Raw genomic sequence first — 114995 nt, 5'->3', positions numbered from 1 at the left:
AGTCACTGTACCTCCCTGTCCCTTAGGCATATTCTTCTGCACATATCCTGCCATTTTAGTCAGTCGTGACATTCCCGCTCCATCATTGAAGGAATTTTCGCCCCAGACTGCAGGCCCACTATTAGTACCAGTTCCTCCTCCATCTGCTGCATGACAGGCAGCACATGATTGTGCATAAACCTTTTCGCCATCCTCTATGCTTGGAATTGGAAATTGTTTAGTCTCTTTTTCAGCTCTCCAGGGAATATCCGCCCCAGATGGTACTCCTTCAGACATATAGTGCAAGTAAGCGATCATCGCTCTCATTTCTTTACTGTCCTCGGGAATCATCTTTCCATTCATACTGCGGATCATACAACCATTAATTCGATCTTCAAGTGTATACACTTCTCCTTCACGAGGCCTGTATTCTGGGTAGACTGCAGTGAGTCCAATCATAGGAGCCTCATCCTTGACTGTGCCTCCGTTGGCATGGCAGCTTGCGCAGGATAAATTATTGCCTACATACTCATCAGCGATTGTGTTTGTTTCCATCATTAAGTCATATCCATATTTTATGCTTTCACCCAGCGGCCCATCCGGCACATCCTCCATGCTTGGCGGATTGAACTCAATTGTATTGCTGGCTGTCCCTCCTGACTGCTGAGTCGCTGTTGCTGTTTCAGCAGGTCCGAGATCCTGACTGATTTTCCAGCCGACAAATAAGGATCCAACGATTAAAAAACCAATAATGATTGCGAGACTGTTCTTCATAATTATTCCTCCCTATGTAAAATTTCCAATTCTGCAATTTATTTTCCCTATACCCATTCTAGTATAAAACACATCGCTATTTTTCTATTAAATATGTAAAAATAGTGAAAACTATATAAAAAAAAGAACTGGAATTTTCCAGCTCTACTTCTCTTTCCCATAAAAATAAAGGAACCATACCGCGTGGTTTTGCTCATCATATGCAGCACGCCTGAAAACTTCTTTTATGACCGGGTCCGCGGCTTCATCAGCAATTTCATGATAAAAATCAGTCGTCACTTGTTCATCATTAAAGGACGCTTCAAGTCCCTCGATGTAAGTCTTCGCGCACTCTTCCGTCATTTGAAGCTGAGGCTGCTTTCCCGTAAGTGCGGAATAAATTTGAGATAACTGTTGCAAGTGCTTTTTTTCATCTTTCAGTATTTCGTTGATTCGCTGTTTCTGGACTTCATTCGGCGCCATTGCTGCCAGCTGAGCGTAACACTTCGTAGCAGTGTATTCCCCATTGATGGCTTTGGTTATGTCACTGATTAATTTTTGATTTTGCCTGTAATGGTCATAATAAGGATACATGCCAATCCTCCCCAAATTATTTATAACAGTGTATGGAGAGGATCTAACGGGTGTGCCTGTATCAAGCTTTTCCCTCGTATTCTACGAAGATACCCTTGAAGTATTTCTTTTCCCTTGTCATCTCTATTCCGGATTCTTTCATGTACCGGCCTGTATCCCGATTCAAATGACAGCCGTCACAAAGTCTTTTCCAAGCCGGAGTGAGGAAATCCTGGATGGCGGCAAGAGACTTGGATTCTGTCCTCACATGCTCAAATAGGACAATCCTGCCTCCCTTTTTGCATACTCTTTTCATTTCTTTGAATACCTGGCGGGGATTCTCTACTGAACATAAAACCAGAGTGGCGACCACTGTATCGAACTCTCCATCCCTGAATGGAAGCGACTCGGCCATCCCTTTATGAAACTCAACCTGCAAACCACTCTCTTCAGCTCGTTCTCGTGCCTGATCAAGCATATACGGATTTGGTTCGATTGAAACAAGCCTGTCCACTTTTCCCTTTGAATAATAGGGATAATTGGCACCCGTACCTGCGCCAATCTCAAGTATGTTTCCCTCTAGACCAGAAACGATATTTTTCCTTACACGGGCAATCCATCTTTTCTCAAGCGGGCCCATGAGAGTGTCATAAACAGAAGCAAATAATTTTGCCACGATAAAAAACTCCTCGCTGTTTTGTTTCCCTCATTATATAAAAAAATGGCCCCTGATAGCCAATGCTGGACCAGGTATATTCTTTTAGGATTCAAACTCAAATACACAAATGAAGAAAGACAGCCATTAACAGGCTGCCTTTAAAAGATTCATCATGGTTTTAAAACAACTTTTATGCAATCATCTTTTCGGTCATTAAATATATCATACCCTTTCGCTGCATCTTCGAGCGGGATTTTATGGGTAATGATATCAGTTGGGTCAAATTCTCCATTCACAACCATATCAAAAAGCTTCGGCATATAATGGATGACAGGAGCCTGTCCCATTTTCATCGTAATATTACGTTCGAAAAATCGGCCAAGCGGGAACATATTATATCTTAATCCATATACACCGGTAAGCTGGACTGTACCAAATTTACGTACGGCTGTATGGGCAATTTCCAGCGCAGAAAGCGTTCCGCCCTGCAGCTTCAATTTTTGTTCAACTTTTTCCACAACTGATTTTTTCCCATCCATCCCTACGCAATCGATGACGACATCCGCCCCGCCATTCGTAAGATCCTGTAGGAATTTCCCAGGATCATCCTCCTGTGTGAAGTCAAAAATTTCTACATTGTTTGTTTTCCTGGCATGCATAAGCCTGTAATCAAGATGGTCAACTGCAATAACTCGTTTTGCCCCTTTCATCCAGGCAAATTTCTGAGTCATTAGTCCAACAGGTCCGCTTCCCAGGACAATGACAGTATCCCCATTTTTCACACCTGCATGCTCGACACTCCACCAGGCTGTTGGTATAACATCCGATAAAAACAATAAAGATTCATCTTCAAGTTCACAAGATTCAGGTACGACAAAAGAAGTAAAATCAGCATATGGTACCTTCAGATATTCTGCCTGTCCGCCAGGATGATTGCCGTATTGTTCGGTGTAACCAAAATAGGCGCCAGTATCCTTGTATTCGTTCGTATTATCACATTGACTTTCCATTTGGTTTTGACAATAAAAACACTCACCGCATGAAACGTTGAAAGGAATGACGACCCTGTCTCCCTTTTTCAGGTTCTGGACACCTGGTCCTACTTCTTCAACGATCCCCATTGGTTCATGGCCTATGATATAGCCTGGCCGCAGCGGCATATTGCCCTGATAAAGGTGAAGGTCTGATCCGCAAATCGCCGTTGAAGTGATCTTCACGATCATGTCTTTTTCATGTTCGATTTTCGGCGCCTCTACATTTTTAACTTGGACATCTTTAGAACCCTGGTACGTAACTGCTTTCAAAATTCGCCACCCCATTCCTATTTAATACATTTAAAGAGTTCCCTTTCGTTATTCGTAAAAAACATGTTTGGAAGTTTTTCCAGTAATTAGCTCAATACATAATTGCTCTGGCAATAATGCAACTTATAGGATGGAGGTGTTTATGAAATGGAACCGAAACAGCCTGGCAGTAATAGTCTTCCTGACTTCAAAGAGATGACAGACAGGGTGCTTGCAAATCCGGGAACAGGCCCGCAACTGGTCATAAAGACAAACTTGGACCCTCATGAAGTCACTGAGGAAAACCCTTATGTCCAATCAGGTCAACCAACTGATCCCGAAGAATTCAAAAATTATTTCAAGGAGTAGATGATGGAAAAAACACAGGCCTATCTTCGTGAAATTGTCTCCAATTATACAGAGACATATCCACTCAGCAAGAAAATCTATCAAAGGTTAGAAAACGGAAGGTACCCTTCTGAAGGTGATTTTGTCAAAGACCTGACAGCGGAAGAAATAGAATTTTTAAATAAGATCTTACCGGAAGCGATCGAGTATGCGAATAATGAACAGGATGAAAAACGCGCCCAGCAGCTGAATGAAGTATATGAGCTGCTTTATTGAAAATACCAGGGCTTCCTCCCATTTAAAACGAAAAACAGCAGGAATGAATCCTGCTGTTTTTAACCGTTGGCTGAAGCTGTCTCTTCCTCTTCAATTAGTTCTTCGCCCGTCTTGTCACGATGGTAAATCGCATTGATTTCACCGCCAAGCACAAGCGCCAATCCCGTCAGGAACAACCATAGCATTAACACAATCACGCCGCCAAGACTTCCGTATGTGGCTGAGTAGTTGCCGAAATTGCTGACATAAAATGAGAACCCCAGGGAGATCAATTGCCAGACAATAGTGGCAAAAATGGCTCCTGGCAGTACATGTTTAAATGGATAATGCTTGTTTGGAGCGATTCGGTACAAGCCAGTCAATACTGCCACCATAACGACAATCCCGATGACCCATCTGATCACATTGAAGATAATATCATATGGTTCAGGAATTGGGATGATTGTTTGAACCATATCCAGAATGACATTCCCGAATACCGGAAGCAATAAGGCAACTACAAAAGCCAGTATCAAACCAATCGTGAGAAGAATCGAAACAAGCCTTGCTTTGATGAAGGATCTCGTTTCCTTAACATCATAAGCAATATTCATTGCTTTCATAAAGGCGTTCATTCCGTTGGAAGCTGACCAGATCGTCCCGATGATCCCGAAAGTCAAAAGTCCGCCATTACGCTCACTTACAAGTTTTACTACATTATCTCTTAATAATTGCGCAGACTCTTCCGGCAATAATTGATTGATAACATTGATTGCCTTCTGTGGATCGATATTTAAGTAAGGAACGATGGCAATCAACAAAATCAGCATTGGAAACAATGCCAGCATATAATAATATGCCTGCTGGGCAGCAAGGCCAGTTGCCCGGTCTTTTTTCAGCTCTCCCAACAAACTTTTCCCATAGTGCTTAAATTTCTCTTTCACTAAACGCACACCTCATTTCTCCATTGCAATATGCTTGTCTTTTCCCCGACTTAAGGAGTTTTAATCATGATTAATATAACGGCAAAATAAAAAAAGACCATCTGGTCTTTTTTTAATCTACTTATCATCTTCAACATACGGGTCATGCTCGAATGCAGGCAGATCTCCAAAGGATGTCATAATCCCTTCCCTGTCCAGCTCCTCTTCATACTTTTCGTGCTGTTTATTTGGATAGACAGTTATTTCTTTACCGGTAATATCATTGCCGACGAAGTTTTCGAAGTCCTCGACATATCCAATATTTTCTTCAGATTCAATATACGTATCGTTATAATGATCCTGTGGTTTCATGAAATCAGAGGGACTTTCTGAAGTGCCCCAACTGGCTACTGCCTGCCAGGAATCCTCTGCGTCGAATGCGACATTTTCATCTTTATTATCCAAATCGAATTTCCCGAATGGCGGCATCAATACTCCCTCTTCAATTGGACGGTTATGCGAAACGGTCCTGTCTGGAGTGTGTTCAATGCAAAACCTCGTTTCCGGCACTGCTTTTAGACGATCATATGGAATTTCCTTCCCACATGCTTCACATTTTCCGTAACTTCCTCTCTCGATCGCCTGTAAGGCCAGATCAATATTCTTGAGTTGATATTCCACATGGTCGTTGAGTGCTATATCTTTCTCACGTTCATATAACTCGGTTCCCTCATCTCCCGGATGGTTATCGTAGCTTGAAAGCTCGCCAGTCGATTCGTGTGCATGGCCACTTCTTAAATCGAAATGATCATTAGCATCCAGATGGGCTTCAAGCTCATTTTTGTTTTTGAGTAAATCTGACTGGAATTCCCTCAATTGCCTTTTTGTTAGCATAATTGCTGCCCCTTTCCTAGTAACGGTTTTTATTAGCTTGCTGCATTTGGCATTATTTCATTAACGGTAATAAGTGTTATCTCCCGCAAGTACCAATTTTATGGCATAGCTCATAGTATGTAGGAAAACTTATTAAACGGAGTGTTGCCTATGCCTTTATTTGTCAATGGTTTTGTCTCCCCTCAAGTTTTCAGCAAAAATCAGGAGGTTGAGGAACCAGAAAACCAGGAGAAGTTTCGCTTAAATTACCTGCATGAGGTGTTAAATGAACAGCAAAAGTTAAACCATGAGTTGTCTGGAAGCGTCATAAAATTTGACAGTTCCCTTCAACAGAATAGACAGGAACAGATTGAACAATTCAATGCATTGCTCTCCTCTTTTGCAAAGCAGGAAAATTTATCAGAGAAAGTAATCGAGAATATATTCGAGCAAAAGGAATCGACTTCTGACCTTGACGATAAATTAATCAAACTCGAAGAAATGCATGAACAATTTTCAAAAACACTTTTAAACAAGGAACTGACAAGCCAGGCAATATTGGACCAGCTTGCCTGCCAGCAAACAATGATTATCGATTTAAACAGAAAACTTCTCGAATACGAGGATGTCACCAAAGCTCTTGTCATTCAGGCCCAAAAGCAGGAAGAATTGCAGGATATGGTTGCAAAACACATTGATTTGCAAGGGGTATTCCACGAAACAATCATGGAACAACTAGGTAAGCAGGATGCTGTGGGAGAAGGAATTTCAGATCAATTAACTGAAATAAAATCTTCTTTGTCAACTATGGCTAATGAAATCCTTGAAAAGCTTGAAAACCAGTATTCTAAGTTGACACATTTTTTCTTAAGCCTTATTGTCCCTAATATTACGCAAAAGAAAATCATCAACGGCAAAATGTTTAAAAAAGAAAAGAAACAGGAAAAATAAAAATAGAGCATTGGCAATGCCAATGCTCATCCTTACCATATTTTAATCGAGAATAGTTACCTTAACTTGCTTTCTGCCCCACTCAATCGCTCCGTCCTGTGTAGGGATGAATACATCTATGCGGTTGCCTTTAATCGCTCCGCCGGTATCTTCGGCTGTGGCATATCCGTAGCCTTCAACATAAACTTTTGAGCCCAGCGGGATGACAGAAGGATCAACAGCAATTACTTTTGCATCTGGATTTGTCTTCAGATTGACTCCTGTCTTGGTAATCCCTGAGCATCCAGTGCAATTGGCTGTATAAGCTGTCGCCTCAACAGTTAGTTGGTTCGTCGCAGCTGCAGGCTTAGCTGCAGTAGTTGTTTTTTCTGCTGGTGCTGATACAGGTGTAGCCACCGGAGTAGCTGCCTGCTTTTTGGCAGAAGTTTTTTCTACCTTCATTTCAGCAGGCATATCCGTATAAACTGCCAGCTTCATTCCAGGATGGATCAGGTCAGAAGATAATTTGTTCCATTTTTTTAGATCATCTACTGTTACACCATATGCTTTGGATATTTTCCAAAGTGTATCCCCTTTTCTCACCTGTGCGTATTTAATAGGAGAAACTTCTAATAAATCATTTGGGTGTATTACATCATTTGAAAGGTTATTCCATTTTTTTAATGAATCTACTGACACGCCGTATTCTTTAGAAAGACCCCAAAGTGTATCCCCCTTATGTACGACGATTTCCTCTGCCTGTGCTTGTGTGCCGGCAGCTCCAGAAATTGCCGCTGCTGCAACCAAAGATAATAATGACTTTTTCATTTGTTTGCCTCCCATCGGCTAATTTTTATCACGTGAATTATCGTAACATAGAATTTCTGGAGAAAAAGAACAAGCACATTTAAATTGAATTACGAGAATAACAGAATTATAACGAGAACATGTCAAATTTACCGAATTTTCAGATAAAATAATCCTTTTATATCAGGTATTTCTAGTTATTTTGTAAATTATTCTATCTTTTTCTTGTATATCCAGTATTAACCTAAGAAATTGTTTTCCTTTTTTGAAGTGATAACTCCTATTCATGACATTAAACTTTTAAAAAAAGGATCAAAAATACATATTTTATACGCGTTTGAACAATTAACCAGGCCATAAAAAAAGCAAAAATCCCACAGAAATGGGATTTTTGCTTTTTTTTAAGCGATTCTTTCAATCTTAACCGCACATGCTTTGAATTCTGCTGTGCCGGAAATTGGATCAAATTCATTCAACGTAAGGACGTTCGTTGGTACCTCCGACCAGTGAAAGCTCATGAACACAAGTCCAGGCACTACTTGTTCAGTTATTTTCACTTTAACATCGAGTGTACCCCGGCGAGAACTTACCCTGACAAGTTCACTATCGGTTATTTCTAGCCGCAAAGCATCTTCAGGATGTATATCCAAGGTTTCTTCTGTTTGTTTTATCTTGACACCTGGTGCGTAATGGCGAGTTTGGGTATGGGTGTTATACGATTCATATCGCCTGCCGGTTGTCAGTGTGAAAGGGTATTGCTCATCCGGTGTTTCCAGCGGCGGCGTGAAATCAACAGGCACAAAGCTAGAGCGCTTGTTGTTTTCCTTTTCAGCATGGAACCTTTCATGCATGATTTTTGTACCTGGATGATTTTCGTCAGGGCATGGATAGTGTATCCCATATTCCTTCTCCAGACGTTCATATGAAATCCCACCGTACATCTCCCAGGCAAGTTCCCTGATTTCTTCCCATATCTCTTTGCTGGAGTTATAGTTCATCTGATAGCCCATCCTTGAAGACAGTTCACATAGGATTTCCCAATCCTCTTTCACGCCAGGCTGTGCTGTGACAGCGGTACGAACCCGCTGGATCCTTCGATCAGTGTTCGTATAAGTGCCATCAACCTCTCCCCATGATTTCGCAGGAAGAACAACATCAGCCATTTCAGCTGTTTCTGTCATGAAGATATCCTGGACAATCAGTAAGTCGAGATTCTCTAATAACTTTCTGGTATGGTTCATGTGGACGTCTGCCACCAACGGATTCTCACCAATGCAGTATAATGCTTTAATCTCTCCAGTCTCAATCTTATCAAAGGTCCTTGTTTGGGTATCACCAACTTTTTGGCTGATTTCCGTATCCCATGCTCTCTCGAATCGTGAACGGTAAGCATGGTCAAGCAAACTGATTGCGCCTGTAAGCTGGTTTGGCAGGCACCCCATATCTCCCGCACCCTGGACGTTATTTTGTCCCCGCAACGGCATGATGCCTGACCCCTTCTTTCCAATATGTCCGGTCAGCAGGGCAAGGTTAGCTATATCGAAAACATTGTTCACGCCGCAGTGATGCTCGGTAATACCCAGTGTATAGGCAATCATCGAACGATTTGACGCTGCATACAGACGCGCCACCTCGATGATGTCTTCTGCGGCCAGACCTGTGATTTCTGCTGAATATTCCGGGGTATACCGGTCGACCTTTGCCAGCAGGGAATCAAAATCTTCGGTATGCTTGCCGATGAAAGCCGGGTCAAATAATTTCTCGGTTATGATGATCCTGATCATCGCATTGATCAAGGCAATGTCTGTACCAACATTAATTTGAAGATGCTTATGCGCAGATTTGACCATATCAATCCTTCTCGGGTCTATAACCACGATTTTAACACCATTCTTGGCCGCCTTCTTCATTCTATTTCCAATGATCGGATGAGCCTCAGTCGTATTGGAACCCATCAGCAATAAAACCTCGGCATCATCGATATCTTCTAAAGTATTGGTAGGGAAACCGCTTCCAAAAACAGTCGCCAGACCGGCGACACTAGGAGCGTGTCAGGTTCGGTTACAGCCATCAATATTATTGCTGCCAATGGCTGTTCTCATGAACTTTTGGGTAACAAAATTGGATTCATTGGTAGTCCTGGCACAAGCAAACATTGAAATGGCTTCCGGGCCAAAATCTCTTTTAATAGAAGTTAACTGTCTTGCGATATATTCATAGGCTTCCTCCCATGTTGCTTTAACAAGTTTGCCCGCTTTCCTGACCAATGGCATATCCAATCTTTTCGGGGCGTGGACATATTGATAGGCAAAGGCCCCTTTCACACATGTTTGTCCTTTATTAACAGGTGCTTCTTTATCTCCTCTGATTTTTACAATCCTATTATCTTCCACTTCCAAAATCAGTCCACAGCCGGTACCACAATAACCACAAACGGTTTTCACCTGGCTTATCGATGACATCGTTTCCCCTCCGTTATCTTTTTATACAAACTCCTACTTTCATATTAGTCTAAATTTTTGTGGGGATGTGATAATTCCATGAGAATTTTTTGTCATATTACCAACATTTTCTCGACAAAAAGTGATCACGACTGGCAGCATGGAATACAGGCTCAATTCTTAATAAATTTAGACAATAAAAAAAGGCAGGATAAATTCCTGCCTTTTGTACGATTATTATGCAATTTTGGCGGGCAGTACAATCTTGAAGGTTGTTCCTTTGTTCTGCTCGCTTTCAATATATACTTTACCGTTATGGCTCTCGATGATTTTAAAGCTAACCATAAGGCCAAGCCCATTCCCGTTTTTCTTGGTGGTATAGAAAGGTTCACCAATCTTCTTGAGTGTATCCGGAGGAATTCCAACACCTGTATCCTTGATGGATACCAGGACACTGTCATCCTGAATTTCAGTTTTAACTATTAGGTCTCCACCATCCGGCATGGCTTCGATTCCATTTTTAATGAAATTCAGGAAGACTTGCTTGAGCCGATTTTCATCACACTCAATCTGGATAATTTCTTCGGGCGCATCAAATTCCAATTTAACATTTCTCTTTCTCGCTTCGAATTTGAGCATTGAAACAACATTATGCACGATTGGGATGATGTTCTTCTCCTCAAGTTCAACCGCCTTCGGTTTTGCAAGGACCATGAACTCTTCTACAATATTATTGACACGGTCAATCTCATCAAGGATGATTTCGATAAACTCCTGACGCTGAGGGTCTGATTCGTCCAGCTGCAGGAATTCCGCATATCCTTTCATTGAAGTAAGTGGATTCCTGATTTCATGGGCCACACCAGCAGCAAGCTGGCCGACCGCGGCAAGCTTATCTTGTCGGTGCAGCATTTCCTCTGACTTTTTCTTCTCAGTAATGTCGTTCCGGATGGCAAGGTATTGATATGGTTTACCGTTTTCATTCAAAAATGGAATAATCGTCGTATCAACCCAATAATAAGAGCCATCCTTCGCCCGATTACGAATTTCCCCTTTCCACACCTGTCCTGAACCAATCGTTCTCCAAAGATTTTTAAAGAACTCTTTAGAATGCAATCCAGAATTCAAAATACTGTGGTCGTTTCCAATCAATTCTGCTCTGCTATACTTAGAGATTTCACAAAACTTGTCATTTACATTTTTAATGATCCCTTTTTCATCCGTAAAAGCAACAATCGAAGACTGATCCAAGGCAAAATTTATATCACTTACTTCTTTCAGAGAATCCTTCAAACTGGCTTCTGCCTGCTTTCTCTGTGTTATGTCTGACCGTATCGAGACATATTGATAAGGTCTCCCTTTACTGTTCAAAAACGGGACAATCGTCGTATCAACCCAATAATAAGAACCATTCTTCGTCTTATTGCGGATTTCAGCCTTCCACACTTTTCCTGACCCAATTGTTCTCCACATCTCTTTGAAAAAATCTTTAGAATGAAGTCCAGAATTGAGTATTGAGTGGTTTTGCCCCAACAACTCAGCTTCACTATATCCGGAAATTTCAACAAATTTTTCGTTTACATAAGTGATATTTCCTTTTGGATCTGTAATGGCAACGATCGCTGATATATTAAGGGCGTCGGTAATATCCTTCAAATTCGTGTCAGTGACGGCCAGTCTTTTACTGATCAACGCACTGGAGCCAATCAAGCCGGCAAGAATAACGATGGAAATAAACGCAATCAGGTAACTGATCAAGGACTCTGGTATGCCACTTTGTTGAACTAAACCATTATTCAGATTGATCATAGAAGCTCTGGTTAAAAGAAAGTGACCTTCAACGATAGCAGCTGTTACGAACAATGCGCTTAAAGGTTTAATCCAACCATGCGAACCTTGAGTAAAATTTTTGGAAAAGAAAAGCATCCAGAATGAAAAGTAAAATGAAACGAATACGAGTGCCAATCCTACTAGGAGAATCGCAGGCTGATAAGTAAAGTGCAGCTTCATTGAGTACATTCCCAGTATGTGGACGGACATAACTGCCAGGACCATGAATAAACTGCCGACCAGTAAATCGCTCTTTTTAACATTCTTTCCAGTCATTGTGTAGAATGCCATTGCAGTAAATGAAATAACCAGGATGATAGACAGGATGGTAATCGGAATTCGATAAGAAATATTGACATTCAGATTCAATGCCAGCATTCCGAAGAAATTCATCACCCAAATCCCGATTCCAAGTGAAAAAGTCCCACCCAGAAACAAAAACCTTTTATTTCGATCCGATGATTTAATAAGACTGAACAAGTCCAGTGCTGTATATGATGACATGACTGTCAATAAAATCGCAACCAGCAATAATATTGGATTGAAGGATAATTCTAGATTATCCATTTAGCATCATTCCTCACTTAAAGTTTCATATCGATTGTATGTTAAAAACGGTAAGAATAAAAGGGGTTATTAAATAATTTGTAATAAACCTGTCACTTTTAACTATTGACTAAAACACAAATTGTATTATAACAGCTTTTATTTCTTCCACTTCATTCATATTTCAGCAAGCATTTTCTATGCTATTGCCTTGAGAAGACAGGTATAAACACCTAATTTTGAAAAAATTTTAAAAAAAGCCTACACAAATTTAGAAATAATGTTTATACTGTACTATAACAGGTTAAGTTAAATATAAATTGTACTATAAAAGGAGGAAATACTTATGATGAGTCCAGTAGAATTTTTCCGCAACTTGCCAAAGAAGGTTTGCCCAGAATGTGGTGAAGGAATGCAGGAGCAAGCAGAATCCTACTTGTTGGAATGTGATCGCTGCTTATCAAAAAAAGAAGAGTAACAAGCAAAGGCACCTTTTCTTAATAAGGTGCCTTTTTTGTTCGCGAATTGTAATCAGGCCAAAAGAAAAAAGAAGCCCATAAACGAGCTTCTTTTTTAACATCTTAGGAGACCCAACCAGCATCAGCCCAAAACTTTTTTGGAACTATTGAGTTGTAAAATCCTCTTACTATAGCCGATGTGTGTTTGTTCCGCATTTAAGGAATCTAATTGCATAAAAGAGTTTTCCCTTCTTTTATGAGTTGATCCTCAACAAACACATGATTCGGTATAATCACCGAGAGACTCATTATTCCCTTAGAAGTTTTTAGCTATAATCATCATTTAGACATGCATCCCTACTCACCATTCACTGGTGCGTTGCGTTCAAGAATTCAGAACCTAATGGCCGTTTCACCATTTCTTTGCTTGATTTCCCTTTAATCTGTTAGTCCCCAAGCTTCCTTACAACTTAACGGATCCTCTTTTGGTAAAAAGCTTCTTTTCAGCGTATCAGTATTGAATAGGCAGAATTTCCGCTCTTTCCCTTTTGGTTGAACTGATTAAAGATCAGAACAATTTTTGGCTAACTAGCTTGATTAAGGTCGAACCCTTGTAGCTGGTGATGCTGGCAATCTGATGCAAGCTAACTTACTTTAGGAATAAACCGTTTTTTCGTTCACTACGGAACGAACACAATTGGTTGAGCCTCCTAAAATGTTAATGTCTTTCTTCTTACACTCTTATTATACCACCCTGAAGAAATGTAAACCCTTACATTTATGACGATTTGGTGACTGTTTCATTCTATTTTATGCTCATTTTTACGGTATAACCTGAAATCCATTACAGAAACTATAATAACCAGGGGGTGAGATTATGGACTATAAAAAAGAGGATAGCAGCAAAAAAAGCCTTAAATCAACATATACTCCGAATCAAAGGTTTGTGCCTGGGGAATCTGTAGATGAGCACCGGGATATCGAAGCAGCGAATATCTTCCTGACTGGAGATGAAATAAAACAACAGAATGAAAATCTCTGATTGGATTCTTGAACAGATGAATCTGTTACCACAAAAGGAAATGAGGTAGTCAGCTTGGATTTAATCGATCCGAAAAATTTAAAAAATGGTGATGAAGTTTTTGTTATTTACCGTAACCCCCATGTACCTTCTGTATCAAATATTAAGGCCGGTGAGATTGTTCAGCATCCGAAAGACCCAAATGCCCTGGCTCTTTTCCTGAATGAGACGTTACATGTTATTGAAGATGATGATGCTCTTTTCGATACACAAGCCGCAGCGGAAAAGGCTTGCAGCGAAGCAATGGACCCCTTTGGTACCTTGTGATTCAAACGGGGTTTTATCCTCTGGTTAAAGGGTATTTTATAAACGCAAGCCAATTTCCATTAGGAGGGTTCGAACATGAAAGTTCTTTCAGCATCTTCTAAACTCGTCATTGGCTCTGCACTCGAAGGAGGATTTGTTTATCTAAAGAAAGGCACCCTTACCCCCAACAAAGTGATACGACGCGGAAAACTTTAAATGCACAAATCCTCTTTCAATAAAAGCACATCCGATATGGATGTGCTTTTATCATTGAGCAATAACGCTTCAAAAAACGATGGTTTTCAGAGATCAGACCTTTTGACTGGTTCCTCTTCGTTATTCGTCTGATTCCCTGTACTTGACGTATAGCCTACACGATACACAAAGTCTTTCTGTTTCTTTAATGCATCCGGCATCTTATACTGTAGATCGTTCGATTGGAATTCACCTTTTTCTGACACCTTAATCCCCCTGCTGGCCTATTGGTAGCCTCTTCTATTTAACTCATCATGTGCATCGGATGTGCGTTCAATTTTTCCGCCAGCTTCCCCCTCTGCATAACTGTCGCTAGCTTGTTCATGGGTCATGGCAAGTCCGCTTGAAAGTTCATCATTCCTTTGGTAATCTGCTGTTTCGTACATACTACCTGCTACTTCTGCACTTTTACTTTTATCTTTTTTCATCGGTAATCCCTCCTTTCGTTTACTCAGGTTATTTTTTGACATTAATTCATAAACCATACTCCACAATTCACTCTACTAGCGGTCTTCTCCCCAGATTTCCGTTTATAAAATCAAAACACCCCTTCATATATGAAGGGGTGAAAATCACTGAATGCCTGTTTCCATTGATGTTTTTTTATGATCATGCAAAAGCCAGATTGTCAGCAAAACGCCAACTAAGGTCAATATAGCAAAAAACAAATACACAACATAAATGCTAAATTCCTCGAAAAGGATTCCGCCTAAAAATGTAAAGAACCAGTTACCCAGACCATTGCCGACAGCTGAGTAAATCGTCACTGCCGTGGCTGTGACATGTGAAGGTGTAATGTCCCGTATATATTGCAATCCTGCCGGAATGAATAAACCAAGCGAAAATCCCTGAATGACAGCGGATGCATAGACAAGGCCCAATGCAGGCTCGGTAAAATAAAAGATCCATCTGATCAACGAGACAAGGGACGCAATAAAAGCAACCTGAAGAAGCCCCAATTTGCGGATCCAGCTGCCAGCAACCCTCATAAATGGAATCTCGGATAGCACTGCGATAAGAAACGCGATGCCAATCCCGGTATATGTCCCACCCCTATTCTCAACAAACAAGCTGAAATAAAAGTTATTCGCTAGATTAGGGCCAAAAATCATGAACGTCACACCGAGGAAAACCAAAAATTTCTTCATTCGCAATAAATCCTTCATACCGGAAAAGAGACTGCTGGACCTATCAGAGGATTCTTGTGGCATTTTCAATGTAAAGCCCGCCCCGATCACTAATGTCAGGAAAAAAGCATAAAAAATAACCTCTGGGTTCCATTCAGATAATCTTCCCATCACGAATACTGCGAGGCCAAATCCCAGTGATCCGAATAACCTGACATTTCCATAGTTGACACCGACTTTGCTTGTGTATTTTAAGGAGATGCTATCGGATAATGGAATTATGGCACTTTGGAAAATGGCCAGGATAATGGCAACAATCAAGAACAATAAAAATTTGTCAAATACGAGATAACCAAAAGCAGCAATTCCAGTTATCAGTGTCGTAAGTGTTAACAGCCGATTATGGTAATTTTTCATATCGGCAAGCATTCCCCAGAACGGCTGGAAAAAGATCATGATTACAGGGCCAATCGACAGGATTAATCCAATCTGATAGCCATTCAATTTCTCCACATCCGTTAAATATATACTTAATAACGGGAAGAGGCTTCCCATCCCGAAAAATACAAAAAGATAAAAACCTTGTAATGTAAGGATATTCTGTTTTACTTGCTTTTCCATTTAAATCCTCCGTGCTGACGATTTATAGAGTTATATTTTACCACTATTTTAGTATAAGAATAGAAAAAATCGGATTATGCAAAATAAAGAATGAATAAAGCGTTTTCATTCTGATTATGTCATGTTAAAATAATGTTGGTTTAAAGTGATCAGACGTCTGCTCACCTATTGATTAAAGCTATCATGCCATAAGAGGCGGTGAAATCATGAGAGAAATAATATTGAGCCTGGTTGCTGGTTTAATCGTTGGTATTTTATTTAAATTCCTTAAGCTTCCGCTTCCTGCACCACCAGTTCTGGCAGGTGTACTGGGAATTGTCGGCGTTTATTTAGGCGGAGTTGTTGGAGAATGGATTTTGAACTCCTTTAAATGATGAAGGGGTTCGGCAATATGATCAGCAAAAAATCCACGGGGTTTCCGCGGATTTTTTCTTATACTATGAGTATTGTTTAAGAGCATTTTGCCCAAATAAAGTATTTGATTCCACTTGCTTATGTGTCGTGACATTTTTTGTGGCATCCAGGTATACATAAATTGTTCCAACGAAAAATGCCCCGCCTAAGATATTCCCTATCGTAACTGTCAGGAGATTATGAATTCCTAAACCTAAACTAATGGTGTCTGGATGTTCAACAAGAAGAGCAATCGAAAATAACACCATGTTTGCGACACTATGCTCAAAGCCCGATACTACGAAAGCGAACACCAGCAGCATCATCACCCCGATTTTTGCTGCATCTCCTTTAATATTGTAAGGGATCCAAACTGCCAGGCATACAAGCCAGTTACAGAGGATCGCGCGGAAAAACAATTGAATGGCTGGAGTATTCATCTTCATGCTTACAGTTTCCATCATATATTGTGTTTTTTCAGGCGTTGGGAAAATTCCCGATAACATAATGAACATCCCAAAAAATACAGCACCTATTATATTTCCTGCATAGCAAGCAATCCAATTTTCAGCGGTATCCCTCCATGATGTTGCCTTTTTAAGAGAACTGATGGTCATTAGCATCGTATTGCTAGTAAAAAGCTCGCCGCCGCCATATAAAATCAGGACCAGAGCCAATCCAAAAAAGATCGAGCTTACAATTGGAATTGCTGGAGAATGCGCATCAAAAAAATACTCTCCCAGGCGATATGAAACCATAATGCCAAAACCGATGTATACACCTGCAAGTGCTGCCCTCATTAAATACTTCAACTTCGAATCCCTTAAATAATCTTTCTTCTTCAAAGCAATACCAATGGCAATATCGATAGGCTGTCTGCTCAAGAATAAGACCTCCACGTTGATTGTGAAATAAATCACTATTTTTATTGTTGGTTTAATCTTATACCTGATCAATCTGTTTGTTAAGGGCAAAACACATGAACTGTTTATGACCATTTTTAAAGCGTTTCCATCTTTTATTTAACGCTGATTTCAATCTTTTTACTGATACTTGTTAAAAACCAATAAGGGGATTCCCCTATTGGATCCACCTTCAATAATTGCAGAGCAACTTTTGACAAAACCACCTGGTTTTGCCGGAGGTTTGTCTGAACATGAGGGCACTTCGGACAAAAACACTTGGAAATGCCGGAAATTTGTCTGAACACGGGGTCACTTCGGACAAATTCACCAGGGCAAACCATGATTTTGTCCGAACTCGGGGTCATTTCGGACAAATTCACGACGGTAAACCATGATTTTGTCCGAACCTGGGATCACTTCAGACAAAACTACCTAGTGAAGCCGGGAGTTTGTCTGAACCTGGGGTCACTTCAGACAAATTTATGAGGCCAAATCAAGATTTTGTCCGAACCTGGGACCACTTCAGACAAATTTACGAGGCCAAACCATGATTTTGTCCGAACCTGGGATCACTTCAGACAAATTTACGAGGCCAAACCATGATTTTGTCCGAACCAGGGGGCACTTCGGACAAATTCACGACGGTAAACCATGATTTTGTCCGAACCTGGAGTCACTTCGGACATATACACGAAAACAAACCATAATTTTGTCCGAACCTGTTCCTAAGACAAATTATCTTACCACTCTAATACCCGGCCAGCACAATTCCGAGCCCCCAAGCCACGCCGCATTGAGGCCCATCATCGTTAATCCTTCAAAAACCCATCAATCTTGCCTGATAATACTTCCTTCAACATGCTTTCGCTCCATTTGATTCAAGAGCTTCCTGTGTTCTTTTGATTCAAATAGAATGTTGAAATCGTAGTCTTCTGGATAAAGCTCTGTCGCAGGGATGTTCAATTTCAGACGTTTATGATTTACTTCTATTTTTCCGTCCTTCAGCTGCACAATATAATTTCCATTACTGTCGGGCCCTTTATAAATGACGCCAAGCTCTCCAGAACTTGTTACGTATACACTATCGCCCATTTCGTAACGGATGATTGATTTGCTGGCATCAGCCGATTTTTTTCTTTTATGCTTATTAACGAGAAGCTGCTTTTCCCTCCCTTTTAGTTCACTGCTATCTTGAAACAGTTCAGTGTAATTCTTTTCTGATTTGTAAGTGATCATATGGGCCCGTTCGATTAATTTTGGATGGACTCCCAGCTTTAGTGCTATTGCAAAAGCCTGGCTATCGCCTCCTTTTCCGATACGCAGACGGTAGGTAGGTTTCAATGTTTCGAGATCGAATTCCATTGAGCCATTCATAAAATCTTCATGTGAATCCGCAAATTCTTTGATTTCGCTGTAGTGTGTTGTAGCGAATATGGTCGCTCCCTTATTGTTCAGGTTCTCAAGTATGGCTGTCGCCAATCCCATACCTTCTCCTGGATCGGTTCCAGAGCCAAGCTCATCCAGAAGGACAAGGGTCCTGTCATTTGCTTTTTCTAATATCTCAATAATATTCACAATTCTTGAACTGAAGGTGCTTAAGTTTTGCTCTATACTTTGCCCATCCCCTATATCCACAAGGACCTTATGGAAAAGACCTGATTTGCTTCCCTCTCCAACTGGCAGGAGCAATCCACTTTGTGACATCAACACCAGCAGACCAGCTGTTTTTATAGAGACCGTTTTTCCCCCAGTATTTGGACCAGTAATCACAAGTGCATGGTAGTCTGTTCCAATTTCGAGCGTTAATGGAACCGCATTACTGCCAAGAAGCGGATGACGTGCTTCTTTATAATCGATCACCTGATCATCCACGAGGTCTACATTTTTTGCATCGATCGATCGACAATACTTTGCTTTTGAAAATAAAAAGTCATAATGGATCATCGTCTCCATCGCAAGCTTAATTTCTTTTTCTTTTCCTTCTGCCAGACCGGTAAGGGCAAATAAGATTTTCTCCACCTCCGCCTGTTCCTCGAAGAAGAGCCATTCCATCTGGTCCTGGAAGACGCCGATTTCTTCTGGTTCCACAAAAAGAGTTGAACCTGAAGCTGATGTGTCGAGCACAGATCCCTTTACCTTCCCACGATATTCCTTTTTTACAGGTATAACGTACCTCCCATTCCTCTGGCTGACGACTGCTTCCTGGAGAAATGGTTTTATTTTTGCTGATTTCAGCAACTGTGTAAGCTTTTCCTTCAAACGCTCTTCCTGAATACCAATTTGTTTGCGGACTTTTAAAAGCTCTTTTGATGCGTAATTATCAATTTGTCCATTGCGGATACACCTTTGGATTTCCGCAGCGAGTTCTGGCAATTCCTCAATACTATAGACATAGACGGATACTCTTGGTGCGCAATACTCTTTATCCTTCATAAATCGGCGAAGCTTGCTGCAGCTGTCAAGGAATGAGTTCAACTGTACAAGTTGATCTACACGCAGTGGGATCCCTTTATTAAAACCATTCATTAACGCTTCCATGCCTTCAAGGCCATGGATTGGAACGCTTGAGCTGATTTTTAGAATCTCAATGGCTTCTGAAATTTCCTCATGCCATGCTTCAATCTGCTTTAGGTTTGTGGACGGTGCCATTTCCATAGCTTTCTTGCGGCCTGATTCTGTTAAAGCGAATCCGGCAATCACTTCTTTGATTTTGTCATAACCAAGAACAGTGTAAGTTTGTTCGTTCAATGCTTATTCCTCCTTAAAAATATAAAAAGCCGCAATGGACAAGTCCAAAGCGGCTTAAAATGCTTACAGCTGGGCTGTGAGCAATATATTTACGAAAAAAAGCTGTGTAAATGCACACAGCTTCTGCTCACAAATATCAAGCATGCTTCTATGTTCATTGTTCTTAACATCCAATCCAGGCCATAATGAAATAAACCTCTTAAAGGTTTCTTTTCAAACCGGATTGACCGTATGAAATTAACGGTTAGTTAAGAACGACACCTAACATAGAACATACTCCTTACATTTCAATAATATTCTCCCCAATAGGATACGTCGTTTCTGCCACGTTTGTCAACCAAATTCATCCATTTTTTAAAAAATGATGTGTAAAAAGAATGTTCACATTTTCTCTATTGACCTGTTGTTTATATTTCATTTTAATTAGGGTAACCAAAGGTCGATAAAGGTGGAGATTTTGTGGCCAGCAAGGGAAATGTCAGTAATTTAAATTATGAGATAAGCGAACTGATCAAGGCCTCCGAAAAGATCATTAAATTTAAAAAAGGGACTTTTTTATTCCGTGAGGGCCAGGAAGCTAAAGAAATGTATATTATACTTTCAGGAAAAGTGCAGGTTTCCAAGATGAACGCCGAGGGCAAAGAATTGTATTTAAGGCTGTGCAAGAATAAGGATATCGTCGGTGAACTGACTCTTTTTACAGTTGGGCCAAGGTATCTTTTCAACGCAAAAGTGGTTGAGGACGGTGAAGCAGCTGCCATCAATATCGAGACCCTGGAAAACATCTTATTCAACAATAGCCAGCTGGCATACCAGTTCCTTAAGTGGATGAACGATCATACCCGGAGGACCATCACTAAATTCAGGGATCTCGTTCTGCATGGAAAAAAAGGCGCTTTGTATTCCACTTTGATCCGCCTTAGCAACAGCTACGGAATTAAAAAAGAAGATGGCATCCATATCAATGTACCGATTACAAACCAGGATCTGGCAAACTATTGTGGCACAGCTAGAGAAAGTGTAAGCCGAATGCTCGGGGAATTGCGGGACGAAGGAATTATTTCGATTAATAGAAAAAGGATCATCATACATGACCTTGTTTTCCTCAAACGTGAAATAGAATGTGAAAATTGCCCGATAGAGTTCTGCAACATGGATTGAAGCATTAAAAAAGGAAGCCCATGAATTGCAAGCTCCCTTTCTTGATTTTATAAAAAATTTCTTTTCGTAAAATGCTTTACCAATCACTCCGATCATAAAAAGAAGGGGATGATAGCAGGCAGCAGCAATGAAGTCAGAATTGCCGCCAATCCCATCGCTGCCCCTGATACTGCTCCCTGCAGCTCCCCTTCTCTGGCAGCTTCTGCTGTACCGATGCCATGGGCGATGGTCCCGATCGCCAGTCCTCTTGAAAAAGGCTCATGGATTTTCATGACATTCATAAGCCACGGCCCAAGCATCGCTCCCGTCATTCCGGTAATCATGACAAAGGCTGCCACCAATATCGGATCGGCCTCTATCATCCTGGCAACCTCGGAAGCTACTGGTATTGTGATGGATTTGATTGTCAAAGAAACCAGGATGATATTGGTCAAGTTCAGTAAATAGCCTATAAGAACGGCTGAAAGAATAGTTGAGACAGTTCCGGCAAAAAGCCCTGCCAAAGCAGGAAGCAGGTTTGCCGCAATAATCTTTCTTTGTTTGTATAGGGGTACTGCCAGGGCTACTGTAGCCGGTCCCAGAAAATAGGTTATAATTACGCTCGCTGCTTCGTACTCCTTATATGGTATATTCAGAATCAGCAAAACGGAGATCACGATGACCGTACTTAAGAAAACCGGTGACGTTAGTGGTGACGGATACTTGCCTGCAGCTTTCCTGGAGAGTAAATAAGCTAGCAAAGTGATGAAAATACTAAAGATCGTGACCAGCATTTTGAGCTTCCTTCCTCTGCTTATATTTTACAATAAGATGTGAAGTTCCCCCAGCGATTGCCATACCTATTAAGGCACTAGACACCAATATCACTGCAAGCTGGACTCCAGCTTCCGCCATCAAACCACCTAATGTCATCAAACCAACAGATATGGATACAAAAAAGAAGGATAAGTGCTTTACAAGGAAGTCAGCTGCCCCTTCAATCCATTCAAGTTTTATTATCTTCAGCCATAGCATCAGAAAGAGGATCATCATCCCCAATACATTCCCCGGGATGAGGAGGTCAAAAAAATCAACAATATAAAAACCGGCTTTATTGATCAATATGAGGCCGCAAATTTGCAATATGTATTTAACGAACTTATCCGCTTTCAAGAAAATGGCTCCTTTTTCGTACCAATCATTATTACTATTATTATAGATTTCGTTCACTTTTTTGCAAGAATGTTTACTTTTTTCATTGATCGTCCCTTTCGAAAAAAGAATAAACATAGTTCACACAATGTCCATATGATTTTCCACTTGTTTCTTATATCTTATAAAGGGGGAGGCTAGCGTTATGAAAAAAATCTATATTATTAGCTCACTTATTATATTAATTGGTATTGCATCCGGAATCTCATACTTTTTAGTCAGGGATGCAAATGCACAGATACCAGAAGGCATTACCCTGTTGACTATGGATGAAGAGAAATATACATTCGGAGAAGATTCGGACACAATCAAATTGGTGGAGTTTATTTATACACATTGCCCCGATATTTGCCCGACGACAACTCAGGAGATGAACCTTCTGCGCAACGATTTAATTAAAGAGGACGTTTATGGAAAGAAAGTTCAATTTTTAACGATTACAATTGATCCGTACCGGGACAGCCCTGAGGTTTTAAGGAAGTACATGAAAAATTACGGACTTGAAAATGACGGTAATTGGATATTCCTCACCGGGGACCCAGCCAATACCCTCGAAGAACAACAAAAAATCAAGAATGTTGCCGATACGTTTAAATTTCAGTACCGAGACCCCGGAAATGGTTTTTATGTTCACAGTACTTTTACTTACCTGGTCGATGAAAACAATAAATTCATCAAGAAATTCCCTATGGGCGAGGATTTTAAAAAGGATGAAGTTTTTGAAGCCATCATGGATGAGCTATAAAAATAAAAGAAAGCGGTGGCTGCACCGCTTTCTTTTATTTTTATCAACCGTAATAGATGGGCTTTTTCTTCATGACTGTGTGAATTAGCTGGATGCAGTTTACCGCGAAGGGGAAAAGCCTGTCTATCTCTTAATGTGAATTAACTGTGGTGGGATGTTTCTCTGTTTTTTGCAGGGAGAAAAATTCTGATTTTGGCTTAGTAAAGCTGACTTTTATCCCTGATTCCTTTAGGCGGTTCACAAAATCAACCAGCTGCTTTTTAGCCATTTCAAAAACTCCTTTTTTCCATCTTTGTCTATTATTATTCTACATGAAAAATATGAAAAATGTGTGAAAATGAGCAAAAAAATTGACACCAAGAGAAAAAATTTTTCATTATTTTCCCAATATACTTCTGCCCCATATTATGTTACCCAGATGGACCAGATTCCTTCGAAACTACTCCTGCTTTTTCCCATTTTCCCTCCAATGGAAACACATTTATGAAAAAATGTTTCCTTCCTGAGTAAAATGACTGTAAAAGAATTCGCCCATAAGGTTCAAACATGTTATAATCTTTGGGATATATATTAATGGAGGCTACTAAATACATGATTACAGTTCAAAATGTTGGCCTGAGATATGGTGACCGAAAGCTTTTTGAAGATGTTAATATTAAATTTACACCTGGAAATTGCTATGGTTTGATCGGTGCTAATGGAGCCGGTAAGTCCACTTTCCTTAAAATATTGTCAGGTGAAATCGAGGCACAGACAGGTAATGTTTCAATGACTCCTGGCGAGCGAATGGCTGTGCTAAAACAAAACCACTTTGAATATGAAGATGTTGAAGTTTTGAAGGTCGTCATCATGGGACATGCCCGTTTATATGAAGTCATGCAGGAAAAAGATGCGATTTACATGAAAGCAGACTTCACTGATGAAGACGGCATGAAAGCCGCTGAACTTGAAGGTGAATTCGCTGAATTGAATGGCTGGGAAGCAGAATCTGAAGCTGCGATCCTTCTTAAGGGTCTTGGAATCGGCGAAGAACTCCACACAAAGAAAATGGCTGATATCAGTGGTGGAGAAAAGGTAAAGGTCCTTCTCGCCCAGGCGTTATTCGGTAAACCGGATGTACTCCTTCTTGACGAGCCTACGAACCATCTTGACATTGCTGCGATTCAATGGCTGGAAGAGTTCCTGATCAACTTTGAGAACACGGTTATCGTTGTTTCCCACGACCGTCACTTCTTGAACAAAGTATGTACACATATTGCTGACCTTGACTTTGGCAAAATCCAGCTTTATGTAGGGAACTACGATTTCTGGTATGAGTCCAGCCAGCTGGCAATGAAAATGCAGCAGGATACAAACAAAAAGAAAGAAGAGAAAATCAAGGAATTGCAGGCGTTCATCGCTCGATTCAGTGCTAACGCATCTAAATCAAAGCAAGCTACTTCCCGTAAAAAACTACTTGATAAAATTTCACTGGATGATATCCGGCCGTCATCACGGAAATATCCATATGTCGGCTTCACTCCTGACCGTGAAATCGGTAATGACCTATTAAGGGTTGATGGCATTACCAAAACGGTTGACGGCGTAAAAGTACTTGATAATATCAGCTTCATCATGAATAAAGATGATAAGATCGCCTTAGTTGGGAAAAATGAAATGGCCATTACGACCTTGTTCAAAATCCTGACAGGTGAAATAGAACCAGACAGCGGTACATTTAAGTGGGGAGTGACCACTTCTCAGGCATATTTCCCTAAAGATAATTCCGAGTACTTTGAAGGCTGCGATCTGACTCTTGTAGACTGGCTCCGCCAATTCTCGCCAAAGGATGACAGTGAAAGCTTCCTGCGTGGATTCCTTGGCCGTATGCTATTCTCTGGAGAAGAAGTATTGAAGAAAGCCAGCGTTCTTTCTGGAGGCGAAAAAGTCCGCTGCATGTTATCAAAAATGATGCTTTCTGGTGCGAATGTGCTTTTGCTCGATGAACCAACGAACCACTTGGACCTTGAATCCATCACCGCTTTGAACAATGGCATGATCAACTTCAAGGGTTCCATGATTTTCTCGTCTCATGACCATCAGTTTGTTCAAACCGTTGCAAACAGAATCATGGAAATCACTCCGACAGGATTAGTCGATAAGCAGATGACGTATGACGAATATCTTGAAAACGAAGAGCTTCAAAAGCAAATTGCTGAGATGTATGTATAAGCTAAAAACCCTCGGATTGCCTCCGGGGGTTTTTGCTTTCAAAAAAATCAGCCTCTTTTCTGCTTCCTTCTTGACGAATCAGCAGCCTTGCTTCCTGTTTCACTTGCCGTAGTGCCCTGCCCCTCCACCTGGCTTGAATTTAGTCCGATGGTTGATGGATCTTTTTTTCGCTTATTAGACATGATTGCACCTCCTTTACCTGCATTTAATATTGTGAAGCTCATGGAATAAATTATTCTTGCCGCGGACAAGTTAAATGAGTGAGGAGGTGTTGAGAATGGCAAGAGTAGGTGTAGAACAATCTTTATCTAATATCTCTGAGGCATTGCGCCAAAAAGGCTATGACGTTGTTGAACTTCGCCAGGAAGCTGATGCGCAGGGCTGCGATTTCTGTGTCATCAGCGGGATTGATTCAAATGTCATGGGTATGCAGGATGTTGTGACACAGGGTTCGGTCATTGAAGCCAACGGTCTTTCTGCTGAAGACATTCTAAGACAGATTGATCAAAAATCAGGACAAATCCAATAAGTATTACCGAAACTGCCGATAGGCAGTTTTTCTTTTCCCCAGCAGACCCTCTGTTTCACGATCCATGATATTTTCACCAACTTGTGATATTTTCATTATGTAGCTTCCTTCTGAATCCGATATAATCAGTTATAACCATTGCATATGATTAAAAGTTTTGTAAGGGGCTGTCTTTGTTTGAGAAAATTACATATATTCCTTTTAGCTGCTTTGTTTACCGTTATGTCGGGTTGCGGAGCCAACAGCGATACGGAAGGAACAGAACTTACTGTCTCTGCTGCCGCAAGCCTTAGGGAGGCGTTGGAGGAAGCAGCAAAAACATACTCGAAACAGAATCCTGACATTAAAATTGTATATAACTTTGGCGGTTCCGGTTCACTGCAGCAGCAGATCTCCCAGGGGGCACCCGTAGACTTGTTTATTTCCGCAGCACAGGACCAATTCAATGTATTAATGTCAAAACAACTGATAGATCAAAACCATAATGCCAAACTATTAAAAAACGAGCTTGTTTTGATTACCCAGAAAGATAACGAAAACCTTCATTCTGTAAAATCACTAACAAAAGATGAGATTTCAAGGATAGCGATTGGAACACCGGAAACTGTCCCTGCAGGGATGTATGCAAAGCAAGCTTTAGTCTCTTTAGGTTTGTGGGAAGAGCTCGAACTGAAACTCATTCCGACAAAGGACGTCCGCCAGGTTCTATCCTATGTTGAAACTGGAAATGTAGAAGCTGGCATAGTTTATAAAACCGACGCCCAGGTTTCTGAAAAAGTAAGAATTATCCCCTTTCAGAAAGAAGCCTTGCATGATCCAATCATTTACCCTGCCGGGGTCATCACAGGATCCAAACACAAGGAAGAAGCTCGCAGGTTCCTCGACTTCCTGAAAGGAAGAGAAGCGATGAAAATTTTCGAAAAATATGGCTTTAATGCAGCATTGGAATGATTATTTATGAGCAGTGATTTTTGGACCCCAATCAAACTATCGGTGGAGATCGCATCAATGTCGGTGGTGTTTGTTTTTATTTTCGGGCTATTGTCTGCCAGGTTCATGGCGAAAAAGCAATTCTTTGGCAAAACAGCAGCTGAAACACTTCTGACATTGCCTCTAGTACTCCCGCCAACGGTAGTCGGGTTTATATTGATCATCATCTTTGGCATCAACAGCCCGATAGGCAGAACAGTGGAAAATCTATTCGGCAGCACCATCATGTTTACCTGGTGGGCGGCCGTAATCGCTGCATCAGTCGTGGCATTTCCTTTGATGTATCAGTCGGCTAAAACCGGTTTCCTGCAAGTAGATCCAGGAGCAGAAGAAGCTGCAAGAGTTGATGGAGCGAATGAATGGAAAGTATTCTGGCATGTAACGCTGCCCCTGTCATCAAGAACACTTGTTACAGGGTTGATCCTAAGCTTCGCAAGAGCTCTAGGCGAATTTGGCGCAACGCTCATGTTTGCCGGCAATCTGCCCGGAAGAACACAAACAGCTCCAACAGCTATCTATATGGCCATTGAATCAGGGAATCTGGATGCTGCCTGGCTTTGGGTTATTGCCATGGTAGGCATTTCGTTTCTCATGTTGCTGTCAACTTCATTCTTAAAACAGTGAATTCGCAATCCTTATTTCGCCGGATTTTTTTCATAAATAAAAAGGGAAGCCAATTGAACGTGGCTTCCCCTTTTGTTTATATACATTCCAAAAATCATTGAAGCTATATTTCTAGTCTACATTCACAACAAGCTTTACAGGATCTGCGACTTTCTTTTTGCTGTCATCAACCACATCTCCAGACATGATTTCTACTTTTTCTAGGCTGTCAAGGTCTTCAACGATGAAACCAAGATTTCCTAATTTTGTTTGTCCGGCTGAAATTTCGCCATTTAGACCTTCCAGATAAAAATCATCTTCCCATGTCTTGTGGATTGAATCATTGATATTCACCATCGCTACTGGGCCAAAGTGATAATTTTCATCTGAATTGTTTTTCAGCTCAACACCTATTTTAACAAAATCAAATTCTTCATCATGCGTATAAGCATGGAAAAAATCAATCAGACTGTAGTCAGGCACAAAGTGCAATAATTTAACATCTTTGACTCTGTATTCAATTCCATTTACCTGAAAGGTCTTATTGACTTCTTTCACTGCCTTAAGGGTTAATTCACCTTTATCGTCAATTAAAGAGTCGCCAGCTTTTTTTAAATTTACATCCTCCGAAACTTGGGGGTTCGGAACATAGACTTCTGTGTTTTTCTTTAATGGATTCTCAAAAGCTGTTTCTGAGGGTTTCGTCTCTTTATTTGACTCAGCCTCTGCAAAAGAACAGCCTGTCAGTAAAGTAGCAGCAAGTAATAATTGCAGATATTTCCTCATTTCAAAAACCCCTTTTCAAGAAATCTCCCGCTGGTCCAAGGTTCCTGCGGGAGATTTTAAATTCAATTATTTTCTTTTGCCATTTGATAGGATATCAAATATATTTTTCGCATTGTCCGTATTTTCGATATGGCCGTAGAAACGCTCTTTTCCAGGACCGAATGCATAGACAGGTACATCTTCCCCAGTATGTCCGCCAGTTGTCCATCCAGTGTTTGAACGCTTGTCAAAGATCTTTTCGATGGCAGTGTCAATGTCTGCAGCTTTCTTAGTTGCTGAAACATCTTTAACAGACTGAATTTCTTCTGTTGTCAGCTCAGGCAATCCTACAGATGCAAAGTCGATATATTTCTTCAGCGTTTCTTCCGTGTCCGCGCCTTTTGCTATTTCAGCAGCCATAAAATCAGGAGTGCGTTTCGCAGCCTTGATCGGAGCCCCGAACCAGTTATAGATTCCGTTGGCACCAATTGAATATCCGCCGGTTGAATGGTCAGCCGTCGCAACGACTAAAGTGTGCTTGTCCTTTTTGGCAAATTCGATAGCTGCTTTGTATGCTTTCTCGAAATCTTCCATTTCACTCATTGCCGCGACAATATCATTATCATGTCCAGCCCAGTCGATTTGGCTGCCTTCTACCATCAGGAAGAAGCCATCTTTATCCTTATTCAAACGCTTGATTGCCGAGTTCGTCATTTCTTCCAGAGAAGGTGTTTCTTCATTGCGGTCGATCATTTTGTCCATACCGCCTTTTGCAAAAAGGCCGAGAACCTTATTATTCTTATCATTAAGCATATCTTCTTTGTTGTTTACATAGCTATAGCCATCTTTTTGGAATTCATCGGCCAGGTTCCTGTCATTACGCACAAAGTTGCTCAATCCCCCGCCTAGCATGACATCGATTTTATGGTCGCCATTTACCAATTCATCATAATAATCATCAGCAATAGCATTCATGTTCTTGCGGCTTTCATCATGCGCACCAAAGGATGCCGGTGTTGCGTGAGTAATCTCTGAAGTTGCTACAAGGCCAGTTGCTTTTCCGTTTTCCTTGGCAGCCTCAAGGACAGTCTTTGCTTCAGATCCATCATTATCAACAGCAATTGCATTGTTATAAGTTTTGATGCCTGCAGACATTGCCGTTGCTGCTGATGCAGAGTCAGTTACATTTTGCTCAGGATCTTCTGGATAAGTCATTTGGTTACCTACCAGGTATTTATCCAATTCTGTTCTCTCTGCTTCAGGTGTATCAGGATTATCCTTCAAGTAACGATATGCTGATGTATAAGAAACTCCCATGCCATCTCCAATCAGGAAGATGACATTCTTAATTTCTGCACTGTTATTTTTCTCGTCATTTTTTGCCTCTGCATTGAATGTTCCTACTAAACTGCCGAACGCCACAGTTGATAGGACAGCGAGCGGAAGAATCTTCTTTTTAAAGTTAGCTTTAATCATTACAAGACCTCCAGATAAGATATTTACTACGCTTCCTACTATAATGCCTGTCTATTAATCTCTTATTAACACACTGTAAAGTTGTTTTAATTCCTTGTAAAATTTATTTACAATTTGTCCTTCCCCTAAAAAGGTCCAAAAAAAAAGCAGGCAAGATTACCTGCTTCGATATCTTCTATTTTTCTTTTGCTTTCGATTCATGATCCATAGAATGGCGGCTGCAACCAATACGGCTCCAAAAATAGTATTGACAGATACTAGTCCGCTTTGCTTTGGCTCCTGAGTGGTTTTTTTCACTTCAGGTTTCTTTTCAATCAATGGCTTTAGTTCAATCGTTTGAAGGGTCCTTCCATTTTCACTCTCTATATTTAGAACTCCGTCATCATCGACTACTCTCTTTCCATTTTCAATCGGTTCAGTTACGAATAGGTCCTCACCCGCTTTGAACTCCAGCTCTCCACTTGTGAAGGTTTCACCCTTCTTGATTTGTGCCGATTTATAGGAAGCAAAGCCATAATCAAATAATTTTATCGTATCCTTATAAATCTCTCTTTTGAATTCGGATTTCAGTAATATTGCCGTCAATTTCAATTGGCCATTCTCTGCCGTCGTAGCCAGGGTTTGCTTGGATTGATCGACAAAACCCGTTTTCCCCCCGGTTACTCCTTCATATGGAATTTCACCTTTTAACATTCGATGATGGGAAAAAATTTTTGTTTTCCATGACTCACCTTCCCACTGCAGTTCCCTGGTACCGAATATTTCCCGGAATTCATCGTTTTTCATCGCGTAGTTCAGAATTAAAGCCAGATCCTTTGCAGTCGTATAATGATTCTCGTCAAATAAACCATGGGGATTGACAAAATGGGTGTCTTTTACACCGATTTCATTTTCAAGGTATTCATTTATGCTTTTGGAGTAGTTCTCCATTGTCCCATCAAGATGAATAGCAATCGCCAATGCGGCATCGTTTCCCGAATTGATCAGCATCCCCTGGATCAGCTTCTTTAATGGCACTTGTTCACCAGGATTTAGATACACTCTCGTACCTTCAATTTCCTTGACTTTTTCACTAACGACTACCTGATCATTCAAATCTGCAGTTTCAATCGCATAAATAGCTGTGGCAATCTTTGTAAGGCTTGCAGGATACATTCTCTTTTCTTCATTTTTCCCAAACAGAATGGCACCTGACTGCGTGTCCATTAAAACAGCCGCTTCAGAAGTTAATTCCGGATCATTTTCTTCTGCATGTACAAATTGCGCGAAAGAGTACATGCTAATCAGAAGCACCATTGACAATGCCAAAAGTTTTCTCATCCATAACACATCCATTTTAAAATTCTGCAATCATTTTACCAGAAACCGGCCTATAATGGTTCAGTGTTATTATTTTTTAACCCAAATGGAATAAAAGGAAACATTGACAGTACAAAAAGACAGCTCCTCTTTCTGCGCAGACAAGCGACTTGTGCACTTAGATGTTAAACAAAAGGGTGTCCCAAAAGTTTATACCTTTTGGGACACCCTCTAGCTGTTTTACTATGGGTCAGCTTTTCCGAACCGTGAAAATCAGATTCGAGGTTTCTTTTTGCTCAATGAAACCTTCACGAAAGAAAACCTTTATTATAAACTATGCTTTCAAGGTATCCAATATATGCTTCATCCCTCGCAAGTGCTGCTCCATACTTCCTTTTCAAGAAACGTACTGCTTCTGCGGAATCATTAAACGGTCCCAGTCTTTTATCATGCTCTTGCTTAATAAAATGACGGGTTCCATCCTTATAGATGAAAAACAGATCCCTATCCCTATTTTCGTAGAGACAGCCTTTTTGTGAATCCTTAAGATTATACGTATTTTTGAATGCGTCTTGTTTAATCGGCTCAAGAGGAAACACTTGATCAATATAACGTTTATAAGCTTCCCCATTTATTGTACATCCAGAAGCCTTCGCATGTCCCCCGCCACCAAATTCTCCTGCGACAGCAGAAACGTCTACATCATCATGTATCGTCCTGAAACTGATTTTCCTTCCGCCTACATTTAAGATCGCGATATAATCCAGGTGTGGAAACTCCTTCCCCAGTTCATTCCCCAGTTCAGAGTGATAGGATTCGGCATGCACCACTCCTCCATACAGTCCATCATGTTCCATTTGGATGATTTCCCTTTTCTTTCTCCTTATATAACGTTCGATTTTATCCTCTTCCATTTCTAGTAACTTCTGTTCAAATTCATCGAATTCGAATTCATCACCTGTTTGCAGTCTGGATATCATCCGTTCTTCAAATTCTTCTATAGAAACCATGTAAAATAAATCATTCAGATTCTTTGCCTTGAAATTCTGGAGAATATCCCAATCCCATGTGTCATACTGTCGGACCAGCTCAACAAACTCATCAATTGCTCCGTTATCAGCCATTTTTCCCTTGTCTTTCAGGTATTCATACACTAATGAAGCTGCGCTTGTTAGTGTCCCGGATTCATCTTCTACTTTAACGTATCCCCAGCTATAGTCATTGAAATGCAAAGCCGTTTTATGGTGGTCGATCAGATTGGCCTTCCCTCCTTCTGACACAAAACGATTGATCCTTTCCGTTATTTCATGATTGACGGAAAGATCGGTTATGTATAGATGGTCTTCCTTTTTCATGCGCTCATTCATTCTCTCAAAGTATTTCTCTACCTGAAAATTCAACCCAGATACAGAATTATAGCGGATATCCGCTTTTTCACCGAATGCAAGCCGGAAAAGAATCCCGCAGGCCACTCCATCCAAATCATTATGTGTAAATAAACGGTACATCGGTTTCCACCTTCCCTTTCTCAAGCTGTTTACTCTATAAGAGCCTAATTTATAGTCTGTTGTTGGCAAGATAATCTATACAAAAGAAAATCCAAAAAATTAGACAAGTTCAACAAGGGGACGAGCATAGATATTTATAGAGGATTATAAGGAGGTGAAAACATGCATTTCTTTGTATTTAAAAGAAGGACTTTATATTTAATCGGCCTAATTGTCTTCATTTTCATCATCGGCTCAATATGGTTGAACCTAAATCCTGATGCAACTCCAGCTATTGGCGGACAGAATGAACAAACCAGGGAAATACACCTGGTGACAGGAGAATTCAAGTCGAAAACCGACGACGGTAAAGAAATTGAAGCATACCGCTGGGACCCGGGCACCATCTTCATTGAAAAGGGCGAAAAGGTGAGCCTAAATATACTTGGGGTGAACGGCAAGGAACATCCTTTCATCATTGAAGGAACAGAAATCAAGGGAGTTGTTAAAAAAGGCGAGGAAACTGTTGTACCTTTGCAATTTGACAAGGAAGGAACATACAGGCTGATCTGCCTTACCCACCCTTCAGCGGAACATAACGGGCCGATGATTGCTTATATTGTAGTGGATTAGATCCATCCGAAAACAGGAATTCGATTCCTGTTCTTTCTTTTAATTGGGAGCTGCTTTCTCACTAATATTACAAATTGACACAAAACATACAAATCACTATAGACACAGTGTAAATATTTCCTGTTAGCATTAAATACATAAGTATATTTTATATAACAGACTAATCAAAATCGAAATTAATTATAGTACAGTTTTTTTACACATCCTACGAAAAATTAACTAAGTCACGTTTTAATCGTTTTGTTCATAATTTCACAAATACGTCACACTCATTCTGTTACATTCGTAGTATGATAATAGTGTGGTAACTGTTATACAAACATCTACTTTAGAGGTGAACCAAAATGGAACAATGGAAAGGCTTTAAAAATGGCGCTTGGCAAGAAGAAATCAATGTCCGCGATTTTATCCTGAAGAACTTCTCTGAATATACCGGGGACTCAAGCTTCCTTGAAGGTGCAACTGAGGAAACACTCCAATTATGGCAGCAAGTAATGGAATTGACAAAACAGGAGCGAGAAAACGGCGGGATCCTTGATATGGATACTGAAGTGGTTTCCACCATTACTTCACATGGCCCAGGCTATCTTGATAAATCAAAAGAAAAGGTTGTCGGTTTCCAGACAGATCAGCCATTTAAAAGGTCTATGCAGCCTTTTGGCGGAATTCGTATGGCTAAGGCCGCATGCGAGGCATATGGTTATGAATTGGATAAAGAAGTAGAAAAGATTTTCACAGACTTCCGTAAAACTCATAACCAGGGTGTTTTCGATGTATATACAAAAGAAATGCTCCAGGCTCGTAAAGCTGGCATCATCACTGGCTTGCCAGATGCTTATGGCCGCGGCCGAATCATCGGTGACTATCGTCGTGTAGCTCTTTATGGTGTTGACTTCCTTATGGAGCAAAAGAAGAAAGACCATGGAACGACAAGCAGCGTAATGACTGAGGACACTATGCGACTGAGAGAAGAAATCTCGGAGCAATACCGTTCATTGAATGAATTGAAGCAGCTTGCACAGAGCTATGGCTATGATATTTCAAAACCAGCAACCAATGCAGCGGAAGCTTTCCAATGGGTCTACTTTGCATATCTTGCAGCAATCAAAGAACAGAATGGTGCAGCAATGAGTCTCGGACGCGTCGCGACCTTCCTGGATATCTATATTGAACGCGATCTTCAAAATGGCACCCTGACTGAACAAGAGGCACAGGAGCTTGTCGACCATTTTGTCATGAAGCTTCGTCTCGTGAAATTCGCACGCACGCCTGATTACAACGAGTTATTCAGCGGGGACCCTACCTGGGTGACTGAATCAATCGGCGGAATGGCACATAACGGACAATCACTTGTAACGAAGAACTCTTTCCGGTTCCTTCACACTCTTGATAACCTTGGTCCTGCACCGGAGCCTAACCTTACCGTGTTATGGTCCCCTGCCCTGCCAGAAAACTTCAAGAAATACTGTGCTGAAATGTCCATTAAAACCAGTTCAATCCAGTATGAAAACGACGATTTGATGCGCTGTGAATATGGTGATGACTACGGGATCGCCTGTTGCGTATCCGCGATGGAAATCGGAAAGCAGATGCAATTCTTCGGCGCCCGTGCCAACCTGGCAAAAGCTTTGCTTTACGCAATCAATGGCGGTGTCGATGAAAAACTTAAAGTACAGGTTGCACCAGCCTTCAGCCCGATCACTTCCGATGTGCTTGACTACAAAGAAGTTATGGCCAAATTCGATAATGTGATGGAATGGCTTGCCGGCCTTTACATCAACACTCTCAATGTCATTCACTACATGCATGATAAATACAGCTACGAACGGATTGAAATGGCTCTGCATGATACAGAAGTCCTTCGTACCATGGCAACCGGGATTGCAGGATTAAGTGTCGTAGCCGATTCATTGAGCGCAATCAGGCATGCAAAGGTAAAAGTTATCCGTGACGAAAACGGCATTGCCGTTGATTTTGAAACTGAAGGCGACTTCCCTAAGTATGGAAATAATGATGACCGTGTTGACAGCATTGCGGTTGAACTCGTGAAAAACTTCATGACAAAACTGCGCAAGCATCCGACATATCGCAACTCTGTCCATACTATGTCGATCCTGACCATTACTTCAAACGTTGTATATGGCAAGAAGACTGGCAATACACCAGATGGACGCCGAGCAGGTGAACCGTTCGCACCAGGTGCAAACCCAATGCACGGCCGTGATACAAAAGGAACACTCGCTTCCCTGTCATCAGTAGCAAAACTGCCTTACAGCTATGCGATGGATGGCATCTCTAACACTTTCTCCATTGTGCCTAAAGCGCTTGGAAAAGATGAAGACAGCAGAACAAACAACCTTGTATCCATCCTTGACGGATATGCAATCAAGGATGGACATCATCTGAACGTCAACGTATTCAACAGGGAAACTCTACTAAATGCAATGGAACATCCTGAAGAGTACCCTCAGTTGACAATCCGTGTTTCTGGATACGCCGTGAACTTCATCAAGCTGACACGTGAGCAGCAGATGGATGTCATTAACCGTACTTTCCACGAAACAATGTAAACATCACTTGTGAACTGAACAGGAGTCACCCTCCCCGATGACGGCGGCTCCTGTTTTATTGAAAGGAGAAATCATCATGAACGGAAACATTCATTCTATCGAAACCTTTGGAACTGTAGACGGACCCGGAATCCGCTATGTCATCTTCACGCAGGGGTGCCTGCTGCGCTGCCAGTTTTGCCATAACGCAGATACCTGGGAGATTGGCACAGGCAAACAAATGTCTGTTTCCGAAATTATTGATGATTTGAAGTCTTATCTGCCTTTTATCGAAGCCTCTGGTGGGGGAATTACAGTAAGCGGTGGCGAGCCCCTGTTGCAAATCCCTTTTATCACCGAGCTTTTCAAGGAGTGCAAAAAACTGGGAGTCCATACTACAATTGATTCCTCAGGTGGATGTTACTCAAGCGCTCCCCTTTTCCAGGAACAGCTTGCCGAACTTTTGAGATATACAGATTTAATTCTCCTGGACTTAAAACATATTAACAGAAAGAAACATATCAAGCTGACAGGCATGGCTAATGAACATATTCTTGATTTCGCCCGCTACTTATCACAGAATAGTGTCCCTGTGTGGATTCGGCACGTTCTGGTACCCGGGGTGACCAATGATATTGAGGATCTCACAGAATTGGGGGCGTTCATTGGCACTTTGGAAAACGTATACAAATTAGAAGTACTGCCTTACCACAAACTAGGAGTGTATAAATGGGAGACATTGGGGCTTGAATATCCGCTAAAAGATGTGGAACCTCCAGCAGATGATGAGGTCGAGAGGGCTTACAACCTTCTAACAGCCAAGACAACATTTAAATGACAGCAGGAATTCTTTCCTGCTGTTTTTTCTGCATAGCTTCTTGATATTTTTCTAGTATCATCAGGTTAATACCTTTTTTGGAGGATTTATTGATGTATCAATTGCTTTCGGAGATCAGCAACTTTTTAAGCAGTCCTTTTTTTACTCTGGTGAATCAGACGGAACAAATCCCTTTACTGGCAAGCTTCCTGCTGGGGCTTGTTGGTGCCCTTGCTCCATGTCAGCTGTCAGCCAATATAGGAGCCATCACGTACTATGGAAATCGCAGTTTGCAGGCGAAGAGCCATTGGGCGGAAATGTCCTTTTTCATCCTCGGCAAAATTACGGTCTTTTCCCTGCTTGGGCTCGCTGTCTGGCTGGTTGGACACAGCTTTCAGCAAATGCTGCCAGAATTCTTTTCCTGGTTCCGAAAATTAATGGGCCCACTGTTCATCCTGATTGGCCTCTCCCTTATAGGCTTCTTTGCCTTCAATTGGATCAGTCGCTTAACTTCTATCCTGCCTGAATGGAGAGGCAGCGGCAAGATAGGCTCGTTTTTAATGGGTGCGAGCTTTTCCATCGCATTCTGTCCAACCATGTTTTCCCTGTTCTTTTTCACTCTCATGCCCATTGTGCTCAGTTCATCATATGGCGCAGTACTTCCGGCCGTTTTTGGAGCAGGCACTTCCATCCCGCTGATTATATTTGCTGCAATCATCTCTTTAATGGGCCTTGATGGTTCCTTGATGAAAAAAAGCCGCAAATTTGGAGCTTTAGTACAGACTGCAGCAGGGTATATTTTGATCCTGGTCGGGATCATGGATACTTTGACTTATTGGATGTAGAATACACAGCGAAAAGGCTGACATGCAAGTCAGCCTTCTTTATCATGTGACAAATCGTCTAAAGCCTCTGTCAGTTCTTTTCGTTCTTTTTCCGCTGTTTCTGAAGAGATGATTTCTTCCTTGGACAGTTTATCAACAGCCTCATGTTCTGCATAGAAAACAACTTTCCGCAATGTTTCGGTTTGCTTATCCTTCAGTTCAGGCTTCCTTCGATACAATTCATCCATTTCAGCAATTGCTATTTCCAGTTTTTGTTGATATTTCTGGACATATTCATCCGTAATCGTCTTTGTCAGATAGTACCTTCCTTTTGCTTCCCTCATTTCTTTCATGGCTGTTTCATATCTGTAAATTTTTGAAAGCAGCTGCTCGTATTCAAGATATACTTCTTCTTTTTTGTTGACACCGAGGAAAGAAATGAGAGGCTTAATGGTCAAGCCTTGAACGACAAGAGAAAAGAGCACAACACTGAAGGCCAGAATCAATAGTTCCTCTCTCCCCTGGAAGTCCCTCTGCAGACTCAAAACAAGGGCGATGGATAACGAACCCTTCAGCCCTCCCCAATTTAAAATATGTTTCCAATTCACGCTGAAATTCTTTATGACAGACATGCTAACATACACAGCTGCACTGCGGGCAATCAGAACAAGGACAATGGCAAGGAGGATCATCCCCCACTTATCCTGCATGTCGATTCGCGTTATCTCCAGTCCGATCATCAAGAACACAATCGAATTCGCCAAAAGGGCAGCAACATCCCAAAAATTATTGATGTTCAATTTTGTAGTCGGGCTCATCCCTATCCTGGAACCGAAATTGCCAAAGATCAATGCTGCAACTACAACCGCTATGACACCAGAAGCATGCACGCTTTCTGCGATCAAAAAAGAGCCATAAAATAAGAGGATACTGAAGATGATTTCCAATGGATAATCATCAAAATACTTCGTCAAAAGGGAAAATCCATAGCCCAGTGCCCCTCCTATGATCAGCCCGAGGCAAACAACCCGGATAAAATCCCATAGTCCCAAGCCAAGACCGGACCAGCCGGCGTCCATGTATGTAATCAACGAAAAGGCAGAAATTTTGAAAAGGACTACTGCCAGCCCATCATTGAACAAGCTTTCTCCTTCGATGACGACTGCCAGCCGCTTTTTCACACCCACACTTTTAAAAATAGAAAGGACACTTACGGGGTCCGTCGCACTCATCAGGGCTCCGAAAACAAATGCAGCAGGCAGCGAAAGCCCCATAAAATAGTGAGCTGTGAATCCTATTAGCAGAAAAGACAGCAATGTACCGCCAAAGGCCAATGCAAGAATCGGCTCTTTATTTTCCTTCAAATGGGAAAATGGCAGTTTTAATGCCGCTTCCCCAAGCAGCGCAGGAAGAAATAAAGTTATGATGACAAAATAAAAGATTTCCCCTTCTGTAATGAACATCTTCAATGGCTCTAGTAAAGGTATATTCAATAAGCCAATTAAAGCACCAACGATGACAAGGGCAATAGGATAGGGCTGTTTAACCTTCTTGGCTATCGCAGTAATCCCCGCTGCAATCAAGATTAAAAAGAATCCAGTCTGAAATATTTCATGCAGATTCACTTCCTGCAATAAACTCACTCCAATCCTTATACTACTTCTAATTTCCCCCTTTTCTTCTCCTTATAAAAACTTTTTTACATCATTTTAAAAAAGAGAAAGCCATGGATTCATACCATGGCTTTGAATATTACGCTATATTCATATTTTCCTTATACCCTGGCTCACAGTACAGACACACCGCTTCTTCGTAGTCTTCGGTATTCACATCTTCTGGATTATACTCGATTCCACATAAGTCACACTCTACCATTTCCTCTTCTGAATGTTCAGCTGCTTCCGGGATTCCGTCATTGACTTTCAGTTCACCTACCCAGACACCACTGATTGTTGACATTTCATTTTCAATATATTCATTCGCTGCTTCTTCTGTTTCCCATACGCCATGGTCCCAGAGCATTTCATCAGCGTCACCTGCATTGACCATTAATCCATATACTTTTTTCATAGTTGCTGCCCCTTTCGAATTGGCAAGTTTGTTCTATATAATTAGCCACTCCTTCCACTCTTGAAACCTCCAGTATATGGGAATTGGAACTTTTTCCATTTAAATTCGTATATATACAGATTGTTAAAAGCGGGATTTTAAAATATACTTGATTAATGAAAGAAAAGAGGTGATGGCATGCTTATGGAGATTTACGCTCAGTCGATTGAAGCAACAGCAATGTATAGTGTTTATTTAACTTTGCTCATTAGCATGTCAATGTCCGTCCTATGGGCAATGAATGATACCTCTTATATCGAATCTTATTTTTTACAAATCAGACTTAAGCCATCCGTTTCTGAAAAAGCGTTTAAAATTAAAGCTGAACTCGGAACAAGGTTTCAGCTCCTGCTCCTTAAGCGGATAAAAATAAAAATAGACCCAGGTGATGAAGACAGTATTTTTCTCCTCATGTGAACAACCTGAAAATTAGGAGGAGAAAAATGAAAAATCGATTCACCATGATGATGGTACTTCTTATACCGACACTATTAACCGGATGCCAGGCTATGACTAGCGATGGGTCCTTTTTCCAGACAACATTCATCAATCCCTTCACCTGGCTGATCCATTTCTTTGCAAGCGTTACAGGGGGAAGCTATGGGATTGCAATCATCTTGATTACCATGCTCATAAGACTGACCTTAATGCCGCTTATGCTTAAACAGTATAAGAACCAGCAGAATATGAAAGACAAGATGGAAGTACTGAAACCAGAAATGGACGAAATACAAAAGAAGCTTAAACAAACAAAGGATCCTGCCGAACAGCGGAAGCTACAGCAGGAAATGATGGGCCTATATCAAAAACACGGTGTGAATCCACTATCTATCGGCTGTCTGCCAATGCTCATCCAAATGCCGATTCTGATGGGATTATACTATGCTATCCGTGGATCTTCCGAAATAGCCAGCCACTCTTTCCTCTGGTTCAATCTCGGTCATTCTGATATATGGATCACAGCAGCAGCCGGAATCATCTATTACCTGCAGTTTAAGGTATCGATGTCAAATGTTACCGAGGATCAGAAAAAGCAAATGAAATTAATGGGGCTCATGTCTCCGGTTATGATTGTCATGTTCTCATTAAATGCGCCTTCCGCACTTCCCCTTTACTGGACGATAGGCGGAACCTTTCTAATCCTGCAAACACTCCTTGGGAGAAAGATCTATGGAAAGAAAGAAAATACCATAAAAGTTGAACATCAGCTTTAAAATAGTAACGCCTGGGATTCACTTTCCCGGGCTTTTTTTTAAGAGCTTGTAAATTTGTTGATAAGTGGAATATTATGGTTGACACCTATGGATTTGTGGAGTTATACTTTTACTTAATGAAATCCGAAGGGAATGGTAAAGAGCCGATGAAATACTAATCTTATTTTCTGCCCGATTTTTCAAATACGAAAAAACGCGTGCCTGGAAATAGGATTAGTCTGCCCATTTGCCATTCCCCATCTATTTATACGTCCAATCAATGCATGCAGCCCCAGGGGTCGCCATGCCTATTTTTGGCGTTTAAATCTGGTCTGAATGCCAAGCAGAGCCTTCCAGGACACCTGGGAGGTTTTTTTAATGGATAAAATACTCACCTTCAATCAATAGTCATATAACGAAAGGTGGAATATTCCTATGGCAATCATGAAAATAAGAGGAATTCAGAAAAGCTTCAACGAAAAACAAATAATCCAAAATGCAGAGTTTGATATAAAACAAGACAGCCGAATCGGCCTGGTAGGCAGTAATGGCGCCGGCAAAACAACGCTGGCCAATATTATCAACGGGGAAATCCACGCTGATAAAGGTACAATCGAAATGTTTAACGGCGCTTTAAAAATCGGTTATTTAAAACAATCTACAGATCAAGCGTTACATGAAACGGAAGATGCCTATTCCCTTGCAGAAAATGGCCTCTTCCATCATTCAAGCCAGTTAGGACTCACAAAGGAAGTTGATTTATTCAACGAAGAATGGACAAATTTAAGCGGCGGTGAAAAACTGAAACTTTCGCTTGCCGGTGTCTGGGCCAGCAGGCCAGAACTGCTCATACTGGATGAGCCGACCAATCACCTTGACCTTCAGGGTGTTGAATGGCTGATTGAGGAATTAAGCGCTTTTAAAGGAGCCATTGTAATTATTTCTCACGATCGATATTTCCTGGACAGGACCATTACAGAAGTCGTTGAAATAGAAGATGGCATCACCAAATCATTCACTGGCAATTATTCAGCCTACCGTCAGGAAAAGGAAAGATTGTTTCAGGTTCAGCTGCATCAATACGAACTTCAGCAAAAACAAAAACAGCAGATCCAACAGCAAATTGCCAATCTCAAGGGCTGGTCAGATAAAGCGCATCGGGATTCGACGAAACAAGGCTCAGCTTCGGAAAGAAGGCAGATTGGTTATAAGGAATACCATCGGATGAAAGCGAAGAAGATGGATAATCAAATCAAATCCAAAATGAAGCGTCTGAACCAGGAGCTTGAAAAGAATGAAATAAAGCAGCCTAAAGAGGAATCAAAAGTACAGTTCGAATTCCAGGAAAGGCGAAAACGCGGGAAACGGATTATCGAAGCCGCTGCTCTTTCAAAGTACTTTGGCCATCGCTGTTTATTTGATCAAAGCTATTTTTATATGAATCATGGTGAAAAAATAGGACTGATTGGCCAAAATGGGAGCGGTAAAACAACCATGATGAAAATATTGCTTGGTCAAGAAAAAGCCTCATCAGGGGATGTTTGGCTCAGTGAATCCCTGAAGATTGGCTACCTAAGCCAGGACGTTACTGACCTTCCTGCTGTAAAAACGGCAATGGAATACACAGGACTTACAGACCGAGCAGCTGTCGGCAGAGCAAGAACGATTTTTGCCAATATCGGACTCCCTGAAGAAAAGCTTACTGTCCCAATCGGTCAATTAAGTCTTGGAGAGAGAACCAGAGTGAAGCTTGTCATGATGCTCCTTGAGGAACTCGATTTGCTGATCCTGGACGAACCAACTAATCATCTCGACCTCGCAAGCAGAGAGAGCCTCGAAAAAACTTTATTAGATTTTCAAGGCTCGCTTCTGGTTGTTTCGCATGATATTTATTTTCTTGAGAAGATCAGCGACAAACTATTGGTGATTGAAAACAGAAAAATAACCAGGAAAGAATTTGGCATGAAGGAATACAATGAGTCCACCGTAAAAAAGGTTAACGATAAGGAAAAAGAAGAACAACTGATGGTCCTGCAGAATGAAATCAATGCCATTATCGGCAGGCTCTCCTACATGACGAGGGATGAGCCTGGTTATGAAGAACTCGACCAGAAGCTGACAGAGCTCTTTAGGAAGAAAAGGGAATTGGCTTAACAACTTTTAAGACAAAAAAGCACCATTCGGTGCTTTTTTGTTTTGGATGCAGACTTCTTATGATTAAGCTTTATTTCATTTTCTCCTCCAGCAAAGCTTTCACCTTTAACCACTCATCATTGATGATACTGAAGACAACGGTATCTCTTACATAGCCATCGGCGATGATTCGATGTTTCCTGAGCACACCCTCTTTACTGGCACCTAGACGGGCAATCGCAGTTTGGGAGCGGACATTCCTTGAATCGGTACAAAACTGTACCCTGTTTACATCCAAATTTTCAAACGCATACTGAAGCATGAGGAATTTTGTTTCTGTATTCACTCTTGTTCTCCAGTAATTTGGATTGTACCAGGTCCAGCCTATTTCCAATGATTTATTTACTTTGGAAATATCCAGATATCTTGAGCTGCCAATGATTTTTTCCGTTTTTTTCTCTACGACTGTGAAAGGAATTTGTATCCCTTTGTCCTTTTCCCTCATCGCACCTTCAATTACTATTTTCATATCTTCCTTGCTTTGGATCTTTGATGATGTAAATTCCCAGATTGACTGATTCTTGGCCGCTTCCCATAAGTCATCCAGCTGGTCGGGTTTCATAAGAATCAATCTTACTGTTTCTCCCTCCAGTGTAAGCCTATCGTCCATATTCCCCACTCCCTAATAGTCTGTATTTCATAATCATATCATTGAAAAACATATTCAAGGAGTGCTTTTTTTAATTTCCCTCATACATCTTGTTATCATGATCCAAGTACTTCGCATAACTATTTTACAAACAAAAACTGCCCAGCATACTGGGCAGTCATTGTCTTACTTCACTTCATCAAAATACTCTTTATAATATCCGCCAACTTTACCGGAATTGTCGACAATGAAATAAAACTCTTCCGTTTCATTTTTCACGTCATATACTTTTCCTGTTGTCAGCTTTTGATTGACGATGTATTTTTTTGCATTCGTATGAACGCATTTGAGTTTCTTGATTGTTTCACGTTCATGCCAGTTTGTATGGATCATCCTATGCCACTTCCCTTAATTGAATTTCATACTATATAGTATAAGGATAAGATGATCGAAAAGGCAATACTCAGCTCGCATTCGCCTCGTCACCAGCGATCCGCAACCCGCGAATTTCCGATTTATCGAATGTCATGGTTTCACCTGTAATCACATTTTTCAACGTTATATAACAAACATCACAAATGATATCTTTTCGAATATATTGTAAGAAAGATAGCCGTTCATTCTTATAAATCAGCTCATAAAAATCTGTTTTGGTAAATCCCTTCATGTGAACCCCTCTTTCCAGGATGTTTTCATCTTGGTGTTTGGCTGTGCCTATCTATACCACCATCAAGACTTGTATTAAACATCCTGCGAAAAAGGTAAATTTTTCTTAAGATTGGTGCTTGTTTTTTGTACAGGCTTTTTTAAAATAGCTAGCTTTCCTACTTATGTGCTTCCGATTTTCCAATCGAGACACACAGGTATGAAAAAACAACTTATATGATAACAGACACTTTAAATTTCACTTAGTATGAACGAACCAGCATCTGCATTATAGACTGTTTAGTGGGGCAATGAGTGCTTTCCCTTCATTTTTTGCAGAGTTGATTTCAGTGGATACCGTATAAGAGTCCATCTGCCCTGCCTCATAAGGAACCAAAAGTTTTTTGAGTTCATCTGTGTTTTCAATCGAAGTGTCAAGCCACATCCCGATCTTGTTTTCCGGAAGGATGACGGGCATTCTGTCATGTACCTTTTCAGTGACTTCATTCGGGTTTGTCGTAATGATTGTGCAGGAAGTAATGCTCCTATCTCCTTTATTCCAGCTTTCCCACAGTCCCGCAAAAGCAAAGGGCTTCCTGTTCTTCAAGCTAAAACGATATGGCTGTTTTTGTTTTCCTTCTTTTTTCCATTCGTAAAATCCATCAGCCAGTATCAGACACCGTCTTTGTTTCAGCGCCTGCTTAAAGCTCGCTTTTTCATCGACTGTCTCAGCGCGTGCATTGATCATCCTGTAACCGATTTTTTCATCATCTGCCCAGAAAGGGATCAGCCCCCATCTCATTGTCCCTCCAATCCTGCCTTCCCCTTGATCAACTACGGTCAGAATGTCCTGACCGGGAGCAATGTTATATCGGGCATCTATGTCCTCTGGGAATTCGAATTGAAATTGTTCCTTCAGAGAGTTGATGTCTTCAAATAAAGAAAACCGTCCACACATTATGTCTCCTCCATTCTATATACTGTTCTTATCATTCCCTTTGCTTTTCAGAAAGTAACGTATTCCTACCTATAGAAAAAAATAAGCCCAGCTTCTATTGAGCCAGGCTACTTTAAACATTTTTTGGATCTATGTTCTTTTTGATTTTCGCTTTAAGCGCAATATTTGCCGCAACCAGGAAAGGAATGAGCGATGCTATGGTAAACCCAAGCGCATAGCCTGATATACTTTCATTCAATACATGATCATTAATATCCAATCCCAAAAAGCTTACCCTTATCCCATTTCCATCCACATGGTTAATGACCGACCAAAGTTCGAGCCCTTTAAATAAAAATAAAACACTAATGGTCGTCAGTAATAAAACCAATAGCCATTTCATGCGACCAGACCCCCATTTTCTCATGCCTGCAGTTACAGGTACGAGTGTATACACTATATTATAGGGAGTAATGGTATTAATTAATATATCACCATTGGAGTTGTAACAAAATGTTCAAAAAGATGTTGTAAATTTCGTAATTTCGTATTTATAATTTGCTAATTTTTATAATTAAAAGTGCATACGCCCCATTACGAGCATATTATAATATTTTCCATCGGCGAGCTGCTTATCATTCTTCAAGATACCCTCGACTTCGAAGCCAAGTTTTTCATAGAGCTTCCTTGCACCTTCATTTGTTTCCATTACATTCAATGTCATTTTTTTGATTCCATTTTCATCAGCCCATGATATCGATTCCTGCAAAAGGTTTTTTCCAATTCCAAAGCCCCAGAATTCCTTTAAGACTCCTACACCAAACTCAACCTTATGTTTGAATCTCTTCAAATCCGTCCCTTCACACCTCGAAAAACCGACAAGCCTTCCATCCGTTTCTGCCACTAAAAATAGATTTCTCTCACTCTCTGAATCAGCCTTAATTAATGATTGAAAACCCTTTGAATCAATAAAGGCTTCTCCTGGTTCACGGTCCAGGTTTTCGGTTTCCCCATCAATTTGCAGCCTTAAATCAGATAATGCCTCCCCATCTGCCTCAACAGCAGATCTGATAGTATAAGTCAGGTTTTTAACACTCTTTACTCTCTCAGTTATCAGCATCGGTTACCTCCAAAAATTTCCTGCTTTATGATTTTAAACTTTGGATGGAGAATTGTACATCTTTTTATTAAGTTTGTTTTCACCAAGGTTTGTTGCTTATCGAACTGTTCTTGAATATGCTCCAGCTAATATTTCTAGTGATTTTTCCTTAGGATTAGCAAAAATAATAACCAATTGAAAAAGGACGGAATCTTTTGATTCCATCCTTTCCTATTTATACTCTTTTGAACTGTTCCACGGCTTCCATAGCTTGTTCCCTTAGCTTGAATTTCTGGATTTTACCCGAGGCTGTCATAGGGTAGCTTTCAGTGAATTCAATATACCTTGGGATTTTGTGTTTTGAGATTTTGCCTTTGCAGTATTCTTTGATTTCATCTGCTGTGGCCTTCTCCCCTTCTTTCATGATGATCCATGCCATCACTTCCTCGCCATAAACACTATCCGGTATTCCGACTACCTGGACATCAAGCACCTTAGGATGGCTGTATAGAAATTCTTCGATTTCGCGCGGGTAGATGTTTTCCCCGCCCCTGATGATCATATCCTTTAATCGTCCGGTCACACGGCAATATCCGTTTTCATCCATTACTGCAAGATCTCCCGTGTGAAGCCATCCTGCTTCATCGATTGCCTCCCTGGTTGCATCAGGATTTTTATAATATCCATCCATGACATGATAGCCTCGTGTGCATAATTCACCCTGGACTCCGCGTGGAACCTCCTCCATCGTGCCAGGTTTGACAATTTTGACTTCAACCTCCGGAAGTGCTTTTCCGACTGTTTCTACCCTTAATTCGAGCGGATCATTCGTTCTTGTTTGGGTGATGACCGGTGAAGATTCTGTCTGTCCATAGGCAATCGTTATTTCAGAAGCTCCCATTTTCTCATTAACAGCTTTCATTACCTCAATCGGGCAATTCGAACCTGCCATGATGCCGGTCCTCAATGATGACAAGTCGTATTTTTCAAATTCGGGATCATTCAACTCGGCAATGAACATCGTAGGGACTCCGTGAAGCGCGGTACACTTTTCTTTTTCGACCGTTTCCAGGACGGCCTTTGGACTGAATTCCTGGACAGGAACCATTGTTGCCCCGACCGTCGCGCAGGCAAGTGTACCCATCACGCAGCCAAAACAATGAAAAAACGGAACCGGGATACACAGCCTGTCCTCGTCAGTCAGCTTCATAGCAGAAGCCACATTATATGCATTGTTCACAATATTGCTGTGGGTAAGCATCACACCCTTGGGGAAACCTGTTGTTCCCGAAGTGTATTGCATGTTGATCACTTCACTCTGCTTTAACCCAGCCATCTGCTGGTCCAGTTCGTCCTCAGAAACACCATCGGCCATGTCCAGAATATCCTGCCAGCTGAATGTCCCAGGGAAACGCTTTTCACCCATGACAATGACATTTTTTAAAAATGGCAGCTTTGTGCTTTCAAGCTTTCCCGGTTCACTTGTTTTCAGTTCAGGAACAATTTCATAAACCATATCAATGTAAGAAGCATCCTTAAACTGCTCCATTAGAATGATGGTTGTCGAATCAGACTGCTTTAGTAAATATTCCAATTCAGCCGTCCGGTAGTTCGTATTGACGGTAACCAGGACCGCTCCCATTTTCCCTGAAGCAAACTGTGATACCACCCATTCTGGTGTATTGGAAGACCAGGCAGCGATATGCTCCCCTTTTTTCACTCCCAGCTTCATCAGTCCTCTTGCGGCTTTCCTGCATAGCTCATTAAATTCCTTGTAATTCATCCGGAGATTCCTGTCTGCATAAACAACAGCTTCATGTTCCGGATACTTTTTGGCTTGTACCTCCAGTAACTCCCCTACAGTATAAGGCAGCAAATTCCCCATCCTTTAACCTCCTTAAGCAAAATTGTAAGCGTTTGCTACTTACTATATCATCTAGGTTTGAATATTCAATTTTTTTAAAAAATATTCCTTCCTTTTTTCCTAAAAAAAATAAAAAAACAGGGAGATTTCCCTGCTTTATCATTTGTCATGCCACATATATGATTTGCCTGTCTCTGCAGACACAATAGAAATGCCTACAGAGGCACCGTGTCCGGATGCAATGACCGACTGACTTGGCAAGCCCGCGAGCAAGCTCGTGATAAAGAGATTTGGAAGATGGGTTTTCCCATCCGTATCGATGCCAAGTACCTTTTTTATTTTTCCGCTGGGCACTTTCTCATTTACAGCCATTTCAAAGCCAAGGCTCTCAAGTATGGATGTTTGAAGATTGGTAGCGATCACAAGATACTTCGTTTCCAGCTTTCTGCCGTCGGCCATTGATACTTCATAGACACTTTCTTTCTTTTCAACAACTTGTACTGTCCCGTCAAACCATTCAGACCCCGCCGCAACTGCCTGGTCCTTGATGTTTTCTAGCAGCTCTGGTCCGCTGACCTCTTTGATTCCCGGATAATTGAACACTTTTGAAACCTGCTTAATTTGGGATTTTCCAGAATCAATGACCGCAGTTTTCAAGCCTCCCTGGGCAGTGTAAATGGCTGCAGAACCACCTGAAATCCCTCCGCCTACCACTAAAACATCAAACATAATTATTCCTCCCGAAATCAATTACAACATTATGTATCCTCCCTTAACTGATCGGGAGGCTTAAAATAGTTTTGAAATCAAATAAATGACTCCTGCCAGGAGCCATACGTACGTGGCTGGTCATATAGGAGGAAAACCGGAAAACTTTCCCCGTCCTTCATCACCTGTACGCTTTGGTCCAATTCCTCAGGAACCGCCTGCACAATGATTCGTTTTATTCTTTTCTTCTTCCAACAATTCTCACCTCACAAGCGTTATGGCATAAACCAATAAAAAGAGGAAAGCAGTGCTCTCCTCTTTAATTTTTAATGCGTGTGGTGGACAGCGCAGCGGTTTGGACCGATCTCCAGTTCCATTGCTTCTTCTGCTGTCACTTCTTTCACACCGCGGTTGATTGCAACGATGTCTTCAAAGTTTGGCGGTGTCTCGCTTGATGCAGATTGTGCGACATGATCCACAAACTCTTCAATCGTCTTGCCTGCCATGATTTCATTTTGTTTGCGGATTAAACCTAGCTGGCTTCCAATGAAACCTTCCGCATTAACTTCGTCATCAAAGGCAGCGTAGTGTCCTGGCAATACAATCACGTCATCCGCAATTTGCGAAACTTTGCTATACACAGTATCATACAGGTCTTTTGCCCACTCTGCAGCTTTTCCGCCAAGGTCTGGACGGCCAAGACCATTTACGAAGATGGTATCTCCTGAGAATAGAAGTTTATTATTCACGAAGAACGAAACACTACCAGGGGTATGCCCAGGCGTCTTGACAGCCAACACTTCGAGAGTGATGTTCTCGAATTCAATTTTATCATGCTGTTCCAGCGCTTCAAAGTCAAATACTGCGCCTTCACTCTTCATTAGATAATATTTTGCTCCAGTTACGTCAGCGAGTTCCTTGCCGCCGGATAGATGGTCAGCATGGAGATGCGAATCAACGATGTGAGTGATTTTCACATTTTCTTCTTCAGCAACGTCAGTGTAACGGTTTGTGAACCTTGATGGATCAACAACCAGTGCTTCGTTTTCAGAAAGGACCATGTATGATAGACAGCCTTTGCCCACACGGATGAACTGCAGAACTTTGATTTTGTCATCCTTATACACTTCAACTGGATATAGATATTCGCTCCATGACTTCATGCCGCCTGAAAGGTATGATACATCAAAACCTGCATCAGACAGCATTTCAGCAACCATGACTGAAGAACCTTCCTTGGCGCAAATAACAACGATATCCTTATCTTTAGGAAGCTTGTCAACAACCTCTTCCACGCCGTCAATCAATTCAAAGTAAGGGATATTGAGGTAATCAATATTCTCACCCTCAACCTTCCAGTCTTCAAAATCTTTAACATTTCTTACATCAAAAATGAAGAAATCCTTCTTGCTAACTACCCATTCATTTAGTTTTTCAGCAGTGATCGCTTGCATACCCATTTAAAAATTCCTCCCTGTGTAAAAAGATATGTCATGATATTAGATCCCCATCCAATACCCTTATGGGTATATATTAAATCGTTGAAAATAAAATTGCAAGCTTTTTTTGTTTACTAATGTGCGTATGGTGTTTTCGGAGACAAGCAATTGAAAAAATTACTAAAAAAAAATCTTCATAATGGGTTTTCAAATTCTTAATAAACCTTTACAATGAATGAAACTATACAATATAGTTTGAAAATTCAATCCATTCTTACCGAGGAGGAATGCAAATGAAAATTATGAGCAATGAACAATTGGTGGTCTCGTATCGTGATGCATTAAAGTCGGACAGTGATAAAGAATGGGCAAAGATTTTAAAAACGGAAATTTCCAAAAGAGGACTAAAGCCATTTAAGAACCGGTAAACAGATTTGGGAAACAGGCAAGACAGAGTCATTGAAGAAAGATGAATAAGTATCATTGTGATATTGCCGCTTTGCTTTATGGTGGAAAATTAAACGATTGAAAAGCTTAATGACCATTGCCGTTTGTGATCTGGAAATGAAAAACTGTAATTATGGAAAGAACTTAGTGACATTCGCGCTAGTGATTTTTAATTGAAGACTGTAATAACGGAAAGAACCCTAGTGACATTGCCGCAAGTGATTTGGAATTGAAAACATAAGAACTAAAAGAACCTTAGTGACACCGCCGCTTTGCTGCCTTATTGGCAGTGGAGCGGTTTTTTATTGCGGGAAGAATGTTAACAAAAAATTCACAAATCTCTGCCAGTAATTAGCTTAAAATTGACTTATAGAAAGGAAGTGGACCATGCTACTTAAAGCACGCACCGAGCCATTTGAATTAATCGGTTTACGGTATTTAGACAAACGAATGGTTTTGCAATCACAAGAAAAGTACAGGCTGTGGACTTTGGAAAAAGGTTATATAGGAGAAATAATCTTCGACAAAATGACTGAAAACCTGACGGAAGAGAGATATATCATTGATGATTTGCTTCTCCAGGTGAATAATTCATATTTCCAGCTGGATAAAGTGATCATCGGTAAAGATGGCGTTTATCTAATCGACATCAAGTATCACGAAGGAGATTATTATTACGATGGGGACAAATTGTATACCCTTAATAGTAAACGTGAGCAAAAGAATCCTGTCATCCAATTGAAAAGAAGCGAAACCCTTTTCCGTCAGCTGCTCCAAAACCTTAAAATGAACCACCTAGTCCGTGCCACCGTCGTCTTCGTCAACCCGGAATTCACCCTTTACAAGGCCCCGATGGACCAACCCATCATTCTACCGACACAAGTACACCGATTTCTTAAAGAGCTAAACAGCATTCCTTCCAAATTGGACGAGAGCCACCAGAAACTCGCTCAAACCTTACTTTCATTGCATCAAATTAAAAATCCATTCTCCACTCTGCCCAATTACAAATATGAACAGCTGGAAAAAAGAATGCATTGCCGGCAATGTGGGTCATTAAATACAGAGGTAGATCATTACGACCTCGTTTGCGGAAAGTGCGGAACACATGAAAGAATCGAAAAGGCGATCCTGCGGCATATAGAGGAAATCAAGGTGCTTTTTCCTGAAATGAAAATCACCACACAAAATGTTTATGATTGGTGTAATGGGAAGGTTAGTAAGAGGACGTTCTTGAGGGTTTTGAAAAAGAATTATAAAGCAGTTGGCAAGACAAAAGATGTTTATTTCGAATGATGACTGAGTTGGTGACTATCTCCTTGAACACCTGTCAAAATAACATCGGGTTTTTGACAGCTTTGGGGCTTCCTCCTCCAAACCTGTCAAAATAACATCAGTTTCTTGACAGCTTTCAGGCTTCCTCCTCCAAACCTGTCAAAATAACATCAGTTTCTTGACAACTTTGGGGCTTCCTTCTCCAAACCTGTCAAAATAACATCAGTTTCTTGACAAACATTATTGCATTCCGCACCAAAATCAGCTTATAAGCCACCACCGAATACTCAAATAAGATGAAAAGCACTGCCAACCCGGCAGTGCTTTACCAAAACTTATCCCTGCAGCAGCAGTGATTCTGGGTCTTCCATAAGCTGCTTTATGTGTTTCAAGAAGGTAACTGCTTCTTTTCCATCAACGATTCTGTGGTCGTAGGATAAGGCAATGTACATCATTGGTCTGTTTTCCATGCGTTCCTTATCGATCGCTACGGGACGGAGCTGGATGGTGTGCATGCCCAGGATGCCTACCTGTGGGCCGTTAAGGATTGGCGTTGATAGCAATGATCCGAACACGCCTCCATTTGTGATCGTGAAGCTTCCGCCTTGAAGGTCCTTCAAGGATAGCTTATTGGATCTCGCTTTTTCGGCGAGATCATTAATGTCCCGTTCGATCTCGGCGAAGTTCTTTCTGTCGGCATCCCTGATTACTGGGACAACCAGTCCTTCATCCGCAGCCACGGCGACGCCGATGTCATAAAATTTCTTCAGGACAAACTCATCACCCTGGATTTCTGCATTCAAATATGGTGTCTTTTTCAATGCTGCGACAACTGCTTTTGTAAAGAAAGACATGAAGCCAAGGCGCACATCATTTTCTTCAAAGAAGCGGTCCTTCCACTTCTTTCTTAATTCCATGACGGCTGTCATATCGACTTCATTAAAGGTTGTAAGCATGGCTGCTGTCTGTTGTACTTCTACCAGCCTGTTTGCGATGGTCTGCCGTCTTCTTGACATCTTGATACGCTCAAAGCGACTATCGTCTTCATTGGCAGCAGCTGTAGAAGCCGCTTTTTCGGGCCTGCTATTTGCAGGCTTGTTGTCTTCAGGTTTTTGTTGATTAGGGGTATACGATTCAACATCCTGCTTCCTGACTCTTCCAAGTGGATCCTGAGAAGATACCTGGTTCAGGTTGATTCCCTTTTCCCTGGCCAGCTTTCGTGCTGCAGGTGAAGCGATGACCCTGCCCTGACTGTCTTCATCTGCTCCGTGTTCTTCACTGACAGGTGGGTTATCGGTTGATGTATTGTTTCCTTGTTGATTTTCTACGGGTTCATCAGGTGATTCTTTTTCCTTGCCCTGTTCAGCAGTTTTGACCTGTTCTCCGCTATCTCCACCAGCTTGTTCACCAACAACCGCAATAGCTTCCCCAACCTTGACAGTATCGCCTTCTTCCGCAAGCAGCTCTGTCAAAACGCCATCATAATCGGAAATGATTTCAACATTGACTTTATCTGTTTCCAGTTCAACGATATATTCACCTTTTTGTACTTGGTCACCCTTTTGTTTCAGCCACTGGGCAATCGTTCCTTCGGTAATTGATTCGGCCAATTCAGGAACTTTAATTTCTGCCATCATCGTTTCCTCCTCTATTTGTCTTAGTCAGTGCATCCCGAATGATCCTCGCCTGTTCCAACTTATGAGTATTCGGATCTCCTTCTGCCGGACTTGATCTTCTTCTGCGTCCGATATAGGCTACTTTGATATCATTAGGTGCCGCTTCATTGATCCGCGGTTCAACGAATGTCCAGGCTCCCATATTTTTCGGTTCTTCCTGGACCCACACGACCTCTTTCAGGTTTGGATAACGGTCGAGTATTTCTTTTAGCTCATCCAGCGGGAATGGATAGATTTCTTCAATTCTTAGTACATGCAGCCAGTCAATGTCCTCACCACTTAGTTGTTCTGCAAGGTCGATGCTCACTTTGCCAGAACATAACACGACCCTTTCCACTTTTTCAGGATTTGTCCCAAGACCAGGCTGTTCGAAAATTGGTTCAAAGCTTCCTTCTGTCAGTTGTGTTGGGTCTGCCGCTACCAGCGGGTTCCTTAGCAGACTCTTAGGTGTCATCAACACGAGAGGGCGGACCGATTCTTGTCTTAAAATCTTTGCCTGCCTCCTGAGGATATGGAAGTATTGGGCCGCAGAGGAAAGATTGGCGACAGTCCAGTTATTTTCTGCAGCCAAAGTTAGAAATCTCTCAACCCTGCCGCTTGAATGTTCTGGTCCCTGTCCTTCATAACCATGGGGCAAAAGCATCACAAGACCTGATTTCTGGCCCCACTTTGCCCTTCCTGCTGCCACGAACTGATCAAACAGGACCTGAGCGGCGTTCGCAAAATCTCCATACTGAGCTTCCCAGAGAACCAGTGTTTCGGGAGCAAAGACATTATAGCCATATTCAAATCCGACAACTGCCGCTTCAGATAAAGGGCTGTTATGGATGGAGAAAGAAGCTTTGGCATCTGGCAGAGTATGAAGCGGCGAAAATTGTTCCCCAGTAGTACTGTCATGAAGCACAAGATTTCTTTGGGCAAACGTTCCGCGCTCTGAATCCTGACCTGTCAATCTGACTGGTGTCCCTTCCTGTAAAATGGATGCAAAGGCCAGAGTTTCGGCAAGGCCCCAATCGATTTTTCCGTTTTCAGAGAAGGCGTCCAGCCTTCTTTGAAGGATTTTCGCCAATTTGTTAAAGACATTGAAGCCTTCAGGCCATTTAAGGAGGTCACTATTTATTTTCTTTAAAATATCAGCAGGCACCCCTGTATTGATCCGCGGAATCCCCATTTCAACCACTTCAGGAATATCGGGCTCTCTTTTAACCTCTTTCTCTGCTTTGGGAACTTTTTCATTGGCCGCTTTCAGGATTGAGTTTATATTATCTTCGATTTCTGCCCGTTTTTCTTCTGTGAACACACCCTGGGATACTAGCTTTTTCCCATAAAGTTCTTTGACTGTTGGGTGATTGTGCACAAGCTTATACATTTCCGGATTGGTCGTCATTGGTTCATCCATTTCGTTATGGCCGAAACGGCGGTATCCAATCAGGTCAATCAAGAAATCCTTGCCGAATGTCTTCCTGTATTCGAAGGCAAGTCTTGCTGCCATCAAACAGGCTTCAGGGTCATCGGCGTTCACATGGATGATTGGTATTTCATATCCCTTTGCAAGGTCACTCGCATACCTTGTTGATCTTGAATCCATTGATTCCGTTGTGAAACCAATCGTATTGTTCGCTATGACATGAACAGTACCGCCAGTCTTGAATCCCTGCAAGCGGCTTAAATTCAAGGTTTCCGCAACAATTCCCTGTCCTGGAAAAGCGGCGTCACCATGAATCAGGATCGCCATCGCCTTAACTGGATCGTATTTTGCATATCCTGGCTGATCCCGATCATCCTGCGCAGCACGTGTAAAGCCTTCAACAACCGCGCCGGCAAATTCAAGGTGACTTGGATTATTGGCCAGTGTCAACCTTGCATTTGCGGTAGTACCTGATTTAATTTTACGGTCTATTCCAAGGTGATACTTTACATCACCAGTCCAGCCAAAATTGATTCCAATGGAGCCTTCAGAAGGCACCAATTCCTTGTTTGGAGCATGCTGGAATTCAGCGAAAATCATTTCATACGGCTTACCTAAAACATGGGCAAGAACATTAAGCCTTCCCCGGTGAGCCATTCCGATATTTATCGTCTCCACTCCGTTATTGACAGCTCCGGCTATAACCTCATCCAAAAGTGGCACCATTGCATCAAGACCTTCAATTGAGAATCGCTTTTGCCCCACAAACGTCCTGTGCAGGTATTTCTCGAAGTTTTCGACCTCTGCCAGGCGCTCAAATAAGCCAATCTTCCTTTCATCTTCCACCTGCGGAATCAGCGCACCTGATTCTACTTTGTTCCTTAGCCACTCTTTTTCGTCCAATTGATTTACATGCTCAAATTCATACGCTATCGTATTGGAATATACTTTTTTCAGATATTCAAAGGCTTCTTTTCCAGTTTTGACAGCAGCAGGAGCGCTTGGACAAACGAGTTCAACAGGGACCATATTTAAGTCTTCTTCCGTCAGTCCCCACTTTTCCAGACCCTCCAGCACTTTGTCCGAGCTTCCTGTTTGTAAAGGATAAATATTGGCAGATAAATGGCCGTTCGAACGAATATAGTCTGCATATCTCAGGACGGCGGCGATTTTAGCTGGATTACCAGACGTATGTGCTTCCGTTGACATCGGAAAATCTACAACTTGATTTGTTGTTTTCCGCTTACCAGAGTTCTGTTCAAAATAGGCCTTCATCTCAGGATCTACCGCATTTGGATCCTGAAGGAACAGTTCATATAATTCTTCCACATATCCCTGATTAGCCCCATAAAATCCCGGCCATTCTGTACGTTCCGTAACAGGCTTTTTCATCGTATAACCCCCTTGCTTTTCGTAAAGTATGCTAATTATTTGTTACCCTGTCGTATTCTTTTTTAACGGTAAAATCAAAGAATAATATTATAATTCAGATATCAAACGGTTACATTGATATTTTACCATGATATTTTCTTTTAACCAAAGGTTTTGACTATCACGATAGTGTTAAATTATTTCACAGATTTTATTATTTCAAAAAAATGAACCCCATAAAAAAAACCGGTGGGTACCGGTAGTAGTTTCGAAGATATATATAGGCATTGATAATGTTAAAGATTCATCATGGTAACATACATGTTTTTGGGGGCAAAAAGGTTATTTCTTTTTTCGATTTGATTTACCTCGATCATGTCATTATGTTCAACAGGCAGCTCAATATGACCGCAGGTGATGCTTTTTTGGAACCTTGATCCTGCGTTGAATATGTCGACTCCATCATTATTGGTGAATCCAACGCTTTCTTCATGCAGTGAAAATCGATGATGACAATTTTTTGATTCGCTCATCTTCCATCCTCCTATGAAATAGTCCCTTACTATATTATATATTGAATTATCTAAATATTCAGTGATAAAACTCATAAAGAAAAGGAAAGCAAAATAAATGCTTTCCTTCCTTAATTACCATTCCATTAAATTTTTAAACCCCTATTAGAATCAGAGAGGGCATGTTTGATTTTTGTCTCGAGTTGGGCCAATACATCAGGGTCATCAGCATCAATTTCATGAAAGGGACCAGAATACTCCTGAAGTGCATGCCCATAACGAGGGTCATAATAATGAATTAACAAGATTTCAATCAGTTCCTGATAATTCTTTTCTTTCAAGGCAACTTGGAGTGATGTTGCGGCATCCTGCGAAATCCTTCTTAGAAGCTTGGTGACTTTTTCTTGTACTTCTTCTTCAAACCACGCCTCTTCTTTAAAAGGATGTACATACTCATCATATATTCGCTCGACCCTCTTGGGAATTGAACTTTTGACAAGGAAATGAATTCCGTCAGACTTCTTCGCAATCATTTCATCAGGTTGGGCAGCCCGTCCGATTCGCTTGCTTTCTGCCTCAATAATGAAATAATTCGATCCTATTATTTCATTCAGTCGATCAAATAACAGTGCATCGAAGGTTTTTTGATTGTGAGCATCACCCATCCCAATCATTCCAAAAATCGATCCTCTATGGTTGGCCATTTGTTCAAGATCGACTACAGGATAGCCTTTTTCCTGCAAAGCTTTTAGAAGATCCGTCTTTCCTGTCCCTGTCATTCCGTGCAAAACAACAGCCTTCTGAGGCAATAATTCAGGAATTCTTTCTAAAATATATTCCCGATAGGCGCGATAACCGCCCTCAAGCCGATAGGAAGGTATGCCTGCATATTCCAGGAATGAAGCAACGGAACGGCTTCTCATCCCGCCTCTCCAGCAATGAATGACAGGCTCAGCACCGGTCTTTTTCAGTTCTTTTATTTCACCAAGAAGACCTGGCAGCTTCGGGGATACAATTTCCATCGCCCGCCATTTAGCTGCTTCCTCTCCTGACTTTTTGTATAATGTACCAATTTCCTGTCTTTCGTCATCAGTAAACAACGGTACATTCACCGAACCGGGAATCGCTGAATCCTTATGCTCAATAGGTGCTCTAACATCAACAGGGATATATTTACTTGAACTGATTAATTCTTGTACAGATATGTCTTTCATTTTTCCAGATGACCTCCATGGTCCATAAAGTAAAACTTCTTCTATTTATTTAAAAATAAAGTTCCAGTTTCACTCTTAAATCTTTTTAATAAACTCCATCGTATCATATTTTAGGCAAGAAAAAAACCGCAGTGCGCCTGCGGTCAGCACGAAAACTCAATTCCAACGAGCTTGCTGATGGCCTTGCAGAATTCCACCCATTCCTTTGGGAAAGCTTCAAGGCCTTTACTTTCATATGTCTTTCCTTTGGTTTTAAGTGTAACCGACCAACTGGTACCATCAACGATGATTCCCTCTGTGTGGTAATCATCCTGCCAATTCCACAACTTAAAGGTGTACAGCTGTTTTTTGAATTCTTCCACACTTCCATATTTTCCCTTCTTTAGGGGCCCTGGCGCTCTTGAATCAAGATGCCATTCAAAATACGTGAATGTATTTCTTTTAAAATCTATTCTTACTCTCAGCTCCGGACCAGGGTATCCATGCAGTACAACGTTTAGCAGCAATGGTTCTTTGTCTGGCCTGATGGATACAGTTTCATCGTTTAGTACGAACAATTCAGTATTCCGGCTGATCAATGTTTTAATATATGAAGGTTCAAAAATTGGATTTCTGCGACGGGCAAGGTCTGGTGCATGATCATTCATTTCCTCACAGATGAATGGGATCGTTGCGTTCCCTTTTTCTTGGAGTATTGTGAGAATCGCCTCGTACATTTTCATATCGGTCAACTTCCTTTTTAAAAACTAAATATTTCGTCTATTATCTCCCTATGTCTGCAACACTTTAAATAAAGTATATAAAATATTAACGAAAATGTACTGTAACAAATCGCACGTTTTTGCAAAAAATAACGAAGGGTAACCATGACAAAAACAGGCAAATTTTTTTCGCGCTCGACTTTACATTGTTGTTTATTGTCTATTCCTGCGGTTTCCCGAGAAATAATTTTCAGAATAAAATGAAAATTATTGAACTTACTGATATGAATTCATCTAAGCATAATACACATATATAGGCTGTTGAGTTTAAAAGGATACGAAAACTGGTATTAAAGAGAGGAAGAAGTATTTCAGGGGTGACATAGAAATGATTGATTCGATTGCAAAGCAATTTGAGAAGCCTAAAGGATTCCTTGGAAAACTTGCAGGGACGATAATGTATTTTGAAAATAGAAAAATTAATAAGTGGAGTATCAAGAAGCTTCATGTCGAAAAAAATGACCGTATCCTCGAGATTGGCTACGGGCCCGGTTACGGAATCAAGACCTTGATGTCAACCTACAAATCGATTTTAGTAGATGGAATTGACTTATCGGCTAAGATGAGGGATGAAGCCACAAGGCGAAATAAAACATGGATTGAAACGGGTAAAGTACACCTGACAACCGGAGATATAGCTGATTACCAACCGGATCATTGTTACAGTAAAATTATCTCTGTCAATAACTATCCCCTCTGGGAAAAACCGATGATTTCATTGAGAAGATTATATAAATTACTCGATAGCAGAGGAAGGATTGTCCTCACTGTCCAGCCTCGTGAAGAAGGATCCACCGACGAGACAGCAAGACAGCTAGGGGAACAAATGAAAGAAGATCTGCTTCGAGCCGGTTTCGTAAACCCGGAAATTTCATTCCTAAAAGTGAAGCCTGTGCTGACGGCATGCGTCATGGCAGAAAAGAAGTAACCGCTGCTATAATAAACGCAGCGGTTTTTTACTGTCGGTTATTGGCAGATTTGTTTTCTACAAATCATTCTTTTATTCTTGCTAATGTCGTTTTTGGGATGCGTTCATGCATTCTATTCAAATCAAACACTAATTTTTTCAGCAGACAGAATAAGTTCCCTAATTCCTTCCAAATGATTCTGTTCAAATAAGTCAATAATCCTGCTTCCCACAATGACTCCATCACAGTGCCTGCAAACATCCTCGACTTGTTCTTCAGTTGAGACACCGAATCCCGCCAAAACAGGTACGGTGCTCTCACTTTTAACGAAGGTCAAGAATTCAGCAAGGTCTTCACTGAACTTATTTCGTGAACCTGTAATTCCTGTAACTGTTACTGCATAGATGAACCCTGCCGCACTTCCAGCAATCTTTCGTATCCTTTCCTTTGGCGTCGTTAATGTGACCAGCCTGATCAGCGTTATACCATTCTTTTCAAAAGGGGCCAGGACCAAATCTTCTTCCTCAAGCGGGAGGTCCGGGATGATGCAGCCAGAAATCCCGGCATTGGCAGCATCAACCGCGAAAGCTTCAATCCCGTAAGCTACAACTGGGTTTGCATAGGTCATTAATATTAACGGGATCTTTACCTCCGTCTTGTATGATGCAATATCTTTCAGTACTTTTTTAACAGTGATTCCCTGAGCAAGTGCCCGGATGCCAGCTTTTTGGATGGTTGGACCATCAGCAACGGGATCGGAAAATGGAATGCCGATCTCGATTGCGTCTGCTCCGGAGTCCTGAAGGAAGAGCAATCTCTCCTTGAGCGCTTCCAATCCGCCATCTCCTGCCATTATATAAGGTATGAAAACCTTTTTTCCTTTTTCAGTCAGGGCTTTTTCGATCCTGTCCATTATTCCATTCCTCCCATTTGATCTTTAATCGTCTGTACATCCTTATCACCACGGCCAGATAAGCAGACAACGATGTTCTCATCTTTGCTCATTCGTGCAGCGAGCTTGACTGCATACGCGATCGCGTGCGCGCTTTCGAGAGCCGGGATAATGCCTTCAAGCTTCGATAGCAGTTGGAAAGCATCCAGCGCTTCTTCGTCAGTAACCGATTCGTAATTGACTCTGTTGATATCATGAAGATGACTATGCTCCGGCCCAATTCCAGGATAATCCAGGCCAGCAGAAATCGAATGAGCCTCCTGGATTTGTCCGTCCTCATCCTGAAGAAGGTACATCATCGCACCATGCAGGACTCCTGGCTTCCCTTTCGACAGTGATGCTGCATGTTTATCAGTTTCCAATCCCATTCCTGCCGCTTCAACCCCATAGATCGATACGCTTTCGTCTTCTATGAACGGATAAAACAGTCCAATTGAGTTGCTGCCTCCGCCAATACAAGCGACGAGAGCATCAGGCAACTTTCCTTCTTTTTCAAAAAACTGCTGCTTCGTTTCCCTGCCGATGACACTTTGAAAATCGCGGACCATTTTTGGAAACGGGTGAGGCCCCATTACGGACCCCAGAATATAATGTGTATCCCTGACGTTTGTCACCCAGTATCTTAGTGCTTCATTGACAGCATCCTTCAATGTTCCGCTTCCGGCATCGACACTGACCACTTTTGCCCCAAGCAGTTCCATTCTGAAGACATTTAATTGCTGGCGTCTGATATCCTCTTTGCCCATGAAGATGACACATTCCAGATTCAGCAAGGCACAGACTGTTGCTGTGGCTACTCCGTGCTGTCCTGCTCCGGTTTCGGCGACGATCTTACGCTTGCCCATCCTGACCGCAAGCAAAGCTTGCCCGACTGTATTGTTGATTTTGTGGGCTCCTGTATGGTTCAGGTCCTCACGCTTGAGATAGATATTCGCCCCGCCGGCATGCTCAGTGAGATTTCCTGCAAGGTATAGTGGAGTTTCCCTCCCTACGTAATCCTTCATTAACTTCTGCAGTTCTGCGTGGAAATCCTTATCCTCCAATGCACGATTGTATTCTTTCTCCAGTTCCAGTACTGCCTCCATGAGTGTTTCCGGAACGAACCTTCCGCCAAAATTCCCAAAATGCCCCTTTTCATCCGGCAAATTATAAGTTTTTGTTGTCATAGTCTTCTTCCTCCCCTGGATTTTTTGCGTTAGTTATAAAATCTTTTATCTTTGTTAAATCCTTTTCTCCGTTTGTTTCGACACCGCTGCTGACATCAACCATACAAGGGTTGACCTTGGCAATTGCCTTGCTGATATTCTCAGGGTCCAATCCACCGGCTAACATGATATTCTTCTTTGACTTGCCGATTGCTTTAACCAGATTCCACTCAAAACTTGAGCCATTTCCTCCCCGATATTCTGTTGGGGGACTATCGAGGAGGATGTAGTCCGCTTCGATTGCATCAATTTTCTCAAGGTCTTTGGGTGAATGAACGGAAACTGCCTTAATGATTGGCAGTCCAATTGATTGATAGTCAGCTGGAACTTCATCTCCGTGAAGCTGTATGTGTGTGAGTCCTACAGACTCAGCGATTCGCTTTATTTCTGCTGAATCTTCGTTGACAAATACCCCTACCTTCCAGATATGTTCTGGAATAGTTTCAATGATGTTTTTTGCCTCTTGAGCCATAATTTGCCTTTTGCTCCTTGCGAAAACAAAACCAAGAGCGTCAGTCCCGCATTGAACCGCGTGGAGCGCTGTTTCAACTGTTCGTATCCCGCAGATCTTAACCTTCATGATGATTCCTCAAGACTGGAACAGTGAATTTATTGAAAGTTTCTTTAAGATCGGCTGAAGTCATGAATGTCTCCCCAACGAGTACTCCGCTTGCACCAGCAGCTGCAGCACGTACGATGTCGCCCCTTGTTTTCATGCCGCTTTCACTGATCAGAAATGCTCCTGCTTTTTTCACAAGCGGTCCTAGCTTCTCGGTATTTTCAAGATTGACCTGAAATGATTTTAAATCCCGATTGTTGATCCCGATTATTTGAGCCCCTGTAAGGAGTGCCTTTTCCAGGTCTTTTTCGTCATGGATTTCAACCAGGCACTCCAATCCTTTTTCAGAGGCATATTCATAAAGCGCTGCCAGCTGTTCCTGAAATAATGCCGATGCTATCAGCAAAATGACATCTGCTCCTGCGGAACGGGCCAGATCTATTTGAATTTTATCCACGATAAAATCTTTGCAAAGAATGGGCAGGTCCACTGCTTCTCTTACTTTTTTCAAGTCGCTAAAAGACCCCTTGAAACCTTTCTCATCCGTTAACACCGATATAGCTGATGCACCTGCCTGGGCATAAAGCTTCGCTTGCCGGGCAGGATCCAAAGAAAGATTGATGTCTCCTTTTGAAGGTGATGCTCTCTTAAATTCAGAGATAATCGCGACATTATTTGCTACTTTTAACGCTTTAATTAAAGATCGCGGCTTTATTAATGATTCAGTTAGATCAACTTCCACCTTCTTCAACTCTTCTACTTCCACTCTTTTTCGTTCAATGATTGAATCAAGTATTGTTCCCATTTCAACCTACCGCCTTTTTGTTTCGATTGCTGATGCTGATCAAATTCTCCAGTTTAGCCATTGCCCTGCCTGAATCGATGCTTTCCGCTGCCAGGTTCACTCCATCCAGAATCGTTTTTGCCTTCCCTGCAGTATAAATTCCAAGGCCTGCGTTCAAAAGGACGGTATCCCGATGTGCCCCTTTTTTTCCCTGAAGAACCTGGAGCAAGATGTCTGCATTATCGCGTGCATCCCCACCTCTGATTCTGCTGTTGTCGTAAACTGGCAAGTTCACCTCTTCAGGCTGCAGTTTTAAGCGATTGATTTCTCCTTCTGAAACGATGACCATTGCGTTTTCACCAGCAAGAGATGCTTCATCCATTCCTCCAGCTCCGTTAATGACAATCGCCCGCTTCCTGTTCAGGTTCGAAAGCACATGGGCAAACTTATCTAGCATATCCCTGCGGTAAATTCCAAGCAGCTGGTAATCAAGTTGTACTGGATTTGTCAGAGGTCCGATTAAATTAAAGATCGTCGGGATTTTCAGGTCCCTTCTTACCTTCATGATTTGTTTCAATTTTGGATGGACATGGGGTGCAAAAAGGAAAGCAATTCCATTCTGTTCAAGGATTTCTTCTGTTGCTTCTGGAGAGAAGTCAAGACTGACACCAAGAGCCTCCAATACATCTGCGCTCCCGGTCTTGCTCGAAACGCTTCTGTTCCCATGCTTTGCTACCGTTATTCCGGCTCCGGCAATGACAAATGCCGAAGTAGTGCTGATGTTGAAGCTTTTTGACCCATCCCCTCCTGTTCCGCAATTATCAAGAACATTCGGTATTTTCTTTGTAAAATTGAGGGCATATGTCCTGATTGCTTTAACTAATCCGGAAACCTCCTCTGCTGTTTCGCCTTTTAATTTAAGGCCGGTCAAAAATGAAGCAATCTCAGAGTCAGTCGTGTCCTGAGTGAAAATTCCCCGGACAGCTTCCTCCATTTCATGTTCCATCAATGATTTTCCTTCGACCAGCATTTCAAGATAATGTTTCATAAGTTAAAAGCCCCTTTCTGATTTCGCTAAGAAAATTCGCTAGTATTTGCTTCCCGCTCTTCGTTCCAATTGATTCCGGGTGGAATTGAAGTCCGTATAACGGATAATTCTTATGTTTGATTGACATTATTTCATCGTCATCAGCTGCAAGGGCCAGGATCTCAAAATCCTGATCCAGGGTCAGACGATCGATCACTAAAGAGTGATATCTCATTACTTCAGGGTGCTCCTCCAAATCCATCATGAGCGAAGTTCCGGTGTGGTTGAGGGTGGATTCCTTGCCATGCCTGATTTTTCTCGCCTTGATTATGGAACTGCCAAATGAATATGCGATTGCCTGATGGCCAAGACATATCCCCAGGATCGGAATCGTTGGCGCAAAATGTTTTACCGCTTCAACACAGATTCCGGCTTGCTCCGGCCTGCCGGGGCCAGGTGATAGGACAATGGCTTCCGGTTCCATTAGGGAAATTTCCTGAACCGTTATTTTATCGTTCCGAACAGTTCTCACCTCAGCCCCCAGTTCACTGAGGTACTGATAAAGGTTATAGGTAAATGAATCGTAATTATCAATCAGAAGAATCATTGGCCGCCTCCATTAATGCTTTTAATTTATGGTTCGTTTCATCGAACTCTTTCGCCGGGTCGGAATCATATACAATCCCGGCACCTGCCTGAAGATATCCTTTGCCATCCTTGACAACCAATGTTCTGATCGCGAGTGCAAAGTCCATACTTCCACAGGCAGAGAAGTAACCGACCGCTCCTGAATAGACGCCTCTTTTTTCATTCTCAAGCTCGTTGATGATTTGCATTGCCCGTATTTTCGGAGCCCCTGACACGGTTCCAGCAGGGAGGCATGCCGCCAGTCCGTCGATTGGGTGGGCACCTTGCAAGAGTTTCCCGCTCACCTCTGATACAAGATGCATGACAAACTGGTACCTCTCAACAGCCAGGAACTTATCAATCTTGACACTGCCGACTTCACATATCCTTCCTAAATCGTTCCTTGACAGATCGACGAGCATTTTGTGTTCGGCCAATTCCTTTTCATCCTCTTTCAATTCCAATTCAAGCTTTATATCTTCTTCAGCGGATATTCCCCTAGGCCTTGTTCCCGCAATAGGGTTGGTAACCATCGTTCCATCCCGGTATTTTACCAGGCTTTCAGGGGAAGTACCGGCAACCACATATCCCTCAAAGTCAATGAAGTACATATATGGGGAGGGATTATCTATTCGAAGCTTTCGGTAAAATGAAAATGGATCTCCTTTTGCATTTGCCGCAAGCCTCCTTGATAACACAACCTGAAAGATTTCCCCTTCTTCAATCAAGCCCTTTGCTTTTCTGACCGATTCTTCAAATTCCTCCCTTTCTTGCGCGGATTTAAACTCTGATAGTGAAAATGGGTTGACAGGCTGTTTTGCAGCTGGTGAATCAAGCTCCTCTTTACGTTTCTTAATTTTTTTTATAAGATCCTCACTGCTGTATCCCGGAAATGGAATGCCAATCAGGTTAATTTTTTGTTTAAGATGATCAAACACGATGACTTCATTGAAGAACATCAGATGCGCTTCAGGCATATTAAGAGGATCTTCTTTCAGCGCCCCAATTTCTTCAAAATCACGAATGTAATCATAGCTTACAAATCCAACCCCGCCTCCTATGAAAGGAATATCAAATCCAGGCTTCACTTGAGGAAGGAGCTCTTTCAGCAACTTGGAAAATGAGCCCTGGACTTGCTGCCTAACTCCTTCTTTTACCAAATAGGCACTGCCCTTTTCATTCAAGAATTCATAAACGGGGTCACAGCCGATAAAGGAAAAACGGCCTGAATCATTATGCTTGTGTGAACTTTCGAGAAGGAATTTTTTCTTGCCGGAGATCATTTGATACACAGATATAGGTGTTAATGTATCCCCCTCAATTTCCTCGATAAAAACATCAGCTGTCTCTACATTCATATAAATCCTCCTTAGAAAAATAAAAAAGTCCCCTATACATGCACAGAAATTGTGCTGTATAGAGGACGATTACGACTGGACCGCGGTGCCACCTCTGGTTGGAACTCAAAAAGTTCCCTCTCTTCAGGTACAGGAAATCTAAAAAACGATTTCGGTATACCCTATCCCTTTAACGGAGGAGTCCGGGCAGCCCTACTGTCATTTCAGGCTGCCTCTCACAAGGCCATTCAACAGGCATTTTCGTACCGGTTCACACCATACCCGGCTCTCTGAAACGAAAATATCCTGCTTACTCTTCTTGCTCAACGAGTTAACATAATAATATTATTGTTTTTTAACCATGAAAAGGCATTTTCTTTTTGGACAAATAAAAAAGGGCCCTCTCCTTATATAAAAATAAGGACGAGAGACCCGTGGTGCCACCTTAATTAGCTGTAAAAACAGCTCACTTTAAAGCATCAAGCATCATTTGCTTAATACCTGCCTTTTGTAACGATAAGGCCTGTTCGCCAAAGCCTACTGCCTAGTGGGTTCGGTTTGGAAGCTCGGAAGTCCATTCGCTGCAACAGTTACACTGATTTTCACCAACCATCAGCTCTCTTAAGTACCCGTTTCAGTTACTACTCTTCGTCAACACTGTACGATATATTGTTTTAAATGATAAAGGCAATAAATATAAAAGTCAATAAAAAAATACAAAATTTTAATTTTTCTGCATTAAGAGTTTATTCAATTCTTCTTTCCACGCCACTGCCAGTCCTTCGGTTCCTATGAGTGATTCAATTGCTTTAATGTCTTTCCTGCGATGAAAAAGGATTTCATTAGCCATCAGAATGGAAAAGTCGTCTTGTTTTCGCTCCAGCAATACGATTTCTGCATCCTCTTCGACGACCCCTTCCTCCAGCACTCTGAAAAAATAACCGGTATATCCCGTCTGGACAACTCTCTTCAATAACAAATCGATACCATTGTTTTTGGAGATTTTTGAACATGGAATCCTTCCTTGTGAAACCTGTATTATCACTTCCCCCAGCCGGTAAATATCTCCTATGTATACGTCAGCCTCTTTCATTCCATGAGCCGAAATATTTTCCCCAAATGTCGGGGCATCTATGTTTTTTTTGAATTCAGCAGACCATTGCTGGTAATGTTCAACTGGGTAGAAGCAAACAGCTCTGTCTGGTCCTCCATGATACTCTGTTGCTGCTACTCCATCACCCTCGAACGAATTCTTTGTCAGGAAGGCTTGTTTGACACCTTTCTTCCCGATCGCCGATTGCTCCATCTCTCCCTTCCATTTCTTCAGCTCAGGCTTCCCTACATTCAAATACAGTATTTTACCCATGTTCCTCCACCCTTCCGGACTTTTCCAAATATTTTATCCTTTCGCCGAAAAAAATACCATATAGATTTTCAAATCAACTTTTAAAACAATGTACAATCATTACCATAAAAAGACACCATTTTTTCAACCGTTTTCGACCACACTAGAAATAGTATGAATTAAAGGCAGGTTTCGAAAATGAATCATATTGAGAACTTGTTTCCAAAATCCGGGAGTCTTTCGGGTAAGAAAGATAAGGATACGAATGATGATCCTGTCAAAAATCAAAAATGGGCAATCGTGTCGATCGCTTCCATACCGCTTGTGATGACACTTGGCAATTCAATGCTGATTCCTGTATTGCCTGTTATTGAAAAGCGAATGGGCATTTCCGCATTCCAATCAAGCCTAATCATTACCGTCTACTCCATTGTGGCAATTTTTTTAATCCCGATTGCCGGATACTTATCTGACCATATAGGCCGAAAAAAAGTCATCATCCCTAGCCTTATCATAACTGGTATCGGGGGAATTATCTCAGGATGGGCCTCTTGGCAAATGACCGACGGGTATTGGATCGTTTTAATTGGCAGGGCCTTGCAGGGTGTGGGAGCAGCCGGAGCCTTTCCCATCGTATTGCCACTGGTCGGGGATATGTTCAAAAGCGATGATGAAGTGAGCGGTGTGCTTGGGGAAATTGAAACGGCAAACACACTTGGGAAAGTCCTTAGCCCAGTCCTGGGTTCATTCCTGGCAGGATTCATCTGGTTTATCCCTTTTTTCTCTATCCCGGTTTTCTGTGCAATTTCAATCATATTGATGATCTTTCTCGTTAAAAGTCCGAAAAAGAAGAATAAACCTTTGCCTTTTAAGGATTTCATCAAGAAAGTAAAACTGATCTTTACTGAGAATGGGCGTTGGCTGTATGCCATCTTTTTTATTGGTACAATTGTCATGTTTGTGCTTTTTGGAGTATTGTTTTACCTGTCCGATATCCTCGAGAACAAGTACGGAATAAAGGATCTTAAGAAAGGGTTATTGCTCGCTCTGCCATTAGGGGCACTGTGCCTTTCCTCTTTTATTACAGGTAAAATCATCAAGAAAAATATGGTGCTTATGAAATGGATAACCTTTATCAGTTTATTGGTGCTCGGAATCGCAGTTATCATGCTGAGCTTTTCTAAAGAATTGTGGTTTCTAATATCCATGTTCCTGGTTGCGGGTATAGGAATCGGCGCAAGTCTTCCTCCTCTTGATGCGCTAATCACTGAAAGTATCGAGAAGGAAGAAAGGGGTACGATTACCTCCATTTATAGCTCGATGAGGTTCATTGGCGTCGCAGCCGGACCTCCCGTCATCGCTTTAATGATGAAGAATTCGAACAAACTCATATTCATCATACTGGCGTCATTAAGTATAGCAGCAGCGCTTGCCACTTTTCTGGCAATCAAACCGGACAAAAAGGCATAAAGAAACGCATTGATTAAAGACAATGCGTTTTTTTATAACCTTGCGACCTCTAGCATAAACTTGGTTACTTCCTTGTTAAAATCCTGCCACTTCTTCACAGGAACCTGATGTGAGACCTTTTTGATAATTGCTGTTTCGAAATGTTCGAGCTCTCTCTCATAGGTCCTAAGATGCTGGTTAATAAAATCTCTTGATCCATAGATCAGCAGCAAAGGAACTGACAGGGATTTCAGTCTTTCGACACAGGAATAGTTTAATGACTCGTAATAAAAATGAAACCATGTATCCATGTCTGTTTTCAACATATGCTCAATAAGTTCCGACCTGTATTCTGGATCAAAGGTATGAGCAGTTGCAATTGTTTTTGCCAGCGTTTTTGGAGAGTGTTTCACAAAGTACATCCCAAGAATATGTTCATACCTTAACGCCGGGGACTTCACCTCCGCAAAGCCCCCGGATAGAATCAGGGCTTTGGTACGTTCCGGATAAGTCAGGGCGAATTCCTGGGCGATGCTGCCGCCGGAGGAGTAACCGCACAATGTGACTTTTTCCAGGCCAAGCCAATCCGCAAGCATCAACACTTCATCTGCGTACTTCTCGATTGTGACTTTTTCCAGCACTGCTGTGGATTCTCCGTGACCGCTTAAGTCAGGGAAGAACAATCTGAATCGTTGGCTTAATGGTTTCTGAAAATGAAACACCTTTCTCCCCATACCCGGCGGATGGAGGAAGATGATTGGGGTTCCTTCGCCTGCTTCTTCGTAAAAGAGGTCACCATATTGTAATTTGCATACTGGCATCGCAATTCACTCCTTCATGCACGGATTGAGATAACTTTCATAGTATAGCCAAATTGCAAATCTACTCATGCATAAAGGACCATATAACCGTGACATTGCGAGCCTTGTATGGTATTCTTGTATTGTAAAAATGTATAAAAAGACTGCCGGTGTTGGCCCACCGACAGCCATTGCAATAGCCGTTCCCATTGAGGATCGGACATGGAACTGCTGGACCTCTCACTCAATTTCGCTTAAGGGAGGTCTATTTTTTTTGGCCGAACGTCAGCACTGCGAGGATGAGGCTGGCAAATGAAAACATAGCCATAAAAGTCTCGAATACTGTCAAAGGCATCACCCCCTTCCTCCGGGGTTCGCCGACCATCCAATAGATCTGACTATTGCTTCTCAAGTATAACATACCCTTGTCCAAAACTAGAACACATGTTCTGTCAATAAGCAAAAATTAGGGCTAAGATACTAGATGATCAGGGATGACCTCCATCCAGTATCTACCCTGTTATTAATCCGTTACCAGCCTCGGTTTACCAGGGTCACAGTGGGGCTGTTTCATTGCCGCTGCTTCCGCCACTTTTGATAAGTAGTAACACTCTTCCCTGAACATATGGTCAGCCATAAGTGGGGCAAAACTGCCTAATGCCTGTTCAGTCAACTCAAGTTCCTTTAACTCATCAAGAAACCTCATGAAGACCTGTATTTCCATAGAAACCTCGAGATTCATTCTATCCAGCGCTGGAAAAGAAGTTAGATTCGTACGCAGATAACCAGTCAGTTCCACAGCTTTTATATAGAAATCTTCAAACTGCTTTACAAATTTCTCGCTTGTAGCTTTCAAACGTTTTTCAACTTGGTCCAGATTACTTTGGATCGCACCAGCATGGCCGGCTGCATCAGGGAGCCAGACAGTATGGTGATGCAACTCATGAAATACGGGTGGTACCTCTCCCCTTTTCAAATACTCAAGAACCCTTAAATATTCTTCAACTTCGTTTACCATATGGTTTACAAATGTGGGACCAAAATGGATTTTCACCTTTCCGGTCAGCATTTTTTCCATGAGCTCCAGTTTAAATTGCCTGATTTTCTTCGCTTCTTCATCCGCCCTCATACTCAAATGGATTAAGTCGGTTGTGTCAACTCTCTGCAGCAGCCTATCAAATGTATTGATGAAATATTTCGCGGTATCAATTTCTTCCTGTTCAATTGGAGCAAGCGCCTCGAACAGGAATCTTCCGTGATCCCCAAGAACCTGAAGCCAAAACCGGTGCTCATAAACAGCCGCCTCCTTGAAATCCCGAGCCATTCCAGTCCCCTCCTCAAAAATAGCTTCATAAAAGCATATCTGTGTCCCAGGAAAATTATTCATTCATTCGGTTTAAATAAACAATAAAAAGCCTGCAGATAAAAAATCTGCAGGCCATATATTACTTTGTTACAGGCTTTTTCAATAATCCAAGCAAGATTGCTGTGACAGCTGAGCCTATTAGGATTGCGGCCAGGTATAACAGCCATCCGCCGTCCACAAGCGGAACCACGAACAAACCGCCGTGTGGAGCTCGAAGTCCGATATTGAACATCATTGACAATCCGCCGGCTACTGCCGCTCCAGCCATCGCGGATGGAATCACACGAAGCGGATCAGCCGCAGCGAATGGGATTGCACCCTCTGTTATGAAGGAAAGTCCCATGATATAATTCGCTTTTCCGGCATCTTGGTCTTCTTTTGAGAATTTGTTTTTAAAGATGGTAGTCGCGAGTGCGATTCCTAATGGAGGAACCATGCCAGCAGCCATAATGGCTGCCATCGGCTCATATACACCGTTCGCAAGCAACCCTGTTCCGAAAACATAAGCTGCTTTATTAACTGGTCCGCCCATGTCGAATGCCATCATTAGGCCAAGGACAATTCCAAGCAGTACAGCATTTCCTGTTCCTAACCCTGACAGCCAGTCTGTAATTGCCTGGTTCAAGGCACCAACCGGTTTATTTACCAGGAATAACATAATGAATCCTGTTAGGGCAATTCCGAACAATGGATACAATAGAATTGTTTTAATCCCTTCCAGTGATGCAGGAAGGCCGGCAAATAATTTCTTCAGACCGAGAACAAGGTATCCTGCAAGGAATCCAGCGACCAAACCTCCAAGGAAGCCGCCGCCTCCTGTTGCAGCAAGCACCCCGCCAACCATACCAGGAGCAAATCCAGGTCTGTCAGCAATACTTAGGGCGATGAAGCCAGCAAGAATTGGTACCAGCAATCCAAATGCTCCCGCTCCTCCGCCAATATCCATCAGGGCCTTGGCAATCGGATGATAGGATGGATCCTCAGGGTTGAAGGCATTATAGCCAAACATGAAGGAAATCGCGATCAGGATACCGCCTCCAACAACAAATGGAAGCATATTTGATACACCATTCATCAAATGCTTATAGATTCCTCCGCGGCTTTCTTTCTTTTCTGCCGGCGCATTGCCTGTCGACTTATAAAGCGGCGCATCCTTCTTAACCGCTTTTTCAATCAGATCTTTTGGCCTGCGAATTCCGTCGGCAACTGGTACATCGATCAATGGCTTGCCTGCGAATCTTTCCATATTAACTTTTGTATCGGCAGCGATAATGACAGCCTCTGCTCTTTCAATGTCTTCAGGTGTCAGGACATTTTTTGCTCCTCCTGACCCATTCGTCTCCACCTTGATATCCACGCCCATTTCAGCCGATTTGGCTTTTAACGAATCCGCTGCCATGTATGTGTGGGCAATCCCTGTTGGGCAAGCAGTAACGGCAACGATGAATTTTCTATTACCCCCAACAGATGTCTCTTCTTTTTCTTCCTGGTCATAACTGTCAATGACACCCATGACTTCATCAGCAGACTGAGCAGCCATCAGCTTCTCACGTGCATCCGCCTTCATTAAAATGGTCGATAGTCGTGCCAATGCCTCCAGATGCGTGTTATTCGCTCCTTCAGGGGCTGCAATCATGAAAAATAAATGTGCTGGCTGCCCATCAAGAGATTCATAGTCGATCCCTGACTCTGAACGGCCAAATACGATAGCAGCTTCTTTTACAACGGCAGTTTTTGCGTGAGGAATAGCGATCCCATCCCCAACACCTGTCGTACTTTGTTTTTCGCGATTTAAAATCGCTTCCTTGAATATCTCCCGATCGGTAATTTTACCGGCTGCATCAAGTACCCCGACAAGCTCATGGACAGCATCTAGCTTTGATTTGGCAGTCATCGTTAAATGAATGGTTTCTCTTGTCAGCAATTCTGTAATTCTCATTGTTCTCCCCCTCACTGGTATTCGTGGATTTTTACTTCTGGAAGAAGTGTCTCTATTTTTTCAGGTGTACATAACCCGATTGAAAAAGCTGTTGCGCTACCTGATGCCACACTGAATCGGAATGCCTCTTTGCGGTCACCAGTTTTCAAGTACTGTGCCAGGAAGCCCGCCACCATTGAGTCGCCGGCTCCCACAGAGCTTTTCACTTCCCCCTGTGGAACGCTCGCATGGAAGGCACCAGATTCACTAATATAGACAGCACCCTTTTCAGCAAGAGAAACAATGACGTTTTTCGCTCCTGCCTCTACGAGTTTTTTTCCATATACAATGGCATCCTCCACTCCTGATATCTCTCTGTTGAAAAACTGCCCCAATTCGTGATGGTTTGGTTTTATCAGGAAAGGCTTATATTCAAGCACGGTTTTAAGCAAATCACCTTCTGCATCAATGACCACTTCTGCCCCTGTTCCTTTGCAGATCTGGACGATATCCTGATAAATCGTTTGAGGCATGCTTGATGGAATGCTTCCAGCGATGATTAGATAATCACCTTTTCCAAGCTGTTGGATTTTTTCTTTCAATAATCCGATTGCAAGAGAGGATATTTCCGGGCCACTTGCATTGATTTCAGTTTCTTTTCCAGCCTTCAGTTTGATATTGATTCTTGTATCTCCCTCGACTTTGACAAAACCCGTATAAATGCCTTCCCTATTGAGGAACTCTTCAACGTATTTGCCTGTAAAGCCTCCTAAAAAGCCAGTTGCCTTGCTTTCTACTCCAATTGAACGTAGGACTCTTGAAACATTAATGCCTTTTCCGCCTGGAAGTTTTGTTTCATGGGACGTTCTGTTCAAAGTTCCAAGAACAATTTCGCCTGCTTCGACGATATAATCGACAGATGGATTCAGTGTCAGTGTATAGATCATGATGTCACAACCTTTATTGAAGTTTTGCTGGTATATTGTCCTTTGGTCTCTTCTTCAAGAATGTTTGTAATTATTGCCGCTTCATGCAAATCGGCTATTTTAGCAAAAGTGATTTCCGAGAATTTACTGTCATCTGCCAGTACATATGCTTCACGCGATAAGGAAATCGCTTTGGATTTAATCATCGCTTCCTCCTGGTCTGGCGTTGTAAATCCAGAATGAGGATGAATGCCATTGACTCCGAGGAAACATTTATCAAACCGGTACTGTTCGAGACTGGCCAATGCTCCTCTGCCGATCACTGCATTTGTCTTTGGTTTCGCATAACCTCCGATGACATAGGTTTCAATATTCCTTTCCATCAGTGCCGGCAAATGCATCAATCCGTTGGTAACAACTACAATATCCTTTGCAGGCAGGAAAGGAATCATTTCCTTAATTGTCGAGCCTGCATCAAGGTAAATGCTGTCGCCTTCTTCTACCAGACTCGCAGCATATTGGGCGATTTGCCTTTTTTCATGAAGGTTTTTGGAAGATTTCTCGTTCATGCTCGGTTCCTGAAGTTTCCCCCTCAGCCTTGCCGCACCTCCATGTACCCTCTTAAGGAATTTCCCCTCTTCAAGCACCGTCAGGTCTCGACGTATAGTGGACTCAGAAGCTTCTGTTATATCAACTAGTTCTTGAATTTTCACGATTGGTTTTTCTTTGATCAGTTGTAAGATGAGCTGGTGGCGCTCAGGTGTTAACATGAGCCATTCCTCCTAAATTGCTTCGTAAATCCATCATAATGTAATCGATTTCAAAAATCAATCATTTTCTTTCAAAACCAATCAATATTATTCACGTTCCTTCAAGTTATATGATTGGTTTTGGATGTTTTCAAAAAAAAAACCTCTTTTAAAAGAGGTCATAAACATATTATTTTATTAAAATAAAGCTTTAATGCCCTGGTAAGCAAAATACAAACCAAATCCTAATAATGACAGGCCTGATAGTATAGAAATCATCCTTAGGCTGTGATAGTTCAAAAACCGCCTGAACCCGGTCGTAATCGCTGCCACAAATATATCCCACACTGCGAGCCCCAGGAAAATCATACTGCTGTAGATCAATAAGTCTGCCCGGCCATAATTGCTTGCCGTCTTCGCCAGTACCGATCCATAAATCCCAAGCCAGAAAAGGATCGATAAAGGACTGCTGATCGACATGATGAATCCCGTTAGGAAGCATTTAAATAAAGATTCTCTCCCCCGGCTGAAGGCGAGATGAATATCATTTGCCTTCAGCAAGCACTCAATGCCCGAATAAATGAGCACAAAACCGCCAAAAAGCCACAGGAATATTTGGAGGATCGGCATGTCCAAAAAATTAACAAGGCCAAGGTAGATGAGAAGCATAAAGATGGCATCAGCAATCATCGAGCCTGTACCAACAATCCATGCATGCCAGAACCCATTTTTGATTCCCTTATCCAGCCTGGCTGAATTGACCGGTCCAATGGGAGCAGCCAGGGTTAATCCCAAAAAAATATAGCTTGCAAGCAAACTGATGCTCAAGTTCTCGTCCTCCAACACACAGAAATTTTGTAAATTTTATGTGTGCAGATTGAAAAATAATACAACTTGTACGAGATTTCCTAAAATTTTAATTGAAATCAATTACTTTTATGATATAATTCTTTTATAACTAATTCGCGGGTGTGGCGGAATCGGCAGACGCGCTAGATTCAGGTTCTAGTGGTGGCAACACCGTGGAGGTTCAAGTCCTCTCATCCGCATACAGAAAAGGTGCCTTTTAACAGGGCACTTTTTTTGTGTTTTCAGGCAGATTTTTTGTAAAGGTGGCTTATGTGGGATTCGTTATCGCCTTGGTCGATCCCAATGAAAGAGGGTTTTTGACAGTTTTTGCTTCTCTACCTTCAAAGCTGTCAAAATGCTGGGGCTTTCTTGACAACTTTAGCTCCTCTCCCTCCAAAGCTGTCAAAATAATGATGCTTTTTTGACAGCTTTGGCTCCTCTATCTGCAAACCTGTCAAAATTACGTCGCTTTCTTGACAGCTTTGGCTCCTCTACCTGTAAACCTGTCAAAATAATGTGCCTTTCTTGACAGCTTTAGCTCCTCTTCCTACAAACCTGTCAAAATAATGATGCTTTCTTGACAGCTTTAGCTCCTCTTCCTACAAACCTGTCAAAATAATGATGCTTTTTTGACAGCTTTGGCTCCTCTAACTGCAAACCTGTCAAAATTACGTCGCTTTCTTGACAGCTTTGGCTCCTCTACCTGTAAACCTGTCAAAATAATGTGCCTTTCTTGACAGCTTTAGCTCCTCTACCTTTAAACCTGTCAAAATAATGTGCCTTTCTTGACAGCTTTAGCTCCTCTTCCTACAAACCTGTCAAAATAATGATGCTTTTTCGACAGTTTTGGCTCCTCTTCCTACAAACCTGTCAAAATAATGTGCCTTTCTTGACAGCTTTGGCTCCTCTTCCTACAAACCTGTCAAAATAATGATGCTTTTTTGACAGCTTAAGCTCTTCTACCTGCAAACCTGTCAAAATAACGTCGCTTTCTTGACAGCTTTAGCTCCTCTTCCTACAAACCTATCAAAATAAAGGCGTTTACTGGCAGCTTTGATCTCAGCTCTTAGCGTTTGTAGGGATTAACTAGCTTTCAAAACAAAAAAATACAGCCTGGATTTTCATCCAGGCTGTTTGCATCATTGGTTAACCGATTAGATTTTGACTATGGTTGTTGACCACTTCCAATACCTTGGTCGTTTCCTCCATATCACTTTTGCAAATCGGGCAAGCGGGGACATTGCTGCTTTTAAAGTTGTCACGAACCCAGCAATTGCAATCATCAGAAGTACATACCCATATTTTCGTTTCTGCAGTGACGATTTCTTCAGGCGGTTTTCTTCCAAATGCCAATTTCCTCACGCTCCTATCGTTTTAGTCACGGTCTTTTCTCTTTGAAGCTGATCCATCAGCTTGTTTGCAGGATCCAGAATTCATCCTGAGCCCATCTCACTTAGAGAAAAACCTCATCATCGTTCGATTGATAAAAAAATTCATTTATTATAAAAAGCCGGCAATTGATACTTTTTATAATAAATGAATGGTCCGAAAGTTGATATCTATTCCATTTTACCACACTTTCTTATTTTTACCAAAAGTGACACCTCAGATGTTCCTGAACAACAATAAATAGTATATTCATTTCCGCATTTTTTATTTAGAAAGGCAAAATTTTATTTTGTTTTTTTTGTAAAAAGGGTTGTACACCATCGCTACCCTGAATAGAAATAGTACAAGCAAATCACGCTTTGACTATTGGGGGTTTCTTAAAATTGAGTGTCTTCCTCGGTTACATATTCCTTGGCCTGTCACTTGCCGCGCCTATTGGTCCTGTCAATGCGGCACAAATGGACAAAGGGATCAAGAGCGGCTTTATACAGGCATGGCTTTTTGGCCTTGGTGCCTTGACAGCCGATATTATTTATATGCTTACTGTCTATCTTGGGGTTGTTAAGTATCTTGAAACCCCATTCATGCAGTCATTCCTCTGGCTGTTCGGTTTTTTTGTCCTGATGTATACAGGCATTGAGACGATCATCAATTCCGGAAAAATCATGATGGACCATCGTAAAGGAGACTCAAGTATAAAGTCTTTTTTCTCCGGTTTCATCATGTCTATTTCTAATCCGCTGACCATTTTATTCTGGTTAGGAATTTACGGCTCTGTCCTTGCTAAAACCGCTTCTTCCTATGGAACCGGTGAACTTGTTCTTTACAGCTTCGGCATCATTCTCGGTCTGCTTATGTGGGATATTGCGATGGCCGCTATTTCAAGCAGCTTCCGTAAACTGCTCACATCCAGACTATTGACCTTCATTTCCCTTATATCTGGCGTTTCTCTGATTGGATTTGCATTTTACTTTGGTTATCAAGCGCTGAAGCTGTTTCTCTGATTATTTCCGGATTCGTTGTTCTTTTTCAGTATATTCCTTGATTGTTTATGGGGAATTCGATATATAATAGAAAGGACAAAACCAAAAGGATGAGACATACATGAAGATTACCGGACATACCGTTGAACTCCTCGAAGATCCATTTGGACTTCTGACAGGGGACAGATATGAGTATTTTTTAAATATTGAAGTTGATGAAGACGATGAACTTTATACGGATAAAGGGCTGCTTTTAAAGGTGTTGTTCCTTGTCGACGAGAACAACAGCCGAATTCTCCAAAGCTACTTCATTGAACAGGCAACTGAAAAGGTTCTCGATTTTGAACTTGAGGATGACGAGGAAGAGCAGGTTACAGCGTATTGCGAACAACACTTGCAGACTGATGAAGTAACCGAACAGGAATAAGCGAAACAAAGAGCAGGGAAACCCTGCTCTTCTTTTTTACACCTCTACTGACTTTCCTTCCTCGACTATATGGTAAAGAAGATGGGCAAGGTGCTGAACAGGGCCGAGCTCTCCCTCTTCTTCGTTCAGTTCTTCCGTGAATTCAAGGTCATTCAGGTACAATGCTGAAAATTCATAGAAATCCTTAAGGCCGAACCCATAGCAATTTGAAGGTTCTTCGCTGTCCTCTTCGTATTGAAGCATTAGATAGGATTCCTTGCCATTCTTATCTTCTGCATCAAAGAAAACAAAGAAGCCTATATTGGTGTCCAAATCAAAAAGATGACGTGTCCCTCCTTCAGTCGCTTGCTCGTAATCCTCGTTGCTCAATTTTTGCACCTTCATCGTTTCTACCTGGTCTTCTGCATGAAATTTCACATCAAATATTTTCAAGAAGAATTACACTCCATTCTGCACAGTGATTTTATTGCTTATCTTCAAAAAAGATATGCTTAGCTTCTATTCTTTCCCCGATTGTCAGGATACCATAGGAAAATTCCTTCTGTCTTCTTTTATCTGTTGGAGACCCGGGATTAAAAATGATTACTCCGTTATTTTCCTTTAAAACAGGAATATGTGAATGGCCATAAATGATGCAATCGACAGCATCTTCGGCAAAAGCCTCTATTGCCCTTTTTTCAGTCGTTTTCCCTGTGCCGTGTCCATGGACAATCCCTATGCGAAAATCCCCTGCGCGGAATATTTCTTTTAAATTAAGAAGGCTTTTAAGTTCCGGACCATCCACGTTGCCAGTTACCCCAATGGTCGGTGCATACTGTAGCAGATGATGATAAAGGTCTACTGTCTGCCAATCTCCTGCATGGATGATGAAATCACAATCTTCCAGGTCACGCTTCAGGATCATCGGCAGCTGCTTCGCCTTCTTAGGCATATGAGTGTCGGAAACGACAACAATTCTCATGGCCGAACACATCCCTTCCGACTGCTTTTCCCTGTTATGTTACCCTGTGGGAATCGGATTAACCTTTATACTTGGTTACATTGAAATAATCATTGGTTTTGTTATACTCATTGACCACAATATCAAGGTCATGAAAGAAACGGTGAAGCTGAAGCAAAATCTTTTTATCCTTACTGCCATCTTTGATCGTTTTTGAGAAGTTGGAGATGGATTCAAAATCAGACTGAAGCGAGGCATTTTCAGTTTCGACCGTGGACATAACTGATATGATTTCCCCAGCGATCTTCCTTTGTTCTTCCCAGTCCACTTTGTCAATCCTGCCCCAGCCAAGGGTATCATTATACTTTTTATGAAAATCAGAAATAAACACTCCGACAGATGAGTAGCCAGTGTTATCTGTGCCATCCTGGAATACCGCAACAGTCTGTCCCTTTCCCTGATTGCTTGTATTGCTGCTGTTCATGATAGGATTGCCATTGCCATTGCCATTGCCACTTTCCCACATTGAATAACCTGCATACAATCCGAAAGCCAGCAAGAACAGACTGGCAGGCAAGATCATGAGTTTCCATTTATTTTTCTTTTCCATCTGTCAGCCCCCTATGTACTATTTCAACTCAAACAGAATCTGTCCTTCATATATAATTAGACAGCAGTCAGCGGATTCCCTTCAAGAAATCACCATGAAACGACCACTAGACAGATTCAAGCACCTATAAAAAAGTTCTCATAAAAAATATCCCGGCATCATTAGCTCTGGGATATTTTTAGGAATTGGAGTTTGTTTTACTTTGCTGCTTCATCCCAGCTGCGATAAAGCCCTATAACCCTGCACTTGATTTTGCCAGAGGGAATTGAGAGAAGCGTTTCCTCCCCCACTTTTAATCCGATTAGTTTTTTGGCAACCGGCGCATCATAGTACATTTTATTTTCATCAATATTCGATTCTCCATAACCGACGATTTCATAAGTTTCTTCTTCTGAATCATCCGGATACTCGAATAAGCACTTAACAATGGAACCAATCGCAACTTCCTCTGTATTTCTCTCGTTAAACTCAAATAATTCAGCAGTCTTGAATGTTTGTTGAATTTCGTTCAGGCGGTCCAATACTATCCGCTCATCTTGCTCTAACTTATGAAAATTGGGATTGGCCAGTTTATCATCCCCGCAAGCATTGAAGGCTATATTTTTATCCATGCGTACTTGCTTTAATTCTTGTTCCAGCCTGGCTATTTGCTCCAGAATCAATTGTTCTCCCGATGGTGTGATCTTAACTGCCATGTTACTCTCCTTTTACCTGCCAAACTTTTATTCGCTAATCTTACCATACGCCATGATATATTTCTTTATTAATGTATCCAGAAGACGATGGAGACCCGTAAATCGGTAACCCAGTGCTGCTGCACGTGAAGTGTCGATCGACCATGACCCGGGTAAAGCATATGGTGACATATTGTCTGAATGAGGATTTTTATCAACGATCGCTTCTTTTCCGGTCAGCAACTCGATTTTATCAATCAGTTCTTGCAGACTGATGTCCCCAGCAGAACCTGGGTTGATTGGACCGGTATAATCTGACTTTCCGATGTTCATCAGGAAATCAGCTGCTTCATCTGCCTCGATAAAGCTGTAGCGCATTTCGGGTTGCGGAATACCGATCGCTTCTCCTGAAAGTATTTTATCAACATGGAACTTCAAACGCTCTGTGTAGTCATCTTCAGAAACGACAATTGGGAACCTGGAGGAGATGGTTTCAAATTGGCCAAGCTGGTGGAACACAGCTTCAGAAGCACGCTTCGCCTCTTTGTAACCTTCATAACCCGGATACTCCCTGCGCCCTTTGTAATTGATCGAATATGTAAATGCATTGAAATCCTCTTCCTTATGAAGTGTGCCGAATTCATAGACAGCCTGGGTAGAAGTGAAGATATATCGAGCCACTCTTCCATTTAACAATTCTGTTGTATCCCGGGCTTCAATTGGTGAAAAACATGATTGGTCATAGACCAGATCCCACTCTTTGCCTTTGAGGGCTTCTGCCAGTGTCTCTTTCTTTTCCCGATCGATCACGAGCCGGTTTACTTTTTCACCAAACGGCTCGTCTTTTGTTCCTCTTGTGGCAATTGTAACCTCATCACCATGATCGATCAGTTTCTGGACCAGTTTTTTCCCAAAATATTGGGTTCCTCCCAGGACAAGTACTTTATTCATCATAAAACCTCCTCTTCTATATTCTTTTTATTCTTCTTTTATTGGGGATTATCCTTTTTCATTGAATTCCTAGATAAAAACCGGCCATCATAAAAGCTGGCCGGCTCAAGGTGATTCCTAGTTCTATCAGGCTTGTTTCTTTTCCTTTGCCTTTGGTTTTGGAGCTGTCTTCTTTTTCTTTGCGGCTGCAGGTTCTTTCTTTTTCTCAGGCTTTGTCCGGTCAATGGAAGCCTGCAACGCTGCCATTAGGTCTGTAACATTGGATACTGGCTCTTTTTCTGTTGGTGTCACCAGCTCTTTGCCGGTACGCTTCGCTTCGATCAATTCTAATAAGGCTGTCCGATAATCGTCTTTGTATTTATCCGGTTCAAATTCGGTTGTCAGCTGATCAATGAGCATGATGGCTGTTTCCAGCTCTTTTTCGGTTACCTTGTCATCAGCAGGGACGTTTGGAACATCAACGGTTTTCCTGACTTCATCAGGAAAATGGATCGTTTCCATGACCAGAGTGTTATCATATACCCTGATTACAGCCAATTGCTCCTTGGCGCGGATCATGATCTTCGCAATGCCCACCTTCTGTGATTCCTCAAGTGCCTTCCTTAGCAAGGAATAAGCTTTTCCGCCACTTTCATTGGGCGAGATAAAATAGCTTCGCTGATAGTAAATCGGATCGATTTCGGACATTTTCACAAAATCAATAATTTCGACAGCCTTTTCTTCGTTTTCTTTCCTCAGTGCTTCTAAATCTTCCTCTTCAAGGATGACAAACTTCCCTTTCGTGTATTCATATGCTTTGACAATGTCTTCATTTTTTACTTCTTTATCACAAACCGGACATGTTTTTTCGTATTTAATCGGCGAGTGGCATTCTTTATGAAGTGTGCGAAGCTTGATGTCCTTATCTTCTGTTGCAGCATGAAGCTTAATCGGGATATTAACGAGACCGAAGCTGATGCTCCCTTTCCAAATTGTATGCACGGCATTCTCCACCTTATCGTTTTATTACTAATTTGCTTTAGAATTCATGAATCATTCATTAAAACATTTGCCAGCGTACTAGTTTGGACTCAAACAGGAACAATATAAAATATGAACGCGGAAAGGATGGGAAGAATGCTGAAACCGATGCTCCCAACACTTGCATTTGAAGCCCCCCGGGGGGATGGATGGCGTTATGAAGTCAAATATGATGGTTTTCGTGCGCAGTTGACATGGGATCATGAAATCGAAATGACAAGCAGGAATGGGAAGCCACTGCTGCCCTTGTTTCCTGAAATCGCTGACTTCCTTCTGGCTTATAAGGAGAAGTTCGCGCCCTATTTGCCGCTGACTTTTGACGCTGAACTAGTGTACCTTGAAAACCCGTTTAAAGCGAACTTCGGGGCCATCCAAATCAGGGGAAGAATGAGGTCCCAGGACAGAATCAGGACAGAATCGGCGAGAAATCCTTGCAGGCTTATGATTTTTGACCTTCTTAAAATAAAAGGCAAAAGTTTAGCGGGTGAAAGTTACCAGGACAGGCGCGAACAGCTCAGCACCTTATTCACTGAGCTTGAGCTGCCGCAATCCCCCAGCCCTCAACATCCGGACCTTTTACAGCTTGTTGGCAGTGAAACAAATCTGGATAGTTTATGGGAAAAAGTTGTCATTTATGACGGTGAGGGAATTATTGCTAAGCAGGCGACTAGCAAATGGGAAGAAGGAAAGCGTACAGAGACATGGATAAAAACAAAAAATTGGAAATATGTATCCTGTTTTGTGACTGCCTATGAAAAATCGAATGGTTATTTTTATATCTCTGTTTATCAAGGGAAGGAATTACACCAAATAGGGCTGGTGGTCTTCGGATTTAAGCCTGAGGAAAAAAATGCCCTACATCAGATCATCAAGCAGAACAAAAGTGGAGAAGATCACCAATACATCTATGTGGAGCCCGCGATCTGTCTGGAGGTCAAATACCTTGAAGTTTATGATGGTCAGCTACGTGAGCCTCATTTCCATCAATTCAGGTTTGATTTAACTCCAGCAGCCTGTACGTATGATAAATTCGTTCTCCAGCAAAAGAACCTGCCCCCGGATATCGAAATCACGCATCCTGACAAGCCGCTATGGGAAGATCCGCCTATCCAAAAGATTGACTATATCCATTATTTAAGGGAAATTTCGCCATATATGCTTCCTTTCCTTAAAGACAGGCATTTGACAGTGATCCGTTTTCCGCACGGCATGTTCGGAGAAGCCTTTTACCAAAAAAACGTTCCTGATTATGCACCGGAGTTTGTACAAACTTCGAAATGGGAAGGCATTGAATACATTGTCTGCAACAATATGAAGACACTTTTATGGCTTGGGAACCAGATTGCCGTCGAATTCCACATTCCTTTTGAGACAATTAATAGTACAGGTCCAGAGGAAATCGTTTTTGATCTTGATCCCCCATCAAGGGAATACTTTCACCTGGCTATTAAAGCTGCGATTTATATTAAAGAAGTTCTTGATGAACTGAAGCTGATCAGCTTTATAAAAACATCTGGCAACAAAGGGCTTCAGATTTACGTTCCGCTTCCTTCAAATAAATACAGCTATGATGACACAAGATTGTTCACCGCCTTTATCGCAAACTATCTAGTCTCTAAGGACCCTGATTCTTTCACGATTGAAAGACTGAAGAAAAACAGGGGCAATAGGCTGTATGTGGATTATATCCAGCATGCGGAGGGCAAAACGATTGTCAGTCCCTATTCCGCCCGCGGAAAAGCTCATGCAGGGGTGGCGACACCGCTCTTTTGGGAAGAAGTAACCGAGGATTTGAAGATTGAGGATTTCCGGCTGGGAACGATCATCGATCGTGTAAAAAGGTTAGGCTGCCCGTTCAGGACTTACTTTGCTGCAAAAGCCGAACAGGACTTCGAGCCAGTTCTAAACATCTTAAAAAAGAAAAAATCCTGAAGATCGCCTTCAGGATTTTTTCTGGATATGAAAATAGTTATGCTTAAAATCTGCTGAGATACTTTTTGGCATGCTCCTGCAGCTTTTCATATTGCACATCTTCATTGAAGTCTTCCTGTTCAAGTATCTCCGTAAGGATTCCATCGACATTAAAATCAACGTCAATTTGGGCGGAGTAGACAAACGTGGCGTTGCCAATCAAGTCAATGGTGAATGTATCACCTTCCTTATGGACTGCACACTGTACCATTCCGCCATTGTTGTACACATTGATCGGCTGTTCCAATTCATTTTTATTCATCAGGCAGGTAACAAGAGTGGAGGCTGACATTGCTGTCCCACAGGCGTTCGTATAGCCTACTCCCCGCTCATACGTCCTGACAAAAATACTTCCCTTTTCCAGCAGCCTGATAAAGCTGACATTAACGCCATCAGGAAATAAATCGTTGTGCTGGTTCACTTTTACGCTTAGCTCAGTCTGCAAATCAGAATCCAGCTGGTCTTTGCTGACAACTGCTGTTAAGTGCGGATTAGGGACCGCCAGCGCTGTGAATGTTAATTCTTCTGACAATGCCGGAATCTTCTCCTGGATGAGGGTAGCCTGTTCAAGGTTTAATGGCAAATCCTTCAAGTCAAAAGTGACCGGAGAAATTTCCACTTGATAGGTCGGAATACCACTGAAAATTTCTTCATGCTTCCTGACCTTCAGGTTGGCCTTCAGCGTTTCAATGACCGCTTCATCCACTCCCAGTTTTTCACAGACATACCGTCCTGCACAACGAAGCCCATTTCCGCACATCGATGCTTCCGTACCGTCCGAATTAAAAATGCGATATTGCGCGTCCGCCACCTTGCTGGGTCGGATGAACAGGATACCATCTGCCCCCAATGAGTTTTCCCGGTCACATAGCGCCAACGCCAAATCCCGCCTTTTAAAATCATCAAATTTATAGTTGCGGTCACTTTCATCTATCAGAAAGAAATCATTATTCGATCCATGGCATTTAATTAAATCAATCAACATTATTACGCCCCCAAAATCCTTCGTTATATTAAAAGATGCCATAAATATCGGAATTGTTCAATAGACGTGCTGACTTTAAGCAATTTCAATCCTGCTTCTCCCTTGTTTTAGGCAATCCACAGCAAAAAAAATGACCAGCATAGCAGCTGATCATTCTGATGATTATGATGCCATTTTTCTGCATGCTTCTGCGCATTTAAAGCATGCTTCCGCGCATTTTTGGCAGTGATCATGATCATGCTTTTTGCATTCATTGCCGCAAGCTTCGCAAATATCCGCACATAAACCGCAGATCTGGTTGACGAAGCGGCTGTTGGTCTGCATCGCTGTTACTGCCATGCCGCAGATTTCTGCACATTCTCTGTCCATTCTGATGCACTCGGCCATCATTTTTACATTCTCTTCCTTCAAGCATGAGTCAAAGCATACATTACACGCTTCGATACATTCAATGCACGCCTGGATACAATCCTGATATTGCTGGTTTACCATATTCCAACCTCCTTACGTTCCTATCTATCTGTTATCCTCACAGCAGGCTGGATAAACGAATATTTGAGAAGTGGAATATATTTCAAACTAGTGATCGTAATACATATAGCGAATGGCTAGAGCAGCAAACACTGTCAGCCGCTCTTCCTGACTCAAACTATAGTCGAATGCAAGTACTGGTGTATTTGCCTCTTTAAAGTAATGGGTCCACTCAAGGGGCATCCAGCCTTTTTGAAGTCTGGCCGCGACCTCCCCTTCCTCCCGCACCATCTTGATGCCATGGTACAGGCCAGAGGTTTCTTCGACTCTCAACTTTTTTCCGTTCTTTACAAACGCCATGCCAGTAGTACCCGACTGCTTCTTTCCCGGATAAAATAAACCGATGATTTCCCCTTGTTGATCCTGCAATTTCAACCTATTGCCGTCTTCGACCAGGCTGGCTTGCATCCTTCCATGGGAGTCATAAACCCCGATTCGCTTCCTTATTCTTTTATCAGCAAAATCAGGGATGAACCACCTGTATTTCCTGACTTTGATTTCCCTCATTTCTCCGGCAGGCATACCATCAGGAGTAAAAAAAAGCATTTTTAAAGCAGGGGCCGGGGCAAAAGCAAGGAGAAGACTGTTATGCTCAAAAAGTTGCTTGTCATCAAACCGGGAAACTGGTAATGGCGTCACTTCCGTCTTTCTTTTATATGATATAAAACCGATATAATGGACAAGGCTGACAGCCAGAAATGGAATCGTAACAAGGAATAGAGGCAAATTCCAGGAAAAGACCAGACTGATCGCCAAAGTCACCAAAAGGATTCCTGCTGATATGATAGAACCGTTTAAATTAATATAAGCTTTTTGTTGGTAAAACTCCCGGATACTCATATCTATTATCTCCTTGAAGAAAATCTACTTTGTCATTCTATGTCTATTAATCAAGGAGGCCAATCATGCTAGTTTTTTCTGGTGAATCAATTAAATACTAGACCCGTGCTGTTCAAAGCTAGTAAAGTGCCGCTATGATTCAGTCCACAGAATGAAAAAACAGACAGGAAGCCCTGTCTGTCCAAATCTCTTATTTCAAGTTCAAAGCATTCACTGCATTGATTAAACCATGTCCTGCATTTTCATCGTAACCTGGCTTAAAGAGATCTTCTGCAGAATTTTGGATGATCGCTTTTACTTGTGCAGGGGTAAGCTGGTCCTTGCCATGCTTTGCGATTACTACACCTGCAAGAGCCGCAGTTTTTGGCGCTGCCATTGAAGTTCCGCCCTTACCGCCGTATCCGTGGCCAATGACATTTTTATCGGCATCAAATACTGGCACCGTGCTATATGCAAGGTAGCTATTATCCCTTCCAGATCCAGTGGCAGGATCATAGTTTGGTCCAAGGTCTCCCCCTGGAGCCATTACATCGATTTTACCAACTCCATAGTTAGAGTAGAAGGCAAGATTCTTCAAAGCACCGCCGGCAGAAACCCTGATCATGGTCTGGCTGCTAGGACTTCTGTGGGTAGCACCATTGTCATCACCTGACAATTTTCCCGGACTGCTTAAATCGACAGCATTGTTCCCTGCTGAACCGACAACCGTCACTCCGTTTTTGATGGCGTACTGGATTGCACGGTTGAACAATTGTACATCTGCTACAATGTCTTTCGTTGCATAAGCAGGATCCTGGAACCAGTCATATCCACCAAGGGACATGTTTACAACGTCAACATTATCGTCTGCAGCTGTCATCAGCGCCTCGGCAATATGGGAAGTGGCCGCTCCGCCTGTTGGCCCGAACACCCGATAAGATGCCACTTTAAGATCTGGACCAACGCCAAGTGCTTTGCCCTTAGCAGCAATTGAACCGGCAACATGGGTACCATGGCTATTCTGGTCGATCGGATCATCATAGCCAGGAACGAATGACTTACCTCCGGCATAATTGTCTTTCAGATCCGGGTGATTGTAATCAATCCCGGTGTCGATTACACCAACAACAATATCTTCTCCGTCTGCAGATAATCCGGTTCCGCCCGGAAGCTTCCAGGACTCGCCATCATTCGTCACCTGCTTGATATCCCACATGTACTGGTTATAAAAGTCTGCTCCTTCAGTAAAGTCGTCAGCCGATACTGTTTCACCATCAATTGTTTGTTCAGGATAAACGGTATTCTCGACTCCTGCCTCGAGTACAAGGGAGGATTTTTTTACTTCGTTCAGGAACTTGGCGTTTTTCGAAGTGACCTCAACCGCTCCAAGCTTGTCCAGCTTATCTTCCACTTGTCCGCCTGCTTTTCTGATTGCATCAGCATAACCGGCAGGAAGTCCCTGTTCATCTTTAAAAACGACAAGGTATGTATTTTCTGTATTCCCTTCTGCTTCTCCTTTTCCAACACCAGCATTAAAAATGGTTGCCGCCCCTAAGAGCACGGCCAATGTGCCTGCATAAAGCTTTTTTCTTGTCGACATATTACCCCTCCTTTTTATCTTAATTTTCATTATATTCAATCACTTAACTTTAGCAATATAATGATTTCGACAAGAAAAATAGGAATCGATACAGGGATTTAGGCCTTTATCATTATTCTTTTTCCATTTCCTATATAAAAAAGGGTGCAAATTGTGTTGAAAGAATTATATATCTTAATTGTTCTAAGGACTTTTTTCGACAAAAGGAAAAGAAAAACAGTTCTTCTCTACTAATTAAATTAGTCAAAAAAAGACCTGGCCAATGGCCAAGTCCTAATCCGCTAGTTCCTTTTTCTTGAAAATATAGATTGCCAGGCTCAAGAATAAAATAATCATTGTGACGGTCAAAACTGCAGCCGGCAAAACATGTTCTGACCATGAACCAGCAACCAATCTCTCAGACACATAGGAAAAGAGCTGTGTCGGGCTCCATTCTATCAGATGCTGGAAGGAACCGCCGATCATCGTAGTAATGAATACCGTTCCAAGTACTGTCACCGCCGCTGCTCCAGGGTGGATAAAAGCAGCACTGCATAAAATCAAGAAAGACAGCACAAGAACGAGCCAAAGGGAGTATAATCCAAATGTCTCCATGAAGCTGCTGAATGGGAGAAACTCGAACAAGACACCAGTATAATACCAGCTTGCCAACATCCCAAGGAAGAAAGATAGAATGACTAAGATAAGTGCTGCTGCCCACTTGGAAGTGATGTAGGATACATACGAAACAGGTTTGACAAGAATTAATTGGGCAACGCCGCTTTTCCGCTCACCAGAAACCGTTCCCATAAAAGAGAGAACAATTAATAATATCCCAAGCATCTGATACTCCCCAAGGCTCATGATGAATACTTCTTGAGGTGACGGCACCGGCATTTCAAAAACCGCTCCCTCGGGCAGGCCGCCTGATGAACTGATGATTTCAGGTAAATAATAGGTGGTCAGCGGATCCAATACCCCCAGCAAAATAAAAGCAATTGGCATCCAGATCCATTTGTAGTTTCTGGACATTTCAAGGAATTCTTTGTTTAATAGCGTGAACCACTGTTTCATTTTTGCACCACCTTCATGAACACATCTTCCAGGCTGATGGATCCTATTTCATATTTAATCAGCGGCCAGTTGTCTTTGCCTGCCTGGTTAAGGATCAGCTTCTTAACCGCTTCAAGATCTTCCGTATATATACTGGCTTTATTGCCATCAGTTTGAATGGAAGTGATTTTTTCCTGGCCGGAAAAGGAATCCAGGAACCCTTTGGCCTCCTGATTAAATACAAGGTCAATTTTGGACTGATGATATTTTTCCCTGAATTCTTCCATTGTTCCCGATTCAATCAGTTCTCCATAATGAAGGAACAAGATGCTTTCACAAACCTCTTCCGCATCATTCAGGATATGGGTGGAGAATAATACGGTAGCATCATTCTTGAGGCGATCGAGCAGTTCAAGGACCTCTCTTCTCCCGAAAGGATCAAGTGCTGAAACTGGTTCATCAAGCATGATCAGCTTCGGCCGGTGGATGATTGCCTGGGCGATTCCAAGCCTCTGTTTCATCCCGCCGGAGAACTTGCCGATCCTCCTGTTTTTTGCTTCTGTTAAACCCACAAGCTCGAGAAGTTCGGCTGATCTTGACTTCGCTTCCTTCGCTCCTAATCCTGATAGCTTTCCGACATATTCAAGGAATTCCCTGGCAGTCATCCAGTCATGGAAAACAGGATGCTGCGGGAGGTAACCAATGAGTCGACGATGATCGCTCCCCTGTTTTTCTCCCTCGAATTCAACCCTTCCTTTTGTCGGTTCAAGTAATCCGGAAATCATTTTCAGTGTAGTTGTTTTCCCTGCTCCGTTAGCACCGATCAAAGCTACACATTTTCCGGTTTCCAGTTCAAAATTCAGCCCCTTAATCACCAATAAATCCTTGAAGCTTTTTTCCAGATTTTCGACACGGACCAAGGCCATTACTGGTTTCTCCTTCCTATCACGAAGTACAGGATTGACCCGATGATATTGATCACCAATATGATCACTGCCCAAAGCCATTTCGGTCCATTCGTTTTTTCTATTCTTATCAAGTCAACCAGCGCAACCACCAATAAAATAACCTGAATGACCAGTATAGGTGCTAGCAGTGCCCAGTTCACATCAGCTAATAATTCCATTCTGAAAACCCCCTCATTTGTTTTACATTCATAAGACGGCTTAGGAGAAAATTCGTTCAAAAAAATAAAAAAAATAATCCGGCAGTATTTCTGCCGGATCCATCAAAAACTCTTTTTACTACAAAACCCTAAAGATGAAGGGAATTCGATATTCCTGCCCTTCGTAAGCTTTTATTGCTCCTACAATCGTGAATACCATGGCCAATATCCCGATGATCCACAACATAAAAATCCCGATCAGCAGGATGACGAGAATTCCGCTGACAATTCCATATACTGTATAAGAAATGAAAAAGTTCATATATTCCCTTCCGTGGTAATCAACATAGCTTGAATCATCTTTTTTTACAAGCCAGATAATCAGCGGTCCTAAAAACGCCGTGAAAAAGCTGATCAAATATATTCCTGCAGCAATGAGCCGTTCATCATTTTTTGGCATAGTCCATTCCTCCCAACCTCTTATAGTTAACTGTACGAAATGGCCGTAAAAAAGTTTCATGATTGCCGAACTTTTTCATTATAATGAATGTTAAAGGTCTTTATTTTTATAAAATTCAAAAAATAAAAACAGGATAGGATGGAATATGAACAGGATTTTATTGAAAAACGCCAATGTAACCCCAATCACTTCTGAACAAAGATCAAATTGTGATGTACTAATAGAAGATGGAAAAATAGCCAAAATCGAACCCGATATTATTGATAGACCAGAAGTTAAAGTTATAGACTGCTCTAATAACTTTCTGCTTCCAGGCTTCATAGATGTCCATACCCATCTCGGCCTTTATGATGAAGGAACAGGGTGGGCTGGTAATGACGCCAACGAAACAATAGAGCCGATGAGCCCTCATGTTCGGGCGATAGACGGTGTTTATCCGCTCGATCCTGCCTTCGGCGATGCCCTCAAATATGGGATTACCACTGTGCATGTTATGCCGGGTAGCGCAAATGTAATCGGCGGGACTACATCTGTCATTAAAACGGCCGGTAAAAACATCAAGAACATGATTATCCAGGAAACAGCAGGCCTGAAAATCGCTCTTGGTGAAAATCCAAAGCGCATCCACAGTATGGGCAATAAAGATTCAATCACCCGGATGGGTATCATGGGGATGCTGAGGGAAGCGTTTTACGAGGCGAAGAATGCCGACAATACAGATTCTTTGAGAATCAAGTCCATTATTAAAGCTTTGAAAAGGGAGATCCCCGTCAGGGTTCATGCCCATCGAGCTGATGATATCATGTCTGCAATCAGATTTGCTGATGAATTCAACCTTGATTTGCGGATTGAGCACTGTACAGAAGGTCACTTGATAGCGGAAGAGCTGGCAGGACTTAATTTAAAAGTTTCTGTAGGCCCTACGCTTACCCGCCGGTCAAAGGTCGAACTCAAGAATAAGAGCTGGAAAACATATCAGGAATTGACTGACCATGGGGTTGAAGTATCTGTAACGACCGACCACCCATACACACCGATCCAGTACTTGAATCTTTGTGCCTCTATCGCAGTACGGGAAGGTTTGTCCGAACAAAAAGCACTTGAGGGTATCACGATTTTGCCTGCGCGTAATTTGCGGGTTGATCACCTTGTCGGCAGTATTGAGCGCGGGAAAGATGCAGACTTGGTATTGTGGAATCAGCATCCTTTCCACTATAACGCCAAACCAGTATGGACTATGATAAATGGCCAAATTGTTTATCAAAAATAGTCGAAAAGCAGTGTAGATTTTTGGCAAAAAATCGCAGAAAAAAAGATAAAAAACCTATTTGCTTTTTTGCGATTATCCTGTAATATACTTCTTGGAAATAAAATTTCATAAAGCAAAGTGATTAGGGAAGGCAAATGGTGCGCCACCAGTATCCTGGTTCTAGTGGGTTCGATTCCCACCCCGAAATTTTTTAGCAACTTACAAAAAATTTCGAGGGTGGCCGTACAGTACATTCGTACGGGACAGGACTGCCCTGTGTGGAGGGATACAAATGCTCAAGAAACGCGATCTTCATGATTGCCATGAATTATTTGAGCTGATGGCGCATCCGGAGGTCTTCCCTTTTGTGCGTCAAAAGGCAAATTCCTATGAAGAATTCGTATTCATTACAAAACAAACGATTGAAGCTGAAGAACAGGGTGAACTGATATCCCGAACCATCCTTGACGAATGGGGTGCTCCAATCGGCACAATCAATCTGTACGACATTCAGGAAGGCGCTGGATTCCTAGGTACATGGCTGGGCAAGCCTTATCATGGGAAGGGCTACAATAATGTGGCAAAAGATGCTTTTTTCCAGGAGTTATTTTATGAACTGGGAATTGAAACGATTTTCATGCGGATCAGGAAAGTGAATATCCGCTCCCTCAAAGCAGCAGAAAAGCTGCCTTATATTGTGAAAGCAAACGATACTCGAAGAAATATATATGAACAACTAAATGCGGCTGGAGAGGTTTATGATCTTTATGAAATCCCTAAAGATCAATATACCCTATACCTGAAGAGGACTGTTCCACAAGAAGAGGAAGCCGTACAATTGCTGGAAGCATAACAGAAAACGCCCTTTTAGGGCGTTTTATTTTATTATGAGCTGGCAATATGCAAAAGCTTAACTGATAGCGGGAAAAAGATTGTCTTTTTTTCTACTTCATTCTTTCAGGGACTTCCTTCGGTTAATTAAACGGATCCTGTACTTTCGTCTCTTCATGGTCTTGTAGTGAAGCCTCTGATAAGAAAGCTTCCAATTCTGCATCTGTCAGCGTCTCATAACGGCCATCTTCAAAAAAGATTTGTGTCTGATTCGGGTTGATTCTATTCATATTGAAACCTATTCCCATCTCGTTCACCTCAATAAATAAACTAAATCGCAATAATAATTAGATAATTTCAACCGAATTGATTTGCTTTGTTATTAGCTTTCCCATCAATCATATCCTTATTCATAAAACAGCAAAAGCCCTGGTTTGCCCAGAGCTTTTGCTGTCTAAGGTTTTTCACGATAGATTTTCCCCAGGACATCTTTACCGCCTGTGATTGGAATGATGCTTCCGGTAATAAAACCGGATTGTTCGTTTGCCAGGAAGCTGATCATTCTGGACACATCCTGTCCGGTACCCGGCCTGCCTACAGGGACTGTTGTATCGACAGTATGAAGAGAATCTTCGATTGCTTTCTCCTTCCATTCACCAACGATGTCTCCAGGACAAACCATATTGGCGGTGATTCCATTCTCCGCTTCTTCCAGAGCAATCGTTTTTGTCAATGACGCCAAACCGGATTTAGCCGCTGCAAACGCAGACCTGTAAATCCATCCAGGAGCTGACTCGACCCTGTCAAAACCAACCGTAATGATTCTCCCCCACTTCCGCTTTCTCATTAAGGGGATTATTAGGTTAGATAAATAAAAAACAGCGTTCAAATTACCATTTATAATATAATTCCACTCATCGATGCTATATTCCCCCATTTTTTTCCTTTCAGAAACATATGGACCTGCATTATGAACGACTATATCAATGGCGGGAAATTCCTTTAATGCTTGAGAAACAATTTGTCCGCAAGCTTCATATTCCGTAATATCACCTTGAATACAAATATTCCTAGTGTTGTACCTCTCTGTCAAATAGGCAGCGAGTTCTTCTGCTTCATTTTTGCTATTTCGATAATTGATGATTATATTGACTCCTTCGGCAGCAAGCTGCTGGGCTGTCCGCTTTCCTATTCCGGCCGCACCCCCGGTAATCAAAGCCGTTTTATTTTCCACAACCTGTACTCCTCATCTTCATTAGACTACTTATCACTATACTAAAAAGAAGATGGCTGTTTTGCAACTTTTAGCTTTTAATGAGAAATAAAACCCCCTTTTAACCGCTGGGCAACTGCCTGCATATACTATCCATATCGATGATGTGCTGTTTGAAAGGCGGGATATAATTGTTTCCATGGAATATGTTGCCGTTCGATAAAAATTCACAAAGGAAGTTTCTGGAGATGAAACCTGAAGAAATCGAGAACTATGTTCAGCAAATGATGGGTAAAATGCTCCAGCCAGATATGAAGGGGATGTTTAAGCCTGAAGAATGGTTAAAAGGAATGCAGCAGCAAAGCGCAGCACCAACAGACAAACCGACAAATAAATTGAACGCGGAAATTTTCGAAACCCATGACTTTGTATATGTAAGGATTCCGCTAAAAAATGACACATGGCTGAATCAAATGAAGATGTTTTATACTTCAAATCAGGTAATCATTGAACACATACCTGACTTCTCTGATAAACACACAATTGTGCTGCCTGCAACAGTGAAGCGCAAGGGTGCTTCCGCCACCCACCGGGATGGGGTGTTAGAGCTTCGGCTGCCCAAGATTGTCGATCTCCAGTTTTCCGAAATCGATATTTCGACTTAACGAACAAAAAGCGCAAGCGCCTCGTTCAGCCCCGACAAGCGCTGGAGGGCCGACCGGTGAAGTCGTTCTTTGACTTCATTGGGCGGACCGAAATCGAAAAGTATAGCCGACTGCCCAGAAACGCAGAAACTGGAGACTCCGACAAAGAAGCGCTTTTTGCTTCTGCCGGCGGAGTTGAAGTTTCGGAGTTTCTAGGAGGCGACACTAGACAATTCGAAAAGCGGAGGCGACTGCCCAACTCCGACAAGCGTTGGAGGGCCTGACAGTGAAGTCGNNGGAGTTAGGAGCCGCAGCTAGCCAAGCGACTCGAGGGGCTAGGCGCTGGAGCTGGATTAAGAATCCCACATGTGTTATCCGCAACTAAACAAAATTATAATTTACTTAAAAACCAAAAAAAGAACAGCCATTTCAGGCTGTTCTCCATTTTGTATATTGAATTACTTACCGATGAACATTTGAGTCCAGTAATTGCCGGTTGCTACATGCCCTACACCGATGTGAGTATAGCTTGAGTTAAGGATGTTGGCACGGTGGCCTGAACTGTTCATCCATGCTTTAACTACCTCTTCAGGTGTTGGCTGGCCCATAGCGATATTCTCACCAGCTGAACGATATGTGATGCCAAACTTTTTCATCATATCAAATGGTGAACCGTAAGTTGGGCTTGTATGGCTGAAGTAGCCCTTGCTTTGCATATCACGGGACTTTTCTCTCGCAACTTTGCTCAATTCCGTATCAAGTGCAAGTGGTTTAAGGCCGTTCTTTGCTCTCTCCTGGTTTGTCAGCTCTACTACTTTTTGTTCATAGGCACTTACAGCTGAGGAAGCCGGTGCTTTAGCTGTTTCCTGTGAAGGAGACTTTGCAGGCTCTTTGGCTGGCGCAGGTGCCGGTGCTTTCGCAGGTTCCTGAACTTTTGCAGGTTGAGGAGCTTCTGCTTGCTTCTGGACATTCTTTTGCACAGGCTCTGCTTGTTTCCAAGCGAATTGATAATTCTTGAAATATTTTTGCAGGATAGAATCTACATTAAAATCATTGAGATTCCCGCTTTGATAATAGTAAACCTTTGTCTGTATAGTTGATGCATCTGCTTTATCCATTGCTGGATTCGCACCGAATAATGCTGCAGCCGCTGCTACTGAAAGGATCAATTTCTTTTTCATTCTCCAATTCCTCCCGAAAAAATGAATTTATCTATCTCTCTTGCAAACTCATCATATCATGGCTTTTTTGTAACAAACCTGGTTTTAAATGGAAATATTACTATTCTATCAAAATATCATAGGAAATATATTCCCCAACCGCATTTTAAAAGGGTTTTTAGGAATTTTAATCTAGGCACAATTAACCATATTTTTATTTAATAACCAGCCTCACCTCAAAAAGGAAAAACAAAGTTATTGACACTTTTTTTATTCGGCCTAAATCTTTACTTTTTTTTCGTCCATATTACAAACATTAAAAGAATTACAATCTTCTAGGTGGATTTTTGCATAAAAAAAAGCGGCAACTGCCACTTAATATCAATGTCCGCTTTTTTCTGTATTCTGTTTATCCATGTCTTCCATTTTCATGTCAGTAGAGTTGCCCTCTTCCGGCTCACTTGGATGGCCGACTATAAATTCGATTTTTGGCATATTATGCATACGTCGTGCCGTGACATGAGAAATAATATAGTACGTCCCTTCTTCTTCAAAAGACTTCTTCAATCGATATACTCCATTTTCAGCATGTTCTACTACAATCTTTTCATGTTCCTCTGCCTGGGAACGCCAGATTTCAAATTTAACCTCTTCTGCATCTTCTACTTCTTCCGATCCGTAGGAAACTTTGGCCTCGAATGTAATCTCTTCACCTTTCTCGGCTTTTTCAGGATTGGCAGTGAGATCGACTTCTAAAAATTGTGGCTCTTCTTCAGCTTGATCTTGCGTACAAGCTGTTGCAAACAGGCCCAGCAGCACCACCATTATTGTTATCCATAATCGTTTCATTCTTTTTACCCCTTAATTAAGATTAATACAGTGTTATCCTAGCCTTAAAATGTGTTGAAAGTATGAGCTAATTATTATCAAGATATGTCATTTTGAATGATGATCATTCTATTACCGGAAAATAAAGCTTGATGGCTGTACCTTTTCCTAGCTCGCTCGTAATTTCCATCCTTCCATCATGAAGCTTCACTAATTTATCCACGATGGCTAGTCCCAGCCCTGTTCCGCCGTCTGCTCGAGATCTTGCCTTATTCACTCTGTAAAAGCGATCTGTAAGCTTCGCAATATCTTCAGCTGGTATTCCAATACCGGTGTCCTGGATTTCAACTTTGCAGCCATATGGATCTTTGTTCAGCCGGACTGAAATCGTCCCATTTTTTTCAGTATAACGAATGGAGTTGTCGATAATATTCTGGAAGATTTGTTCCAGTCTACCTTCATCACCATTGATGATAATATCCGGATCCAAATCAAGTGACAGGCTGATATTTTTTTCATTCATGGCAGGCCCATACTTAATGATAAAATCATCAATTAGCTGTGCCAGTGAAAATGGGTTTTTTACCAGCTTATATTCCTCCGCATCCAGCCTTGAAAGGTCAAGTAAGTCCTCCACGATTTTAACCATCCTGCCAGATTCCCTGTTGATAAGTTTGAGGTATTTATTTTTTTCATCAGGATCTTTTATTATTCCGGCTTCCAATGCTTCACTATAACCTTTTATATAGCTGATAGGAGTCCTGAGTTCATGGGATACATCAGCCAGGAACTCCCTCTTTTTTTCATCCTCTTTTTGAACAGACTCAGACATATGGTTAAAGGCCTTGGCAAGCTGTCCAATCTCATCATTCGATTGAATATCCACACGCGCCGAATAGTCTCCATCAGATACCTTTTCTGCTGCCTGCTTCATAGCTGCAAGAGGCCTCGTAAGCCGGTGAAGCATTTTAAACCCAAGGTAAGCAGCTATGACAATGAACACCACTCCACCAATTAGCCAAAGAAATGAAAAATCAACCGTCAGTTCGGAGATTTTAGCTAGCGGAACGTATAAGTAAATAATTCCCTCAAGCCTGCTGTTATCAAGAAGAGGAATGGCCACGGCAAGTATTTTCCGGCCAAATCTCTCTTCAAAACCAGATTTCAGTACTGGCTCCCCTTCCAGAAGCTGTTCCCGTTCTTCTTGTCCGATCAGTGTCTCATAATCGATTGAATAGGGAAGGCAGGCACTTAACTCTTTAGGATTGCTGACAAGAAAAACCTCTGATTCAGATTTTTCATTATACCATTCCACTTGCTGCCTCATTTCATCTGTCAGTGGTCCACCTTTATAGTCGCTTGCAAGGCGGTTACCTTCATCCAATAACGATTCTTCAACAATATCGACATAGAGTTTCTCGTAAAATAGGTAAGATAATAAATAGGAATATAAGACAGTAATCAGGATAGTCGCAGTAACCGTCAGCCATAGCTTTTTAAAAAGGCTGTCTGAAAAAGAGATCATCCTGCCGGCACCTCGAACTTATATCCGACGCCCCATATGGTTTGAATATAGTCACCAGTACCCAATTTCATTCGCAGTGTCTTAATATGTGTGTCTACCGTTCTTAAACTGCCGTGGTAATCCATACCCCAAACATATTCAAGCAGTTGTTCCCTGCTAAGAGCCTGGCCCTGGTGCTTAACGAGAAAGACGAGCAGCTCGAATTCTTTAAGCGTCAGGGGAACAATCTCACTATCTACACTAACCCTTCTTCCCTTTTTATCGATGGTTATTTTACCAAGAGTCACTGTCTCATCTTCATTCTTAACGAACGATGTCCTTCTTAACAGCGCATTGATTCTTGCTACCAGCTCACCTGGACTGAATGGCTTGACGATATAATCATCCCCTCCAAGCTGGAGGCCCTTCACTTTATCCCATTCTTCCCCTTTAGCTGATAAAAATATAATCGGCACTTGTGAAAAAGCCCGTATTTTTCCGCATACAGCAAAGCCATCCTCAAATGGCATCATGATATCAAGAATCACCAGGTCGAATTTTTGTTCTTGCAGCTTCCGCAAGCCTTCCACGCCATCAGCTGCATGAACACATGTAAAACCTGAGTTTTCCAGATACATTTGAACGAGATTACGCATATCCTCTTCGTCATCGATGATCAGAACATTTACGGGATTCATCCTGTTATCTCTCCCTCGTAACTATTTGAAAGGGGCCGTCGCCGACTTTCAGCGTTTTTTCAATTGATAAGCTTTCGGGGTTTATAATATACACCTCGTTGCTATCATAACCAGCAACAATCAGCTTATCTTCAAAGACTTCAATCTCAAAAGGATTCGCACCTACCTTAATTGAACCCTCCTTTGTCCCGTCCCCTGACAACTTATACAGCGTATTGGAGCCATGGCTCAAAACAAAAATATTGTCTTCATTCTTTGTAAAATCCACTGGCATCACCGGAGCTGGTATTTCTTTTTTTAAAGTTCTTGTTTTTAGGTCATAAATGTGGATTCGCTCTTCGATTTGGGCCCCTTTGCCATGCCCGCCAATCCATAACTCATTATTTCCCGTGTGCATGATGGCCCCAGCTGCTGCAGGATGAACTTTAAATCCAGGGAGCCTTTCTTTATTCATCAGGTCAATAACGGTGACCATCTCCTGGTTGTAGCTGATCACATAAAGCTTGTCCTCCGCTTCGAGGAGGGTTAAAGGGTCTTTCTCCGCCTCGACCTCTTTCACTTCTTTCCCGTTAACATTAAAAAAGCGGATACTTTCCCTGTTTTGGTCGGCAAAGGCTATTTCTCCATCACCTACTAATAAAGAGTTAACGATTCCTTCGCCTGTTTCCCAGGAATCAATTTTTTCCCCTCTGCTTAATGAATAGAGGTCAACCGTCTCCAAGGTTTTTCCGTAAAGAAGGAGCGTGTCCCCATCAGGCAGAATCATTCCGCCTATATATGGGCGGTCAACCTTCCAATCAGGCAATTTTTCCTCTTTATCCATATCATAAAAAGAAATGGTCATTTCCTTTATGTTCACTGTAGATATAATAGAAGAATCTTTTGAGATTGGCTCATATGATTCGAAAGAACAGGCAGATAACAAAGCAGTGAAAACCACTGCTGCCAACAAATAAGTCCGCTTCATAATTAACTCCTTTTCTTCCACTAGTATCTCACATTATTATATCTCTAATTTGTGATAAATCTATGAAATCGAACGTATCGGATCCTATTTACGCCATGGTCATGATTACATAAAAATAGAGACAGCCATCGCCGTCTCTATTGCTGCATTATTCAGTTGGACCCTGCCAGGCCATCATTCCGCCCTGCATATTGATCACATTATATCCATGATAATCAAGGAATTGGGATGCTCTTGAACTGCGGCCGCCAGAACGGCAAACCATTACATAGGTTTTATTCTTGTCCAATTCGTTCATCCTGAACTCAAGAAGTCCAAGTGGAATGTGGATTGCACCAGGAATCTTTCCTTGTGCAACTTCGCTTACCTCGCGAACATCCACAACTTCAAATTCATTGCTGCCTAATTTATTCTGTACTTCTGTTGGTGTCATCTGACGCATTTTCTTTTCCTCCTTAAAAATTACCAGGCGCTCATGCCGCCCTTTACATTTGTAACATTTTTAAATCCAGCTTTTTTCAATAACTTGCTTGCCTGACTGCTGCGCATGCCACTCTGGCAAATGACGACTACATCTTTTTCCTGAGAAAGTTCTCCTGTGCGGTTTGCCAGCTGTTGAAGCGGAATATTCTTGAACCCTTTAATATGGTTTCCTTTATATTCGCCAGGAGTCCTGACATCGACAAATTGTGTTCCTGCCGGTTTTGTCTTCACCATTTCACGAAGCTGTGCAGTCGTGATTTGATTCACACCTTTGGTTGGAGCTAAACGGCTCCATAAGAATGCTACGGCTAAAACAACAATTAACACATTAATTACTACATCCATCCATATACACCTCGTTATCTTTTTAGTAGATCCCCATAGAAAAGGAATGGATTCACCATACCTATATACCAATAAGGGTATTTTAAGTGACAAAAATCGCCTTGTCAAGAACAGAAATTGATTTATTTCCTGCTCTTGACAAGCAGTTCTACTGCGTCATTAACTGCCTGCGATGTTTCCCGTCCCTCCTGCAAATCACTGATCAAGCATTGTTCAAGATTCTTGCTGACAACCAAGGCAATCGTACGATCGACTGCGGAACGGATTGCTGACAGCTGAGTCACGACCGACTTGCATTCTTCCTGTTCTTCCAATAAGCGTATGCTGCCCCTAACCTGCCCCTCGATTCTTTTCAGGCGATTGACTATTTCTTTATTGTACTCCACTTTAGCCACCTCCTATTGTGATGGTCCAGTAATGGTATAACCCTTGATATCATAACCATATTTCTTTAGCAATCTTGCTCCAAAATTCTTTTCTACTTCATTGGATGCAATGATGACAATTTGTTCATTCGGGATTTCCTTTATATATCTTTTTAAATATCCACATGGGATATTAATGGCTCCATTGACAGGATTTTTAGCTGAATCCTGATAATCTCTCAGGTCGACAAATATTGCTTCATGCTCATGGCCGTTTACCGCCCGAAGATTCCTCACAGGAACATAGCGGTTGAAAATCAAAGTGACCAAAAGGAGAATGATGATAAAACCAGTCAGCAACTACTCTTCACCTCTTATTAATTCTTGTTCATCACTGAACTTACAATCTAAATTTTATACCACGAGGGGTATAAAAGCAAGTGTTATGATGATATTTTTTGACATTTTTCTCAAAAAAAAAGGAAGCAACACTTCCTTCTTAGACAGGAACAGACCAGGTACGTTTCAGAACTGAAATCCAACAACAGGACCTCTTCCCCAATATTTCGTCCCCCTACTTAGAATCCTCCAGCTGAATGGCATCCGCCAATTCCAGATGCAATTGAATTAAAATGACTTTGCTTTCAGTTGACAAAGATGACTCCATTATCCTCTTTGTGGCAAGAAAGAATTTATCTTTTAGTGATTTTCTGGCCCTTGGATGGGAATTCTCATCTCTCAGATCCCTAAGAATGGCATCTCTAAGAATCTCTTCTGGCTCCTGAGCTGACTCCAGCCGGCGATTGTTCCAAATCATCCTGTATTCATCAAGTAATTTCTCATATGCCTCTGTCTCCACTTTTACAGCCTCCTGCAAAAAAATGACGGTTTCATGTCCTTACTTTGTATATTTACATAATTCACCCCGACAATGCAAAAAATAAAGATAAATGACTTAAAAGGAGACTATATCATGAGCAAACCGTATCGTTGTCCTAATTGCAAAACCAACCGGACCAGATTTAATATGATTTCCCAGATTCCTCAGCCTGTAAAATTAAACCCGCAATCCGGTGAGATTGTGGAACAATATTCGAATGACCAATTAGATCCCTTCCACCTTCCGTATAAAGGCCCAGAGCTGAAAATCCAATGTGCTGCCTGCGGTCTTGTCGAAGATGAGAAAACTTTTGCCAAATTCGGTGAAAGTTGAAACGGAAGGTACACGGTAAGCCTTGATTTATTCGCATTCAGGAACAACAATGAAAAGCTTGAGACAAGTTCTCAAGCTTTTCATTTAGGTATCGCTATTTTATTATCTTCAAGAAAACGGGTTGAATCAACCTTCCATTGTTCATTTCCCAAGAATCGGACAAGTACTATCTCTCCTGTAAAATTCCGTCCGCCTCTGCCTTTCATCTGCCAATTGATTTCCACAGGTACAGTCAAAGTCAATTGATCTCCCACATCCTCAGCTGGCAAGACTTCCATCCGGTTAATATTGATATTCTCAATTTGCGGCAGCAGCTTTTTCCATTTAATGTCCTGAAGAGAGATAAATGAAACAATATAAGGATCCTGCTGTTTGATTCCTGCGATATAAGCATTAACCAAATCATATGGATCTGTTTGTTCCAGATATTTCTCAAGCTTTCCTGCCGATTTTAATATCATAAGTTTATGGGATAAATCCATAAAATTCGTACGGTGAGTTGTACTTCCGTAAAAGTGGATGCAAAAGTGCCCCGGAAAGTTATTTTTCAAGGCTCCGCCCCCATGCGGCATTCCGTGCATCGAAGCGGCGATTTTTTCTTTTTCCGAAATAACGATAATCGCCCTGCGCTTCCAGCTCCATTTGCCATTGTAAATTTTCTTCATAATCGCAGTATCTTCCGATGTAAGAGGCTGCACATCCGCATGGTTGCTTCCGGCTCTCCTCTGGACCCGGAAACGGAGGCCTGTTTCCAGATCCATGACAGTGAACTTGCTGTATCTCGGCAGGATTTCATTAACTTCTTCCCACTGCGGCATTTTAACCTTGTCTGATTGTTTCTTAGCTTCCGCGCTTATGTCCGAAAAGGTTAGAAGCACCATCGCCATTATAAAAATTTTAAATGCATTCATAAGATCATCTCTTCTTAACCCGGCTTATTTTATTTAGTTCTATCCTGAGTATCATTCAGTTTTTTTTGCTACATGAAAGTTTTTGCTTTTACACTCTGTACTATTCAGGAAAAAAAATGAAAATAAAAAGCCCAGGATAGCTGGGCATGTTCAATCATTATTATGGTTCTCTAGATAATCTTAATGAATTATCGATTGCGATCAAAAGTCTTTGATATAGATGTCTAACTTTTACCCGGGCTTAGATCCTTGATAACAGTCTTACTTTTCCAGTTTCCTTAACTGCTGTTCTATATTGTTCCAATCTGTAACCTGGCCGATGAAAACAAGGTTCAGCGGCATCTTCATGTATTCTTTCATATAAAATGGCATGCCATATGAATACTGGAATAAGTCGGGATACGTAGAATGGTCAAACCATACATATCCTTTAATCCGATAAATGGAATCTGGAAGTGCCCTTAAGAAATCTTCAAATGCCATTTGGCTTATCGCAGTCTCGAACCGGTAAACAAATGTACTCAGTCTTAAATCCGCCAACACATGTGAATCTGCGCTTTCCGCTTTTTTTGAATAGGATAATCCTTCCAAAAGCTTCATTGGCATCTTGGAATAGGAACTCAAAATACATTTCGCTTTAGAGTTAAGACCTTGTAAGTCCATGCTGATTTTGGCCTGTTCAGACTCACTGAGCAGATCTGATTTATTGATAATGACCAGGTCAGCATGCTTGACTTGTTCAAGTAAAAGCTGATGGACCTGCGGATCGAGACTAGTTCTATTAAGCCATTGCGGTCCATCCACAGTCGTGATGATTCCTTTGATCATCAGTTTGTCTGCAAACAGCGGCGACAGCACTGCATCCAAAACTTCTACTGGATGTGCAGCACCTGTTGTTTCGATATAAATCGCATCGAGGTCATGATCGAAGAGCAATCCTTGAAGCTGGGATTCAAGTTTATCCTGGATTGTACAGCAAATGCACCCTCCTAATAACTCTTTCAACGGGACATCAGAATCGACGGCATCTGAATCAATCGATACACTTCCAAGCTCATTCATCATCACAGCTATGTTTCTTTCAGCCTCTTTTTCATGCTGTAAAAGACGCTTCAATAAAGTCGTTTTTCCTGTTCCCAGAAATCCTGACAAAATATAAACTTCTGCTTTTTTCATTTTCACATTCGCCTATCTTTCCTAAGTAATATAGAAAATCTCCAGCAAAAGCTGGAGATTTTCAAGTTACCACATTATTAGGTAATTCCTGTGCACCAACCGCTATTTCGCCATCTTCTGCTTTAACACTTGAAGCGCCTTTTGTACTTGCGGATCATCTTTCTTAAGCTGTTCACGCAATCCATTCATCAGCTCGATGGTTGTGCTTCCTTTCAGGATACCTGTTTGTTCGATCTTTTTGGATTTCTGGAATTCGCTGACTGCTTCCTTCGTTTTTTCATCAAAAAATCCGTCTTCCCTTCCAGGGTCAAATCCAAGCGCCTTCAACATCTTTTGAGCTGATTTCACCTGCTCAGAGGCTGTTGAAACTGTCAGTTCAGTTTCCGGATCGATAAACGGCAGTGAAGCGTATTCCGGCATAGCCACTTCATAGTCCGGTTTGATGCCTTTTTTATGGATCCAATTCCCTTTAGGTGTCAACCATTTATCTGTTGTGAACTTCATATTCGAACCGTCAGAAAAATCCTCCGCCCGCTGTACAGTCCCTTTGCCGAATGACTTTTCACCCACCAATGGAACACCGGCAGATTCACTGACAGCTCCCGCCAGGATTTCCGATGCACTGGCGCTTCCTTTATCGATGACTACTACAAGAGGAAGCTTGTTGCCATTTTTATTTTCAGATGGATACTTTTTCACATTGCCATTGCGGTCTTCAACCTGGAATAGGATCTCTCCTTCAGGAACAAAAAGACTTGATATTTTGATTGCCTGGTCAAGAAGTCCGCCTGGATTTTGGCGAAGGTCCAGGACAAGTCCTTTCATCCCCTGCTTTTGCAGGTCATTTAAAACATTTACTAATTCATTAGCAGTGTTTTGTGAGAAATTCGTAATCTGGACTTTGGCAATTCCATCTTCAAGCATCTCACCATAAACTGTTTCAATCGGGATCGTATCACGTGTGATGGTAACGTCAACCGGCTTTTCGGCCCCCTGGCGAAGAATGGACAACTTTACATCAGTCCCTTTTTCACCCCTAATGAGAGCTACGGCTTCAGTCGTACTCATACCTTGGAGACTTTTGCCGTCAACCGACATGATTTTATCCTCAGGCTGGAGCCCTGCTTTTTCAGCTGGAGAACCTTTTAGCGGAGTGACGATGGAAATGTAACCATCTCTCTCCTGGATTTCCGCTCCAATCCCTTCAAATGATGACGACAGACTCTGGTGGAAATTCTTCGCATCTTCCTGGCTCATATAATCTGAATACGGATCATCCAGTGAAGAAAGCATTCCATCTATCGCCCCATTGATAAGTTTTTCCTGGTCAATATCCTGGTAATATTCATTTTTCAAAGTGTCATATGCGTCGTATAGCTTTGCAAATTCTTCTCTTTCCCTTATAACCTGCACTGCTGGCTTGTCCTCACCGAAAGCAAGCGCAAAGGTAGTGATTCCTGCTGTTAAAAAGACAAGAAAAAACAACAGCATTGCAAAGTGGAACTTTTTGATCCGAAGAAAACTATTCTTGTTCTCTGTTTCTTCCGCCTTATTTTGGCCTTCAAGCTCTTCCTTGTTTTCTTCATTTATATTTTGCTGATCCAACCCTTTTCACCACTTTCCAATCAAGCTTAAAATCCTTAATGATTAGAATAACATTTTTACTCTGAAATTAACAGAAAAATAGGCAATGCACCTGAATTGTGCTGTATGCCTCCATGCAGCGGCCCTCCTATGAAACAAAAAGAGGCTGACATAGGTCAAAACCATGACCTCTTGTCAGCCTCTTTGAATCTTATTCTACATCGTAGCCTTGATCTTCAACAGCAGCCTTCATTTTGCTTACTTCCGCTTTAGAAGCATCGTATTCTACTTCAGCTTTTCCCTCTGATAATGAAACGACTACACTGGCCACACCGTCTACGCCCATCAAAGCGTTTTTAACTGCCTTTTCGCAGTGTCCGCATGTCATTCCTGATACATTTAAAGTTGTTTTTTCCATTTTAACTCTTCCTCTCTCATAAAAAATTTATAACTTAATCCGCTTCAAACGAAGGGAATTAGTCACTACAGAAACTGAACTGAATGCCATTGCCGCTCCTGCTACCCATGGCGCGAGGAGTCCCATGGCAGCGATTGGGATACCCGCTGAGTTGTATGCCAGTGCCCAGAACAAGTTTTGGCGAATGTTTTGCATTGTCTTTTTACTTAATGAGATTGCTTTAGGAATCAATGTTAATTCCCCACCAAGAATGGTGACATCAGCAGCTTCAATTGCCACATCTGTCCCTGTACCAATCGCAATCCCGATATCGGCAAGGGCAAGTGCCGGCGCATCATTTATGCCGTCGCCGACCATTGCGACTTTCTTGCCTTTAAGCTGAAGTTCTTTTACATGGTTTGCCTTTTCTTCCGGCAGTACTTCAGCAATGACATTTTCGACGCCAACCTGGGAGGCAATCGCATGGGCAGTACGCTTATTGTCACCGGTGAGCATATATACTTCGATGCCCATTGATTTAAGCTCTTCAATTGCCGTTTTGGCTGTTTCTTTCACAGTATCTGCCACGGCGACTATACCATTCACTTTATTATCGATGGCAATCAGCATGGCTGTTTTTCCTTCAGTCTCCAGCTTCTCCAGCTGTTCTTCGTATCTGTCAAATACGACTCCCGTCTGCTTCATCAGCTTTCTGGTTCCCACCAAAACTTTTTCACCCTTGATGACTGCTTCTATTCCGTGGCCTGGTATCGCTGAAAACTCATCCACCGGAAGGATCTCAATGTTATTTGCGCTGCCATATTCAACAACCGCCTCAGCAAGAGGGTGTTCTGAGGATTTCTCGGCTGATACCAGATACTTAAGGATTTTTTCTTCTTCACCGAATATTTCTAAATCAGTTACACTTGGTTTACCTTTAGTAATTGTACCCGTTTTATCAAGAACAATAGCATTAATTTTATGGGTAGCTTCTAAATGCTCCCCGCCCTTGAATAGGATTCCGTTTTCTGCACCTTTTCCTGTTCCCACCATAATGGAGGTTGGAGTTGCCAGCCCAAGTGCGCATGGGCAGGCGATGACGAGTACAGCAATCGCTGTTTCCAGAGATGATGCAAAATCACCAGGTGTAATCAAGAAATACCAGACAAGGAATGTGACGATCGCAATCGCAACAACGATCGGAACAAAGATACCGGAAATCTGGTCGGCCACACGCTGGATTGGCGCCTTGCTTCCCTGTGCATCTTCTACGACTTTGATTATTCCTGCAAGGGCGGTATCTTTACCGACCTTGGTTGCAGTCATTGTCAGAGTGCCGTTTTTATTGATTGTCGCACCGATCAATGGGTCGCCTGCAGACTTTTCAACCGGAATGGATTCCCCTGTTATCATGGCCTCATCGACAGCGGACTGTCCATTTAACACCTTGCCATCTACCGGAATCTTCTCGCCAGGCTTCACTAGTATGGTATCGTTGACTTTGACATCCTCGATTGGGATTTTCATTTCCTCGCCATCCCTGATGACGGTCGCTTCCTTTGCTTGCAGACTTAGAAGCTTCGAAATCGCTTCTGTTGTACGTCCTTTCGCAAGTGCCTCGAACAGTTTTCCAACAAGAATCAGGGTGATCAGTACCGCGCTCGTTTCAAAATACAAATGCGGCATATAGCCCGGGTTTCCGATTGTTTTAATTGCTTCTGCAAGACTGTAAAAATAAGCAGCAGAAGTACCAAGGGCAACAAGGACATCCATATTCGCACTTTTGTTTTTTAACGACTTATAGGCACCCACATAAAATTGGCCGCCAATCCAGAATTGGACTGGGGTCGCCAACAAGAGCTGGAACCATGGATTCATCAGCAGATGCGGCATCGGCAGGCCAGTATCCCAAGGTGCATGGCCAATCATGGTGTACAAAAGCGGAAGCGACAAAAGAATGGATATTAATAACTTTCTTTTCTTTGCGTTAATTTCCTCTTCTTTTTGCTGTGCCTTTGCTTCACGCTGAATTTTTTCCTTGGCATCATAGCCAAGATCCTGTATTTTAGCGATGATTTGATCAACGGACAGGACGGCACTGTTGAACTCAACTGAGGCGGATTCAGTCGCCAGGTTAACGGTGGCTGACTTCATACCATCCATTTTGTTCAGTACCTTTTCAATCCTGGTCGAACAGGCCGCACAGGTCATGCCGAACACATCCAAATCCATCTTATCGTTTCTGACGCCGTACCCCAGGTCATTTATTTTGTTGAAAATATCATCAGGATTGATTTTCTCTTTATCGTATTGTACTGAGGCATTTTCCATCGCCAGGTTAACAGTTGCTTCGACTCCATCCATTTTATTCAGGACTTTTTCGATCCTTGTGGAGCAGGAAGCACACGTCATGCCTGTAATATCGACAGTCATTTGTTCTTTCATCAATTACACCCCGTTTCGAACGATGATTTTTTAATCTTATCTTCACCACTTACTATACCCCTGTATAGTATATTAATCAACCAAAATGTTTGTGCTTTTTTAATTTTACCCTGTTTGACAAAGTATACAGTTAAAAATATCACTATTCTTGCGGATATGGGAATAAGAGTTATTACATTTTTAAAACAAAAAGCCCGGCTTGCAGCCAGGCTCCCAATTAGATTTTCTTCACATTTTCAAAATACTCTTCAAGTGTCCATTCATTTTCATAAATTTCGGTTGCCGCTTTTATGCCCACATACCGAAAATGCCACGGTTCATACATATAGCCTGTCAGCTCTTCCTTTCCTTTTGGATACCTCAGGATAAAGCCGTATTTATGAGCATTGTGGGCAAGCCAGACTCCTTCTTTTGTTGAACCGAATTGTTCATTCAGATTAAAATTATTGTTCTTGCTTGATATATCCATCGTCAAGCCTGTTTGGTGCTCACTGCTTCCAGGTCTGGCAACTGCCTCAAGGGCCTTTTCTTCGCCTACCTTATTGACCTCAGCTTTGAACAGGGTTTCCTGTCGGCCATATGACCTGTAACCGGAAACGGCAGCAAGTTCGATTCCATCATTCCTTGCTCCTGCAAACATCTTTTCCATAGCTTCTGCAGCCTCTTTCCTCATAAGGCTCTTTTCAAGCTTTGCATCTCCAAAAGAAAATTGGACTTTCGGCCGAACGAGGTCGCCGGGAATATAATTGCCTGGCAATCCAAAAATCTTATTGACAAGCGCCAAAGTGTTCTGCGGGTTCTGGATGACATTCTTGCCGTCCGCCTGCTGGACCACATTGAAATAAGCCGCTTCAAGTGTCAATGCTTCATTTTCAGGCTTGTCCCCTTGAGGATCCTCGTTTTCCATGTTGTTCTGCTCAGGTTCTGTTACTTCTGCTGGCTTGTCATCCTGTTTATCTTGTCCAACTAGTTTTTCTCCCAAGTAAGGAATTTTCTCTAGATAAGGCTCAACAGGTGCACACCCTGTCAATAATATTGGCAAGGCGATTACTGGTAATATTTTTTTCATTATGTCCACCAATCTTCAACATTTTAAGGCAATAACACCATTCTAACATTTTTCAACAAACTTTCGAATGGCCTTTTTTCCCATTATCCCTGTTATTCATTATACCTGGTTTTGGGAAATGCAAACTGAATCAGTATAACCATTAGAGACAGTATGCTTGGATGGTAAAAATGTCCGTCAAAATCGGGTTCTTAGACATTTTGATTACACTTTCCCTCCGAAATGTCCTTTAAACACGATTTCTACGACTTTTTGATTACACTCTATCCTCAAAATGTCCATTAAATACGGTTTCTTAGACATTTTTGCTTCTCTCTGCCTCCAAAATGTCCTTTAAACACCATTTCTTAGACAGTTTGGCTTCTCTCTGCCTTCAAAATGTCTTTTAAACACCATTTCTTAGACATTTTGGTTACACTCTCCTCTCAAAATGTCCATTAAACACAGTTTCTTAGACATTTTGACTTCCCTCTGCCTTCAAAATGTCATTTAAACTATTAGGTATTTCGAATTTCCTGAATTCTGGACACGAAATATAACTAAATAAAACCCTCTCCTCAAAGGAAAGGGTTTTCAAATCATTATTCTTTTATGGCTGCTTCGAGTGCTACTTCAATCATGTCGTTGAAGGTTGTTTGGCGTTCTTCTGATGTCGTTTCTTCACCGGTGAGGATATGGTCGCTGACTGTCAGGATAGAAAGTGCTTTGCGATCGTATTTGGCAGCCAGTGTATAGAGTGCTGTTGTTTCCATTTCGACCGCTAAAATTTGATACTGGGCCCATTTTTCCAATTCTGCATTATCATTGTAGAACTGGTCAGCAGTGAACACATTACCTACTTTAAGGTTTAAGCCTTTTTCAAGACCTGTATTGTAGGCTTTGTACAATAAATTGAAATTTGCTGTTGGAGCAAAGTCCACTCCGCCGAAAGTAAGGCGGTTCATTTGAGAGTCGGTTGATGAGCTCATTGCCAGGATTACGTCACGGACTTTGACATCCTTTTGGATGGCTCCGCAAGTGCCCACGCGAATCAGGTTTTGGACATTATAGCTATTCATCAACTCATTGATATAAATTGAAATGGACGGCACGCCCATGCCAGTACCCTGGACGGAAACCCTCTTGCCTTTGTATGTGCCTGTGTACCCAAACATATTTCTGACTTCATTATATAACTTTGCATCTTCAAGGAATGTTTCAGCAATGTATTTTGCCCTCAAAGGATCCCCCGGAAGCAATACCGTTTCTGCGATGTCATTTTCTTTAGCACCAATATGTACACTCATTCAAATAATCCTCCATCCTATAGGTTGCTACCTCAAAACTATACCACAATATAGTTAAGCAGGAAAATCTTCAGTTTCATGACAAAATTGTTAAAAGGGCAAGCTAGAAATAGCTTTACCGAAGCTGAAATAAAACATTCTCTAAGACAGAGTAACTGAAAAAAGACATGAAGGAGATTGAGCTAATGGGTAAAAAACATCGCAATCGCATCAATTCACCTAAGAAAAATAACCATATCCCTCCTGAAGCAATCGTTGCCGAGCAAGAAGCACACGGCAAAGAATTTTCAGCTAACGGAAGAAAGAAACAAGGATAAAAAAAGACGATGAAGCTTTCGCTTCATCGTCTCATCAAATTTTCAGCAGTATCGTGCAAGTGTATCCTGAAGCTTTTGCTGTAAGGAGGGCAAATCAGATACATGGATATTCATCCTCACATAGGTTTCATCCATGCCCATTGCTTCTGATAAGAAACCACCGATACCTCTTGCTCTTCGGTCAACTTGCATCAATACTTCTGCTTCGTTTTCGCTGTTTGGATAGAGAACCAACTCCAGTTCATCCAAACGTCCTCTAAATGGGCCTGATGCAGCCACGAATTCAAACTCCTGGACGAATGGCAGATTCCGCCGAAGATGCCTGGGTGCCTGCTCACACTCAGCCTCCCTTAAACGGAAGCCTAGATTGCTTACGGCATTAAAGATTCCTTGCATCAATGGGTTAGGCACTACCGTCAAATAATCTTTATCTCCGGGGTCGACTGCATTTTTGATATCAAGTCCTGTCGTTACCCAAACCTTCGTTCTTCCCATAGTTAACGGAATTTCCAATGGCAGCCTGAAGGTGAAAGGGATTTCCTTTGTTTCATTTTCTTTGATCAGAAAGGACTGCGTCAGCCTGAAGCGGTCAATTTGAGCTGTCGCTGTATACTTTCGGTCATCGCTTTCTTTTATATAAGTTGTATGTAAACTCAAATAGATGTCATCAATATTCTGCTCAACGCTCCCTCCGCGAATTTGAACAATTCCGCGTATCTCTTCTCCAGGCATCACCCGGTCCTTTTCAAGCTTCGTATCGACTTTAGCCGCTCCGATTCCAACACTGGCAAACACCTTATTAAAAAATGACATCCACATTGCCTCCCAAAAATCACAATTTTCTTTTACGCTTATGTATACGATTATGAGTTAACAGGGTTTCATAAAACGCGATATTTTTTTGTCTCCTTAATTAGTGAACATACTTTAAAATAAAAAAGGCTGATTCATCCGAATCGGCCCCTCCCATCGGTGTATCTACTTAATCTATTTCTTCTTCCTCATCGATGATGCATTTTTCAATCAGATATTCAAACGTGATATCCGCCATCTCTTCAAGTTCTTCCTCCGTGGGAACGTATCCCCTTTTAACAAGTTCATGAAAGAAAAATTCAGCAATCTCCTCTGTATCGATTATAACCTCAATCTCTTTCACAGATTCGCCCCCCTTTATTCCAAATGTATGATATATGCGCTTGTTTCATGCCAAGCATATTGATTTTTCAGAAAAATCGTTCTATCTCTTTTGGACAAGCATAGAATGGAATAAATCAATGGCGGGGTGAATTTCCATGAAGACAATAGGTACGCTTGCAGAGATGTTCGTTGCTGAGGTCAATAAAGAAAACAGTGTGATTGTAGAGTTTTTTGGCAGCATTGTGAATTCCTTATTTAAGGTTTTTCAAGTGGCCGGGATTCCTTTTCTTGTTTATGTGCTGCTTGAGTTTTCAGGCTGGTTTTAAACATGGCTTTTTCCATCATTGTTAACCAGCAATGACAGCTTGCGGATGATCACTCTCATTACATGAGCGTATTCATCATCATTGAACCATTTATATAAAATTCGGTAGTCATTGTATATATCAAGCAAATGATCGATGGTCATCCTTTTCTGGTTGATCTTCCGCAACTCTTCCTTTTCGCCTGCACGGGGCTGATGGGATTTTTTATCGAGGTTCACCGAGGGTCTTACTTCTTTATTGGCTGAAAACAGAAGGCCGAGCTTCTGAATAAAAGTATCTGCGCTTTCTGAATCCGCCACAAGTGTCAGTTCCTCTTCCCCGGCTTCAAGCCACTCTCCATCTTTAATCCTCGAGAGTTCATAGATGACATCCTCCCAGGCATCTTCTTTATAACGCCAGATTTCAGTCCTGAAACCAACAACTTTAAAGAGATCCGAACCATATCCTTTAACCTGGACTAAATCGCCGAAGAAATATTTATACTCGATATCGATTTGTTCCTTTTCCATCAGCTTTCCATCATATTCAGAGAGCATCTGCAAACTTGTTTCCAAATACAAGCCCTCGCTCTTATTGATTTCATATACATGAAGGCCGTCAAGCCACTTTACATCTGTCACTTTCCCCACGGTACCATAAATAGTGATCACGACTGTATCACCGATGTTAAACTTAGGTTTCTTCCGTTTTTCCATTTCCTCCATCTCCTCAACGATGAGTCGTGAATTGTGATTACCACAGTATATGCACCATTCTGAAAATCGCCACGCCCAGATGGAGGATGGATTATTTTATTAAAACAAAAGGCCCCTGCGTGTGTGCGCAGCAGCCTTTTCAGCTTTCAGCTATCAAATATTCCTCCCATGCTTCATCAAAGACAGTCATGCTTTCAGGATACTGTCCGTTCATTTCCAGATAGGAGCTTATTTCGTCGTAGTCTTCCGAGTTTTTAGGGAAGGAAAGATCATCGTATGCAGAGTTCGCGAACCTGCTGATCGCATCCTTCGGTTTCGTGGAGCGGTATTTCATCAGAAAGTGGTAAAAGCTTTTATACATATATGAACGCCTGCCTAAAGTTAGAATTTGTCTGTCCATACTATAACGAAAAGTTCACTGTCCGTCCACATATAAGAAAGTATTGAGCACCTTTCTAACAGGAAAGGTGCCCGCCATTATTGCCATCTGGCTGATTTCGCCATTTCCAGCAATGCCCATATAATATTCACCATTAAAATGGCCACAGTGATGGGAACAGCATGAAGCCAGTTCATCCCGAATTTCTCTTTGATCATCCTCACATAGTATCCGCACAGGAACAACACCAACATTGCTGCCATCAGCATGATTGATAAAGCGATATACATTAGATCTCCCCACTTCCAATATGAATACTCCCCACTCTATTATAAAGAGTAGGGAGTAACTGGATAAAAAGGAAGTGTGAATTTTTTGTGAACAGCTTTCTGTTTCAGGTTATTTTTGTCACTCCTCATTTCACGATGTAAAATCAAAGTAATTCCGTTTTAACAGTCTTGGCTGTTCCATCAATTCTTCGAAGGTGATGACTTTGGCCAGTTTTTTTGTGTCGATTAGAAACAGCTGGTCTTCGATTTCCTTTGTGATCAATTCAGTCTGGTAGGTCATTTGACAGTCGAGACAATGGACTGCAGGTGTATCATTAATTTGGATTGCTTTGGTTCCATCGGGTAGTTCCCAATAAACTTTGTCTGTGACTGCTTTGATATTTTCACTGCTGCACCATTCGCAATTAGCCATTATTCACTCCCCTTTGCTGT

General features: G+C 41.8%; 127 protein-coding genes, 1 tRNA gene, 1 pseudogene and 2 other annotated features (2 of these 131 running past the window's edge). Of the genes and pseudogenes, 34 read left to right on the top strand and 95 right to left on the bottom strand.

The genetic code is table 11. From position 1 onward, the window contains the following. From J7E38_RS03115 to J7E38_RS03100, 4 genes are all read right to left on the bottom strand, one after another. A protein-coding gene (locus J7E38_RS03115; protein ID WP_214708930.1) for a c-type cytochrome crosses the window boundary here: on the bottom strand, positions 1 to 753 show its 5' portion. 180 nt of this gene lie to the left of the window's left edge; the window shows 753 of its 933 coding nt (coding positions 1–753); it begins with the start codon at positions 751 to 753; its stop codon lies off the left edge, out of view. Positions 754 to 897: 144 nt separating this feature from the next. Beyond that, positions 898 to 1326: a ferritin-like domain-containing protein gene (locus tag J7E38_RS03110; protein ID WP_214708932.1), complete on the bottom strand. Its 429-nt coding sequence runs from the start codon at positions 1324 to 1326 to the stop codon at positions 898 to 900. 61 nt (positions 1327 to 1387) lie between these two features. Further along, positions 1388 to 1981, bottom strand: a complete 594-nt coding sequence (locus J7E38_RS03105; protein WP_214708934.1) for a class I SAM-dependent methyltransferase — start codon at positions 1979 to 1981, stop codon at positions 1388 to 1390. Positions 1982 to 2133: 152 nt separating this feature from the next. Next, positions 2134 to 3267 carry a zinc-dependent alcohol dehydrogenase gene (locus J7E38_RS03100; protein WP_214708936.1) on the bottom strand — a complete coding sequence of 378 codons (1134 nt, stop codon included), beginning with the start codon at positions 3265 to 3267 and terminating at the stop codon, positions 2134 to 2136. Between the two features lie 147 nt (positions 3268 to 3414). Between J7E38_RS03100 and J7E38_RS03095 the strand changes: the two genes are divergently transcribed. Both J7E38_RS03095 and J7E38_RS03090 read left to right on the top strand, forming a co-directional pair. Continuing rightward, positions 3415 to 3615 (top strand): hypothetical protein, encoded by a 201-nt coding sequence (locus tag J7E38_RS03095; protein ID WP_214708938.1) that lies wholly within the window; start codon positions 3415 to 3417, stop codon positions 3613 to 3615. 3 nt (positions 3616 to 3618) lie between these two features. Further along, positions 3619 to 3870, top strand: a complete 252-nt coding sequence (locus tag J7E38_RS03090) for a sigma-G-dependent sporulation-specific acid-soluble spore protein CsgA (protein ID WP_214708940.1) — start codon at positions 3619 to 3621, stop codon at positions 3868 to 3870. A 59-nt stretch (positions 3871 to 3929) separates the two neighbouring features. Here J7E38_RS03090 and J7E38_RS03085 read toward each other — a convergent pair whose 3' ends face one another. Further along, entirely contained in the window at positions 3930 to 4793 is an 864-nt protein-coding gene (locus J7E38_RS03085; RefSeq protein WP_214708942.1) for a YihY/virulence factor BrkB family protein, read from the bottom strand. Between the two features lie 117 nt (positions 4794 to 4910). Further along, entirely contained in the window at positions 4911 to 5666 is a 756-nt protein-coding gene (locus J7E38_RS03080; protein ID WP_214708944.1) for a TraR/DksA C4-type zinc finger protein, read from the bottom strand. 150 nt (positions 5667 to 5816) lie between these two features. On the opposite strand from J7E38_RS03080, the gene J7E38_RS03075 reads away from it, so the two are divergent. Further along, positions 5817 to 6596, top strand: coding sequence for a hypothetical protein (locus tag J7E38_RS03075; RefSeq protein ID WP_214708946.1), 780 nt, complete (start codon positions 5817 to 5819; stop codon positions 6594 to 6596). 42 nt (positions 6597 to 6638) lie between these two features. Here J7E38_RS03075 and J7E38_RS03070 read toward each other — a convergent pair whose 3' ends face one another. From J7E38_RS03070 to J7E38_RS03055, 4 genes and pseudogenes are all read right to left on the bottom strand, one after another. Next, complete coding sequence (locus J7E38_RS03070; protein ID WP_214708947.1) at positions 6639 to 7403, bottom strand: 3D domain-containing protein; 765 nt, start codon at positions 7401 to 7403, stop codon at positions 6639 to 6641. A 380-nt stretch (positions 7404 to 7783) separates the two neighbouring features. Next, on the bottom strand, positions 7784 to 9655 hold the full coding sequence (fdhF, locus tag J7E38_RS24265) for a formate dehydrogenase subunit alpha (protein WP_353049932.1): 1872 nt from the start codon (positions 9653 to 9655) through the stop codon (positions 7784 to 7786). Between the two features lie 30 nt (positions 9656 to 9685). Next, a pseudogene (locus J7E38_RS24260) lies at positions 9686 to 9844 on the bottom strand (hypothetical protein); the annotation flags it as partial. A 216-nt stretch (positions 9845 to 10060) separates the two neighbouring features. Then, complete coding sequence (locus tag J7E38_RS03055) at positions 10061 to 12220, bottom strand: PAS domain S-box protein (protein WP_214708953.1); 2160 nt, start codon at positions 12218 to 12220, stop codon at positions 10061 to 10063. Positions 12221 to 12545: 325 nt separating this feature from the next. Here J7E38_RS03055 and yhfH point away from each other — a divergent pair, with 325 nt between their 5' ends. From yhfH to J7E38_RS03040, 3 genes are all read left to right on the top strand, one after another. Beyond that, entirely contained in the window at positions 12546 to 12677 is a 132-nt protein-coding gene (yhfH, locus tag J7E38_RS03050) for a protein YhfH (protein WP_251030158.1), read from the top strand. An 857-nt stretch (positions 12678 to 13534) separates the two neighbouring features. Next, complete coding sequence (locus tag J7E38_RS03045) at positions 13535 to 13699, top strand: hypothetical protein (protein WP_214708955.1); 165 nt, start codon at positions 13535 to 13537, stop codon at positions 13697 to 13699. 54 nt (positions 13700 to 13753) lie between these two features. Beyond that, positions 13754 to 14005, top strand: a complete 252-nt coding sequence (locus J7E38_RS03040; protein WP_214708957.1) for a transcriptional regulator SplA domain-containing protein — start codon at positions 13754 to 13756, stop codon at positions 14003 to 14005. Between the two features lie 281 nt (positions 14006 to 14286). On the opposite strand, the gene J7E38_RS03035 is transcribed toward J7E38_RS03040, so the two are convergent. The 3 genes from J7E38_RS03035 to J7E38_RS03025 all read right to left on the bottom strand — a co-directional run bounded on the left by J7E38_RS03035 (position 14287) and on the right by J7E38_RS03025 (position 15987). Then, the gene (locus J7E38_RS03035) at positions 14287 to 14445 is read right to left on the bottom strand and encodes a hypothetical protein (RefSeq protein ID WP_214708959.1); all 159 of its coding nucleotides are present in this window, start codon (positions 14443 to 14445) and stop codon (positions 14287 to 14289) included. A gap of 18 nt (positions 14446 to 14463) precedes the next feature. Further along, positions 14464 to 14667, bottom strand: a complete 204-nt coding sequence (locus J7E38_RS03030; protein WP_214708961.1) for a YozQ family protein — start codon at positions 14665 to 14667, stop codon at positions 14464 to 14466. Positions 14668 to 14811: 144 nt separating this feature from the next. Then, positions 14812 to 15987 (bottom strand): MFS transporter, encoded by a 1176-nt coding sequence (locus J7E38_RS03025; protein WP_214708963.1) that lies wholly within the window; start codon positions 15985 to 15987, stop codon positions 14812 to 14814. Positions 15988 to 16193: 206 nt separating this feature from the next. Here J7E38_RS03025 and J7E38_RS03020 point away from each other — a divergent pair, with 206 nt between their 5' ends. Then, on the top strand, positions 16194 to 16361 hold the full coding sequence (locus J7E38_RS03020; protein ID WP_214708965.1) for a XapX domain-containing protein: 168 nt from the start codon (positions 16194 to 16196) through the stop codon (positions 16359 to 16361). A 63-nt stretch (positions 16362 to 16424) separates the two neighbouring features. Here the strand turns inward: J7E38_RS03020 and J7E38_RS03015 are convergent, their stop codons facing one another. Together J7E38_RS03015 and J7E38_RS03010 are read right to left on the bottom strand one after the other, a co-directional pair. Next, entirely contained in the window at positions 16425 to 17264 is an 840-nt protein-coding gene (locus J7E38_RS03015) for a formate/nitrite transporter family protein (protein WP_214708967.1), read from the bottom strand. An 849-nt stretch (positions 17265 to 18113) separates the two neighbouring features. Further along, a complete protein-coding gene (locus J7E38_RS03010; RefSeq protein ID WP_214708969.1) occupies positions 18114 to 20033 on the bottom strand; it encodes an endonuclease MutS2 in 1920 nt (639 codons plus the stop codon). 459 nt (positions 20034 to 20492) lie between these two features. Here J7E38_RS03010 and J7E38_RS03005 point away from each other — a divergent pair, with 459 nt between their 5' ends. Further along, on the top strand, positions 20493 to 21194 hold the full coding sequence (locus J7E38_RS03005; protein ID WP_214708971.1) for a Crp/Fnr family transcriptional regulator: 702 nt from the start codon (positions 20493 to 20495) through the stop codon (positions 21192 to 21194). A gap of 92 nt (positions 21195 to 21286) precedes the next feature. On the opposite strand, the gene J7E38_RS03000 is transcribed toward J7E38_RS03005, so the two are convergent. Then, positions 21287 to 21967 carry an LrgB family protein gene (locus tag J7E38_RS03000; RefSeq protein WP_214708974.1) on the bottom strand — a complete coding sequence of 227 codons (681 nt, stop codon included), beginning with the start codon at positions 21965 to 21967 and terminating at the stop codon, positions 21287 to 21289. Beyond that, positions 21948 to 22346 (bottom strand): CidA/LrgA family protein, encoded by a 399-nt coding sequence (locus J7E38_RS02995; RefSeq protein WP_214708976.1) that lies wholly within the window; start codon positions 22344 to 22346, stop codon positions 21948 to 21950. Before J7E38_RS02995 ends, J7E38_RS03000 begins: the two co-directional genes overlap by 20 nt. A gap of 184 nt (positions 22347 to 22530) precedes the next feature. Here J7E38_RS02995 and J7E38_RS02990 point away from each other — a divergent pair, with 184 nt between their 5' ends. Continuing rightward, a complete protein-coding gene (locus J7E38_RS02990) occupies positions 22531 to 23130 on the top strand; it encodes an SCO family protein (RefSeq protein ID WP_214708978.1) in 600 nt (199 codons plus the stop codon). Between the two features lie 130 nt (positions 23131 to 23260). Here J7E38_RS02990 and J7E38_RS02985 read toward each other — a convergent pair whose 3' ends face one another. Continuing rightward, a complete protein-coding gene (locus J7E38_RS02985; protein WP_023627787.1) occupies positions 23261 to 23398 on the bottom strand; it encodes a hypothetical protein in 138 nt (45 codons plus the stop codon). Positions 23399 to 23721: 323 nt separating this feature from the next. On the opposite strand from J7E38_RS02985, the gene J7E38_RS02980 reads away from it, so the two are divergent. Then, a complete protein-coding gene (locus J7E38_RS02980; protein ID WP_214708980.1) occupies positions 23722 to 25341 on the top strand; it encodes an ABC-F family ATP-binding cassette domain-containing protein in 1620 nt (539 codons plus the stop codon). A 47-nt stretch (positions 25342 to 25388) separates the two neighbouring features. On the opposite strand, the gene J7E38_RS02975 is transcribed toward J7E38_RS02980, so the two are convergent. Beyond that, a complete protein-coding gene (locus tag J7E38_RS02975; protein WP_144479680.1) occupies positions 25389 to 25523 on the bottom strand; it encodes a YuzL family protein in 135 nt (44 codons plus the stop codon). Between the two features lie 95 nt (positions 25524 to 25618). On the opposite strand from J7E38_RS02975, the gene J7E38_RS02970 reads away from it, so the two are divergent. From J7E38_RS02970 to modB, 3 genes are all read left to right on the top strand, one after another. Then, positions 25619 to 25870 (top strand): YkuS family protein, encoded by a 252-nt coding sequence (locus J7E38_RS02970; protein WP_144479682.1) that lies wholly within the window; start codon positions 25619 to 25621, stop codon positions 25868 to 25870. Positions 25871 to 26047: 177 nt separating this feature from the next. Continuing rightward, positions 26048 to 26821: a molybdate ABC transporter substrate-binding protein gene (gene modA, locus J7E38_RS02965; protein ID WP_214708982.1), complete on the top strand. Its 774-nt coding sequence runs from the start codon at positions 26048 to 26050 to the stop codon at positions 26819 to 26821. A 6-nt stretch (positions 26822 to 26827) separates the two neighbouring features. Continuing rightward, complete coding sequence (gene modB, locus J7E38_RS02960; RefSeq protein WP_214708984.1) at positions 26828 to 27484, top strand: molybdate ABC transporter permease subunit; 657 nt, start codon at positions 26828 to 26830, stop codon at positions 27482 to 27484. A gap of 111 nt (positions 27485 to 27595) precedes the next feature. On the opposite strand, the gene J7E38_RS02955 is transcribed toward modB, so the two are convergent. The 4 genes from J7E38_RS02955 to J7E38_RS02940 all read right to left on the bottom strand — a co-directional run bounded on the left by J7E38_RS02955 (position 27596) and on the right by J7E38_RS02940 (position 32511). After that, on the bottom strand, positions 27596 to 28249 hold the full coding sequence (locus J7E38_RS02955; protein ID WP_214708986.1) for a DUF4352 domain-containing protein: 654 nt from the start codon (positions 28247 to 28249) through the stop codon (positions 27596 to 27598). Between the two features lie 66 nt (positions 28250 to 28315). Further along, positions 28316 to 29704, bottom strand: a complete 1389-nt coding sequence (locus J7E38_RS02950) for an alkaline phosphatase (protein WP_214708988.1) — start codon at positions 29702 to 29704, stop codon at positions 28316 to 28318. Positions 29705 to 29860: 156 nt separating this feature from the next. Continuing rightward, entirely contained in the window at positions 29861 to 31024 is a 1164-nt protein-coding gene (locus tag J7E38_RS02945) for a D-alanyl-D-alanine carboxypeptidase family protein (protein ID WP_214708990.1), read from the bottom strand. 287 nt (positions 31025 to 31311) lie between these two features. Next, positions 31312 to 32511, bottom strand: a complete 1200-nt coding sequence (locus J7E38_RS02940; RefSeq protein ID WP_214708992.1) for a DHH family phosphoesterase — start codon at positions 32509 to 32511, stop codon at positions 31312 to 31314. 162 nt (positions 32512 to 32673) lie between these two features. On the opposite strand from J7E38_RS02940, the gene J7E38_RS02935 reads away from it, so the two are divergent. The 4 genes from J7E38_RS02935 (at position 32674) to J7E38_RS02920 (ending at position 37334) form a co-directional block, all read left to right on the top strand. Next, positions 32674 to 33123 carry a cupredoxin domain-containing protein gene (locus tag J7E38_RS02935; protein ID WP_214708994.1) on the top strand — a complete coding sequence of 150 codons (450 nt, stop codon included), beginning with the start codon at positions 32674 to 32676 and terminating at the stop codon, positions 33121 to 33123. A 344-nt stretch (positions 33124 to 33467) separates the two neighbouring features. After that, on the top strand, positions 33468 to 35693 hold the full coding sequence (pflB, locus tag J7E38_RS02930) for a formate C-acetyltransferase (protein ID WP_214708996.1): 2226 nt from the start codon (positions 33468 to 33470) through the stop codon (positions 35691 to 35693). Between the two features lie 76 nt (positions 35694 to 35769). Continuing rightward, positions 35770 to 36510, top strand: coding sequence for a pyruvate formate-lyase-activating protein (gene pflA / locus J7E38_RS02925; RefSeq protein WP_214708998.1), 741 nt, complete (start codon positions 35770 to 35772; stop codon positions 36508 to 36510). A gap of 92 nt (positions 36511 to 36602) precedes the next feature. Then, the gene (locus tag J7E38_RS02920) at positions 36603 to 37334 is read left to right on the top strand and encodes an urease accessory protein UreH domain-containing protein (RefSeq protein ID WP_214709000.1); all 732 of its coding nucleotides are present in this window, start codon (positions 36603 to 36605) and stop codon (positions 37332 to 37334) included. Between the two features lie 29 nt (positions 37335 to 37363). Here the strand turns inward: J7E38_RS02920 and J7E38_RS02915 are convergent, their stop codons facing one another. Together J7E38_RS02915 and J7E38_RS02910 are read right to left on the bottom strand one after the other, a co-directional pair. Further along, entirely contained in the window at positions 37364 to 38947 is a 1584-nt protein-coding gene (locus tag J7E38_RS02915) for a cation:proton antiporter (RefSeq protein ID WP_214709002.1), read from the bottom strand. A gap of 118 nt (positions 38948 to 39065) precedes the next feature. After that, a complete protein-coding gene (locus J7E38_RS02910) occupies positions 39066 to 39383 on the bottom strand; it encodes a hypothetical protein (RefSeq protein ID WP_214709004.1) in 318 nt (105 codons plus the stop codon). A gap of 177 nt (positions 39384 to 39560) precedes the next feature. Here J7E38_RS02910 and J7E38_RS02905 point away from each other — a divergent pair, with 177 nt between their 5' ends. The 3 genes from J7E38_RS02905 to abc-f all read left to right on the top strand — a co-directional run bounded on the left by J7E38_RS02905 (position 39561) and on the right by abc-f (position 42769). Beyond that, positions 39561 to 39839: a hypothetical protein gene (locus J7E38_RS02905; protein ID WP_214709006.1), complete on the top strand. Its 279-nt coding sequence runs from the start codon at positions 39561 to 39563 to the stop codon at positions 39837 to 39839. Between the two features lie 26 nt (positions 39840 to 39865). Next, positions 39866 to 40636, top strand: coding sequence for a membrane protein insertase YidC (gene yidC / locus J7E38_RS02900; RefSeq protein WP_214709008.1), 771 nt, complete (start codon positions 39866 to 39868; stop codon positions 40634 to 40636). A gap of 414 nt (positions 40637 to 41050) precedes the next feature. After that, positions 41051 to 42769 (top strand): ribosomal protection-like ABC-F family protein, encoded by a 1719-nt coding sequence (gene abc-f / locus J7E38_RS02895; RefSeq protein ID WP_214709010.1) that lies wholly within the window; start codon positions 41051 to 41053, stop codon positions 42767 to 42769. A gap of 70 nt (positions 42770 to 42839) precedes the next feature. Here the strand turns inward: abc-f and J7E38_RS02890 are convergent, their stop codons facing one another. The 9 genes from J7E38_RS02890 to J7E38_RS02850 form a co-directional block, all read right to left on the bottom strand. Further along, entirely contained in the window at positions 42840 to 43418 is a 579-nt protein-coding gene (locus J7E38_RS02890) for a GNAT family N-acetyltransferase (protein ID WP_214709013.1), read from the bottom strand. A 165-nt stretch (positions 43419 to 43583) separates the two neighbouring features. Next, positions 43584 to 43790: a DUF6501 family protein gene (locus tag J7E38_RS02885; RefSeq protein ID WP_214709014.1), complete on the bottom strand. Its 207-nt coding sequence runs from the start codon at positions 43788 to 43790 to the stop codon at positions 43584 to 43586. A 70-nt stretch (positions 43791 to 43860) separates the two neighbouring features. Continuing rightward, positions 43861 to 44064 carry a hypothetical protein gene (locus J7E38_RS02880; protein ID WP_214709016.1) on the bottom strand — a complete coding sequence of 68 codons (204 nt, stop codon included), beginning with the start codon at positions 44062 to 44064 and terminating at the stop codon, positions 43861 to 43863. A 267-nt stretch (positions 44065 to 44331) separates the two neighbouring features. After that, the gene (locus J7E38_RS02875; protein WP_214709018.1) at positions 44332 to 45000 is read right to left on the bottom strand and encodes an SOS response-associated peptidase; all 669 of its coding nucleotides are present in this window, start codon (positions 44998 to 45000) and stop codon (positions 44332 to 44334) included. Between the two features lie 112 nt (positions 45001 to 45112). Next, a complete protein-coding gene (locus J7E38_RS02870) occupies positions 45113 to 45382 on the bottom strand; it encodes a hypothetical protein (protein ID WP_144479717.1) in 270 nt (89 codons plus the stop codon). Positions 45383 to 45553: 171 nt separating this feature from the next. Next, positions 45554 to 46099: a GNAT family N-acetyltransferase gene (locus tag J7E38_RS02865; RefSeq protein ID WP_214709020.1), complete on the bottom strand. Its 546-nt coding sequence runs from the start codon at positions 46097 to 46099 to the stop codon at positions 45554 to 45556. A 214-nt stretch (positions 46100 to 46313) separates the two neighbouring features. Then, positions 46314 to 47954: an AMP-binding protein gene (locus J7E38_RS02860; protein ID WP_215038162.1), complete on the bottom strand. Its 1641-nt coding sequence runs from the start codon at positions 47952 to 47954 to the stop codon at positions 46314 to 46316. Positions 47955 to 48101: 147 nt separating this feature from the next. Next, complete coding sequence (locus J7E38_RS02855) at positions 48102 to 48671, bottom strand: FAD-dependent oxidoreductase (protein WP_214709023.1); 570 nt, start codon at positions 48669 to 48671, stop codon at positions 48102 to 48104. 305 nt (positions 48672 to 48976) lie between these two features. Further along, entirely contained in the window at positions 48977 to 50110 is a 1134-nt protein-coding gene (locus J7E38_RS02850) for an MBL fold metallo-hydrolase (protein ID WP_214709026.1), read from the bottom strand. Positions 50111 to 50382: 272 nt separating this feature from the next. Between J7E38_RS02850 and sda the strand changes: the two genes are divergently transcribed. Both sda and J7E38_RS02840 read left to right on the top strand, forming a co-directional pair. Next, the gene (gene sda / locus J7E38_RS02845) at positions 50383 to 50517 is read left to right on the top strand and encodes a sporulation histidine kinase inhibitor Sda (protein WP_214709028.1); all 135 of its coding nucleotides are present in this window, start codon (positions 50383 to 50385) and stop codon (positions 50515 to 50517) included. Between the two features lie 406 nt (positions 50518 to 50923). After that, on the top strand, positions 50924 to 51832 hold the full coding sequence (locus J7E38_RS02840; RefSeq protein ID WP_214709030.1) for an NERD domain-containing protein: 909 nt from the start codon (positions 50924 to 50926) through the stop codon (positions 51830 to 51832). 314 nt (positions 51833 to 52146) lie between these two features. Here the strand turns inward: J7E38_RS02840 and odhB are convergent, their stop codons facing one another. The 5 genes from odhB to J7E38_RS02815 form a co-directional block, all read right to left on the bottom strand. Then, complete coding sequence (gene odhB, locus J7E38_RS02835) at positions 52147 to 53445, bottom strand: 2-oxoglutarate dehydrogenase complex dihydrolipoyllysine-residue succinyltransferase (protein WP_214707976.1); 1299 nt, start codon at positions 53443 to 53445, stop codon at positions 52147 to 52149. Next, the gene (locus J7E38_RS02830; RefSeq protein WP_214707977.1) at positions 53432 to 56287 is read right to left on the bottom strand and encodes a 2-oxoglutarate dehydrogenase E1 component; all 2856 of its coding nucleotides are present in this window, start codon (positions 56285 to 56287) and stop codon (positions 53432 to 53434) included. The genes odhB and J7E38_RS02830 overlap by 14 nt, the downstream gene beginning before the upstream one ends. 275 nt (positions 56288 to 56562) lie before the next feature. Next, the gene (locus tag J7E38_RS02825; protein WP_214707979.1) at positions 56563 to 56799 is read right to left on the bottom strand and encodes a hypothetical protein; all 237 of its coding nucleotides are present in this window, start codon (positions 56797 to 56799) and stop codon (positions 56563 to 56565) included. A 125-nt stretch (positions 56800 to 56924) separates the two neighbouring features. After that, the gene (mnmH, locus tag J7E38_RS02820; protein ID WP_214707981.1) at positions 56925 to 57992 is read right to left on the bottom strand and encodes a tRNA 2-selenouridine(34) synthase MnmH; all 1068 of its coding nucleotides are present in this window, start codon (positions 57990 to 57992) and stop codon (positions 56925 to 56927) included. A 143-nt stretch (positions 57993 to 58135) separates the two neighbouring features. Then, a complete protein-coding gene (locus tag J7E38_RS02815; RefSeq protein ID WP_214707984.1) occupies positions 58136 to 58714 on the bottom strand; it encodes a hypothetical protein in 579 nt (192 codons plus the stop codon). Positions 58715 to 59081: 367 nt separating this feature from the next. On the opposite strand from J7E38_RS02815, the gene J7E38_RS02810 reads away from it, so the two are divergent. After that, on the top strand, positions 59082 to 59681 hold the full coding sequence (locus J7E38_RS02810; protein ID WP_214707986.1) for an SAM-dependent methyltransferase: 600 nt from the start codon (positions 59082 to 59084) through the stop codon (positions 59679 to 59681). A 122-nt stretch (positions 59682 to 59803) separates the two neighbouring features. On the opposite strand, the gene trpA is transcribed toward J7E38_RS02810, so the two are convergent. From trpA to J7E38_RS02770, 8 genes are all read right to left on the bottom strand, one after another. Then, entirely contained in the window at positions 59804 to 60574 is a 771-nt protein-coding gene (gene trpA, locus J7E38_RS02805; protein ID WP_214707988.1) for a tryptophan synthase subunit alpha, read from the bottom strand. Then, positions 60574 to 61779 carry a tryptophan synthase subunit beta gene (gene trpB, locus J7E38_RS02800; RefSeq protein ID WP_214707990.1) on the bottom strand — a complete coding sequence of 402 codons (1206 nt, stop codon included), beginning with the start codon at positions 61777 to 61779 and terminating at the stop codon, positions 60574 to 60576. Before trpB ends, trpA begins: the two co-directional genes overlap by 1 nt. Continuing rightward, positions 61760 to 62398 carry a phosphoribosylanthranilate isomerase gene (locus tag J7E38_RS02795; RefSeq protein WP_214707991.1) on the bottom strand — a complete coding sequence of 213 codons (639 nt, stop codon included), beginning with the start codon at positions 62396 to 62398 and terminating at the stop codon, positions 61760 to 61762. Before J7E38_RS02795 ends, trpB begins: the two co-directional genes overlap by 20 nt. Continuing rightward, complete coding sequence (gene trpC, locus J7E38_RS02790; protein ID WP_214707993.1) at positions 62388 to 63182, bottom strand: indole-3-glycerol phosphate synthase TrpC; 795 nt, start codon at positions 63180 to 63182, stop codon at positions 62388 to 62390. The genes J7E38_RS02795 and trpC overlap by 11 nt, the downstream gene beginning before the upstream one ends. 1 nt (position 63183) lies before the next feature. Beyond that, the gene (gene trpD, locus J7E38_RS02785; RefSeq protein WP_214707995.1) at positions 63184 to 64209 is read right to left on the bottom strand and encodes an anthranilate phosphoribosyltransferase; all 1026 of its coding nucleotides are present in this window, start codon (positions 64207 to 64209) and stop codon (positions 63184 to 63186) included. After that, on the bottom strand, positions 64193 to 64795 hold the full coding sequence (locus J7E38_RS02780; protein ID WP_214707997.1) for an anthranilate synthase component II: 603 nt from the start codon (positions 64793 to 64795) through the stop codon (positions 64193 to 64195). Before J7E38_RS02780 ends, trpD begins: the two co-directional genes overlap by 17 nt. Beyond that, positions 64779 to 66173: an anthranilate synthase component I gene (gene trpE, locus J7E38_RS02775; RefSeq protein ID WP_214707999.1), complete on the bottom strand. Its 1395-nt coding sequence runs from the start codon at positions 66171 to 66173 to the stop codon at positions 64779 to 64781. Before trpE ends, J7E38_RS02780 begins: the two co-directional genes overlap by 17 nt. Positions 66174 to 66231: 58 nt before the next feature. Then, positions 66232 to 66488 (bottom strand) — a binding site (T-box leader). An 80-nt stretch (positions 66489 to 66568) separates the two neighbouring features. Further along, positions 66569 to 66816 (bottom strand) — a binding site (T-box leader). A 60-nt stretch (positions 66817 to 66876) separates the two neighbouring features. After that, positions 66877 to 67518, bottom strand: coding sequence for an MOSC domain-containing protein (locus tag J7E38_RS02770; protein ID WP_214708001.1), 642 nt, complete (start codon positions 67516 to 67518; stop codon positions 66877 to 66879). 177 nt (positions 67519 to 67695) lie between these two features. Between J7E38_RS02770 and bcbE the strand changes: the two genes are divergently transcribed. Then, positions 67696 to 68967 (top strand): bacillibactin exporter BcbE, encoded by a 1272-nt coding sequence (gene bcbE, locus J7E38_RS02765; protein WP_214708003.1) that lies wholly within the window; start codon positions 67696 to 67698, stop codon positions 68965 to 68967. Between the two features lie 32 nt (positions 68968 to 68999). Here bcbE and J7E38_RS02760 read toward each other — a convergent pair whose 3' ends face one another. The 7 genes from J7E38_RS02760 to J7E38_RS02735 form a co-directional block, all read right to left on the bottom strand. Beyond that, a complete protein-coding gene (locus J7E38_RS02760) occupies positions 69000 to 69767 on the bottom strand; it encodes an alpha/beta fold hydrolase (protein ID WP_214708005.1) in 768 nt (255 codons plus the stop codon). 244 nt (positions 69768 to 70011) lie between these two features. Further along, entirely contained in the window at positions 70012 to 70101 is a 90-nt protein-coding gene (locus J7E38_RS24415; protein WP_483297154.1) for a putative holin-like toxin, read from the bottom strand. A 168-nt stretch (positions 70102 to 70269) separates the two neighbouring features. Next, complete coding sequence (locus tag J7E38_RS02755) at positions 70270 to 71070, bottom strand: DUF2935 domain-containing protein (protein WP_214708007.1); 801 nt, start codon at positions 71068 to 71070, stop codon at positions 70270 to 70272. Between the two features lie 121 nt (positions 71071 to 71191). Then, positions 71192 to 73051: a PTS fructose transporter subunit IIABC gene (locus J7E38_RS02750; protein WP_214708009.1), complete on the bottom strand. Its 1860-nt coding sequence runs from the start codon at positions 73049 to 73051 to the stop codon at positions 71192 to 71194. An 11-nt stretch (positions 73052 to 73062) separates the two neighbouring features. Beyond that, the gene (pfkB, locus tag J7E38_RS02745; protein WP_214708011.1) at positions 73063 to 73977 is read right to left on the bottom strand and encodes a 1-phosphofructokinase; all 915 of its coding nucleotides are present in this window, start codon (positions 73975 to 73977) and stop codon (positions 73063 to 73065) included. Next, positions 73974 to 74726: a DeoR/GlpR family DNA-binding transcription regulator gene (locus J7E38_RS02740; RefSeq protein WP_214708013.1), complete on the bottom strand. Its 753-nt coding sequence runs from the start codon at positions 74724 to 74726 to the stop codon at positions 73974 to 73976. Before J7E38_RS02740 ends, pfkB begins: the two co-directional genes overlap by 4 nt. 177 nt (positions 74727 to 74903) lie before the next feature. After that, complete coding sequence (locus J7E38_RS02735; RefSeq protein ID WP_214708015.1) at positions 74904 to 75533, bottom strand: LysE family transporter; 630 nt, start codon at positions 75531 to 75533, stop codon at positions 74904 to 74906. 137 nt (positions 75534 to 75670) lie between these two features. Between J7E38_RS02735 and J7E38_RS02730 the strand changes: the two genes are divergently transcribed. Next, a tRNA-Leu gene (locus tag J7E38_RS02730) sits at positions 75671 to 75754 on the top strand. Between the two features lie 946 nt (positions 75755 to 76700). On the opposite strand, the gene J7E38_RS02725 is transcribed toward J7E38_RS02730, so the two are convergent. Next, positions 76701 to 76907 (bottom strand): cold-shock protein, encoded by a 207-nt coding sequence (locus J7E38_RS02725; RefSeq protein ID WP_144479781.1) that lies wholly within the window; start codon positions 76905 to 76907, stop codon positions 76701 to 76703. 419 nt (positions 76908 to 77326) lie between these two features. Between J7E38_RS02725 and J7E38_RS02720 the strand changes: the two genes are divergently transcribed. Together J7E38_RS02720 and J7E38_RS02715 are read left to right on the top strand one after the other, a co-directional pair. Then, positions 77327 to 77947 (top strand): LysE family transporter, encoded by a 621-nt coding sequence (locus J7E38_RS02720; protein ID WP_214708017.1) that lies wholly within the window; start codon positions 77327 to 77329, stop codon positions 77945 to 77947. Between the two features lie 100 nt (positions 77948 to 78047). Beyond that, entirely contained in the window at positions 78048 to 78353 is a 306-nt protein-coding gene (locus tag J7E38_RS02715; RefSeq protein ID WP_214708019.1) for a DUF6509 family protein, read from the top strand. Between the two features lie 36 nt (positions 78354 to 78389). Here J7E38_RS02715 and J7E38_RS02710 read toward each other — a convergent pair whose 3' ends face one another. From J7E38_RS02710 to ku, 6 genes are all read right to left on the bottom strand, one after another. Further along, positions 78390 to 78785 carry a hypothetical protein gene (locus J7E38_RS02710; RefSeq protein WP_214708021.1) on the bottom strand — a complete coding sequence of 132 codons (396 nt, stop codon included), beginning with the start codon at positions 78783 to 78785 and terminating at the stop codon, positions 78390 to 78392. A 31-nt stretch (positions 78786 to 78816) separates the two neighbouring features. Beyond that, on the bottom strand, positions 78817 to 79314 hold the full coding sequence (locus tag J7E38_RS02705) for a metallophosphoesterase family protein (RefSeq protein WP_214708023.1): 498 nt from the start codon (positions 79312 to 79314) through the stop codon (positions 78817 to 78819). 58 nt (positions 79315 to 79372) lie between these two features. Next, positions 79373 to 79903, bottom strand: a complete 531-nt coding sequence (locus J7E38_RS02700; protein WP_214708025.1) for a hypothetical protein — start codon at positions 79901 to 79903, stop codon at positions 79373 to 79375. 197 nt (positions 79904 to 80100) lie between these two features. Further along, positions 80101 to 80598 carry a GreA/GreB family elongation factor gene (locus J7E38_RS02695; RefSeq protein WP_214708027.1) on the bottom strand — a complete coding sequence of 166 codons (498 nt, stop codon included), beginning with the start codon at positions 80596 to 80598 and terminating at the stop codon, positions 80101 to 80103. Positions 80599 to 80625: 27 nt separating this feature from the next. Further along, complete coding sequence (locus J7E38_RS02690; protein WP_215038094.1) at positions 80626 to 81528, bottom strand: NAD-dependent epimerase/dehydratase family protein; 903 nt, start codon at positions 81526 to 81528, stop codon at positions 80626 to 80628. A 126-nt stretch (positions 81529 to 81654) separates the two neighbouring features. After that, positions 81655 to 82509, bottom strand: a complete 855-nt coding sequence (gene ku, locus J7E38_RS02685) for a non-homologous end joining protein Ku (protein WP_214708031.1) — start codon at positions 82507 to 82509, stop codon at positions 81655 to 81657. 138 nt (positions 82510 to 82647) lie between these two features. Here ku and J7E38_RS02680 point away from each other — a divergent pair, with 138 nt between their 5' ends. Next, complete coding sequence (locus J7E38_RS02680; protein ID WP_215038160.1) at positions 82648 to 84480, top strand: DNA ligase D; 1833 nt, start codon at positions 82648 to 82650, stop codon at positions 84478 to 84480. Positions 84481 to 84523: 43 nt separating this feature from the next. Here the strand turns inward: J7E38_RS02680 and dapF are convergent, their stop codons facing one another. The 8 genes from dapF to J7E38_RS02640 form a co-directional block, all read right to left on the bottom strand. Beyond that, positions 84524 to 85504, bottom strand: a complete 981-nt coding sequence (dapF, locus tag J7E38_RS02675) for a diaminopimelate epimerase (protein WP_214708035.1) — start codon at positions 85502 to 85504, stop codon at positions 84524 to 84526. A gap of 162 nt (positions 85505 to 85666) precedes the next feature. After that, complete coding sequence (locus J7E38_RS02670) at positions 85667 to 85996, bottom strand: four-helix bundle copper-binding protein (RefSeq protein WP_214708037.1); 330 nt, start codon at positions 85994 to 85996, stop codon at positions 85667 to 85669. Between the two features lie 87 nt (positions 85997 to 86083). Next, complete coding sequence (locus J7E38_RS02665; RefSeq protein ID WP_214708039.1) at positions 86084 to 86875, bottom strand: hypothetical protein; 792 nt, start codon at positions 86873 to 86875, stop codon at positions 86084 to 86086. 190 nt (positions 86876 to 87065) lie between these two features. Continuing rightward, the gene (locus J7E38_RS02660) at positions 87066 to 88454 is read right to left on the bottom strand and encodes a S8 family peptidase (protein WP_214708042.1); all 1389 of its coding nucleotides are present in this window, start codon (positions 88452 to 88454) and stop codon (positions 87066 to 87068) included. A gap of 273 nt (positions 88455 to 88727) precedes the next feature. Beyond that, on the bottom strand, positions 88728 to 89507 hold the full coding sequence (locus tag J7E38_RS02655) for an ABC transporter permease (RefSeq protein WP_214708044.1): 780 nt from the start codon (positions 89505 to 89507) through the stop codon (positions 88728 to 88730). After that, positions 89504 to 90412: an ABC transporter ATP-binding protein gene (locus J7E38_RS02650; protein ID WP_214708046.1), complete on the bottom strand. Its 909-nt coding sequence runs from the start codon at positions 90410 to 90412 to the stop codon at positions 89504 to 89506. Before J7E38_RS02650 ends, J7E38_RS02655 begins: the two co-directional genes overlap by 4 nt. Next, positions 90412 to 90612 carry a PLD nuclease N-terminal domain-containing protein gene (locus J7E38_RS02645; protein WP_214708048.1) on the bottom strand — a complete coding sequence of 67 codons (201 nt, stop codon included), beginning with the start codon at positions 90610 to 90612 and terminating at the stop codon, positions 90412 to 90414. Before J7E38_RS02645 ends, J7E38_RS02650 begins: the two co-directional genes overlap by 1 nt. A gap of 118 nt (positions 90613 to 90730) precedes the next feature. Continuing rightward, positions 90731 to 91051 carry a DUF4870 domain-containing protein gene (locus tag J7E38_RS02640; protein ID WP_214708050.1) on the bottom strand — a complete coding sequence of 107 codons (321 nt, stop codon included), beginning with the start codon at positions 91049 to 91051 and terminating at the stop codon, positions 90731 to 90733. Between the two features lie 145 nt (positions 91052 to 91196). Here J7E38_RS02640 and J7E38_RS02635 point away from each other — a divergent pair, with 145 nt between their 5' ends. Beyond that, positions 91197 to 92321, top strand: a complete 1125-nt coding sequence (locus J7E38_RS02635) for an amidohydrolase (RefSeq protein WP_214708052.1) — start codon at positions 91197 to 91199, stop codon at positions 92319 to 92321. A gap of 271 nt (positions 92322 to 92592) precedes the next feature. Continuing rightward, positions 92593 to 93153 (top strand): GNAT family N-acetyltransferase, encoded by a 561-nt coding sequence (locus tag J7E38_RS02630; protein WP_214708054.1) that lies wholly within the window; start codon positions 92593 to 92595, stop codon positions 93151 to 93153. 121 nt (positions 93154 to 93274) lie between these two features. Here J7E38_RS02630 and J7E38_RS02625 read toward each other — a convergent pair whose 3' ends face one another. Together J7E38_RS02625 and J7E38_RS02620 are read right to left on the bottom strand one after the other, a co-directional pair. Continuing rightward, positions 93275 to 93439 carry a hypothetical protein gene (locus J7E38_RS02625; protein ID WP_214708056.1) on the bottom strand — a complete coding sequence of 55 codons (165 nt, stop codon included), beginning with the start codon at positions 93437 to 93439 and terminating at the stop codon, positions 93275 to 93277. Between the two features lie 146 nt (positions 93440 to 93585). Beyond that, the gene (locus tag J7E38_RS02620) at positions 93586 to 94365 is read right to left on the bottom strand and encodes an SDR family oxidoreductase (protein ID WP_214708058.1); all 780 of its coding nucleotides are present in this window, start codon (positions 94363 to 94365) and stop codon (positions 93586 to 93588) included. A 227-nt stretch (positions 94366 to 94592) separates the two neighbouring features. Between J7E38_RS02620 and J7E38_RS02615 the strand changes: the two genes are divergently transcribed. Beyond that, positions 94593 to 95009, top strand: coding sequence for an Hsp20/alpha crystallin family protein (locus J7E38_RS02615; RefSeq protein WP_214708060.1), 417 nt, complete (start codon positions 94593 to 94595; stop codon positions 95007 to 95009). A gap of 437 nt (positions 95010 to 95446) precedes the next feature. On the opposite strand, the gene J7E38_RS02610 is transcribed toward J7E38_RS02615, so the two are convergent. The 10 genes from J7E38_RS02610 to J7E38_RS02565 form a co-directional block, all read right to left on the bottom strand. Next, on the bottom strand, positions 95447 to 96169 hold the full coding sequence (locus J7E38_RS02610; protein ID WP_214708062.1) for a CAP domain-containing protein: 723 nt from the start codon (positions 96167 to 96169) through the stop codon (positions 95447 to 95449). A 360-nt stretch (positions 96170 to 96529) separates the two neighbouring features. Next, positions 96530 to 96997 carry a FixH family protein gene (locus J7E38_RS02605; RefSeq protein WP_214708064.1) on the bottom strand — a complete coding sequence of 156 codons (468 nt, stop codon included), beginning with the start codon at positions 96995 to 96997 and terminating at the stop codon, positions 96530 to 96532. Between the two features lie 103 nt (positions 96998 to 97100). Continuing rightward, entirely contained in the window at positions 97101 to 98501 is a 1401-nt protein-coding gene (locus J7E38_RS02600; RefSeq protein ID WP_214708066.1) for a sensor histidine kinase, read from the bottom strand. Next, entirely contained in the window at positions 98498 to 99178 is a 681-nt protein-coding gene (locus J7E38_RS02595) for a response regulator transcription factor (RefSeq protein WP_214708068.1), read from the bottom strand. The genes J7E38_RS02600 and J7E38_RS02595 overlap by 4 nt, the downstream gene beginning before the upstream one ends. A 4-nt stretch (positions 99179 to 99182) precedes the next feature. Continuing rightward, positions 99183 to 100145: a YncE family protein gene (locus J7E38_RS02590; protein WP_214708070.1), complete on the bottom strand. Its 963-nt coding sequence runs from the start codon at positions 100143 to 100145 to the stop codon at positions 99183 to 99185. A 148-nt stretch (positions 100146 to 100293) separates the two neighbouring features. Beyond that, positions 100294 to 100587 (bottom strand): rhodanese-like domain-containing protein, encoded by a 294-nt coding sequence (locus J7E38_RS02585; RefSeq protein WP_214708072.1) that lies wholly within the window; start codon positions 100585 to 100587, stop codon positions 100294 to 100296. Between the two features lie 20 nt (positions 100588 to 100607). After that, positions 100608 to 100973, bottom strand: a complete 366-nt coding sequence (locus J7E38_RS02580; protein ID WP_214708074.1) for a rhodanese-like domain-containing protein — start codon at positions 100971 to 100973, stop codon at positions 100608 to 100610. A 122-nt stretch (positions 100974 to 101095) separates the two neighbouring features. Continuing rightward, positions 101096 to 101359 (bottom strand): metal-sensitive transcriptional regulator, encoded by a 264-nt coding sequence (locus tag J7E38_RS02575; protein WP_167833712.1) that lies wholly within the window; start codon positions 101357 to 101359, stop codon positions 101096 to 101098. Positions 101360 to 101371: 12 nt separating this feature from the next. Then, positions 101372 to 101698, bottom strand: a complete 327-nt coding sequence (locus tag J7E38_RS02570; protein ID WP_214708076.1) for a rhodanese-like domain-containing protein — start codon at positions 101696 to 101698, stop codon at positions 101372 to 101374. A 214-nt stretch (positions 101699 to 101912) separates the two neighbouring features. After that, positions 101913 to 102197 carry a hypothetical protein gene (locus J7E38_RS02565; protein ID WP_214708078.1) on the bottom strand — a complete coding sequence of 95 codons (285 nt, stop codon included), beginning with the start codon at positions 102195 to 102197 and terminating at the stop codon, positions 101913 to 101915. A 114-nt stretch (positions 102198 to 102311) separates the two neighbouring features. Here J7E38_RS02565 and J7E38_RS02560 point away from each other — a divergent pair, with 114 nt between their 5' ends. After that, positions 102312 to 102551, top strand: a complete 240-nt coding sequence (locus J7E38_RS02560) for a hypothetical protein (RefSeq protein WP_214708079.1) — start codon at positions 102312 to 102314, stop codon at positions 102549 to 102551. Positions 102552 to 102631: 80 nt separating this feature from the next. On the opposite strand, the gene J7E38_RS02555 is transcribed toward J7E38_RS02560, so the two are convergent. The 7 genes from J7E38_RS02555 to deoD all read right to left on the bottom strand — a co-directional run bounded on the left by J7E38_RS02555 (position 102632) and on the right by deoD (position 111419). Then, on the bottom strand, positions 102632 to 103462 hold the full coding sequence (locus J7E38_RS02555) for a hypothetical protein (RefSeq protein WP_214708081.1): 831 nt from the start codon (positions 103460 to 103462) through the stop codon (positions 102632 to 102634). A 261-nt stretch (positions 103463 to 103723) separates the two neighbouring features. Continuing rightward, complete coding sequence (locus J7E38_RS02550) at positions 103724 to 104638, bottom strand: CobW family GTP-binding protein (protein WP_214708083.1); 915 nt, start codon at positions 104636 to 104638, stop codon at positions 103724 to 103726. A 102-nt stretch (positions 104639 to 104740) separates the two neighbouring features. Then, a complete protein-coding gene (locus tag J7E38_RS02545) occupies positions 104741 to 106243 on the bottom strand; it encodes a lmo1851 family serine protease (RefSeq protein ID WP_214708085.1) in 1503 nt (500 codons plus the stop codon). A 190-nt stretch (positions 106244 to 106433) separates the two neighbouring features. Then, positions 106434 to 106640: a copper chaperone CopZ gene (gene copZ / locus J7E38_RS02540; protein ID WP_144479845.1), complete on the bottom strand. Its 207-nt coding sequence runs from the start codon at positions 106638 to 106640 to the stop codon at positions 106434 to 106436. Between the two features lie 27 nt (positions 106641 to 106667). After that, positions 106668 to 109064 (bottom strand): heavy metal translocating P-type ATPase, encoded by a 2397-nt coding sequence (locus J7E38_RS02535; protein WP_214708087.1) that lies wholly within the window; start codon positions 109062 to 109064, stop codon positions 106668 to 106670. Between the two features lie 217 nt (positions 109065 to 109281). Then, a complete protein-coding gene (locus J7E38_RS02530) occupies positions 109282 to 110133 on the bottom strand; it encodes a M15 family metallopeptidase (RefSeq protein WP_215038090.1) in 852 nt (283 codons plus the stop codon). Between the two features lie 581 nt (positions 110134 to 110714). Then, on the bottom strand, positions 110715 to 111419 hold the full coding sequence (gene deoD, locus J7E38_RS02525; RefSeq protein ID WP_214708089.1) for a purine-nucleoside phosphorylase: 705 nt from the start codon (positions 111417 to 111419) through the stop codon (positions 110715 to 110717). Positions 111420 to 111604: 185 nt separating this feature from the next. On the opposite strand from deoD, the gene J7E38_RS24035 reads away from it, so the two are divergent. Continuing rightward, entirely contained in the window at positions 111605 to 111736 is a 132-nt protein-coding gene (locus tag J7E38_RS24035; RefSeq protein WP_285291702.1) for a hypothetical protein, read from the top strand. Positions 111737 to 111778: 42 nt separating this feature from the next. Here J7E38_RS24035 and J7E38_RS02520 read toward each other — a convergent pair whose 3' ends face one another. Continuing rightward, positions 111779 to 112549 carry a sporulation protein gene (locus J7E38_RS02520; RefSeq protein WP_214708091.1) on the bottom strand — a complete coding sequence of 257 codons (771 nt, stop codon included), beginning with the start codon at positions 112547 to 112549 and terminating at the stop codon, positions 111779 to 111781. Positions 112550 to 112718: 169 nt separating this feature from the next. Next, on the bottom strand, positions 112719 to 112892 hold the full coding sequence (locus J7E38_RS02515) for a YozD family protein (protein WP_214708092.1): 174 nt from the start codon (positions 112890 to 112892) through the stop codon (positions 112719 to 112721). A 136-nt stretch (positions 112893 to 113028) separates the two neighbouring features. Between J7E38_RS02515 and J7E38_RS02510 the strand changes: the two genes are divergently transcribed. Next, complete coding sequence (locus J7E38_RS02510) at positions 113029 to 113199, top strand: hypothetical protein (RefSeq protein WP_214708094.1); 171 nt, start codon at positions 113029 to 113031, stop codon at positions 113197 to 113199. Here J7E38_RS02510 and J7E38_RS02505 read toward each other — a convergent pair. The 5 genes from J7E38_RS02505 to kamA all read right to left on the bottom strand — a co-directional run. Next, positions 113196 to 113894: a hypothetical protein gene (locus J7E38_RS02505; RefSeq protein ID WP_214708096.1), complete on the bottom strand. Its 699-nt coding sequence runs from the start codon at positions 113892 to 113894 to the stop codon at positions 113196 to 113198. The two genes, J7E38_RS02510 and J7E38_RS02505, sit on opposite strands and share 4 nt — an antisense overlap. A 139-nt stretch (positions 113895 to 114033) precedes the next feature. After that, positions 114034 to 114255 carry a YozE family protein gene (locus J7E38_RS02500; protein ID WP_214708098.1) on the bottom strand — a complete coding sequence of 74 codons (222 nt, stop codon included), beginning with the start codon at positions 114253 to 114255 and terminating at the stop codon, positions 114034 to 114036. A 116-nt stretch (positions 114256 to 114371) separates the two neighbouring features. Next, entirely contained in the window at positions 114372 to 114563 is a 192-nt protein-coding gene (locus J7E38_RS02495; protein ID WP_144479858.1) for a hypothetical protein, read from the bottom strand. Positions 114564 to 114693: 130 nt separating this feature from the next. Further along, on the bottom strand, positions 114694 to 114975 hold the full coding sequence (locus tag J7E38_RS02490; protein WP_214708100.1) for a YokU family protein: 282 nt from the start codon (positions 114973 to 114975) through the stop codon (positions 114694 to 114696). Further along, a protein-coding gene (kamA, locus tag J7E38_RS02485) for a lysine 2,3-aminomutase (protein ID WP_214708102.1) crosses the window boundary here: on the bottom strand, positions 114975 to 114995 show its final stretch. 1416 nt of this gene lie beyond the right edge of the window; 21 of the gene's 1437 nt are visible here — the last part of the coding sequence; its start codon lies off the right edge, out of view; its stop codon occupies positions 114975 to 114977. The genes J7E38_RS02490 and kamA overlap by 1 nt, the downstream gene beginning before the upstream one ends.

It is taken from the genome of Bacillus sp. ISL-35, from assembly GCF_018613355.1.
Classification (GTDB): domain Bacteria; phylum Bacillota; class Bacilli; order Bacillales; family Cytobacillaceae; genus Mesobacillus.
The sequence above is the reverse complement of the archived record's forward strand: the minus strand, read 5'-3'. Positions and strand labels throughout refer to the sequence as shown.

Bases quoted from the DNA above. Each gene is read 5' to 3' on its own strand.
- J7E38_RS03110 (WP_214708932.1), bottom strand. From the start codon at position 1,326: ATGTATCCTTATTATGACCATTACAGGCAAAATCAAAAATTAATCAGT.
- J7E38_RS03095 (WP_214708938.1), top strand. From the start codon at position 3,415: ATGGAACCGAAACAGCCTGGCAGTAATAGTCTTCCTGACTTCAAAGAG.
- J7E38_RS03090 (WP_214708940.1), top strand. From the start codon at position 3,619: ATGGAAAAAACACAGGCCTATCTTCGTGAAATTGTCTCCAATTATACA.
- J7E38_RS03080 (WP_214708944.1), bottom strand. From the start codon at position 5,666: ATGCTAACAAAAAGGCAATTGAGGGAATTCCAGTCAGATTTACTCAAA.
- J7E38_RS03075 (WP_214708946.1), top strand. From the start codon at position 5,817: ATGCCTTTATTTGTCAATGGTTTTGTCTCCCCTCAAGTTTTCAGCAAA.
- J7E38_RS03070 (WP_214708947.1), bottom strand. From the start codon at position 7,403: ATGAAAAAGTCATTATTATCTTTGGTTGCAGCAGCGGCAATTTCTGGA.
- J7E38_RS03055 (WP_214708953.1), bottom strand. From the start codon at position 12,220: ATGGATAATCTAGAATTATCCTTCAATCCAATATTATTGCTGGTTGCG.
- yhfH (WP_251030158.1), top strand. From the start codon at position 12,546: ATGATGAGTCCAGTAGAATTTTTCCGCAACTTGCCAAAGAAGGTTTGC.
- J7E38_RS03045 (WP_214708955.1), top strand. From the start codon at position 13,535: ATGGACTATAAAAAAGAGGATAGCAGCAAAAAAAGCCTTAAATCAACA.
- J7E38_RS03030 (WP_214708961.1), bottom strand. From the start codon at position 14,667: ATGAAAAAAGATAAAAGTAAAAGTGCAGAAGTAGCAGGTAGTATGTAC.
- J7E38_RS03025 (WP_214708963.1), bottom strand. From the start codon at position 15,987: ATGGAAAAGCAAGTAAAACAGAATATCCTTACATTACAAGGTTTTTAT.
- J7E38_RS03020 (WP_214708965.1), top strand. From the start codon at position 16,194: ATGAGAGAAATAATATTGAGCCTGGTTGCTGGTTTAATCGTTGGTATT.
- J7E38_RS03000 (WP_214708974.1), bottom strand. From the start codon at position 21,967: ATGCTGGTCACGATCTTTAGTATTTTCATCACTTTGCTAGCTTATTTA.
- J7E38_RS02990 (WP_214708978.1), top strand. From the start codon at position 22,531: ATGAAAAAAATCTATATTATTAGCTCACTTATTATATTAATTGGTATT.
- J7E38_RS02985 (WP_023627787.1), bottom strand. From the start codon at position 23,398: ATGGCTAAAAAGCAGCTGGTTGATTTTGTGAACCGCCTAAAGGAATCA.
- J7E38_RS02980 (WP_214708980.1), top strand. From the start codon at position 23,722: ATGATTACAGTTCAAAATGTTGGCCTGAGATATGGTGACCGAAAGCTT.
- J7E38_RS02975 (WP_144479680.1), bottom strand. From the start codon at position 25,523: ATGTCTAATAAGCGAAAAAAAGATCCATCAACCATCGGACTAAATTCA.
- J7E38_RS02970 (WP_144479682.1), top strand. From the start codon at position 25,619: ATGGCAAGAGTAGGTGTAGAACAATCTTTATCTAATATCTCTGAGGCA.
- modB (WP_214708984.1), top strand. From the start codon at position 26,828: ATGAGCAGTGATTTTTGGACCCCAATCAAACTATCGGTGGAGATCGCA.
- J7E38_RS02955 (WP_214708986.1), bottom strand. From the start codon at position 28,249: ATGAGGAAATATCTGCAATTATTACTTGCTGCTACTTTACTGACAGGC.
- J7E38_RS02950 (WP_214708988.1), bottom strand. From the start codon at position 29,704: ATGATTAAAGCTAACTTTAAAAAGAAGATTCTTCCGCTCGCTGTCCTA.
- J7E38_RS02945 (WP_214708990.1), bottom strand. From the start codon at position 31,024: ATGAGAAAACTTTTGGCATTGTCAATGGTGCTTCTGATTAGCATGTAC.
- J7E38_RS02940 (WP_214708992.1), bottom strand. From the start codon at position 32,511: ATGTACCGTTTATTTACACATAATGATTTGGATGGAGTGGCCTGCGGG.
- J7E38_RS02935 (WP_214708994.1), top strand. From the start codon at position 32,674: ATGCATTTCTTTGTATTTAAAAGAAGGACTTTATATTTAATCGGCCTA.
- pflB (WP_214708996.1), top strand. From the start codon at position 33,468: ATGGAACAATGGAAAGGCTTTAAAAATGGCGCTTGGCAAGAAGAAATC.
- pflA (WP_214708998.1), top strand. From the start codon at position 35,770: ATGAACGGAAACATTCATTCTATCGAAACCTTTGGAACTGTAGACGGA.
- J7E38_RS02920 (WP_214709000.1), top strand. From the start codon at position 36,603: ATGTATCAATTGCTTTCGGAGATCAGCAACTTTTTAAGCAGTCCTTTT.
- J7E38_RS02910 (WP_214709004.1), bottom strand. From the start codon at position 39,383: ATGAAAAAAGTATATGGATTAATGGTCAATGCAGGTGACGCTGATGAA.
- J7E38_RS02905 (WP_214709006.1), top strand. From the start codon at position 39,561: ATGCTTATGGAGATTTACGCTCAGTCGATTGAAGCAACAGCAATGTAT.
- yidC (WP_214709008.1), top strand. From the start codon at position 39,866: ATGAAAAATCGATTCACCATGATGATGGTACTTCTTATACCGACACTA.
- abc-f (WP_214709010.1), top strand. From the start codon at position 41,051: ATGGCAATCATGAAAATAAGAGGAATTCAGAAAAGCTTCAACGAAAAA.
- J7E38_RS02890 (WP_214709013.1), bottom strand. From the start codon at position 43,418: ATGGACGATAGGCTTACACTGGAGGGAGAAACAGTAAGATTGATTCTT.
- J7E38_RS02885 (WP_214709014.1), bottom strand. From the start codon at position 43,790: ATGATCCATACAAACTGGCATGAACGTGAAACAATCAAGAAACTCAAA.
- J7E38_RS02880 (WP_214709016.1), bottom strand. From the start codon at position 44,064: ATGAAGGGATTTACCAAAACAGATTTTTATGAGCTGATTTATAAGAAT.
- J7E38_RS02875 (WP_214709018.1), bottom strand. From the start codon at position 45,000: ATGTGTGGACGGTTTTCTTTATTTGAAGACATCAACTCTCTGAAGGAA.
- J7E38_RS02870 (WP_144479717.1), bottom strand. From the start codon at position 45,382: ATGAAATGGCTATTGGTTTTATTACTGACGACCATTAGTGTTTTATTT.
- J7E38_RS02865 (WP_214709020.1), bottom strand. From the start codon at position 46,099: ATGCTGATAACTGAGAGAGTAAAGAGTGTTAAAAACCTGACTTATACT.
- J7E38_RS02855 (WP_214709023.1), bottom strand. From the start codon at position 48,671: ATGTTTGATGTTTTAGTGGTAGGCGGAGGGATTTCAGGTGGTTCTGCA.
- J7E38_RS02850 (WP_214709026.1), bottom strand. From the start codon at position 50,110: ATGGGTATGCAAGCGATCACTGCTGAAAAACTAAATGAATGGGTAGTT.
- sda (WP_214709028.1), top strand. From the start codon at position 50,383: ATGAAAATTATGAGCAATGAACAATTGGTGGTCTCGTATCGTGATGCA.
- J7E38_RS02840 (WP_214709030.1), top strand. From the start codon at position 50,924: ATGCTACTTAAAGCACGCACCGAGCCATTTGAATTAATCGGTTTACGG.
- odhB (WP_214707976.1), bottom strand. From the start codon at position 53,445: ATGGCAGAAATTAAAGTTCCTGAATTGGCCGAATCAATTACCGAAGGA.
- J7E38_RS02830 (WP_214707977.1), bottom strand. From the start codon at position 56,287: ATGAAAAAGCCTGTTACGGAACGTACAGAATGGCCGGGATTTTATGGG.
- J7E38_RS02825 (WP_214707979.1), bottom strand. From the start codon at position 56,799: ATGAGCGAATCAAAAAATTGTCATCATCGATTTTCACTGCATGAAGAA.
- mnmH (WP_214707981.1), bottom strand. From the start codon at position 57,992: ATGAAAGACATATCTGTACAAGAATTAATCAGTTCAAGTAAATATATC.
- J7E38_RS02815 (WP_214707984.1), bottom strand. From the start codon at position 58,714: ATGAAAATGTACGAGGCGATTCTCACAATACTCCAAGAAAAAGGGAAC.
- J7E38_RS02810 (WP_214707986.1), top strand. From the start codon at position 59,082: ATGATTGATTCGATTGCAAAGCAATTTGAGAAGCCTAAAGGATTCCTT.
- trpA (WP_214707988.1), bottom strand. From the start codon at position 60,574: ATGGACAGGATCGAAAAAGCCCTGACTGAAAAAGGAAAAAAGGTTTTC.
- trpB (WP_214707990.1), bottom strand. From the start codon at position 61,779: ATGACAACAAAAACTTATAATTTGCCGGATGAAAAGGGGCATTTTGGG.
- J7E38_RS02795 (WP_214707991.1), bottom strand. From the start codon at position 62,398: ATGAAGGTTAAGATCTGCGGGATACGAACAGTTGAAACAGCGCTCCAC.
- trpC (WP_214707993.1), bottom strand. From the start codon at position 63,182: ATGGGAACAATACTTGATTCAATCATTGAACGAAAAAGAGTGGAAGTA.
- trpD (WP_214707995.1), bottom strand. From the start codon at position 64,209: ATGAAACATTATCTTGAAATGCTGGTCGAAGGAAAATCATTGATGGAA.
- J7E38_RS02780 (WP_214707997.1), bottom strand. From the start codon at position 64,795: ATGATTCTTCTGATTGATAATTACGATTCATTTACCTATAACCTTTAT.
- trpE (WP_214707999.1), bottom strand. From the start codon at position 66,173: ATGAATGTAGAGACAGCTGATGTTTTTATCGAGGAAATTGAGGGGGAT.
- J7E38_RS02770 (WP_214708001.1), bottom strand. From the start codon at position 67,518: ATGGGTAAAATACTGTATTTGAATGTAGGGAAGCCTGAGCTGAAGAAA.
- bcbE (WP_214708003.1), top strand. From the start codon at position 67,696: ATGAATCATATTGAGAACTTGTTTCCAAAATCCGGGAGTCTTTCGGGT.
- J7E38_RS02760 (WP_214708005.1), bottom strand. From the start codon at position 69,767: ATGCCAGTATGCAAATTACAATATGGTGACCTCTTTTACGAAGAAGCA.
- J7E38_RS24415 (WP_483297154.1), bottom strand. From the start codon at position 70,101: ATGCCTTTGACAGTATTCGAGACTTTTATGGCTATGTTTTCATTTGCC.
- J7E38_RS02755 (WP_214708007.1), bottom strand. From the start codon at position 71,070: ATGGCTCGGGATTTCAAGGAGGCGGCTGTTTATGAGCACCGGTTTTGG.
- J7E38_RS02750 (WP_214708009.1), bottom strand. From the start codon at position 73,051: ATGAGAATTACAGAATTGCTGACAAGAGAAACCATTCATTTAACGATG.
- pfkB (WP_214708011.1), bottom strand. From the start codon at position 73,977: ATGATCTATACACTGACACTGAATCCATCTGTCGATTATATCGTCGAA.
- J7E38_RS02740 (WP_214708013.1), bottom strand. From the start codon at position 74,726: ATGTTAACACCTGAGCGCCACCAGCTCATCTTACAACTGATCAAAGAA.
- J7E38_RS02715 (WP_214708019.1), top strand. From the start codon at position 78,048: ATGAAGATTACCGGACATACCGTTGAACTCCTCGAAGATCCATTTGGA.
- J7E38_RS02705 (WP_214708023.1), bottom strand. From the start codon at position 79,314: ATGAGAATTGTTGTCGTTTCCGACACTCATATGCCTAAGAAGGCGAAG.
- J7E38_RS02700 (WP_214708025.1), bottom strand. From the start codon at position 79,903: ATGGAAAAGAAAAATAAATGGAAACTCATGATCTTGCCTGCCAGTCTG.
- J7E38_RS02695 (WP_214708027.1), bottom strand. From the start codon at position 80,598: ATGGCAGTTAAGATCACACCATCGGGAGAACAATTGATTCTGGAGCAA.
- J7E38_RS02690 (WP_215038094.1), bottom strand. From the start codon at position 81,528: ATGAATAAAGTACTTGTCCTGGGAGGAACCCAATATTTTGGGAAAAAA.
- dapF (WP_214708035.1), bottom strand. From the start codon at position 85,504: ATGTTGATTGATTTAATTAAATGCCATGGATCGAATAATGATTTCTTT.
- J7E38_RS02670 (WP_214708037.1), bottom strand. From the start codon at position 85,996: ATGGTAAACCAGCAATATCAGGATTGTATCCAGGCGTGCATTGAATGT.
- J7E38_RS02665 (WP_214708039.1), bottom strand. From the start codon at position 86,875: ATGAGTATCCGGGAGTTTTACCAACAAAAAGCTTATATTAATTTAAAC.
- J7E38_RS02660 (WP_214708042.1), bottom strand. From the start codon at position 88,454: ATGTCGACAAGAAAAAAGCTTTATGCAGGCACATTGGCCGTGCTCTTA.
- J7E38_RS02655 (WP_214708044.1), bottom strand. From the start codon at position 89,507: ATGAAACAGTGGTTCACGCTATTAAACAAAGAATTCCTTGAAATGTCC.
- J7E38_RS02650 (WP_214708046.1), bottom strand. From the start codon at position 90,412: ATGGCCTTGGTCCGTGTCGAAAATCTGGAAAAAAGCTTCAAGGATTTA.
- J7E38_RS02645 (WP_214708048.1), bottom strand. From the start codon at position 90,612: ATGGAATTATTAGCTGATGTGAACTGGGCACTGCTAGCACCTATACTG.
- J7E38_RS02640 (WP_214708050.1), bottom strand. From the start codon at position 91,051: ATGCCAAAAAATGATGAACGGCTCATTGCTGCAGGAATATATTTGATC.
- J7E38_RS02635 (WP_214708052.1), top strand. From the start codon at position 91,197: ATGAACAGGATTTTATTGAAAAACGCCAATGTAACCCCAATCACTTCT.
- J7E38_RS02630 (WP_214708054.1), top strand. From the start codon at position 92,593: ATGCTCAAGAAACGCGATCTTCATGATTGCCATGAATTATTTGAGCTG.
- J7E38_RS02625 (WP_214708056.1), bottom strand. From the start codon at position 93,439: ATGGGAATAGGTTTCAATATGAATAGAATCAACCCGAATCAGACACAA.
- J7E38_RS02615 (WP_214708060.1), top strand. From the start codon at position 94,593: ATGAAACCTGAAGAAATCGAGAACTATGTTCAGCAAATGATGGGTAAA.
- J7E38_RS02610 (WP_214708062.1), bottom strand. From the start codon at position 96,169: ATGAAAAAGAAATTGATCCTTTCAGTAGCAGCGGCTGCAGCATTATTC.
- J7E38_RS02605 (WP_214708064.1), bottom strand. From the start codon at position 96,997: ATGAAACGATTATGGATAACAATAATGGTGGTGCTGCTGGGCCTGTTT.
- J7E38_RS02600 (WP_214708066.1), bottom strand. From the start codon at position 98,501: ATGATCTCTTTTTCAGACAGCCTTTTTAAAAAGCTATGGCTGACGGTT.
- J7E38_RS02595 (WP_214708068.1), bottom strand. From the start codon at position 99,178: ATGAATCCCGTAAATGTTCTGATCATCGATGACGAAGAGGATATGCGT.
- J7E38_RS02590 (WP_214708070.1), bottom strand. From the start codon at position 100,145: ATGAAGCGGACTTATTTGTTGGCAGCAGTGGTTTTCACTGCTTTGTTA.
- J7E38_RS02585 (WP_214708072.1), bottom strand. From the start codon at position 100,587: ATGCGTCAGATGACACCAACAGAAGTACAGAATAAATTAGGCAGCAAT.
- J7E38_RS02580 (WP_214708074.1), bottom strand. From the start codon at position 100,973: ATGGATGTAGTAATTAATGTGTTAATTGTTGTTTTAGCCGTAGCATTC.
- J7E38_RS02560 (WP_214708079.1), top strand. From the start codon at position 102,312: ATGAGCAAACCGTATCGTTGTCCTAATTGCAAAACCAACCGGACCAGA.
- J7E38_RS02555 (WP_214708081.1), bottom strand. From the start codon at position 103,462: ATGAATGCATTTAAAATTTTTATAATGGCGATGGTGCTTCTAACCTTT.
- J7E38_RS02550 (WP_214708083.1), bottom strand. From the start codon at position 104,638: ATGAAAAAAGCAGAAGTTTATATTTTGTCAGGATTTCTGGGAACAGGA.
- copZ (WP_144479845.1), bottom strand. From the start codon at position 106,640: ATGGAAAAAACAACTTTAAATGTATCAGGAATGACATGCGGACACTGC.
- J7E38_RS02535 (WP_214708087.1), bottom strand. From the start codon at position 109,064: ATGAAAGAACAAATGACTGTCGATATTACAGGCATGACGTGTGCTTCC.
- J7E38_RS02530 (WP_215038090.1), bottom strand. From the start codon at position 110,133: ATGAAAAAAATATTACCAGTAATCGCCTTGCCAATATTATTGACAGGG.
- deoD (WP_214708089.1), bottom strand. From the start codon at position 111,419: ATGAGTGTACATATTGGTGCTAAAGAAAATGACATCGCAGAAACGGTA.
- J7E38_RS24035 (WP_285291702.1), top strand. From the start codon at position 111,605: ATGGGTAAAAAACATCGCAATCGCATCAATTCACCTAAGAAAAATAAC.
- J7E38_RS02520 (WP_214708091.1), bottom strand. From the start codon at position 112,549: ATGTCATTTTTTAATAAGGTGTTTGCCAGTGTTGGAATCGGAGCGGCT.
- J7E38_RS02510 (WP_214708094.1), top strand. From the start codon at position 113,029: ATGAAGACAATAGGTACGCTTGCAGAGATGTTCGTTGCTGAGGTCAAT.
- J7E38_RS02505 (WP_214708096.1), bottom strand. From the start codon at position 113,894: ATGGAAAAACGGAAGAAACCTAAGTTTAACATCGGTGATACAGTCGTG.
- J7E38_RS02500 (WP_214708098.1), bottom strand. From the start codon at position 114,255: ATGTATAAAAGCTTTTACCACTTTCTGATGAAATACCGCTCCACGAAA.
- J7E38_RS02495 (WP_144479858.1), bottom strand. From the start codon at position 114,563: ATGTATATCGCTTTATCAATCATGCTGATGGCAGCAATGTTGGTGTTG.
- J7E38_RS02490 (WP_214708100.1), bottom strand. From the start codon at position 114,975: ATGGCTAATTGCGAATGGTGCAGCAGTGAAAATATCAAAGCAGTCACA.